Below are 115,343 nucleotides of genomic sequence, written 5' to 3' on the forward strand. Positions count from 1 at the left end.
AATGAAGCGGGATATCCAGGATGGGTCCCGGTAAAACAGCTAACCTATAATCAAGAATTTGCAGAGAAAAAGGAACAACCATTTGTTCTTATTACAAAACCGACAGCTATTTTATATATTAATCCATCTGATAAATATAAATCTTTAGAGGTTAGTTATAACACACGCTTACCACTAATAAGTGAAGATAATATGTCGTTTCGTGTATTATTACCAAACGGACAAAAAGCATGGTTACGGAAAAATGATGGAACGGTTTATAAATCGCAAAATGACATTCCTGTTCCAACAGGCGACGATTTAGTGAATACTGGGAAGTTATTTTTAGGATTGCCGTATATATGGGCTGGAACAAGTGGTTTTGGCTTTGATTGTTCTGGTTTTACACATACAATTTACAAATCTCATGGTATTACAATCCCGCGTGATTCCGGTCCACAATCAAAAGCAGGTATTGCTGTTGAAAGAGAAAACTTGCAAAAAGGTGATTTGCTGTTTTTTGCTTACAATCAAGGAAAAGGAAGTGTTCACCACGTAGGAATGTATATTGGAGATGGGAAAATGATACATTCTCCAAATGCAGCGAAAACAGTTGAAATTATACCAGTAGATACACCTGGTTACATTGAAGAATATGCAGGTGCACGTCGCTATTTACCTTAAGATGAAAGATTAATAGGGATTTAAAAAGGGGGTTTTAAAGTGAAAAAGGTTATTCGCTTTTCATTGGTTAGTACGTTACTTCTTTCTTCGTTTTTAGCTGGTTGTGGAAAAGAAAAGACCACTACAAAACCAAAAGAAGAGAAGAAAGTATTGCAGTTAACAGAAACAGGAGAAATTCCATCATTAAATTCCTTAAAAGTAACAGACGCTGTTTCATTTAATGTATTAAATAATGTAATGGAAGGATTAGTTAGACTTTCAAAAAACGATGAGGTCATTCCTGGAATTGCTCAAAAGCATGAGATTAGTAAAGATGGGAAAACATATACATTTCATTTGCGTGATGCGAAATGGTCTAACGGTGATCCTGTAACAGCACATGATTTTGTATATGCTTGGAAGCAACTTGTTAATCCAGAAACGGGCTCTGAATATGCATATATCATGTATGATGTGAAAAATGCAGAAAAGATAAATAAGAAACAAATTGGATTGGATGAATTAGGAGTAAAAGTTCAAGATGATAAAACGTTTACTGTAGAGTTAGAACATCCTGTCCCTTATTTTACAAAATTACTTTGTTTACCATCCTTTTATCCAATTAATGAGAAGTATGCGAAAGAACAAGGAGATAAATATGGTTTAGAAGCAAATAAAACTCTATATAATGGACCATTTACATTATCAGAATGGAAGCATGAAGCAAGTTTTACAATGAAGAAAAACAATCAATATTGGGATAAAAAAGAAGTGAAATTAGATGAAGTAAATTACCAAATTGTTAAAGAAATTTCGACCGTAGTAAATCTATATCAAACAGATAAAGTTGATCGTGCTGTTATTTCAACAGAATTTGTTGATAAATATAAAAATGATAAAGAATTGAAACAATATACAGATTCGGTTATGTATTTCTTCCGATTTAATGAAAATGTACCAATTCTAAAAAACAAAAATGCCCGCCTCGCACTTAGCATGGCTTTTGATAAAAAGGGACTTGCGACTTCATTTTTAAACGATGGATCAGTACCTGCAAACTACTATGTTCCAAATGGCTTTTTAAAAGGGCCAGATAAAAAAGATTTCAGGGAAACAACGACAGAGTTTAATAAAACGAATGTGAACAAGGCAAAGGAATATTGGGAAAAGGCCAAGCAAGAAACAGGAACGAATGAAGTTACGTTAGAAATGTTAAACTATGATTTAGAAAACTTTAAAAAAGTAGGGGAATATATTAAAGAACAACTAGAGAAAAATTTACCAGGATTGACGATAAAAGTGAAACTACAACCACATTCTCAAAAACTAGCGTTAGAGAAAAAGAAAGAATATGAAATGTCATTATCACGTTGGTTACCGGATTATCCAGATCCAATGACTTACTTAGAGGTCTTTATTTCAGAAAGTGGTGTCAATAATACTGGCTATGCAAATGCAGAATATGATGCATTAATTAAAAAGACAAAAATGGAATTAGGAAATGACGAAAAGGCACGTTGGAAAGCGATGCAAGATGCAGAGAAAATGCTATTGGATGATGCGGTAATTGCCCCGGTGTTCCAGCGCGGATTATCTTATTTACAAAAACCATATGTTAAAGATTTATATGTACATCAATTTGGACCCGCGACTAGTTTGAAATGGGCAGATGTGAAAAAATAAAATGAAGTATAAAAAAAACAGACTGTGCTTAGAGAACAGTCTGTTTTTGTATATAACAATGTTTCATTCTTGAAATTAATAAAAGAGAGAAAATTCATGCTATAATTTACCAGGATGAAAATTAAGATTTTATTGAAGGGGGAAAAGGATATGTCTATTAATGTGAATGTAAAATCAATGAATACGAAAAGACTCTATATGAGAAAACCTAGTTTAGAAGATGTGGATGCTTTCTATCAAATTGTAAAAAACAATGAGGTAGGTAAGTGGCTTGCTATATCTAGAGGGATGTCACGAGAAGAAACTGAACAATATATTGGAAAACTCATAGCGCATTGGAATGAACATAATTTTGGTGTATGGCTTATATTCAATCCTATCACGAGAGAAATGATGGGACACTGTGGTTTAAGGTATATTGATGGAACAGAAGATTTAGAAATCATGTATCTTCTCGATCCGAAGTTTTGGGGAAATGGATATGCTACAGAGGCAGCACATGCATCGATCCAATATGCTTTTCATGATTTGAAAGTCAAAAAATTAACTGCAAGAATTAGAATTGCCAATGAGAAGTCAAAAAATGTTTTAGAAAAGGCTGGATTTAAATACACACATGATGTGGATTTTGATGGACATCAATTATCATATTATGAGTATAAGAATTTGTTTCGATGAAAATTTGAATATTCATATAAACTATCCAGATAGTTTGTAAATATCGTATAGATTTGTATACAAGTTTAACTTGTCGAAAGATAAAATCATTACTGAATTTAGAGTGTGAAAGAAATAGAAAATCTTGTATAATTAAAATGTTTACTTGGAAACATTTCTTATAATGAATGCGTACATAAGTTGTGATAAGAGGAGGAAATACATGTAAATGATAGATGAATAGAATGGAGCATTTTTACGGAATAAAGGAGAAGAGAAAGAATGATGACGTGTTGTAAGCAAGGGTTAGAATTATTAGTAGACATGCAATATCGAGGTAATAAGAGAATGATTGTAAGTGGTTCTATAATAAGGTGGGTCAACAAATGAAGATGAAACATGCTTTTGGCCCAATCATTTTAGCATGTATAATCTTTATCGTTATATTGCTTATTCCATCTAAATATCTAGTTTCACTTATTAGTAATGAAAAGGTAGAAGATGCGGCGACTTCATTACAAAAAGAAAAATTACAAGGTGTTTTTTTACAACAAAAAATGTTAGAGAATTCGAAGTATTTACCGATGTACGGTTCATCTGAATTTTCCCGAATGGATGCATATCATCCGTCTAACTATTTTAAAGTAAAACCCGAAGGATTTACACCGTTTCTAATAGGAACTGGCGGAACGCAGAGTCTTGCTCATATTTTAAATGTGACTTCCACAATGGATCAATTAGAAGGAAAAAAAGTAGTATTTATTCTTTCACCACAATGGTTTACCAAGCAGGGGGTAAATGAAGGTAACTTTAGTAGTAACTTTTCTAAACAGCAAACATATCATTTTATTTTTAATGATCAAATAAAACCTGAAATGAAAAAGAAAATTGCGAAGCGGTTGCTAGATTTTAATGTTGTCCGTAACGATTATATATTAAAAACCTCATTAGAAGGTATTGTATATAATGATACAACTCATAAGATAAAAGCAGGAGCATTTAAGCCAGTTGCCTATATAAACCGAAACATTGCGGATCATAAAGATTTGGTGAAATCTATATTCAATATAAAGCCAAAAAAAGAACAAAGAAATATGGAATTACGTTCACTTTCTTGGGAAGAAGCAAGAAGGCATGCTGAACAAGTTGGGAAAGTGGAGTCTACATCAAATACATTCGGAATTGAAAATCCATATTACTACAAAAACAAATTTCAAAAGAAATTACATGGATTCAAGGGATATAAGGCAAACGAATCTTATGATGAATCGCCAGAATATGAAGATTTACAAATTGTTTTAGATATTTTTAAGCAAAAGAAAGTGAAGCCGCTTTTTATTTCTGTTCCTGTAAATGGACCTTGGTATGATTACGCAGGATTCCCAAAAGAACGCCGTGATGTTTATTATAAGAAAGTTCGGGAACAGGTTGAGAAAGAAGGATTTCCAGTTGTAGATTTTACTAGTCATGAATATGACAAATACTTTCTAAAAGATACCATTCATTTAGGATGGAAAGGCTGGGTATATGTGGATGAAGCATTACAACAATTTCATGCAGGGAAATAAATTTTAAGATTAAACCAAAAACAGGAACGGCTTTTTAAGCTGCTCCTGTTTTTTAATACTTATTATCAATTGGGAAAAGAAAATATGAAGTTAAATGATTACTTTTGGATTCTTATTCAACATGATGTAAAGCATAAAGAAGAAATTGTTGATTTTTTAAAAAGTAACCAGATTCAATTATAAAAGTATAAAGATTCAAAAACACCATCAATTCAATTGATGGTGTTTTTTTAAGTCACTATCTTAAGTGATTCATTTAAACAAGTTTTCTTCGTTTCTTTAGCCATATTTTTAAAGTGAAATACAAAACAATTAGTATTACTCCGCCAATTGCAAACGATGTTACATATGGCCCAGCAACTTCATTGATATTGCCCCAATTTTCTCCTAGCTTTTCACCTAAATAGATAAAGATGATTGACCACGGGATAATCGCAAGCGCTGTAAGGGTAATAAATCGGATAGGTGACATTTTTGTAATGCCGGCAGGGATTGAAATGGCATGACGAACGACTGGAATGAAGCGTGCTGTGAAAATAACACCGGTTCCATAACGATTAAACCATGCTTCTGCAGAATCGATTTGTTTTTTATGAATGAAAATGTACTTGCCATAACGCTCTAGTACAGGTCTTCCTCCGTAACGCCCAATCCAATAAATAAAGATTTGTGCGATAACACCACCAATCGTACCAAATACAATGGCGCCTATAAATGAGATGTTTCCTGAGAATACTAAATAACCTGCATAGGCGAGAACGATTTCGCTTGGGATAATCTCAATCATGAGTCCAAGCATAATGCCCCAATAACCAAGGCCTTCTAAAAATGATAATACGGAATGAATAAAACTACCTAACATGTTGCACCTTCTATATGAGATTTTTTTAGAGTAAGAGAAAAAATATTCCTTGCATTTTTAGTATACGGGAAATTATGAAAGAATAGGTGTGGAATTTTATTTTAAAAGATTAATTTCATAAATAATTATTCGCTCGTCCCAAAAAATGAAACGAGCGAATAGTCTTTACTTCCTTACTTTTAATTTTTCTAATTCTTTTTGTACTGCTTCTTTTAGTTCAATCTCTGTATCGTCTGTATAAGAAATAGGCTTTATTTGATTAAAGTAGTTACTTGCTGAGGCCTCAGCTTCTATTTTTTGAATATAACTTTCTACTCTTGCGAAGCCTTTCACTGCATTTTCTGTATGAAAAGATGCAAGAGCTTCATTGTTTTCTTTCATTGTACGTGCTACATGTAACCTGGAAGCAAGTATGAGTTCTTTATATTGTAATTCTTGGTATTCTTTTTGTAGTTTATCAATTTGCTCATATAGGATTGAAGTTTGTTGTTTTACTACATTGTACTGTTCATGATACATTTCTAGTTTTTTCTCATGTGCAATTTTTTCTTGAAGTGCTAATTGTGCCATATCATCTTCATTGCGAGACACCGCAAGCTCAGCCTGACGAAATCTTTTTGCAATAACAGCCTCTGTTTCTGTAATAAGAGATTCATATTTTTTTTCTAGAAATAGCTGCTGAGATAAAGCTTGTTGTGCTTTTACCACTTGTTGCTCCGTTTCTCGTATGTATTGTTTTAACATACTTACCGGGTTTTCTAGTTTATTTAAAGCTTCATGGACATCAGCGGTTACAATGTTTTTAATTCTTTTAAAAATACTCATTTTTATTTCTCCTCTTTACGAATTTGTTTTTCCCATTGATCAAGAATATCCGTTTTATTATTTGATATGACTATATAGCTGTCTACTGTATAGTCAGTTGTAGAATGGGGTGAGTTTTGTTTTCTTTTTTTATAAAGCCAAATTGGAAATACCACGACAACGAAAAGAGGGATCAGTGGTAATATACCAATGATAATAAGAAGGATACCAATCCATTTTCTTATTATTTGACCTTCTGTCTTTTTGAGGATAAACCATCCTAAAAGAATGAAGCTTAACTCAATTGTGAAAAGAATAAGGGAAATCCCATCAAATTTTTCTTTATGATGCTTTTCATAATGTTGAAAAGGCTTCTCGTTTTCCAAATTCTCTTGTTTGAGATGATGTCTTTCATCTTTAAGGTAAGAAGCTTGTCCCCTATATTCCTCAGCAAAGGCCTCACGTTTTGCATGATGCCATCTTTCCATCTGCAATCCGTGGGTTCCTAAAAATACTGCCAAAAGGGAGAAAGCAATAATACTTACCCATATAAGCCAACGAAATTTTGTACGCTTCTTTTTTTGTTTCTTCACATTCTCACCTCCTGCCATATATTTGTGTTTCTTTCATAACTGGAAAAATGAGATTCGCATAACGGTCATAACGTACAATTTTGAAATTTTATTTTAGCTTCACCATCTCCTTTGTGTTTGTATTACTTATAGTAAAGCGTAGAAATTAGAGCCGTGTGAAAGTTTGATGGAGATAGAATGAAAAGTATATTAGAAATTTCTCATCTTGTAAGTGAACCGTTTTTTTAGTAGATATTTAGTAGATAAAAGAAGAAAAAACTTCAGTTCATAGCCCTAGTATTACAAAGTTTTTTTAAAAAGAGAGAAGAAGAGCGAACAGTGGGAGATTTTCTTTGCTTAATTAATGAAGTAATATTAGATGAAATACAGTATTTTACTACTTTGAAAATTGTTGAAAGGGAAGAATTAGTACAATTATCTCTTCTTCCCTTTCAAAATTTAAAGTGGGAAGGAGAGATGAAAGAAGATTTTGTGACCTATAAAGAAAGATGCGTATTTGGAATTTTAACTGAGAATAAGAATCTTAATATTTTTATGAATAGAAACTAGTATTTTGATGATATTTTAAAGACTTCAAAGTATATTCAAGATGTAGTTTATTTATTGCGGAGAGAGTGTGTGTATTATTTGTAATACAAAAGTTCTAAAAAAGAGGAGCGCTTTGCGCTCCTCTTTTTTATGGCTTTACATCTAAATTTTGTAAAAATAATGTTGCAGAAACATAGCGTTTCGCTAACATTTGTACATATGCGGTATGTACAGAGAGCGTTGCGATAATAATCGCATTGCGAATGGCTTCTCGTTGCTCATTGTTGATTTGATCAAACTGACTTGCGATTTTATCTGCTTTTTCTTTTACAATATTTTCAATTGTACGAATGGTATCAGTCGCGTTTAATTGTAAACAACCACCTTGATTCAATTCCTCAAATAAAGAAGAATAAGCGACGTATAAATGAACAGGATTGATTAAATCATCACTTCGATCTGCTGGATCATTTACGATGAGTCTTAACAGCTTACGAATGGATTCAAAATCAAGTGCTGTTTTTAAATCTTCAACAATGAATAATAAAGCTGCTTGTTCGATAGAATATTTTTTTCCTTTTTGTGGTGAACCAATCATTTCTTTTATATCTCGTTTTACCCAGTTTTGCATAGCTGTTACAGAAAAACTGGTATTTTCAATTTGATTACCAAGCGCAACGATCTCATTTAAAGAAAAGCCAATATCTGTATCTTCAATTTTAATGAGCTTTTCAAAAATAGGCGAAAGAGCGGTTGTAATAAAAGCTGTAACACTTTGTCCACATTCAATATCTTTTTTATGTGACTTTGCCCAAGCTTCTTGTAAAATAACGAGAGGCTTTTTTGCATTCCATCCTCTAAGAGAAAGAAGGAGCATTGCCATTTCGTTTCGTGTGAGATGAAATGTTTCCATCTTTTCACCTCCAAAATTATAAAAGTTCTTATGAACTTATAATATGTTTTGTTGCTTGTAAAGTCAATTCTGTTTTTCATTATTTTTCCTGTCATTTTATAAATTGTTAATAAAGTTAAATAAATAATACTTGCTTATTATAGAAAAAGTTCATATAATAGGTTCATAAGAACTTTTTGTTTAACTTTAAAAAAAATCTATCATTCTTATTTCAAAGAAAGATAGATTTCACATATATCTATAGTAAAAGGAGAATGGATATAATATGTTGAAAAAAATCGTTACAGTAATGACTGCATTAATGGTTGTTTTTGGGGCTAGCAGCTTTGTTTTCGTAGATCATGCGGCAGCGAAAAGTTACAAGTCAGGTCAAAAATCATTTACACCAAGTTCAGGACAAAAATCAAAAGTTGATTTAAACAAAAAAGATTCTAATGTGAATGCACAGAAAACAAACCCTGATACAAAAACAAAAGCATCAAACACAGCACCAAAGAGTAATAAAGGGAGCTTTATGAAAGGTTTATTACTAGGTGGTCTTGGTGGTCTACTAATGGGAAGCTTATTTGCAAACATGGGAGCACTTGGTTCTGTATTAGCGTTCATGGTAAATATGCTAGTAATGGCTGGTATCGTAATGTTAGCGATTCGAGCATTTAAATATTTCAAAAATCAACGTAAGAAACAGGCAGAAGAAGCAGTATGGAAACGATGAAAATTTCTGAACAAGAGCTGATAAACGCACTATGTGTGTATATCGCAGAAAAGCGACAAGTTGGCCCAGAAGCAGTTTTAGTTGAACTAATGTATGATGATGACTATGGTTTTTCTGCTGAAGTAGAAGTAAATGGTCGTAGGCAAATTTTAATTCAAGCAAACTTAATTGAAGCACTTCGCTTATGGCTTGATAGGGAATATAATGTCAATCCGTTTGCGGCAAGATTGCAGCTTGAGTTAGATGATGAAGAAGGTATTTTCGCATTGGCGAATTTAAATAACTCGGATGAGTAGTCAAAAGGAGCTGTTGAGATTAATTTCAACAGCTCCTTTTAGTATGCACATTTTTAATGAAATAATGAACCTAGTAGTTAAGTGAGGGTGAATACCTTTGCTTCTTCATTTGTGTGCCCAGCTAAGCTGGGCACTATTCTCTAGGCAATGAATTATACAATTTCTTGAGGCGGATTTTGATCATCCTGATTTAAACAAAAATGACTCCAAAGTTCATTCATTTTACGTCTACCAGCGGTAACCATTGGGTTAAATTGAATTGCAGCTTGTTCGCGGACAGCCTGGACATTTTGGATAGCTTGCTGTAATTGTTGTCCGACTGAGTTTAATTCTGTACAAGCATGCTTAACAATTGAAAGACCGGCAACAGTTCCTTGCGCCATAGCAATTTTTCCACTTTCAATTCCAGTAATATTTCCAGCTACAAATAATCCGTGAAGAGGGGTTTCCATTGTCTCTGAATGGAATGGGACATGTCCACCCAGTTCAGGAATGTAATGGAATGGGCATCCTGCTACGGCAGCGAGCTCTGCAAGTGGATATAATCCTCCTGCGATACAAACAAAGTCTGCTTCATATATTTCTTCTGATCCTTTTATAATATTTCCTTTCGAATCAATGTTAGCAACACGAACGCCCTCCACTTTATCCGTTCCGATAATTTCAATTGCAGCTTTGCAAAGGTGGAGTGGTGTACCATTTATTTTTATACCGTTATTCGGATAAAAGGTTAAACCAGCTTTTCGAATCCAATCATGTTTCATAAAGCGACTTCCGATGCGTAGTAAAGCTGATGGGGCAAGGTGAGCAGCATTTAATAGTGACTTTAAAACTTCCTCTGGTTCACCAGCTTTTTGGCTAAGGTCACTCTTTTGAGGGAGTACGATATGATCAACAGTAATACCAGCTAGTTGTAATTCATTTAAAATTGCAAATGATAAAATATTGGCTCCGATAATAATTCCTTTTTCCCCAACTTGGACTCTATGAACATTTGTCATAACTTGAGCAGCGCCAATTGACATGACTCCTGGAAGAGTCCAGCCAGGAAGTGGGATAGAGTATTCAGCAGCCCCGGTAGCAAGTAGTACAAAGGGGGCTTCAATTGTACCTATGCTTGTATGTACATACCAAATGTTTTCGTCTTTTTCTAAATTGTATACTGACACACCACATCGAATATGAACTGAGAGTGCTTTCGCTTTTTGATGAAGGCGTTCTGATTCCTTTATTCCGTTCCACCATTCTCCAGTTGGTTCTTGATGTAATTGTCCTAACAATCGTCCGCCAGGCTTCATAAATTCATCAATAACAAGTACGTTAAGTCCAGAACTAGCGCAAGCAATTGCACCAGCTAATCCTGCTGGTCCCGCGCCAATTACAATTACATCCATCATCGCTTTTCCACCATCTTTCTAATAATATTTGGATGCTGTTTACCACTTTCAACAACCATTTCGTTTTCTACAACAGTTAAGCACGCCCGGACGTTCATTTGATTATTAACTGTTACGCGGCATTCAGAACAATGTCCAATGTTGCAGTAAATTCCTCTAGGTGTACCACTATCTTCGTGAACGCGTAACGTTCTAATTCCATTTGCAAGAAGGGCAGCAGCAATCGTTTCATTTTCATATGCTTCGTATTCTTTACCATTAAATTGAAATGAAATACGTTTCCTATCGTCTAAGTTTCCTAAAATAGGGTGATGTAAAATTCTATTCATTGCTTTTCACCTACCGCTCCAAAAGTTACTGCGCGTATTGGTGGTTGATATTTTAATGGAATCTCATGAGGTGATGTTCCAGGATTTGCACTTTCTATCATTCGATCTATTGTCGTTCTACATGTACGCCCCCCGCAAAAGCCCATCCCAGCACGTGTTCTTAGTTTTAGCTCCCGAGCCGAGCAATTATATGTAGCAATTGTCGATTGAAGTTGTCCGTATGTAACTTCTTCACAACGACAAATAATTAAATTCTCTTTATTAGACATGTATATTCCTCCTCTAGTTCGGTTTACAAAAATTATAATGCAAAAGGTATGCCAATATAGAGGAGGGGAGGTTTTATTGTAACCCGAGTCTTTTTAAGCGGTTGTATAAAGTAGCTCTTGTTACACCAAGTTGTTTCGCACATTCTAATTTATTACCATTTAAAATTCGTAAAGCTCTTTCGATCACTTTTTTCTCGTGTTGATCCATCTCTTCTTGTAAGGAAAAAATCGTGTTGTTGTTACTGACTAATGGATAATGAGATACTATTTCCTCTGGAGTATTGTTTGTATGAAAGGGTAAATATTCTTGCTTTATAATGCCGTCCGTTGCAAATACGACGAGTCTTTCTATAACGTTGCGCAGCTCGCGAATATTCCCCGGCCAATCGTAATGAAGGAGTTCGTGCATAATTTCTGGGGGGAAATCATGAATTGGCCTTTTGTAATTTATTGAAAAGTCGTTTAAAAAAGAATAGGTTAATTCTATAATGTCTTCTCGTCTTTCACGTAATGGTGGAATGTGTAAGCTAACTACATTTAAGCGATAATATAAATCTTCACGAAATGTTCCTTTTTCCATCTCTTCTTGTAAATCGCGATTTGTAGCTGCAATAACACGAAAATCAATATTAATTTCTTTTTCTCCACCGACACGATAATATTTTCGTTCCTGCAGTACACGCAAAAGCTTAACTTGCATATCGAGTGGCATTTCGCCTATTTCATCGAGAAATAAAGTGCCACCTTGTGCAAGTTCTATTTTGCCTTTCTTTCCTTTACTATTCGCTCCAGAAAAAGCTCCGCGCTCATAGCCGAATAATTCACTTTCAAATAATGCTTCTGGAATTGCACCACAGTTAATCGAAATGAAAGGGGCATTTTCTTTCTCACTTGCTTCATGAATCGCTTTCGCAAATACTTCTTTTCCGACACCGCTTTCTCCTAGTATTAAAACGGTCGATTTAACAGAGCAAACTTTCCTAGCCAATTGGATCGTTCTCTGTATGACAGCACTCTTTCCTTTCATGGAATGAAAGGGATCGGATGTGTCTTTATATTTTGCTACTTCTTGTTCTAAGCGGTGCACTTCATGTGACATATTAAATAACTTTTCATTTAGTACAACCTGATTTGTAACATCCGTTTCAGAAACGACTGCACCGATAATTTTGTTGTCGCAATAAACAGGATTTGAATTAATTAATACAAATAGATCGGAGCGAGGTTGATGATACTGAGCTACTATACGTTTTCCTTTATGTAATGATTGTAAAATTTCTAGATCTTTATAATCAAAAAAATGAGTAATAGATTGTCCGATAATGTCTCCATGTTTTACTGAAAATATTTTTTCGGCTCCATCTGTCCATGTACGAACACGTTCATTATCGTCGATAACAGTAACTGAAGAATCTGTCGTTTGAAGAACGGTATTGTAAAATGCCTGTAATTGATTGTAAGAATTATAGAGAAAAGGGACCATTTGGGTAACAGTTATACAGTGTGTTGGATCTTGTGTTTTATTGAGAATAACGACTGCAAAATGATTAGAAAATGCTTTGATTAAATTAGAAAAGGAGTCTTCTTCATATAAAGTTGCACAAAGTAATTCTTTCGTATGTGCAGTAAGGTAATAAAATTCGCCATTTTTTTGTTTGATGTGACTTATGTCGAATGTATGATTTGTTGAAAAATATTTTATAAGTTCTTTTATTGATGGGAATGAAAATGCCATATTATCCTCCTGTAGTGTGAAAAATTTTAGACACTGATAAAAAAATAATACACTTATTTCTGTTAAATTCAAAATATTTTTACATCTATTTTTCTTACATATGAAAATAAATATATTTTGAGTTGGCATACCAATTGCATAAATAGAGGATGAGAGATTTGAAAGAAAGGAGGGGCTGCATGAGACACTGTGACGTTTTAATACTAGGCGGTGGAATTATTGGCTGTTCTATTGCTTATTACACTTCAAAATATGGAAGAGACGTAACAATCATTGACAAGGGGGAATTTGTCAGTGGCACGTCTTCACGGTGTGACGGCAACATTTTAGCCATTGATAAAGACCCAGGATTTGATAGTCAGATGTCGCTAGTAAGTCAAAAATTAGTAACGGAATTAAGTGAAGAATTGGAACATTCGTTTGAATACCGAGCGCCAGGAAGTATTCTTGTCTGTGAGTCAGAGGAGGAAATGGAGGCAGCTCAAAAATGGGTGAATCGTCAAAAAGAAGCTGGCTTACCGTTTCGGATGCTTGATAGACAAGACATAAGAGAAGAATCACCGTTTTTCGCTGATGATTTATTAGGTGGTTTAGAATGTGCAACAGATTCGACTGTAAATCCGTATCTCCTTGCTTTTTCACTTCTTGCAGAAGCGGAAAAATTTGGGGCGAAATCTTTTAAGCATACAGAAGTAAAAGAAATGAGGAAAGCCATAGATGGTTCCTTTATTGTAGAAACGACAAATGGAACGTTTACTGCAAAGCAAATTGTGAACGCAGCGGGAGTATGGGCCCCTAAAATTGGAGAAATGTTGGACCTATCTATACCGATTGAGCCAAGAAAAGGGCATATTATCGTAGCTTCAAGGCAACAACATGTAGGCTCTCGCAAAGTAATGGAATTTGGTTATTTAATTTCTAAGTTTGGTGGGAAACGGAAAGTCGATGCTTTGACTGAAAAATATGGTGTAGCTCTCGTGTTTGAACCAACAGAAAGTCAAAATTTTTTAATTGGTAGTAGTAGAGAATTTGTAGGATTTCATACGAGGATAAACAACGAAGTAATTAAATGTATTGCGAATCGAGCGATTCGTTTTTATCCCAAAATGGCAGATATGATGGTTATTCGTTCTTACGCTGGCCTGCGTCCATGGACAGAAGATCATTTGCCGATCATTTCACGAGTAGAACATATTCCAAACTATTATATCGCTGCAGGACATGAAGGGGATGGAATTAGTCTCGCAGCAGTTACAGGGAAAGTTATTGAAGAGCTCTTAAACGAAAGAGAAACATCAATTCCGATTGAACCGCTTCGTTTGAATCGTTTTACAGAAAGGGTGTTAAACGGATGAGGTCACAAAGAGTCTTTACGACGATTGATACGCATACAGGTGGAAATCCTACGAGGACGTTAATTAGCGGACTTCCAAAGTTAGTAGGAGAGAAAATGGCAGAAAAAATGCTTCATATGAAGAAAGAGTATGACTGGATCCGTAAATTGTTAATGAATGAACCGCGCGGTCATGATGTGATGTCTGGGGCGTTATTAACAGATCCGTGTCATCCAGAAGCGGATATAGGTGTCATCTACATAGAGACAGGTGGATATTTACCGATGTGTGGTCACGATACGATCGGTGTATGTACGGCTTTAGTTGAATCAGGTTTAATACCTGTATATGAGCCGATAACTTCTTTGAAATTGGATACACCAGCTGGTCTTGTTGAAGTGGATATTTCTGTTCAAGACGGTAAAGCAAAAGAAGTATCTTTTTGTAATATACCAGCTTTTTTACTAAAGAGTATTTCTGTCCATGTTGAAGGGATTGGAAATGTAGATGTTGATATCGCATATGGCGGAAACTTTTATGCCATTATCGATGGGGAAGCGCTTGGTCTAGAGTTAGTGCCAGAAAATGCTTCTACAATAATTGATAAAGCGATTCAAATAAGAAATACGATTAATGAAAAATTTGAAGTTATTCATCCACAATATTCATTTATAAAAGGGGTAACACATATTGAATTTTACACAGATCCTACCCATGAAACGGCACATGTGAAAAATACCGTTGTTGTTCCGCCGGGAGGAATTGATCGTTCTCCGTGTGGTACGGGAACATCTGCGAAGTTAGCCGTATTATACGCTAATAAAAAAATTGCAATGCAAGAAGAATTTGTGCATGAAAGTATTGTTGGCTCGTTATTTAAAGGAAGTGTAATAGATACAACATATGTGGAGAACATTGAAGCTGTAGTAACAAAGATCACTGGTTCAGCTTGGCTAATGGGAATGCATAGATTTTTTTACAATGAAGAGGATCCACTGAAAGAAGGATTTTTGCTAATTCCGCCGATGGAACATGAAACGGAGGAAGTGAAATGAAGATTCGAAAAATGTATATGACAGTAGATGTACACGTAGCTGGTGAAGCGTTTCGTGTAATTAAAGACGTACCGTGTAAATACTATCATAGTTTGGAACAACTAAATGAACAAATTTCTGGTGAATTAGCAGAGGAAATGCAGCTTTTATTAAATGAACCACGAGGGTTCATAGGTTTAAATGGATGTGTTGTCGTTCCTTCTATTCATAGTGAAGTTGATGCAGCTGTATTATTTTTTAATCATAAAGGAGCAATTCCTCTTCATTACGGCGGAATTGTCGCGGTAGTAACTATGTTACTCGAAAGTGGACACTTAAAACAAAACGATTCAAATCAATACAAAATTGAAACGCTATGCGGTGTGTTTTTAGTCCGTGCACATGTAGAAAAGGATGAAGTCGTTTCTGTATCGCTAGAAAGTAAAGTGTGTTACTCCATCGAAGAGAATCTACCACTACATAGTCCTATTGGAAATATATGCTACTCTCTCATACAAGCTGATCAAGTATATGCAGTGTTTCAGAAAGAGGAATGTTCTCCGGAAATTTGTATTGAAAACATTTTTGAATTAAAGAACTGGGGGAAAGCTATACTTGAGTCCATGCCAAAGCAGGCACTTATAAAAAGAGTTGTTTTAGTAGATTCTTCCCACATAAAAGAGAATCGTATAAAAACAATTACGTTTCAGGATGACGACTATATTGTGCGTTCGCCTGGATTCGCATCAACAAGTGTTTCGTATATGAGTAGCCTTTCTATAGGTGATGTACGTACGGAAGAACCTTTTATTAATGAGAGTATTTTTAATAGTTTTGTGAAGGTGCAAAAAGTGAATAAGGAAGAGAAAGGATATACATTTACTTTCACAAGCAGAGGGTTTATTACAGGTATGCAAACATTTGTATTAGACCCTACTGATCCATTTCCAGTAGGCTTTTTATTAAAATAACGGTTATATACAGTATGTGGAAAAAATAAATCAAATGTAAGGGAGAGAATATGATGAGAAGTATAAAAGGAGCATTTCCAGTATTAATTACTCCGATGGATGAATTTCAAGAGATTGATTGGAACGGAGTGAAACAGAACGTAAACTATTTTATTGAGCAGAAGGTTGCCGGCATCATCATTAATGGAAGTACGGGAGAATTTGTTAGTTTATCAAAAGAAGAACGATTTAAGATGGTGGAAACGGTATTAAAAGAAGTTGATGGACGCATTCCTGTAATTGTTGGAACTGCTGCAGAGACGACGAAAGAAACGATTGAATATACGAAGCATGCAGAAACTCATGGCGCAGATTGTGCATTAATTATTAACTCCTATTATTGTAAACCGAAAGAAGAAGAAATCTACTTTCATTTTAAAGAAATCTCAAATGCTGTAAATATACCAATTATGTTATACAATAACCCGTTTACCTCTGGTGTTGATATGAGTATAGAGCTTATGCTTCGAATAGGAAAAGAATGTGAAAATGTTACACATATTAAAGAATCTAGCGGAGATATTCGTAAAGTGAGAGATTTAGTAAGACAAGGAGAGAGTGCTTTTCAAGTTTTTTGCGGATCCGAAGATTTAGTTATGGAATCATATTTAGTTGGTGCTACTGGATGGGTCTCTGTGGCGGGTAATATCGTTCCGGGACTTGTCACAAAAATGTATGAGCATTTTCAAAATGGAGAGTTCGAAAATGCATGGAAGATTAATGATACAATTTTGCCTCTTTGTGAATTCCTAGAAGGGTCAGGGAAATACGTACAAATTGTTAAACGTGCAATGGAGTTACATGGACAAACTGGAGGACCATCTCGTTATCCAAGATTAGGATTGACACAGGAAGAAGATCAAAAACTTCAACAGATTTTATCACAAATTACGGCTAATTCAGCTGTTTAAACTAGATTTAAATTGTAACTAAGGAGGAGAGAAATATATGTTAACGACAAATATTGAGCTAAAACCAAAAGTGAAAGCGTTTTTAAGTAAAGAAATTAAATTGTTTATTAACGGTGAGTTTGTTCCTTCTATTAGCGGGAAAACGTTTGAAACGTACAATCCAGCTACAGAGGATGTTCTTGCAGTTGTGAGTGAAGCGCAAGAGGAAGATATTGATGTAGCAGTGAAAGCTGCAAGAGAAGCTTTTGAAACGGGACCTTGGTCTGAAATGACTACCGCTGAAAGGGCATACCTTATATATAAATTAGCTGATTTAATTGAAGAACATAAAGAAGAATTAGCGCAGCTAGAAGCTTTAGATAATGGGAAGCCATATCACATTGCGCTTGAAGATGATATTCCAGCGACAGTAGAAAATTACCGGTATTATGCTGGTTGGGCTACAAAAATTGTAGGGCAAACAATTCCTATTTCGAAAGATTATTTAAATTATACACGCCATGAGCCGATTGGAGTTGTTGGTCAAATTATTCCGTGGAATTATCCGTTAGTTATGGCTGCTTGGAAAATGGGGGCAGCTCTTGCGACAGGATGTACCATCGTATTAAAACCAGCAGAGCAAACACCGTTATCTTTACTATATGCTGCAAAGCTTTTTAAAGAGGCGGGGTTTCCAAACGGTGTTGTAAACTTTGTTCCAGGTTTCGGACAAGAAGCAGGAGCAGCAATCGTAAACCATCATGATATTAATAAAGTAGCTTTCACAGGTTCGACAGTTACAGGGAAATATATTATGCGTCAATCTGCTGAAACAATTAAACATGTAACGCTAGAACTTGGAGGTAAGTCACCAAATATTATTTTAGAAGATGCCGATTTATCTGAAGCTATTAATGGTTCCTTCCAAGGCATTATGTATAATCATGGTCAAAACTGTAGCGCAGGATCTCGTGTGTTCGTTCATCGGAAACATCATGAAAGAGTAGTAGATGAACTTGTAGAAATGGCGAATAAAGTTAAGCTCGGTGCCGGTATGGAAAAGGATACAGAAATGGGCCCGCTCGTATCTAAAAAACAACAAGAGCGTGTGCTAAAGTATATTGAACAAGGAATGGCTGAAGGAGCAACAGTTGTAGCTGGGGGAGAACGGGCATTTGAAAAAGGTTATTTTGTGCAGCCCACAGTTTTTACAAATGTTACAGATGATATGACAATCGCAAAGGAAGAAATATTTGGACCAGTCGTTGTAGTTATGCCATTTGATTCGACTGAGGAAGTAATTGAAAGAGCAAATAGCTCTTCTTACGGATTAGCAGCAGGTGTATGGACACAAAATATTAAAACTGGACATCAAGTCGCAAATAAATTAAAGGCAGGAACCGTTTGGATTAATGATTATAATTTAGAAAATGCAGCGGCACCATTTGGCGGATATAAACAATCCGGAATTGGGCGCGAATTAGGGTCGTATGCACTTGATAACTACACGGAAGTAAAGAGTGTTTGGGTTAATATAAAATAATGATCAAATAGGAAGAGTGAACGGACAACTTGAATGAACGGTGAGGTTGTCCGTTTTATTTTTTAAGCACGCAATAAATAACTCTTTTTCACACAATTATGAGGGGGATTGGGATGGAAAAGTTAGTAGAGTGGTTAGTAGGACAAGTATGGAGTATAGGATTAGTTATTTTTGCGTTAGGAGCAGGTGTGTATTTCACAATTGCTACTCGTTTTTTACAAATTCGGTATTTTAAAGAGATGATCAAACTATTATTTGAAGGAAAGAGCTCAGAGACTGGGATATCTTCATTTCAAGCATTTTGTTTAGCGTTATCGGGACGGGTCGGAATTGGAAATATTGCTGGTGTAGCGACAGCTATTGCTTTTGGTGGTCCAGGAGCTGTGTTTTGGATGTGGGTGATGGCTCTATTAGGGGCAGCTAGTGCATTCGTTGAGTCAACGCTTGCTCAAGTATATAAAAGTAAGGTAGGCAATGAATATCGAGGTGGTACACCATATTTTATTGAAAAAGGCTTAAAAATAAAATGGTTTGCCGTCATTGTAGCGGTTGTCGTGACGATTTCATACGGTGTTTTATTGCCAGGGATTCAATCAAGTAGCATTGCGGTTGGATTTGAAAATTCTTCTGGTATTAGTAAATATATGACTGGTGTATTTTTAGTTGTGTTGCTGGCAGCGATTATTTTTGGAGGAGTAAAGAGAATTGCTGCTGTTTCTCAAACTCTAGTGCCGTTTATGGCAATTGGTTATGTAATTGTTACATGTATCGTTTTAATTGCTAATATAACGGAAATCCCTAATATGTTCGCACTTATTTTCTCAAGTGCATTTGGAATCGATGAAATGTTTGGCGGAATTGTTGGGGCAGCCATTGCATGGGGAGTGAAACGAGCTGTATTTTCAAATGTTGCTGGTGTTGGAGAAGCAACGTATAGCTCTGCAGCTGCTGAAGTATCACATCCTGCTAAACAAGGATTAGTACAAGCATTTTCGGTTTACATCGATACAATTGTTATATGTACAGCAACAGCTCTCATGATTTTAATAACAGGGATGTATAATGTCATACCTGAAGGAAAGAGCGCCATTGTGAAAAATATGGGGAATGTTGAAGCAGGGCCAATTTACACACAACAAGCAGTTGAAACTGTTATGACAGGTTTTGGTCCATTATTTATTTCAATCGCAATCTTTTTCTTTGCATTCACAACTCTACTAGCATATTACTATATTGCCGAAACTACACTTACTTACTTGGATCATAAATTGAAATTTAAATGGTTAAAAACGATTTTGAAATTCGGATTTTTAATTATGGTTTACGTCGGTAGTGTGGAATCAGCTTCACTTTTATGGAATCTTGGAGATTTAGGGATAGGTAGTATGGCATGGCTGAATCTTTTAGCGATTGTATTGTTAAGTAAGACGGCATTAAAAGTATTAAAAGATTATGAAACGCAGAAAAAAGAAGGGACAGATCCAATATTTGACCCTAAAAAAGTAGGGCTTGAAGATGTTGTATTTTGGGAAGAAAAGTGTAAAGAAGGTGAAAATGAAATTTCTAGAAGAAAAGTACCAGTAGATGATAGTGTGAAATTGTAGCGTTATATATTTTTAAGGTTAAAAAACTGAAAATTCTATCTTTTGTGATGATATATCAACAACATGGTTTTATAAATGATGTATTACTTCATTTATAAAGAAGGCATTGGAAATTTTTTAAAACAAATTCCAGAAATCGCAGAAACATATCATGCATTTACACAAGCTTGTTTCCAGGAAGGTGCATTCACAAAACGCGAAAAACAGCTCATTGCGTTAGGGATTAGTTACTAAAAAATTAATCACGACAGAAACGATTCCAAATAATAAAAAGGAAATCTTATTTAAAACAACCCCTTTAGGGAAAGAACTGTATTACTTACATCAGGCGTTGCATGATGTAAGTAATAGAGGAGTTATTCGATTTTTAAAGGCCATTCATTGTTTTAAATGGCCTTTTTGTTTTGATTAAAAAATGAGTTTTAAAGTTTCGACAAACTAGGTCCTTTGAAAAATACGTTACGACAGTGATTGAATAAAAGAATGTAGCACATTGTTAAAATAGTCAGCTTCTTCTAGAAATGGACAATGACAGCTGTTTTCGAAAATAACGAGTTGAGAGTTATTAATATGTGCGTGTAAATATTCGCCCGCAGCAACTGGAATTAATTTTTCTTCTCTACCGAAACAAAGTAAAGTTGGTTTTGTAATTGCATTTAATTCTTTCCGATAATCAACAACAGATTGATCGAATAAAATCGCGCTCGCAATAGATGCTGGAACTTTTGTTACTTCCTCAAGCATCCAAGTTGAATCTTCTGCAGAAAGGGGGTTTTTAAACATGAGAGGGATAAAACCCTTTAGAAACTGGGCTTGATTTGTTTGAATTTCTCTCATGAAATGAATAAGTGTTGGGAAATCAAAGGCACCAATAGGGAAATCGGGCCATTTAAAATCTGATGCTAATTCATCAACAATAACAGAACCTTTAATATTTTGTTCTCCAAATTGCTTTATATATTCCCATATAACAAATGCTCCCATTGACCAACCGACTAAGATAACATCTTTTAAAGATAAACTTTCTATAAAAGCATGCACATCATGGGCATAGTTTGTAATTGTATGTCCAGTTTCAATATGGGGAGAGCGCCCGTGACTTCGTAAGTCAATTGAAATCGCACGATATTTTTCACTGAAATAAGGGATTTGTTTATGAAAAAAACGGCTGCTCATCCAGACACCGTGAATAAAAAGAATGGGCGTACCTTCTCCGCGCTCTTCGTAGTATAAGTTCACACCATTTTCAAGCTTGATAATGGGCATAATGGACAACCTCCTTTTAATAAATGGCCTTTTTATGATTTTATTCTGTTTTTCATGTTTTTTTCCTCTTATATGGGAGAAGTAAGATGTTTTTTTGTGTAAAATAGGGCAGAACCTTTATTTTATTTATAAAAAATGTGTTTAAAATATTGTCATATTTGCTTCTTTAAGATATCCTTTTCATGAAGAGGTGGAAATCATGGAAAAAGTACTAGTTTTCGGGCATAAAAACCCAGACACAGATGCAATTTGTTCTGCAATTGCTTATGCAGAGCTGAAAAAAGAATTAGGAATGAATGCTGAGCCTGTACGTTTAGGTGAAATCAGCGGTGAAACTCAATTTGCGTTAGATCATTTTAAAGTAGAAGGACCGCGTTTTGTTGAAACAGTAGCAAACGAAGTGGACAACGTGATTTTAGTTGACCATAACGAACGTCAACAAAGTGCTAACGATATCGAATCTGTTCGTGTGTTAGAAGTTATCGATCATCACCGTATTGCTAACTTTGAGACAAGCGATCCTTTATACTACCGTTGCGAGCCAGTTGGTTGTACAGCTACAATCTTAAACAAAATGTACAAAGAAAACGGCGTTGCAATTCGTAAAGAAGTTGCAGGTTTAATGTTATCTGCAATTATCTCAGATTCTTTACTATTTAAATCTCCAACTTGCACAGAACAAGACGTAGCTGCAGCGCGTGAATTAGCGGAAATCGCTGGTGTTGATGCGGAAAGCTACGGCTTAGAAATGTTAAAAGCTGGTGCAGATTTAAGTGGTAAAACAATGGAGCAATTAATCTCTCTTGACGCAAAAGAATTCCAAATGGGCGATGCAAAAGTTGAAATCGCACAAGTAAACGCTGTTGATACAAACGACATTCTTGTACACCAAGCGGAATTAGAAAAAGTAATCTCTGCAGTAGTAGAAGAAAAAGGTTTAGACCTATTCTTATTCGTTGTAACTGATATCTTAACTAACGATTCTGTTGGTCTTGCTATCGGTAAAGCGACACAAGTTGTTGAAAAAGCATACAACGTAACATTAGAAAACAATACAGCAACTTTAAAAGGTGTTGTATCTCGTAAAAAACAAATCGTTCCTGTATTAACAGAAACGTTCCAAACTCTATAAGAGAAATTTTGGATGAAAAGGAAAGGACAAACAGATATATAGTCTGCTTGTCCTTTTTTTGTTTTTAGGAGCATAAAATTTCGGATATTAAGGTCTGTTATTTTAATGTTTCATTTAGGAAAAATGGAACTTGGGTAGGAAGAAAAGAAAAACCTGGTATTTTTATCTGTGAATTAAAAATGCTATGATTTCATTAGTAATTACTATGTCTTAAAAGTAATAATGAAAAAATAAAACAAATTATATATAGGATCGAAAGAGAAAAGAGGGAAAAAGGTAATAATGAAAAGGCTATGCATCATTCCATGTGGAAAAAAGAAAATCTGGGATCAGTATCCTGATAAGGGACCAGCAGAAGCAAAGGATGTATACATTAGTCCATTCGGAAAAGCATGCCAAGCATATGCTTCGCAATTTTTTTCACACTGGGTTATTTTATCAGCTAAACATGGATTTTTACTGCCAACTGATATAGTAGAAAAAAACTATGATCTCGCTTTTAATTCGAAAAGTAATGAGATTATTAGTATAGAACAATTAAAAAGACAGATGATTGATAAAGACTTGCTAGACTTTGATGAAATTGTCCTGCTTGCAGGCAAGAAGCATAAAAAAGTAGTGACAAAGTTATATCCGGAAGAAATGATTTCCTATCCGTTAGAAGGCTGTAAAGGGATTGGATATATGCTGCAGAGGTTGAAGTGGGCGGTTGAAAATCATAACGAGATTCAGTAAAAGTTAAAAGAACTCGATTTATCCCGCATTAACGGGTAGTAAGCTCTCACTGATTAAAGTTTACATAAGGGTGTTATGTATCGTTAGAAATATAGACCTATAAGGAAAAAAGCTAGATGAGGAGTTAATGGGCGATCTATTTTTTGTTGTTGTAAAAGATGTTAATTTTCGAGTGCATACAGCTGAACATGGAATGGGTTAGTAGGAGAGGTAATTATGTTATGTAGATATTGTCAGTCTTTAGTACAACAACCAAAACAAAAGAATATAAGTGGAAAGCACCCAAATTGGGTGCTTCTATTTTTAAGAGAATTTCCATTTAGAACATACTAAACGTTATAGTTTATTACTTGCTTCATAAGGTTTCTTATCTCTTTAACTGGTGGTTTTTTATCGTATACATCAACATATGAAAAATAATAATTTAAATTTCTGACAAGACCTTTTCCAATTTTTGCACTTAGGAAAGGAAATACTTGTCCAGTGTAGTCTTCGAGAGATTTACAATAGTATTTTTCATCCAAATAAATACTATATTTACATGTTAGCTCTACTAGTGGGTTACCTTCAGAATCATATACATCTTTAGATTCAATAATGTCTATTAGTGCAAATCTATCATTAAGATAAACTTTTTTCTTCTTTTCAGGTTTATTAGAAAGAATAAAAGCGAGACCTAGTGCATTAATCAATACGTTTCCTCCTACAAATAAAAAAGATATTAATAAAATATATCGATATATGTTAAATGTAAAGTGGTAAGGCAAATGGTAAAAGATTACTGTAAATATTATTAAGGGATTTCTAGAAGATAAAAAATATTCTTGAGTCAATTATAGGGAATTTAGTTGAAGTAGATGTTAATAAAAGTGAATATAAAAGAAATGAATCCCTGCAAGGGAAGTTGCAGGGATTCATAAGGGTATTGTCGAGAATGTCGAACTCGACAAAGTAATCTTAACATGAATTTCTTGGAAAGAAACCTGGTAAATGTGTCCAAATGAATGTCTAGTATGGGGGCTATAAGAAACCTTTCAGACAAAGTCAAAGAGACCTACTTCCCGCAGCAGGTCCCTTTAACTAGATAATGTTGATGAGCAATAACCCATCTGGAGTACTTTTATCGTAACAAATGGAAAGGGTTTTGTGTATTGAGAAAAAATTTTAAGCAGACATTTACGGTAGCCATATACATGTCGAATTTTTATGCTTGTGTTCAATTCATAGAGTAATGAAGGAATAAAAAAGACCTGCAAGTAAGAAGCAGGTCGTAAGAAGGGGCTTTAATCCAACAGATTAATTAAACGTTATCAATTGTAATGAATGAAGTCCATAGGTTATGTGTTGAGAAACTTTGTATGAAAGATATTAATGTTTTGTATTCTTGAAAAAGAGATTGAAAAGAGATGTTAAAATCTTCCTATACGAGAATAAAGGTCGATATTTATAAAGAGATTCATATTTCCAAGCATCACGATTAGAAACCTTGAGTTGTTTATTTGAAGAGCGAAAAACAATTAGATTATTGTTGCGTTTCATAAATAAACCTCCCTTAATTTGATGCAGGTATATTATGGAAATGAATCTGTAATTTGTGTGAGAAATAGTTTAAATGAGAATCTTTTCTTTTCATTATCGTATTGAAATTTCCTTTTCATAAGTATTTGGTCTGTTTTTGAAGTACTGTAACCCATAGAAACCAACTAGTATTCCAATACTTATTAAAATCCAGATGGAAGAGAAAGAGAGAATGATAAGAAAACAGACAATCAAACTTAAAGAAAGAATTTTGTTAAAGATACCTGGTAATAATTTATATGCTGCAAAGATTCCACAAATGGCATTACAGATAAAGAAAGCATTTGCAATGGCTACGATTTGTTCTACTGTAATGCAATCGTTATAAAGACAGATAAATACAATGGTATGTATGCCGATTAATAAAAGTAAAGAATAGATTGATACATTCGATTTCGTACGATAGGAAAGTTTATATAATTTCTTTATATATTTTGCTTCAGAAGCGATAAGACGCGAGACCCCGCCAACAACTAATAAATATGTACTCATGCAAAGAACAGTAGTAATAAAGGCGATAAGAGGAACAGCAAACTCTCCAAATAAAGTAGCTAATATGGCTGTTATTCGTAAGTCTTCTTGATGTGAACTAGGAATTACAATCCATTGTGTGGCGCCTGCCACGACAAGACAAACAACCGTTACAGTAAGTGTGCTTATCGTAATTGCTTGTGGGATGGTTTTTTTTCGATTTTTGACATCCATACTGTAATTCCCAATAATCTCCCAACCTACTAAAGCCCAAAAGAGCAATAAAATACTATATCCAAAATCTCCAAAAGAAAAAGATGTTTGAACTAGCTGTTCCGATCGAAAATGAGGGATAGAACGAATTCCACCGCTCAGTAAAAGAACGGTTGCAGCTGTTGAAAATACAAATGATATTTTTCCAATAGATGATATATCTAATAATAAAATCAATACACAAAGGCTCATTAAAAGAAAACCAATTCCCTCTAATGGAACTTTAAAGTTTGAAAATAAAGCCGCTATATATTGACTGGCTGTCATAAGAACAGCTGTAGGTCCTAGACAACCTGCTATGATAAAGAAAATAGAAGTTAATTGCTTCATAGAAGGTCCAAAAGCTTGATCTACCGCATGTGCAACCCCAGATTCATTAGGGAAGAGAATGCTTAACTTACCAAATAAGGAAGCAAATAGAAAACCAATCCCCATAATAAGTAGCCAAGCGATAATGGCATAATCTCCAGTTGTTTTGTAGATAAGTGGAGGAAGTAAAATAATCCCAGACCCTAAAATTGGACCAATAATTAAACCGCTGAGCAGTACTGGTCCTAATTTTTTCTTTCTCATATATGTATACATCTCCTTTTGAAAAATTGTGTTTCTTCTATTGTAATTCGAGTTTATCTATCAGTAAAATAGATATATATGAAGTTATTAATCGGAAATTGCGATGTTAGAATGGAGAGATTGAGATGGAGATTCGGCATTTAAAAACATTTAAAACAATTGTTGAGTTAGGAGGATATACACGGGCAGCCGACTATTTAGGATATGCACAATCTACTGTAACAGGGCATATTCAAGCAATTGAACAAGAAATGGGACAGCCTTTATTCAATCGATTAGGGAAAAAAATGGTGTTAACAGATGTAGGAAAGCATTTACTTCCTTATGCAAATGAAATGATTGCTTTGTCTGAGAAAGTAAAACAAATCCCAAGCGTGGATAATGAGATTACTGGAAAAATTGTAATTGGTGCCCCAGAATCATTAACAATTTACCGCTTGCCATCTATTCTTCATGAATATAAAAAGAAGTATCCAAAAGTAAAAATTACATTAAAAGCTTCAACGTGTCGGGAATTGAGAAATGATTTAAAGAGTGGAAATATAGATATTGCTTTCCTCTTAGACACTGAGCGTCATGAAGAGGATTTACATATTGAGCAACTTGTCATGGAGCAAATGGCGTTTGTTTTTCCAAAAGATTACACTGTGACACAAACAGATTCGCAAGATGTCCAATTTTCTCAAGAGGAAACGTTTTTGTATACGGAACGTGGTTGCAGTTACCGAGCATTTTTTGAACATTATTTACAAAGGCAAGGCATTCAACATGAAAGTACATTTGAATTTTGGAGTATTGAGGCGATAAAACAATGTGTCATGTGTGGATTAGGGATTTCTTTACTACCAATTATTACGGCCCAGCAAGAGCAGAAAGACAAGAAACTACAAGCTGTTATTTTAAATGAAGCAAAGTTTGCAACACAACTTGTATATCATAAAAATAAATGGTTTTCTCCAGCTTTACATGAGTTTTTAATAATTATTCGTAAGCATGCGAGGGGATGGAAAGAAGTAGAGAGTACAGTGACTTTTAACTAATGATATAATATTAATAGATGAAAGACTAAGAAAAGCAGGTGAATCTTTTTTGTTTACAAAAGCACAAGAACTTTTAGCTTCCTATTTTGGCTACTCGTCATTCCGTAGAGGGCAGGATGAAACAATTAAAAATGTATTGGCTGGAAAAGATACAGTTTGTATTATGCCAACAGGCGGTGGCAAATCAATTTGTTATCAAATTCCAGCACTAGTATTTGAGGGGACGACATTAGTTATCTCACCTTTGATCTCACTTATGAAAGATCAAGTAGATACATTAGTACAAAACGGGATTTCAGCTACATATATTAATAGTTCTATTTCAATTACAGAAGCAAATCAACGAATCCAATTAGCGAAACAAGGTCATTATAAGTTGTTATATGTGGCGCCGGAGCGTCTTGATTCAATGGAATTTGTAGATCAATTAATTGATATGAAGATACCGATGATCGCAATTGACGAAGCTCACTGTATTTCGCAGTGGGGACATGATTTCCGTCCAAGTTATTTACATATACATCGTATATTGGACTATCTTCCAGAAAAACCACTTGTACTTGCGTTAACTGCGACTGCAACACCGCAAGTGCGTGAAGATATTTGTCGTGTGCTAGAAATTGATCAAAAGAATACAATTATGACAACGTTTGAACGGGAAAATTTATCGTTCTCGGTAATCAAAGGACAGGACCGAAATGCATATTTAGCGGATTATATTCGTCAAAATAAAAAGGAATCTGGAATTATTTATGCAGCGACAAGAAAAGTTGTTGATCAGTTGTATGAAGATTTATATAAAGCAGGCGTTTCAGTTGCACGTTATCATGCTGGAATGAATGATCATGATCGAAATGAACAGCAAGAGCGATTTTTACGTGATGAAGTGAGTGTTATGGTAGCGACATCTGCATTTGGTATGGGGATAGATAAATCAAATATTCGTTATGTGATTCATTATCAACTCCCGAAAAATATGGAAAGTTATTATCAAGAAGCAGGACGTGCTGGTCGTGATGGATTAGATAGTGAATGTATTTTGTTATATTCTTCTCAGGATGTACAAGTGCAGCGTTTTTTAATTGATCAATCTACTGGGGAATCACGTTTCTCAAATGAACTTGAAAAACTGCAACATATGACCGATTACTGCCATACAGAACAATGTTTACAATCATTTATTCTAGAGTACTTTGGAGAAGAGCCGAAAGAAGATTGTGGACGCTGCGGGAATTGTACGGATGAACGTGAGAGCGTCGACGTTACGAGAGAATCGCAAATGGTCTTATCGTGTATGATTCGAACAAACCAGCGATTTGGAAAGCAAATGATTGCACAAGTATTAACGGGATCAAAAAATAAAAAAGTAATTGAATTTAATTTTCATACATTACCAACTTACGGTCTTTTATCGAATCGTAGCGTAAAAGAAGTAAGTGAGTTTATTGAGTTTTTAATTTCAGAAGAATTAATTGCGGTGGAACACGGGACGTATCCAACCTTAAAAGTGACAGCCAAAGGGAAAGAAGTATTACTCGGAAATGAAAATGTGTTACGGAAAGAAAGAGTAGAAACAAGACAGATTGTAGGGGACCATCCACTGTTTGAGATATTACGTGAAGTGCGGAAAGAAATTGCACAAGGAGAAGGCGTACCACCGTTTGTTATTTTCTCTGATCAAACGTTAAAAGATATGTGTGCGAAAATGCCACAAAGTGAAAATGAGTTACTACAAGTAAAAGGGATTGGGGAGCATAAACTTGCGAAGTATGGTTCTCACTTCTTACAAGCAGTTATTCATTTTATGGAGCAAAACCCAGATTACGCTGAAACGATGAAAACAGAAGTTGTTACGGAACGTAAGAAATCTGGAAAAGCATCAGCAAATTCTCACTTAGAAACGTATGAAATGTATAAACAGGGAACTGAGTTAAGTACAATTGCCAAAGAACGAGGCTTATCACGTCAAACGGTTGAAAATCATTTAATTCGTTGTTATGAAGAAGGAATGGAAGTAGATTGGCCAAGTTTCGTTCCACCAGAATACGAATCTCTTATTGAATCAGCAGTACAACATGCAGAAGGCGGATTAAAATCTATTAAAGAACAACTTCCAGATGAAGTGAGTTACTTTATGATTCGTGCTTATTTACAAATAAGAAAATAGAGAAGTATTAAGGGGACAGGGAAATGCACTATGTTTTTGTTTATGGCACTTTAAGAAAACAACAAGCAAATGCCCATTATTTACATGGGGCAACATGTATAGCTGAAGAAGCATGGACTCATGGGAAACTATTTGATACAAATGAAGGTTATCCTGCAATGATTTGTACAAAAGAGGATAAAGTACATGGAGAAGTGTATGAAGTAGATGATGAGATTTTAAAAAAGTTAGATGAACTTGAAGAATATACAGGTAATCCAGAAAAAGATTTATATGATCGGATTACACAGACCATCTATTTTGGGGATAGAAGTATAGGGGCATATGTCTATATTGCACAAAATGACGGGATGTTACAGAGACTAATAATTACTGGTGATTGGGCGAGTTATCGAAATTGAATCGATAAGGGAAGTATGGTTCCATTTTGAAAGTATTCAGGCTCTTTATTCTTCTGATATATACGTGTATAGTAAAAGTTTTGAAAGCGATGGCAGAGTATCATGATATTTCACTAGGCGTTTTTCTTGAAAGAATAGTTCTTCACGCTTTTGAAAACAAACCTGTATTTAGCCAAGAGAGTCTTGAAAAGGTTAAAGCTATAAAAGAAGTTTATGATATGGATTATGGTTTAGAAATCAGCCGTAGGTGGAATGATTCGGAAAATTAGAGGGATTTTATTTATGCCTTTATCTATTTTATCAATGAACATTTTTGTACGAATGTTTATCGTATAAGAGAAAAAAATTAAATAATGAATAGTGAAAAAAGGCGGGATTACTTCTTGTATTCTTATATTTTAGAAAATTCCCGCTCGAACTATTGACTTTATAAATGTATTTTTTATACAATTGTATCTCGACTGAAAAATTCGAACGGACAGGAGGGAATCAGCATTATGAGTACTATATTTGAAGAAGAATTCCAGCGGATGAAAAAAACTTTATCTACAATGGATGAACAACTAGATAAACTGGAAAAAATTCCAGTTTATTATGGAGAGGATTTTAAAGAGCAAATTCTTGAAAGTATGAGGGAGTCAAATCGGCAAAACCTACGTATTGGTGTGCAAGAACCATACTTTGGGCGATTGGATTTTCAGGAGGATGGACAGCCAGAACCAAACCCGATTTATATTGGTAAAGTAGGTGTGTCTGATGAAGAAACGATGAAACCAATTGTTATTGACTGGCGCGCACCCGTTGCTAGTATGTTTTATTCATTTACTGGTGGTGAAGAACCGGCTTTTTATCATTCACCAGATGGCTTAGTAGAGGGCGATGTGTATTTAAAAAGGAACATTGCTATTCGCAAAAGAGAACTGGAACGTGTTGTTGATACATATGTAAAAGGAAGTGAAGATGTATCTCTTGCAGATGATTTTCTTCTATATCGATTAGGTGAAAATAAGGATAATAAATTAAAAGATATCGTTTCGACGATACAATCTGAACAAAATGATATTATTCGTGCAGAGAAAAATATGCCATTATTAATTCAAGGGGTTGCAGGAAGCGGAAAAACAACAATCGCTTTACATCGCCTTGCTTTTTTAATTTATGAATATCGCGAGCAGCTAGAGGCAGAGAGAATGATTGTATTCGCTCCAAACAGTTTGTTTTTAGATTATATTTCTAGTGTACTTCCTGAACTTGGTGTAGGAAATATTAGGCAAACAACATTTCAAGATTGGGCGCTAAATACATTAGATGATGCGGTGAAATTGAAAGATACTGACGAAAAGTTGAAAGAAGCTTTTTCGATAAATCGCGATGATAAAAAGGTTATGCTCGGTAAATTAAAAGGAACGATGAAATTCAAGTCATTTATTGAAGAAAATATTGTTCAATTTGAAAAGAATTTATTGCCAACAAAAGATTTTGAGGCATGGGATAAAGCATCTATTACAGTAGAAGAAATTAGAAAATGGATGCAAGTGGAATATAAGCACTATCCATTAAAGAAGCGTAGAGAAAGATTAGTCGGCCGAATAAAGCGCTGGATTGAGATTGAACTTAAAAAGTTTGAAGGAACAAATGAGAAAAAAGCATTAAAAAAAGAAGCTACAAAGAGATTAAATGCCTATATGAAATTTTGGCCTAAAATGAGCCCGTTATCATTTTATAGTTCGATGATGAAGCAAAAAGAAGTATTGGAAGTTTTGCCTGAAGAACTTGTTCAGGAAACAGAAAAAAATTGTCGTAAAAAAGAAGTGTATGTAGAAGATTTAGCACCTCTTATTCATATTCACCATCGATTAGCAGGTATCGAAATCGGGCAAAAATTCCACCATGTTGTTATAGATGAAGCGCAAGATTTTTCACCATTCCAAATTTATATACTAAAAGAAATTACAATGGGTAACTCGTTTACGATTTTAGGTGATTTATCGCAAGCAATATATGATTATCAAGGGATTGAAGACTGGAATGACTTTAAAGAAGTATTTCAAGAAACCGGTTATTATGAACTGACGAGGAGTTATCGTTCTACAAAAGAAATTATTGAATTTGCAAATGAAGTCATTAAAAATGCTGAAATTCCAGTAGGACTCGCAACCCCTGTTTTCCGTAGTGGTGAGAAAGTAAAGGTTATTTCTACGGACAATCAATTTGCTGCAATTGTAAAGACTCTACAACATATGCAGAATGAAAATGTGAAGACGATTGCTGTTATAGGAAGAACAGATGATGAATGTCGTGATATATATGAAAAGTTAACAGCTACAGGAATCACTGCTAACGTCATCGAAGCAAACCAAAGTAAATATGAGGGTGGTATTTCAGTTGTACCTGTGTATTTAGCAAAAGGATTAGAATTTGATGCGGTACTTCTTGTCGATGTTGATGAAGTACATTATAAAGGTACAAAGCATGATGCAAAATTATTATATGTTGGATGTACAAGATCTCTCCATGATTTGCGAATTTTCTATTCTGGGGAAGCATCACCTTTAATTCAAGGAATACAAGAAGAGTTTTATGAAAGTAAATAATAGATGTTTCAAGAGGATTTTCAAGTAATGAGGTAGCACCCCATCGTCATCAACCTAACGAAATTAAATACCCTAAAAACGAAAATTTTCTTTCTCTACAGTTAGTTCTTTTGAGAATTCAGCGTATTTTTTTAGTTTTAGAGAATAATGAATTTCTTAACCTAACGGCTATGAGTGCTATCTCCTATAGTGAATATTTTTTTAAGCGGTTCAGGAATAAACATAGGCTGTGGAGAAGACTTTCTCCACAGCCTATGTTTATTAATAGGAGCAGTTTTTAGTATGTCTTGAGTAAAAACTTTGATCTCTTCATGTATAAACTCTGTTGAAATACGATTCCTGATTTGTTTCCTCCACAATCCATTCTGCCATCATATAAAGTAAAAAAGAGATAAGAACACTGTATGAAGTATAATCTCTCTTCTCGAATATATATTCTTAGCCCACGTAACCGGCTACTAAAAGAATTACCTTCTTCAACCGTTTTCCTTTAGAATATCTCATTCATTATAAACATTAATTTTTTCTAGAATAATGGAATTTAAATAACGGATTATCGACATTAAATTATGTAATTTTGCATAATGTTACATAAATTCGGCATTTTCTCTTTTTTTTGACAAGAATAGACAGTATACTTTTTACAAGTTTAATATTTCAGAAAATTATACGAGGTGAAAAACATGAAAAATAAAAAAACATTAGCTACAGTTGCATTAACAACAGGAATAGCTTTAACAACTGTAACACCATATGGACTAGGTCATGCAGAGGAAACAGATCAACTACAAGTTCAAATGCAAGAGGATTCGTTTCGTACAGGTGAACTTACACGACCATCACAAAAGGCACCAGAAAATGTAGTAAAAGATGCTCTTAAGGAGAAGACAGAGCAAGCTTTGTCTCCAAAACAAGTTAATGGAGAAACGGGAGTAGATTATAAGGTTCTTCAAAAGCGTGGTTCTTATGATGGAACTACACTTGTGCGTATGCAACAAACATATGAAGGAAAAGAAGTATATGGGCATCAATTGACTGCACACGTAGATAAAAAGGGTGTTATTAAAAGTGTTTCAGGAGATAGCGCGCAAAATTTAAAACAAGAAGATTTAAAGAAGTCTATTAATCTATCACAAGAAGAAGCGAAACAATATATTTATACGAAGTACGGCAATGATATCAGGTTTATTTCTGAGCCAGAAGTAAAGGAAGTTATTTTTGTTGATGAAAATAATGGACAAGCCAGCAATGCATACCAAGTTACATTTGCTGCTGCAACACCGAACTATGTATCTGGAACCTATTTAGTGAATGCTCATAATGGTGATATGTTAAAAAATATGGTACAAGAATCAGATTTAAAAGCAAGTGAAAAGCTTGTTGGAGCCTTAAAGGAAAGTAGAAAAAGCAATCTTACATCATTAACTGGAACAGGAAAAGATGATTTAGGTACATCTCGTACATTTGGTATTTCTAAACAAAGTAATGGGAAATATGCACTTGCTGATTACACTAGAGGGCAAGGAATTGAAACGTATGATGTGAATTACAGAGATATTACTAAAGAGGAAAGCTATTACCCTGGTACACTAGCAACTAGCACTTCAACAACATTTAATGATCCAAAAGCGGTAAGTGCTCATTTCTTAGCAACAAAGGTATATGATTTTTATAAAGATAAATACAAGCGTAATAGTTTTGATAATAAGGGACAAAAAGTAGTTTCAGTTGTACATGCCTGGGATTCTGGAGATACAAATGATCCGAAGAATTGGCAGAATGCATTCAGTGCTAATAATGGTAGCATGCTTGTATATGGAGATCCTATTGTAAAGGCATTTGACGTAGCAGGACATGAATTTACACATGCGGTTACATCTAGCGAATCCAACCTTGAATATTCCGGAGAATCTGGTGCGATTAACGAGGCGTTATCTGATATTATGGGAACAGCTATTGAGAAATATATAAACAATGGGAAATTCAACTGGACAATGGGAGAACAAACTGGATCAGTTTTCCGTGATATGGCAAATCCATCTTCAGTTCCTTCTTCAACTGGAGTACCGTATCCAGATGATTATAGTGAATTTAACGATTTTAATGGATGGGATAATGGAGGTGTTCATTTCAACTCAAGTATTATTAATAAAGTTGCGTATTTAATTGCAAAAGGTGGCACTCATAACAGTGTAACTGTAAAAGGTATTGGCGAGGATAAAATGTTTGATATTTTCCATTATGCAAACACTGATGAATTAAACATGACTTCTGGTTTCTCTGAATTGAGATCGGCATGCCTTCGAGTTGCAGCAAATAAATATGGGGCGAACTCAACTGAGGTTCAAGCAGTTCAAAAAGCTTTTGATGCAGCAAAAATTAAGTAAGTGAAAAATATAGTTCTTATCCGTATTGATGAACTCAACACATAATTTGTATAAGCAAGAGATAGGCCAGGTTCTGCCATTGTTTCGACAACATTATGGAAAGTTAGAATAAAATGCCGGAAAATTTGTTTTTGTTATAATATTAATATAATAGGATGAGGAATATTATGGATACACATATAATAGCAAAAGAAGAAATAATAACATTATTAAGCAGTTGGTATAATGCAATTATTTCTCAACATATAATAAAAGCTAAACACTTAAAAGAAGAGATTGATAGAAATATTCATAGTATTGAAGAAGACTCTAATATCTCTATCTATTATTCCCTACTTAACTTTAGATATAATTTACTGGTTTGTGATATAGATGGTTCTAAAGACTGTCTAGAAAAGATTGCTCCATTTCCAGAACAAACCGAAACGTTTTTGAAATATTATTATCATTTCTTCAAAGCTATTTATGCAATTTCAGTTGGAAATCATAATGAAGCTAAAGAACAATATGAGAAGGCTGAAAAACTCTTAGCAACTATTCCAGATGAATTAGAAAAGGCTGAATTTGATTGCATGTTTGCAGTATTCCATTATCAATCCTTAAACCCGTTGTTGGCTGCTAAATATGCTAATAAGGCAAAAGAGGTATTTTCAAAGCATACAGGATATGAAATGAAAGTTGCTTCCTGTCAAAACACCATAGGACTTGCTTGTACTAAACTTAGGCTGTATGAAATTGCTGAGGAAAATTTCATTTCAGCTCTTAGAATATTTGAAAAATATGGCGAAGAACAACTAATAGCTAAAGTGAAACATAATTTAGGATTATTATATGCTGATCAAAACCTTTCAGAGTTAGCGATTAAGTATTTAAAGGATTCTTTAAAAAATAACCCTAAAACTATGTTTTTATTAGCTAGGGAATACTATAAGTTAGGAAAAAATTTTCTTGCTGCAGATCTAATTGAACAAGGATATAACCTTACAAAACTTAAAGAATATAAGTGCCATTTTGCTATCTTAAGAGAACTGAATAAGGGAGCAGAGATTGAGGAACTAGAGAAAGTCATTATGACAGGAATATATTACTTCAAGAAAGAAAATCTATGGGGTCATGTAAAAGAATATGCTTCAATTCTTGGAAATAAATTCTATGACCTAAACAATTATGAAAAAGCCAGTAGATTCTTGCACACTGCCCTAGATGCTGACAAAAAAGATTTGGAGAAGGGAGCCTAAAAATAATGAAAAAAGTACTTTTAACTGTAATGATTTTTACAGGGATTTTATCTTTTGGTGTTGCTAATCAATCTATTAAAGAGCCATCAGCTAAAGCTAATCTACTTTGTTTAGATCATGGAGAAACTATCTAATTGAAAAAAGAGAGTGCCTTTTTGGGAAAAGGGACTCTCTTTTTTCAATTATTTTATTATTTATAATTGTCTTTTACAGTATCGACGAAGTTTTCATATTTTGAGTGTAAGGCAACTGGAAGCGAAACATTAGTAAATGGATAGGCTACACTGAACTAGACAAAAAAATTAAGGTCAAGTAGACTACAACTAATATATTTGAGGAGAATCTACTATGACGAACAATAAAAGAGAAAGAAGAACCTTTACAGCGGAATTTAAGCACCAAATGGTTCAACTGTATCAGAATGGTAAACCAAGGAAAGACATCATTAAGGAATATGGATTAACACCATCATCATTGGATCGATGGATCAATCAAAATCATACGTCTGGCTCGTTTAAAGAGAAAGATAATAAGACCGCTGAACAACTAGAGTTGGAAGCGTTGAGAAAACAAAACAAACAACTTCTTATGGAAAATGATATTTTAAAGCAAGCAGCGCTGATACTAGGACGAAAGTAAAAGTAGTGAAGAATAACCTACATAAATACTCAATATCAGCAATGTGCAATGTCCTACAATTATCAAGAGCAACGTATTATTATGAAGCCAAACAAGCACAAGATACAGTAGATGAATTGTCACCACTCGTGAAAGAAATCTTCCGAGAGAGCCGTCAGAACTATGGAACACGAAAGATAAAAGTAGAACTAAAAAAGGTAGGATATGTGATTTCACGTCGCCGTATTGGGCGAATCATGCAGAACCAAGGTTTAGTATCGAACTATACGATTGCACAATTTAAGCCGAAGAGAGTTAGCTGTAACGAAGAAAACATTTCAAACGAACTCAATCGTCAGTTCAACCAACAAGAAGAGCTGGCTGTAGTCGTAAGTGATTTAACATACGTCCGTGTGAACAAAAAGTGGAATTACGTATGTTTATTAGTCGATCTCTTTAATCGAGAAATCATAGGCCATAGCGCAGGCCAAAAGAAAGATGCCGAGCTTGTTTCACAAGCTTTCGCAACGGTGAAAACAAACTTAAATCGGATTACCTTATTTCATACAGATCGAGGAAATAATGATTGAATCTGGGGCAAAGCGAATAGCTACGAAGGCGTCTAAGGCACTAGCAGACGTAACAGCAAAGTCTATAACAATTGATGTCCCTCATTTAGTTGGAAGGCAAAATTGGGTAATTGAAGAAGCGTTACGAATTGAAGAAAGTATTAAAGGGATTGACAATCACATCCAAGAACTACTTCACGGAAATACAAGTAAAGGTATTAAACCTCACCCTTATACAGAGTTATTATACTCTTTCCCTTTCATGAGCGATAATTGGGCTTGTACCCTTATCGGAGCCATTGGTGATGTTGAACGATTTAATACATATAAAGAGTTCAAAAAATATCTTGGTGTTTCGGCTGAAAATAAACAATCAGGGACATCAGTAAAGGGTACGAGAATGACCTTTAGTGGCGTTCGAGATGCACGTCGCGTTCTCTTTCAAATGGCGATGATTATCATTGCGATGAAAAAGCAACCGTCCGTATTCAGCTCCTATTATCATCGTCTTGTAGAGCGTAAAATGAATGGAAAAACAGCAATTGGGCATATGTGTGGAAAGATTGCCAAAATCCTTTATATGATTCTTAAAACGGGGCAAAAATATGACCCTGTAAAACACGCACAAGCAACAGGTATTCCTTGGGATTCTGTTTATGACAAAAGAACTAAAAATGTCAACTCGGAGAAGTTTTTTCAAGAAGCATTAAAGCTTGCGGGGGATTCAACATCTAACGATGTTGAATTAATTGAAACAGATGTGGACATAAAATGAGCCGAATTTCCTAACTATAAGAGAGATTCGGCTCCGATTAGGGGGTATTTTGCTTTGTTAGCTTGATAGCGATGGGGCGGGCCCCCTTTTATAAATTTTGAGTTTGTTCATTCCTTCTCATTTCACGATAAACTATATTCTTTTGTCGTAATATTTTATAGCAAAATACTCTACTATATGCCGTGACATTATAACCAAAGCTATAATAAGTAAAGTATTGGATAATGCAACTTTAATGTTTATGTCAACTACTGTTCCAAGAAAAAAGCCTAATAAAACTAACAACGAAATTAATTTATAGAATTTGATAGTAACATTATTCGCTTTAATCAAAATCAGTTGCCATCTTTCATCATTTTTGTAAGATGTTTGCCGCTCTCTTCTTATGTGATCGTTTTTCCATACGAAAAATCCTAAAATAATCATTACAGCTAAACCAAAAAAATTAATAGTCATTGTTCTTCCTCCTCCTCAAATAAAAATACATCTACTATACTTACATCCAATGCTTTTGCTATTTTAAATGCAAGTTCAAGAGAAGGCGTGTATTTATATTTTTCTATTGATATTACAGCTTGTCTTGAAATACCAACTTTTTCTGCCAAAGTTTCCTGTGTCCAATTTCTTTCTGCTCTTAAAATCTTAATTCGATTTTTGATCAAAAATAAATACCTCCAATGTAATCACTTGCTTACATTTATTGTAATCAATAAATTACTTTTTGTAAACAAGTGATTACATTTATTTGTGTTCGATTTCTGTTCTAGTTTTCCTATTAACTTGTCGATATTCGGACTATTGTCTTTTTTTGATCTTCTTCATGGGGCGGGCCCCCGTTAAGACTTAAAAAACTAATTTTCTGTAAGTGTTTTAAAAGATAAAAAACAACTGTTTACGGTATAAAAATAGTGCTATTACTAAGAGGGATTTTTTACTTCCCCTTAGGATAGCACTACACTACATTAAATAACTTTATTGTCATTTTACATAATCCGCCTTTACGTTGAGTACATGTATTCAACGTAAGGGCCCCTTTAAATTCGTTTTTTAATTTTCTTAGTTAAGGTAATGTGTATATCTCGGCTGAACCCCTAGAAGAAAATTTCCCCTGTAATATTTATGGAAAATCAAATTACTATTCATAAGATAATAATAGTATGAGTTATTTATTGTTGATATGACTATATTTATATGTAATTTTGCATTTCCAAATAAAGTGAAATTGCATATGAAGTACCATTAAATTATATTAAAAACATTTTCTAGTAAGAGATTAATATAGATTAATGAAAATCACTATATTGTAGGTTTAATTATCATAGTATAATTATTTCACTTAGTGAAGTGATTAACAATATTTAACTTTTTTTAATATAATTTTTTTCTATTATGAATATAAAATATCTGAATTGTTAAATACAAATAATAAAATTTTGTTGTTTACTTATTAAAAACATAGTGTTTAAATGAGGGGGAAGTAAGGTCCTTACATTCTATGAGAAGTAAATAATAACCAGAGTTTAACACTCTATCCGAAAGAATTCTCCATCCTCAAGTGTATGCAAGGAGAGAGCCTAGCGCTTGGTCGTTCAAGATGTATGAATAAGATTGTAAAAAGACAATAGTAAAGAGGTGTACGGAATGAAAAATAAAATAATTAAAGGATTTCTAATAACATCAATTGTTACTGGGGCAGTTATTCCTATCAATACTCTCGCAACGCCTATCGTTCAGGCAGAAACGCAACAAGAGAATACGGATATTTCCTCATCATTACGAAAATTAGGTGCACAATCTAAATTAATCCAAACATATATAGATCAAGCTTTAATGAGTCCTAATGTACAGCTAGAGGAAGTCCCAGCTTTAAATACGAACCAATCCCTAATCAAGAAAGATATGAACGAATGGTCATCGGAACTTTATCCAAAATTAATTCTATTAAATGCAAAAAGTAAAGGATTTGTAACTCAATTTAATAGCTATTACTCAGCATTAAAAGGGTTTGTAGACAATAAAGAAGATAAAGAAGGGTTTGTGGATAGACTAGAAGTTCTTCAAGATAAAGCTACGACAAACCAAGAAAACGTGCAACGTCAGATTAATGAATTAACAGATCTTAAATTACAGCTTGATAAAAAACTTAAAGATCTCGATACTGATGTGACAAAAGCGCAGGTTGCCCTAAGTTCAGATGGAACAGGGAAAATCGACCAGCTAAAAAATGAATTACTAAATACCCAAAAATCAATTCAAAATGATTTACAACAAATCGCATTGTTACCAGGAGCTTTAAATGAACAAGGGTTTGTTATATTCAAAGAAGTCTATGATCTTTCAAAAAATATCATTGAACCTGCTGCTCAAACAGCGGTAGCAGCGTATAACAAAGGAAAAGAAATTAACAACTCTATTTTAGAAGCAGAGAAAAAAGCAGAGCAAGAAGCGACAGAAAAAGGTAAATCTGCTCTAGAGATTGAATCGGCTAAAAAAGCAGCTCGTGAAGCAATTGAGAAAAGTAAACAAGCTGAAATAGCTGCAGCTGCAGTTGCAAAAACGAAAGAGTATGACCTTACGAAAGTTATTGACCCTAAACAAATTAAAAAAACATATAGTGCCTTTGCTGAAGTAAATAAACTAACAGCAGAGCAACGAGCACATTTAGATGATTTAGAGACACAAAACCAAAAGTTTTATGAGTTAACAAAAAACCTAACAGTAGCAGATTTACAAAAATCAATGCTTCTTATTACGCAAAATGATTTACATACATTTGCAAATCAAGTAGATGTAGAACTTGACCTACTAAAACGCTATAAAGAAGATTTGAATCTAATCAAAAATAATATTACAAAATTATCTACTAATGTTGATACAACTGACCAGCAGTCTCAAAAAGATACATTAAGACAATTAAAAAATGTAACAAGTTACCTTGGAGAACAAGTTAATAAGTTTTAATATTAAGAATTTAATAAAAATAATATGAAGATTATAAGAATCTATCAAAAAACTGAGAAGGAGAATAGTTATGAAAAAACTTCCATTTAAAGTGTTAGCTGTAGCCACTCTAGCAACAGTTATAACTGCTACTAACGGTAACACTATGCATGTACTTGCACAAGAACAGACTGCCCAAGAACAAAAAGTAGGGAATTATGAATTAGGGTCTGAAGGGCTGAAGAAAGCATTAACTCAAACAGGATCTAATATTCTTGTAATGGATTTGTACGCAAAAACAATGATTAAACAACCGAATGTAAATTTATCCGGTATTGATTTAGGTTCAGAAGGAGCAGAATTACTCAAAAGCATTCACCTTAATCAGGAACTGTCACGAATTAATGCGAATTATTGGTTAGACACAGCAAAGCCGAAAATTCAAAAAACAGCACGTAATATTGTAAATTACGATGAAGAATTTAAAAATTATTACGATACATTGGCAGCTGCTGTACAAAAGAAAGATAAAGCAGAGTTAAAAGATGGAATAAATGATTTAATCACTACAATTAATACAAATTCACAAGAAGTTACAGAAGTAATTAAGATGTTACAAGACTTCAAAGCAAAACTGTATGACAATTCTACAGGGTTTAAAAATAATGTTGATGGACAAGGTGGATTAACGGCACTATTAGCCGGAAATAATGCCCTGATTCCACAACTTCAAGCTGAAATTGAGAAGCTACGTTCTACTCAGACAGAGCATTTTAACAATGTATTAGCATGGTCAATTGGTGGTGGATTGGGAGCATTCATTTTAGTTGCTGCAGCCATTGCAGGAACGGTAGTAATTGTTGTGACTGGCGGTACAGCAACACCAGCTGTTATTGGTGGTCTTACAGCTCTCGGTGCAGCTGGTATCGGTTTAGGAACAGCATCTGGTGTCATTGCGTCTAAGAATATGGACTCCTATAACGCAATTTCTAACAAAATCGGACAATTAAGTACGAAAGCCGACCTTGCTAGCCAAGCAGTTATTTCGCTTACGAACGCGAAAGCAACTTTGACAGATCTATATCAAACAGTGGATCAAGCGATACTGTCTCTAACAAATATCCAAAAACAATGGAATACAATGGGGGCCAATTATACAGATTTACATGATAATATCGACTCTATGCAAGAACATAAACTTTCTTTAATACTTGATGATTTAAAAGCTGCTAAACAAAGTTGGAGTGATATTCATAAAGATGCAGAATTCATTTCGAAAGACATCGCTTTTACACAAGAAACAAAGAACTAAAAATCAAAACCTATATAGGAGGAATATGAAATGCTAAATAAAATCCCTTACAAAATACTTGCTGCATCGGCGCTTTTAGCTTTGACAACAACTTCTGTAGTCTCACCAGTAGCAACTTATGCAAGTGAAATTAATCAAACTAACAATGGAGATACGTCTCTTTCTGCAAATACAGACGGGATGAAAAAAGCTTTGCAAGATGCTGGAGTATTTGCAAAATCTATGAATGAATATTCTTATTTATTAATTAATAATCCAGATATTAATTTTGAAGGGATTACTATTAATGGGTATCCAGATTTACCTGGTAAAATTATACAAGACCAAAAGAATGCTAGAGCACATGCTGTTACATGGGATACGCAAGTAAAAGGACAGCTTTTAGATACATTGACAGGCATTGTCGAATACAATACAACGTTTGACAATTATTATGACACAATGATAGATGCGATTAATACAGGGGATGGAGATACTTTAAAAGAAGGGATTACAGATTTACGAACTGAAATTCAACAAAACCAAAAGACTGCACAAAATTTAATAGCAGAATTAACGAAGTTAAAAGATAATGTTGGACAAGATGTTAGAGCATTTGGAAGCAATAAAGAACAATTGTACTCGATTTTAAAAACCCAAACAGCTGGGCTTGAGGACGATCAGAAACGTCTAGATGAAGTTTTGGGGCAAGTAAACTATTATAAAAAATTAGAATCTGATGGATTTACAACAATGAAGGTTGGCGTTTTTGGCCTATGGTGGATTGGTGGTATAATAGTAGGTACAGCAAGAGATAATTTAGGCAAGTTAGAGCCGTATGTAGCAGAAATACGTAAGACTGTAGATTCTAAAACAACATTAAATCGTGTAGTTGGAGTTGCGTATAATAATACTGATCAGATGCATAAGGCGATTGATAATGCGATTAATGCTCTTACTTATATGTCCTCGCAATGGACTGATTTAGATAATCAATATGCTGGGGTACTGCGACAGATTGATAAGGCAGCTGGAAAAGCTGATCAAAATAAATTTAGCTACTTAAAACCTGCCTTGAAGACAGCTAAAGATCTTTGGAAAACATTACACGAAGATGCAGTCACAATAAAAGATGGAATAAAAGAATTAAAAGTGGAACCTGCTACTCCGCAAAAATAAGGAAATATCGGTTCTGAATCAAGGATTATATCTTTAAATTTTAGTATAGAAATTATTAATTCCTCATAAACCAAAAAGGCGGAGTCTGATGAAAGACTTCGCCTTTCACTATAAATACTACGAAACAAAGTTGGGATGATATTCGTAAAGATACAGAACTAATTTCACTTTTAAAAAAGAATAGAACTTATACTCAAAACCTGCATAGGAGGAATATGAAATAATGAAAAAAATCCCTTACAAACTACTCGCTGTATCGACGTTTTTAACGATTACAACAACTTATGCAGTCACACCAGTAGCAACTTTTGCAAGTGAAATTGTGCAAACTAACAATGGAGATATGTTTCTTTCAGCAAATGAAGAACAGATGAAAAAAGCTTTGCAAGATGCTGGGGTATTTGCAAAATCTATGAATGAATATTCTTATTTGTTAATGAATAATCCAGATGTGAATTTTGAAGGAATTATTATTAATGGGTATGCAGATTTACCTGGTAAAATTGTACAAGATCAAAAGAATGCTAGAGCACATGCTGTTACATGGAATACGCAAGTAAAAAAACAGCTTTTAGATACATTGACAGACATTATTGAATATGATGCAAAATTTGACAATCATTACGGAACATTAGTAGAGGCGATTAATTCCGGGAATGGAGCTACTTTAAAGAAAGGGATTACAGATTTACGAGGTGAAATTCAACAAAACCAAGAGCATGCACAAAAATTAATACAAGAATTAACTAAGTTAAAAGAAGATATTGGACAAGATGTTAGATCATTTGGAAGCGATAAAGATCAGTTGCAGTCGATTTTAAAAAACCAAGGTGCTGATGTTGAGGCCGATCAAAAGCGTCTAAATGAAGTTTTAGGACAAGTAAACTATCAGAAAGACATAGAATCTAAAGGATTGACAATGGTAAAAGTGCCCTTTCTTCCCACATTGATTGCTGGTGGTATAATGATAGGTGATGCAAGAAGTAAATTAGGCTGGTTAGAGCCTGAATTAGCAAAATTACGTCAGACTGTAGATTATAAACTAACATTAAATCGTGTAGTTGGCGTTGCCTTTAATAATATTGATCAGATGCATAGCGCGATTGATAATGCTCTGAAATCTCTTACTTTTATGTACGACCAATGGAGTGATTTAGATCGTCAATATGGATCGGTTCTAGGGTTTATTGATAAGGCATCTGAAAAAGCTGATCAAAATAAATTTAAATTCTTACTACCTAACTTGAATGCAGCTAAAGACAGTTGGAAAACATTAAAAACAGATGCGGTTACATTAAAAGAAGGGATCAAAGAATTAAAAGTGCAACCCGTCACTCCGCAAAAATAAGGAATGTGCTTATTTTCTTACTACTAGTAATGGAATTTATGTAAATTACCAAAGAAACATCTTTATTCACTGAGAAGGTATAGCTACTCCATTTGTAATATTATTGCAATGATTGTAATGATAATTCTGAAAAGTTGAAATCAAATTCTAATGCTAAGGGTATTTCTAATTGTTTGGTTGGATTTTCAGAAAGAGTAAGGTAAATACTTTTAAAATAATATAAAAGGAAAATCAGGTGCCTTTATGCGTGTTAAATTAGCATAAATAGGCATATGTAGAGAGTTCAAACTTATTTGAATTTAAAGCATTGTTAACCCCGGTGAAACACGAATTATTCTAATTGTTAGTACAATTAGAATATAAGATTTAATTGGAAAGAAGGGGTTATTATGAAAGAAACAATTAATAGTTATGAAGATTTATTGGATATGTTAGATTCGTTATTGCGTGAACCAACTCAATTTTGGGATGATTTTTATTCTAATCGTGAAAAAGGAGTTCCCTTTTTTACTAATAAACCAGATGAGAACTTAGTTAATTATTTCGAGAAAAAATTACTTAATCCAGGAAAAGTTCTTGAACTCGGATGCGGTCCAGGCAGGAATGCAATTTACTTTGCTGAAAAAGGATGCTTAGTTGATGCAGTAGATCTATCACAGGAATCAATTCAATGGGCAACCGAACGGGCAAAAGAAAAAAATGTAAATATAAATTTTATTTATAACAATATCTTTGACTTACAAATTGAAGAGGGTACATACGATATTGTATATGATTCAGGATGCTTTCACCATATTGCTCCACACAGAAGAATGAGTTATATAGATTTGGTGAAAAAGGCTTTAAAACCAGGTGGTTATTTTGCAATCACTTGTTTTGTTCAAGGTGGAGAATTAGGTGGAGCAGACATAACGGATTGGGAAGTATACAAACTGCAAAGTCTTAAAGGTGGATTAGGTTTTACAGATAAAAAACTTAGAGCCATCTTTAAAGATTTTTCTGAAGTAGAAATACGTAGAATGAAAGAGATAAAACAATCGAATAAAGTATTTGGTGTCTCTGGACTTTGGACAGCCTTATTCACGAAAAATTCCACTGAATAATAAAAAATGCTATTCTTTTTGTAGAAATATACAGAAAGGATGGCGTTTTTGGTATGAATATATCGATTTTTGATGAGCTACAATTGTTTTCTAAAGAATTACAACGAAAAAGTAAATCTCGTTGGCACAACTATATAGTCGCTTTTTTAGGGATTCAAGGAAAAACTAAGCTTAAGAAGATGGGGTTTTAGTGGTTGCAACCTCCTTAATTGATAAGTCAAAAAGCAAAATAATTTCGTTTTGTGAGCATTTTAAAATCTGAGGTTGATGGGCATGTGGCGTTATCCCGTAACGAGCGGGAAAATCCTTTTATTGTTTCTATAAAGTAGGGAAGAAGGAGATTGACTATGATTACAAAGGTAATGGGAAAAAGTGCATGGGAAGTAGCAAAAGCAAAAGGAAACATAATGGAAGCTTCACTGATGCAAGAAGGGTTTATTCATTGTTCTTTTTTAGAACAATCTCTTCAAGTGGCAGAAAAGCATTTTAGTACTGAAGTGGAGTTAGTATTACTTGTAATTAATCCGTCGTTAGTTGAGGCGGAGATAAAATATGAATTGGCTTCTAATGGTCAAAACTATCCACATATATACGGAACCATAAATGCTAATGCTGTTGTGAAAGTAGTAGAACTTCAGAAAGAAAATGGCGGCTATGTTTTACCAGTAGAGTTGGAACAAAAATAGGAGAATGCATTTGTTAACCTCATAAAAGGATTTTTGATTCGTATTATCGAAATACTGAGAGGGATAAAAACGAAATCGAGAAGAGGCGTACAAATGGAGGAAGTAATCAAGAAAATAAAGGAGATAAAATCAGGTCAAGTAGGTATAGTTGCTTATTCGGCAGAAAGCCAAAATATAGTCGCTTTATATAATGATGATTTATTGGTTCCACTAGCGTCTGCCGCAAAGGTTGCAATTGGATTTGCTGTAGCTAAAATGGTTGAAGAGAATCAAGTTCGCTGGAGTGATGAAATCGCAAATATCGTATTTAATCCGAAAGAAGATAGTAAAGAAATATATCCACATCTACAAAGAAGAACCGTATTAACACTCAAAAGTGCTGTAGAAGTAATGATTGCATGTCATGACAATTGTATTGCACAATCTGTTGTCAACTTTTGCGGGGGATGGGAAGAAGTAAATAGGAGAATTCAATGTTCTTTTTCAAAGATTTATATTACGAAAGACCCAAGGGATATGAAAAATGTTGGGGAATTAAAACAAGTTCTTAAACTTTTAATTCGTATATTCCAAGGATATGAATTGAATCCGGTGCTATGGGAACCAATTATAAATGAAATGGTGAGACAACAAGGACAATATGAAGGAATACCAGGGTACGACTTAGCCCATATGACAGGTGGGTTACCTACAGCTGTTATAAATATCGGTATACTAGGAACATTTTATGAAAAACCATTGCTTTATGTGATTGGAGGAATGAAGTTACCAAATCGTTATGAAAATCAAGAAGCAGATATAAGAATGAAAGAAACACTACAATGTTTGTATAAAAAATATATAGAATGCTATATATAGTGATGAGAAAGGAGAATAGACTTGAAAATTATACAACAAAATAATTCAAAAGACAGCGAGTACATTAAAAATAAAGTAATCCAATACAATATGTCTATACTACCAGATGAGGTAAAAAGCCCATTAGAACATATAAGTTTTCTATTAAAAGACGATGTTAGCAAAATATTTGGGGGCATAACAGGCACAATATATTTCTATCACCTTCATATTGATTTTTTATGGGTGGATGAGTCAGTACGTCATGAAGGATATGGTAGTCAACTAGTAAATAAAATCGAAGAAATTGCCAAAGAGAAAAACTGTAGACTTATATTACTTGATTCATTTAGTTTTCAAGCACCTGAATTTTATAAGAAACATGGTTACAGGGAGTTTGGGGTAGTTGAAGATCACCCTAAAGGGTATAGTCAACATTTTTTAGAGAAACGTTTATAAGTACTACATAATTATATTATGGAAGTAACACGTACATGCTGTCTTTCAAAAAGAAAAGCAACTGAAGATTCTCCAGACGGATGGAATGCTACATGTATGAGAATTCATAATAAAATATTTGTGATTGATCCACTGATGAATAAAGAAACTGAAACTAACTATTCTTTACGGACAAGAGTGATGGGAATTACATAATATAGTCAATATGATGAAGACCAATAGGAGACAGACCATGAAAGAGAACGAATTGTATGTTTATCACATTGTTACTAGGAAAAAAATGATTCTTGGGCAGATAATTAACTTTGACAAGAATCAAAACAATACCTTATATCGCTTCTTTTTTGAGAGGGAACAATTGAATTCTAAAGGCGAAGACTTTATTCAGATTTTACAAGATCATTATACAAATGAAGGTTTGAACATGAATAAAGAAAATGCCGAAGTAGCTATTAAGTATGTAGACCAAACAATCAGAGCTATTAGAGAAGTAATAGTAGAAATGGTTAGACTACAAGAATATCCTGAATATCCTTCAAGATTGTCTTGCTTATACGCTGCGAAAAGCTATGAAGATGCTTTGAAATGGAAAGAATTATTTGATTCTTATAATCGGAAAGTTTTGCAGATTGTTAAACTTCGAGTTATTGGGAATTCTTTTTTGGGGGATGGAAATCTTTTACCAAAGGAAGATGGTGTTCCTTTCTCTCGAAAAATTGAACAAGCTAAAGAATATTGGAAGGGTAATGTAAAAAACGAGCTTCCAGAGCTGTTGATTAACGGAAAAATTGTAGTGGTAGAAATTATTGATGATTTCTCAGCTTAAATTCTAGGGAAGTTGTATATATCGGCTTTCCTAGAAAAATTATAAAAAATCAACTCTATTTGTTAACAGAGGTAATAAATCAAATGATAGATTGGTCTTATGATTTAGTTTTGCAATCTTTTTCGAAAAAGAAGCAGAAAGAGATTTTGGGAGAGGAATAGATGATGTCTTATCCATTCGATTGCATTACCAATTTTATTTTTGTTGAAACTGAAATTTCTCCAGCAGATGTAATTTTAATTCCTGGTGCTAATCATCCTCAACTCATGGAAAAAGCTACTTCGTTGTATAAACAGGGTTTAGCACCCTACATACTTCCATCTGGCGGATATAAACCACACGTAGGAACGACTGAATGGGATTTTTTAAGAAATATTGGCATTGCAAATGGAGTGCCTGAAGAAGCGATTTTAAAAGAAGATCAAGCACAACATACTTTGGAAAATGCACGTTTATCGTTGGAAGTTTTACAAAATACAGGTATAGAACCTAAAAAAGTTATCATTGTCTGTAAAGCGGGGCACTCGCGCCGGGCATTATTATGCTATCAAGCCGAGTTTCCAAAAGAAACTGAGTTCTTCGTCTCATCTGTAATCGACAGGTATGGAATAACTAAGGAAAATTGGTTTACGACTGAAATTGGAATCAGCCGTATAATGAATGAAGTTGAGAAAATCGGTAAGTACATTGGTCCTCATATTTCGAATTGGATGAAATAACACGTGAATTTTGTCTATTTTACTATAAACAAGAGACTGGATCGATGTATCCTCTATTTAGTAAAGTCTACTAATAAGAAAATGAAAGGAAGAGAAACATTATGTCAAAGCTGTTACATGAATTATCTAAATCGAATAGTGAGGTCCTACGTCCTGAAGTATTAGACCATTTAAAAGTTACTTCAGGTAAAATGGTTGCTTGTGATCCTCTTATTTTTAATAAAAATTCTTTCGAGCAAACAATTCAGCCCGGAACATATCCAATTGTTACTTGGTGGAACGAGGAAGATGGTGTAATTGCTGGTGCTGAATTAAAATTATCAGAGTCAAAAGTGACAGAGTGGAAGATGGCAACAAAACCAGGGCAGAATGTAAGTGAACTAGAGGAAGGATATATTTTTGGCTACCCAGTTGATACGGGTCTAGGATGTTTTGCAGATGTTGAAGCAATTGATAAATTAGAAGAAATAGAAGATAGACTACAACAAGAATTAGGAGAAGAATTTATTAGTTTGTATGATGATCTAATAGATGACGTACTAACAGAACATGATGATGAGTGGGGGAATTGTGTAGTATGTGAGGAAACAGAAAGTAATATTATTATATTCCGTTCAGGTTATGGTGATGGCTTTTATCCTTCCTATTGGGGATTTGATGAGAACGGGAAAATCGTTTCACTTGTCACTGATTTTCAAGTGTTATATGAAAAATAAGCTAATGATGATATAGGTGTCAATCATGTTTTGACTAGTGGGGGAGGGTGGAGTGTGGAAATCAGAAAGGCACATTTAGATGATTTAACTGTATTAATGAATCATCTTGGTTATCCAACAACTGTAGAAAAAATGAAAGTAAGACTTCAAAATATTTTTTCTCACCCAGATTACTATACGTTGGTAGCAGAAGAAAATGAGCGTGTTATTGGAATGATTGGCTTATGTACAGGCATACTTTACACTGAAGATGGAATATACGCTCGCATTATCGCATTAGTAGTAGATGAAGAGTTTCGAAATCAAGGAATAGGAAAAAGATTAATAGAAACAGCAGAGAAATGGGCGATGGGACAAGGGATAGATTCGATTTGCTTAAAATAGTGGGAATCGTGAGGAAAGAAAACATGCACACCAATTTTATAAAAATATAGGGTATGTTGAAAAAAGCACAGGTTTTGTAAAAAGTTTGTTGTGATAAGAGAGGATTTAAAAATGAGTTATAAACGAAATAGACTACTGTATGCGGTATTAACTATAATAGTAATTATCTTAGGTTTGGGATCAAGAAAGTTCGCGTATGTTTTACCAGATCTATTGAATGATTATTTAGGGGATGCACTGTGGGCTCTCATGATTTTTATTGGAGTTGGATTCCTGTTTCATAAAATGAAGACTAAAAAGCTCGCGTTTTTAAGTTTACTATTTTGTTATGGTATTGAAATCAGTCAATTATATCATGCGGATTGGATAGATAATATTCGTGCAACGACTTTAGGGGGACTTGTATTAGGGTATGGGTTTTTGTGGAGTGATTTATTAGCTTATACAATTGGAGTTGGAATGGGTATGCTTTGTGAATTAATGTTTCGAAAAGTATAAAAGGCTTCGGATTTCATAAAGGGGTATATGTACAATGGAATTCATATAGACGGTCAACGGTGTATTAGTGTCGTGGTCTTTATAAAACAAGCATAGAGGACATAATGTCTCATATGTTGCATATATTGCAATGAAAACAGTACAAGAAAATTTTGCTCCTTGGTTAGCTTTACCAACTGATATGTTAGCAGAAGATTGGGAGGTTGTTGAATAATGGATAATACGGTAACTCAACAGGATATTGATAATATTTTAGAAAAAACTCAATGGACAGTAGAAGAATTTCATGGCAAATGTACAGTCGTAGTTGCGAAATTGCCAAATGGATTTATTTTAACTGAATCCAGTGCATGTGTTGACCCTGCTGATTATGATATGGATATTGGTATGGAATGCTGTAAAGAACGAATTCTAAATAAGATTTGGGAATTAGAAGAATATAGATTGCAATGTGAATTAGCTAAATTAGTTAAGTAAGTCGCTATTAGTGAAGTGATCTCAAAAAAGTTAGACAGGTTACTTCATTAGTCAAAACTAAAGGGCATGGGCTCGGTATTGTACGAGGGCTCATGCCCTTTAGTTTTGTCATAATACTTTTATTCCTTTTTCAGTTGCAATAATCGCTTTATTTACCATATTAATAAATAAACCAGTTTCAATCACACCAGTTACTATTTTTAACTGCTGATGAGTTTCAATTGGGTTGGTTATTTGGTTTGGAAAAACACAATCTAAGATCATATTGCCGTTATCTGTTATAAATGGTTGATTGTTTTGGATACGTAAAATCGTCTGGCAACCAAAGGATTGAATTCGTTTTGCAGTTTGCTCCCAAGCGAACGGTACGATTTCAATAGGAAGAGGAAAGATACCTAAATTCGTTACAAGTTTCGATTCATCAGCGATTATGATAAGTTTTTGGGAAGACACAGCAACTATCTTTTCCCGAAGAAGGGCACCACCTCCACCTTTAATTAACTGTAAATCTGGGTTAATCTCATCTGCACCATCAATCGTAAGGTCAAGAGAATCTATTTCACTTAAAGAGATTAAAGGGATAGACAGTTGTTTTGCCAATTTCTCAGTTTCGATTGATGTTGGTACAGCTTGAATCGTTAAACCTTCGCTAACTAGGTGCCCTAATTTTTGTATCGTCCAATATACAGTGGAACCAGTGCCAAGTCCGATTTTCATCCCATCTTTTATAAAATCAGCGGCATATTCACCAGCTAAACGTTTTAAGTTCATTATAATTCTCCCAAAGTTATTCCGCAGGCCGTGGCCCAGCATCTAATCCTGAATTTTCAACTGTTAATATGGGACGAACGGTGAGGTCAGTATGTACACGCATTTGACATGATAATCGCAAATGATCTTCAATGCCTTTTTCAGTAATCGCATTCTTCTCAACATGTGTAGGTTCACAAAAATCTCCAGCCATGATTTCTACACGGCAAGTGGTACAACGCGCTTTTCCACCGCAGCGGTGAAGAATATGGATACCATTATCTTCAAGTGCTAGTGCTAACTTTGTTCCTTCTTTTACATCAAATGTTCCACTACCAATAACGGTTAATTTTGGCATATTGTTGCCTCCTCATGTAAAATTCTACATAACATATTTATGACCCCACTTTCGTAATCATAAACGTTATAAATTTTTTTATCAAACCCGTAACTTTTTTATCGGTAAAATCGTTTATTAAGTAAGCGCTGAAAAGGAGTGGTTATTTTGTGCACAAAAGTAACTCAAATGTTAAAGAATCATATCGATATGAATCATTCAAATATAAACTTTATCATTGAAAATTATGCGGAGTTAAAAAGGTACTGTACGTTTTTAACAAAAAGCAAATGGGATGGGGAAGACCTGGCCCAAGAAACGGTTTGTAAAGTACTTCAAAAATATATAGGTGTAGAACATAAAGATGTTTGTATTACGCTTCTATATATAATTGCTCGAAATCAATGGCTCGATCAAATGAAAGCAAAATCAGCTAAGAAGAAATTAGAGCAGGAGATTACATTTGAAGAACCACATGAAAAAATTGCTGATTTGCATGAGATGGTGGAGAAAGTTTTGTCTTTATTAAATGTACAGCAATCCATCATTTTCTTATTAAAGGATGTTTTTCAATATAGTCTATCAGATATTGCGAAAGTATGTTCAATATCAGAAGGTGCAGTGAAGGCTTCACTGTTTCGTAGTAGAAATAAATTGAAAACAGTAAGTGAAGAAGAGGAGATTGAATTAGCCGGACAGGAGGAAGATGTTGAAGTAGTTGTAACAGCTATTCGTGAACAAAAACCAGAATTGTTAACAAAACTTCTTCGAACAATCGACTTTACACATCTGTCATCTAAGCAGCCTGTGTTATTATTCAATACAAAAACACCTTCTTCTTACGGTTATATGCTATGCGCAGCTTAAAAAGTAGATGGAGGGATTATGATGAATGCAATTCCGTATGTTGTAGAACAAACAAAATTAGGAGAGCGCTCCTATGATATATATTCAAGACTGTTAAAAGATCGCATTGTTATGATTGGATCAGAAATTAATGATCAAGTTGCAAGTAGTGTAGTGGCACAGTTATTATTTTTAGAAGCAGAAGATGCGGAAAAAGATATTTTTCTTTATATTAATAGCCCAGGTGGTTCGACTACAGCAGGTTTTGCGATATTGGATACAATGAACCTTATTAAACCAGATGTTCAAACGCTTTGTATGGGATTTGCAGCGTCATTTGGAGCATTATTGTTACTCGCTGGAGCAAAAGGAAAAAGGTTTGCGCTTCCAAATAGTGAAATTATGATCCATCAGCCGCTTGGCGGAGCGAAAGGGCAAGCAACGGAGATTGAAATAACTGCGAAACGAATATTAAAGTTAAAACACGATATTAACAAAATCATATCAGATCGAACAGGTCAGCCAATTGAAAAGATAGCTCTTGATACAGAAAGAGACTACTTTATGACTGCGGAAGAAGCGAAAATATATGGTATTGTCGATGCTGTTATTGAAAAAAAATAACTTAAAATAGGCCAGAGAACATTGGGTTCCTTGGCCTATTTTTGCGTAATAAATTAATCGTTTATCCACTCATTTACTAATGCTTGGTTCTTTTTAATCCATTTTCGAGCAGCCTCTTCGGGATCCTTCGTTTTATTTAACATAACCATTAATGTACCAAGCTGTTCATCATTCATTTTCCATCTATCGAAATGTTTTACAATATCAGGGTAATCTTTTTCAAAACCTTTTCGTACAGAGTAATAAATGTCATCTTTTTCACCATATACTTTCTTAGGGTCTTTTAAATATTTTAAATCAAATTCTGAAAAGCCCCAGTGTGGATTCCAAAGCGTTACAACGATGGGTTTCTTTTGCGTATATGCCTTTTTTAGCTCACTCATCATTGCCGCTTCTGAAGATTGGACAAGTTTTAGCTTTATATCATATTCTTTCATTGCTTTATCTGTTAAATTCATAAGGCTACTACCAGGCTCAATTCCGACAATCTTATTACCCAATTCATCCTTATGGTTATTTAAATCCTCGATACTGTTAATGTCTTTCATATAAGAAGGAACGACTAACCCAAGTCCAGTTCCCTCATACCATTTCGATTTTAAAACAATGTCATTTTTATACCGATCATTTAATGGTTTATCAGTAACAGGGAGCCATACTTCTAAGTTTGCATCTACATCGCCGCGAGCAACACCAGTCCAAATGGCAGCTTTTTCTAAATACATGAGTTCAACTTTATAGCCTTTTTCTTCTAATAAAACTTTCCATATATTTGCAGCCGCAATATTTTCCTTCCAACTTGTTACACCAAGTTTAATTTTTCCTTTTGTATTTGCATTTGTGGCATTACAAGAGGTAATAATCATACTGATAAATAACAAAATGCTTATAAGCCAAATTTTCCGTTTCATTAAATCCTCCCGTTTCATAAATAGAAATTTTTTTATCGTTTTGTATAGCGTTGCTTTTATGAATAAATCTATAAGTGAACCTTCTTATTATGAACGGAAACAAGAATTTTAAAAAAGGCCTCTTTATGTAATATTTCTGTTTAAAATTGTTACACTATGTGAATAGATAGGCAGAAAAGGAGTCGTTGTATGGAAAATACAAAAGTACGTGTTGAAAACGTAATAAAAGTATTTGGAAAAAATCCTCAAAGAGCAGTTGCGTTATTAAAAGAAGGAAAAAGTAAATCAGAAATATTGAAAGAAACAGGAATGAACGTTGGGGTGAAAAAGGCAACGTTTGAAGTATATACAGGAGAAATATTTGTAATTATGGGGTTGTCAGGAAGTGGGAAGTCGACTCTAGTTCGGATGTTAAACCAATTAATAAAACCAACATCAGGTCATATATACATAGATGGAGAAGACATCGCAACGATGGGGAAAGAGGCGCTTAGGAAAGTCAGAAGAACGAAAATGAGTATGGTTTTTCAAAAGTTTGCGCTATTCCCACATCGTACTGTCTTGCAAAATGTTGCCTATGGATTAGAAATACAAGGGGTTCCGGTAGAAGAAAGAGAAGCGAAGGCTCTAGAATCACTTAAATTAGTTGGATTAGATCATCATAAAAATAATTATCCAGGGCAACTAAGCGGCGGAATGCAGCAACGTGTCGGTATTGCAAGAGCTCTTACAAACGACCCAGATGTCCTACTTATGGACGAGTCATTTAGCGCATTAGATCCACTCATTCGAAAAGAAATGCAGGATGAATTGTTAGAGCTGCAGGATAAGATGGAAAAAACGATTATTTTTATTACACATGATTTAGATGAAGCACTTCGAATTGGGGATCGTATCGCATTAATGAAAGACGGAGAAATTGTGCAAATTGGAACGCCAGAAGAAATTATGATAAGCCCAGCTAATGAATTCGTAGAGAAATTCGTTGCGGATGTGAATTTAGGAAAAGTGATTACGGCTGAATCTATTTTAAAAAGACCAGAAACATTATTGATTGACCGCGGCCCTCGAGTGGCCCTGCAAATTATGAGAAATGCAGGGGTATCTACCGTATATGTTGTAAATAAAAAACACGAATTTTTAGGTATTTTAACGGCTGATGATGCAAGTAAAGCTGTTCAAAAACAATGGCCAATCGCAGATTTACTGCTGAAGGATATTCCGCACGTATATTTAGATACATTATTGGAAGAAACGTATGCGAAAATGGCGGAAATGAAGCTTCCATTACCAGTCATTGATGAAAAGAAAAGGTTAAGAGGCATCATAAAACGAGAAAGTGTCATTCAAGCCCTTGCAGGAAATATTGAGGAAGAGGTGAATGACGGTGAATAGTATTCCGCGTATTCCTTTAGGTGAATGGGTCGATGCATTTGTTACGAGTTTATATGCGCATTTTGAAGGACTGTTTAGAGGGTTTTCATACGTCATTGGTGGTTTTGTTGATTTGCTTACTAATTTTTTAACATTGATTCCAGCGTTTTTAATGATCATAATCGTATGTTTTCTCGTTTGGTATACAACAAGGAAAATATCTTTAGTGGTATTTGCGTTAATCGGCTTATTATTTATTCTAAACATTAACTACTGGGGACAAACGATGCAAACATTAGCGCTTGTTCTTACATCAGTCATTATTTCCATCATTGTTGGAATCCCAATCGGCATTTTAGCATCTCAAAATGAGCGGTTTTCAAAAATATTGAGGCCAACATTAGATTTTATGCAAACAATGCCAGCATTTGTATACTTAATTCCAGCGATTACATTCTTCGGAGTAGGTGTTGTTCCTGGTATTATCGCTTCTGTTATTTTTGCGATGCCACCAACGATTCGTTTTACTGATTTAGGGATTAGGCAAGTACCAGAAGATTTAATTGAAGCTGCAAATGCATTTGGTTCAACTACATCGCAAAAGCTATTTAAAGTTCAGTTACCTCTCGCAACGGGAACAATTATGGCCGGCGTAAATCAAAGCATCATGTTATCTTTATCGATGGTTGTTACAGCTTCACTTGTAGGTGCACCAGGACTTGGGGTAGATGTATATCGTTCTGTAACACAGGTTAACATTGGAATGGGGTTTGAGGCTGGACTAGCTATTGTAGTCATTGCGATTGTATTAGATCGGATTACGCAAGGATTTCATAGGAAAAAAAGGGGTTGAACAAAAAACACGCTTCGTATGTGAGTATGTTGATTACGATGCGTGTTTTTTGTTCTGATTAAAGTTTCACTTTATTACATACGAACAATTACCGAACCTCCAGTGGGTGCGCAAAATTGATTTTGTTGTTGTTCCATCGATTTGATTAATTGATTGTTTTCTTCAATTAATGCAATTAATTTTGCCAGTTGGTTTTCAAGATTCGTCATTCGTTGCATCATGTAATGAGAATCATGAGGGCTTGGTGATGTAGTTCGTACATTGTGGTTTGGATAGGGGCTTGGTGGATAGTTTATATGAGAATTCCAATGTGGGTGCATATGTTTTGTTCCTCCTTTAATAAAACAGTGCTTCTTCTATAATAAATGCCCATCTATATTTAAAGGGGACTCATTAAAAAATAAGGAGATAAATAACATTTACATTCCTATTCGAAATAATTAAGGTATATAATTGTGATATTTCTAAAAAATCTCACTAATCATTCGTTTTGTGATATTATAAATGGTAAATTTAAGGAATAGAGGGATGCAAATGTCTACACAAAGCCACTTTGAAGAACGCTGTTTTATATGCCAGAAACATAAAGGAGAAATTAAGGTGCCAGGCGGGGCAATCTATGAAGATGACCTCGTATATGTAGGGCATGTTCATTGGGAAGAGGATAAGACGTATCTTGGATATATAATGATTGATATAAAGAGGCATACGCCTGGACTGGCAGAGCTAACGGAAGAAGAGGCGAAAACTTTTGGGTTAATTATAAGTAGAGTAAGCCGGGCGTTAAAAGAATGTGAGGGCGCGGAACATATATATGCTTTCGTTTCTGGTAATGGAGTAAATCATATGCACATGCATATAATTCCACGTTATCCAAATACACCGAAGGAATTTTGGTCACCAACTAAGGTAGCAAATTGGGAAGGTGCACCATATGGACAAGCAGAACAAATACAAAAACTATGTGAAAGAATACGAACATATATGGTGAATGAGTATGCATACAACAAGTAATACACAATATTCATGGGTTGGTAGTGACGAAATGTATTTAGGGGAAATTTCAGTTCAGCAACATGGTGAGATAGTGCTTGGTAGATATGGTGGAAATACGAGTGCAGGCGCAAAGAAGAATGAAGACGGTGCATTCGTTTGGTCAAATGGAAACTGGGAATTTGCGATGATATTAGATGGACACAATAGTGCAGAAAGTGTCGCTTTAGTAGTACATACAATAAAAAATGAATATGAAAATATAAAAGTTTTATTAGAAGAGCCTGTTGAAACGGTATTTCGATCTGTTGAAAATCATTTACTTGCACTTTTTCAATCAAATTCATTCAAACAGGCGTGTCAGCAAGTGAAAGGTGAAACAGCTTGCTTAATTTGTGTACGAAAAGAAAATTATATTTGGTGGTTTTCTATAGGGGATTGCCTTGTTTATTTATTTCATGAGGAGTTACATAAATTAGGGCAGTATATGCTGAATCAACGTCATTTTTACGAATGGATTGGGCATGTGAATACATTTTCTTTACCAGTTCCTTGCTATTCATCGGGTATTCGGGAGTTACGCACAGGAAAAAATAGAATCCTAATGGTAACAGATGGTGTACTAGAATGTGGAGAACGTCGTTATGAAAACCCGCTTTATTTATATCAAGATATGTATGAAAATGAGCAAGAATTAACAAAATGTGTTCAAAATGTACTTAAGCATGTTCATCATCAGCTTGGACGAGATAGTGCGACAATGATTAGTTGGGATTATGAAAATCGTGTTTATTCCACATATCCAAGTGATCAGCCAGAGAAAATGCGATCTTCCAATCAGTAAAATAAGGGGTGAGGAAATGAAAACGAATTGAATCACCATGTTTATGTTTCTTCGCATGAAACGCCAAATAGGTTTGAATATGTTACACATCATGGATTAATTGCATGTTGTTGGGATATAAAAGTATTAAGTTTTGAAAGAGATTGTTGGGTAAAAACAGTGTTGGATAATCCGAAAGATATCCCTAATATACAAGAATATGTACAAATGAGATTGAATGAAGATGCGTAGTCCATTACATGTAAAATCGATGTCTTCAGAAGTTACGTTTTCTTATAAAAAGAAAAATGAGCTATGTATTACACATAGTTTTTATTGAATGTATTTTTAAGAATGGAGGAAATACTTTTGGAGAAGTTGTTGTTTTTAATAATAATTGTTGTCTTATTTTTTCTGTTGGAGAACTTGCTAAGAAAAAAGTTAAAGATTACACGGAAAAATGGTTTCATCTATCGACCTGTTAATAGTTTTCATAAATGGGGAGAGCGAATTATAATAATAGTCTATTTAGTGGCTGGCTTTGTTTGTATTTACACCTCAGAGTATATAAAGGTTGTATATATATTATTTGTATTTTCAGGTATGCAACAGCTTTTTCGGGCATATATGGAATGGAAATTTGATAAAGAGTCAAAAGAATATGTAATTTCCCTATTGGGAGTATTTTGTTTAATGATTACATTTAATTTAATGATTTATTTATTCCAACCTGTTGGTTAAAAGAGCTAGATAATAAGAGTTGTTATCACAATTTCAATGTGTATAACGACTCTTATTTATCAGTAGTCTTTTTATATTACATCTTCTTAAAACTTCTCAAAACAAGAAACTCCCATACTCTCCATGGAAGAATTTTTTTAGCAACCATCATCAATTTCACACCTTTTCCAATCGGGTATCGCAGCGTTGTATTTTTTGATTCAGCAATCGCTACAATCTTTTGAGCGACATCTATTGGATTACCAAATGTATCATTACCATTATTAATATGATCTTGTATTTTATCCATATACTCTTTATAGGGAGAGGTAGCTTCTGAATAATTTTCTGCAAGCTCTTTTCCGACTTCCCAAATATTTGTATTATAAGAACCTGGCTCGACTAATGAAACATCTATACCGAATGGCTTTACTTCTAGACGAAGAGATTCGCTCCAACCTTCTAATGCGTATTTTGAAGAAACATATGGAGATAACCCTGGGAATCCAACTTGACCACTAATACTGCTCACGTTAATGATTTTTCCGCTTTTTTGTTTTCGCATATAAGGTAATACAATTTGAGTTATTGATATTGCTCCAAATACATTTGTCTCAAATTGTCTACGATATTCTCCTACCGAAATTTCCTCTATAAATCCACCGCTTGCATATCCTGCGTTATTGACGAGAAGGTCAATTCGATTTAATTCTTTTAAAAATAATTGAAATTTATGTATAGATTTTTGATCTGTTACATCTAGTTGATGAATTTTGATATTTTTCTGTAAGTGTAATGCAGTAGCTTGAGATAATAATTCCATTTGTTTATTAAGATTACGCATTGTAGCGATGACGAAATATTCTTTTTTTGCAAGCTCAATGGTAGTTAAAAGTCCAAATCCACTGGATGCACCTGTAATAATCGCGATTTTACTCATTTTCCGCTCACTTTCTTTTTTCTTACATCATAACGATTTACGTGTAGAAAATCTATTATTCTCTTACATCACATCGTCAAGCGTAGATATTGTTTCTTTATATACATTTGTTATTGATTACTATATAGCTTGCCAGTCCTTTATTTGTCCGCAAATTGGAACTCAAACGTCCCCAAAAGGAGTGCTTCAAACGTATATTGAATCCAATCTGAAATTTATAGATGAAAATCGAAAGCATGTATTCGCTGTTATAGAAATTGTTTCGAATGAAAGAACAGATGAAGGGAAACTTCGGTTTGCAGCAGACCATGATGAAACTATTTTTCTTCCCATTGAAAATTTTCTACGTTTAGGCATGCAAGAAGAAGTGTTTCGAGAGTTTTCCGCACTGTCCTTAAGGGTGATGGCGTTAACAATCAGGCATGCCATCGACGGGTTTAACCTGGAGCTAATGAGAAATTCCGATCTTAACGTTAAAGATTGCACTAAAGAACTTATCACGATCTTTGAGCGGGCAATTCAAAAGTAACGTATCACCCTAAGGAGGGGAAAGTACATGATATTTTATGAGGTTATTTGTTTTTGTTGTAAAAATGTATTTCGGGTATATGAAGGAACTGAAAAATATAAGCAATTTAAGAAAAATCAGAAAGGGAAATATTGCTGTGACGAATGTAATCATAAAATTCAGCTTGAAGCAATAAAACATTTTTTTAGATAGAGGTAATAGCTACTACTGTTATCGTTAAGAGAAAGATGGTTACAGATAGCTACTTATTCTTAACTGATGGAACCTATGATAAACTAAGATTGTCGAGATTTACCATTTAGGACAATATCTTACGGAACAAATCGGTGGAGGTTATTTGGTAGAATTGCAGTAAATTACTAAGGTCGTTACCTGTTTTATTTTTCTAAATCAATTTAATATAAAAGGAGTATATTATGATTATTAACAAACAAGCGTTTGATGTAAATGGGATAATTTATACTATTAGATCTGCAATGGATAAAGATGCAAAAGAATTATCTGAGTTAAGATTACAGATTGATGGAGAGACTGAAAATTTAGACAGAGAAAAAGGTGAAGCATTTATAGGCACATCAGGATTTGAACATATTATAAAAGATGATACTGACAAGCCAAGAAACTTATTTTTGGTTGCGGAAGTCAATAATCGAATTGTTGGATTTTCAAGATGTGAGGGAGTGTATTTAAAGAGATTCACTCATAAAGTAGAATTTGGAGTATGCGTATTAAAAGAGTTTTGGGGATATGGGATTGGGAAAAATCTTTTAAAAGAGTCTATGTCTTGGGCTGACGCTAATGGTATTAAAAAAATGACTTTGAATGTTTTAGAAACGAACGGTAAAGCCATTAAATTGTATGAAAGACTTGGTTTTGAAATAGAAGGAATATTAAAAAATGATAAAAGACTTGCGGATGATAAATACTATAACACTATTATTATGGGAAGATTTAATGGATAATGCTTTATAAAATTATATATAAAGATTTCTATGCGTTCAAAAACTTAATAATAAAGTAGGAGGGAGAGAAGCTTGCAATTAAGAACGAAATTATTTATTAGTATGCTATCATCTGTATTTTTGATTATTGGAAGTATCATATTCTTTTTGAATCATCATCCGATGAAATGGTTATGGGTTTTTATTGCAGTGAGTTCTATTGCGCAAAATTTAGTGATATATAGAAAATATAAAAGTGTTCATTAAAATATTCGAATTGTTAACATGTTTGTATCATCTTCCTGATTTTATTGGAAACGCTTTTATGGAGTTTTATAATAAAATTATATTTCCTCGCACGAGCTCTTAAAAATGAATCTCCAACAATGAAGAAACGGGAGATGATTTATTGCAGTACGGATTTAGAGGTCAGATGGAGGTACCTGCATATAATAATGATAGGATGATAGGGAAATGTATCACTTGTGGCAAAGTTATTTAATGTCCCAAGCAGTACGTTTTATAAACGAATGCAACGGTTCCAGTTGTAAAGAAGTAGATTTCGGAAAATCTACTTCTTTTGTATGTAGATACATGTTCTGTCGGAATATGCGCTTACCGGGGAAATAGTAGAATGAAATAATTTCTATAGAGAAGGGAAATTAGTTTAAAATGATTAACATGATAAAGTGAAACTTTAATCAGTGTGGTTTTTTTCATCCCCCCACTGATTATTAGCCCGACCATTCGGGCTTTTACGGGCAGTAATACTCCTCCTATACAATTTAAAGGTAATTTTGTTTAAGGAATTGGGAAATCATATGATATTCATTCAACACCCTTTTTTTACCGGTATCCGTTAAGTACCATGTATCTTTCGTAAGATTTCTATGATCTTGTAATGGAAGAACATCGATAGTCATGTCATTCGTAGCAAACGCAGTCGCTATAAGCAAGAATCTTTTCATAAAAAAGGTCTTACCTGCTAATAAAATATTTTTGTTTTCTGTTGTTTTTGATAGAAGAAGCATTGCGTTTTTTATAACATCATTAGCGGTATTAGCTTCTCCTGTTATTGGAATAACGAGTTCTTCAGGAATTCCTGATTGAACTAGGAGTTCTTTATGAAAGGTAAACTCATTTGCATTTAAAAATGTATTATGTACACTGGGAATCATAATGGTTTTAAAGCTTTCCTCGTGAAATAATGTGATAATTTGTTCATTTAATTCAGTGTAATGTCCAGGATGATAGAGAACAGCATCTGGATTCCGAAATTTAAATTGTCTTTCTAAAAAAGTCATTTCACTCAATAAAGTAGTAAATTGATTATTCATAACATATATACCTCTCTAAAGAAAATATTTACTTATTTTTGAGTTATTCGGCATTATAAAACTTTTTCCCTTCTCTAACTTTAGTAAGGGAGAAATAAAGGGGAATCTGTCAAATCATGCGCTTACCAGGGAAATAGTAGAATGCTTAGAACAACATTTCCTAAGGGAGATGCAAGTATTTCATATAAGGGGAGTTGTAAGTGAAGTACATAGAAGCCGGAATCGGAAATAAATGGTTGGTTCGAACAGAAATAGAACGAGAAGATGGAACAGAGTTTGAGCAAAAAGGAGTTGTGAAACCTATTTATTTTGAATCATGCTATTTACGAGTTTGGTTTAGAAAAACTTGTTTGATTTTTGATTCTAAAGAAGGATTTAAGAGAGTAAAAAAGAGGCGAAATGAGTATAAGTTTATTTTGGGGATTGTGAGTAGATTGCAATAATATAACCACACAGGAAATATAATATATAAGGAGAATGAACATGTCTATTTCTACATACTACAAAAAAATCCGTGAAAAAGTAGGTTCTGGTCTCATTTTCATGCCAAGTGTCGCCGCAATCATTAAAAATGAGTTAGGAGAGATCTTGTTCCAATATCCTGGTGGGGAGTATTGGAGTCTTCCTGCCGGGGCAATTGAACCTGGTGAAACGCCAGAAGATGCTATTGTTCGCGAAGTGTGGGAAGAAACAGGTTTACGAGTACAAGTGAAAGAAATAAAAGGGATTTTTGGAGGGAAAGACTTCCGTCATACATATTCAAATGGAGATCAAGTGGAATATATCGTTGTTGTGTTTGAATGTGAGGGAGTTGGAGGAGAGTTGAGAGCGATAGATGGAGAATCGTTAAAACTTCAATACTTTTCATCACAGGAAAGACCAAAGCTAGCATTACCATATCCAGAAGAAATATTTCTATAAACGATTAAATAGCACACTTTCTTCATAGAGACGAGAGTGTGCTATTCATTTTTATATAAGCCTGCCGTATACAGCTCTGTTAATGTACAAACAACCTCCTCTAGATTTACATCGATCTCATTTCGGACAATCTCCCACAGAAACATCTCATTCATATAAAACCAACCACGTGCCACAATTGCTTTGTTTAACTCATTTCGTGCTAATCCATTTTCTTGAGAATAGGTGATATCTTGCATAATTCGATTCATAAAACGTTCTCGAATGTCATTCCACTTTTGTCGAACTTCTTTTGACGCACCGATAGCCTCTTCAACGACTTGTAATATATTTCTTTCTTCTTCAGTTAGTTGTAAAAAAGCTCGCACTTGATTCTCAATCATACTGTGGGCTTCTTTTTTTGTTTTAGGAAAAAAGGAACGTTCAGCGATTTTGTAAAAACGATTCATAACATCTTCCATAAGGACAATGAGGAGATCGTCTTTATTTTTAAAATAAACATATGCCGTACCATAACCAGTTTCAGCGTGTTTAATAATTTGAGAGATTGTTGTTTTGTGAAATCCGTTTTCTAAAAAAACATTGTGGGCGGATTTTAATAATTTATTTCTCGTTTCTACTGATCGTTGTTGTCTTGATGAAAGAAAATCTTTTTCCAAAAATAACACCTCTTTATACTGAAATATCTGAAAATATAACTTTATTCTAGTAGAAGCGAATGCAAAAAGTCAACTGACATAATATCATTGACGTCATGTCAGTTATAGTGTTATATTTCAACTAGTTAGAATAAAAAGAAAATTAAGAGAAGGTGAAAGAATGTATCAAGATCCATTTGAACCATCTTATGAGTATGCGATTAAGTGTGATAAGCGTGATGAACTTGCCGAATTTCAAAAAGAATTTTATAAGAAAGCAGATACAATATATTTAGATGGTAATTCACTGGGATTACTTTCGAAAAGAGCAGAAAAGTCTTTACTTACTATGCTAAATTCATGGAAAGAGTATGGTATTGATGGATGGACAGAAGGGGAACATCCTTGGTTTTTTCTTTCAGAACGATTAGGTGAGTTAACAGCTCCACTTGTTGGTGCTTTATCTGAAGAAGTAATTGTAACCGGTTCTACGACAACCAACATTCATCAAGTTATTGCAACATTTTATGAACCGAAAGGAATTCGTACAAAGATTCTTGCGGATGAATTAACGTTTCCATCGGATATTTATGCCCTGCAAAGTCAAATTCGTTTAAAAGGACTAGATCCAGATGAACATCTTGTACGAGTGAAGAGTCGGGATGGTAGAACGCTGCAAGAGGAAGATATTATTGATGCGATGACTGATGATATTGCGTTAATTTTATTGCCGGCAGTGCTATATCGAAGTGGACAAATTCTTGATATGAAGCGATTAACAGCTGAAGCGCACAAGCGTGGTATCTATATTGGTTTTGATTTATGCCATTCTATCGGTTCAATTCCGCATGATTTTAAAGGGTGGGGTGTTGATTTCGCAGTATGGTGTAATTATAAATATTTAAATGCAGGACCTGGTGGTGTTGCTGGATTATATGTAAACAAAAAACATTTCAATCGTCTTCCAGGGCTTTCTGGTTGGTTTAGTTCAAGAAAAGATAAGCAATTTGATATGGAACATACATTAACAGCAGCTGAGCATGCCGGGGCATATCAAATTGGGACACCTCACGTGTTAAGTACAGCGCCATTAATTGGCTCCCTTGAGATTTTCAAAGAGGCTGGCATTGAAAGATTGCGAGAAAAATCATTACATATTACTCGCTATATGCTAAATTTAATCAACCATGAATTGAAGGGGATGGGATTTACAATTGGGAATCCATTAGAAGATGAAAAACGCGGAGGGCATATATATTTAGAGCATCCAGAAGCTGCACGTATCTGTAAAGCTTTAAAAGCAAATGAAGTTATTCCTGATTTCCGTGCACCAAATGGAGTTCGTCTTGCGCCAGTTGCTTTATATAACACGTACGCAGAAGTGTGGAAATCTGTGCAAATCTTGAAGAAAATCATGAAAGATGAAGAATATAAAAAGTTTGAAAATAAGCGAGAGGTTGTGGCATAAGCGATGAAGGAATCTGATTGGATTGATATTTCACAACCATTAAATAATGATATTGCGACATGGCCAGGAGATACGCCATTTTCATACGAAGTATCATGGGCAAAAGAACAAAGCGGATCTGTTAATGTTGGAAAATTAACGATGAGTATTCATACGGGTACGCATATTGATGCGCCATTTCATTTTGATAATAACGGAAAAAAGGTACTAGATTTAGATGTTAACGTCTATGTTGGTAAAGCTCGAATTATAGATGTATCAGGTATCGAAAGTATTGGCGCAAAAGAATTAGAAAAATTCCCTTTAGATGGGGTAGGGAGGTTATTACTTCGGACTTCTTCGCATGGGAATGCACAGGAATTCCCGCAAGTAATTCCGTATTTACGTGCTGATATTGCACCATTTCTTTCGGAAAAAGGCATTCGATTAATTGGGGTAGATGTACCTTCTGTAGATCCGCTAGATGATAAAGAATTAGCGGCGCATCACCAATTATTTAAATATGGTATTCATATTTTAGAAAATGTTGTATTAGACCATGTACAAGACGGAGATTATGAACTGATTGCCCTGCCACTTGCATTGACAGATGCGGATGGGAGTCCAGTTCGAGCTGTAATAAGACCACTATAAGAGCAAGCAGATGATGCATAGAAGGGGTGTTCATTTTTATGAAAGAAAATGAAAAAGTAATTATGGAAAAGGGAATTCATACGGATTTTAAAGAAAATATGACATACGGAGAGTACTTACAATTAGATAGTTTGCTAGGAAGTCAAAAAAGGTTATCTGATCATCATGATGAAATGTTGTTTATTATTATTCACCAAGCAAGTGAACTGTGGATGAAACTCATTTTACATGAACTTAACGCAGCGATTGAATCTATTCAAAATGATAGGCTGGCTCCAGCTTTTAAAATGCTTGCGCGCGTTTCAAAAATTCAATCGCAAATTATTCAATCTTGGGATATTCTTGCAACGCTTACACCATCTGAATATATTGAATTTCGTGATTCTCTCGGTCAAGCATCGGGATTTCAGTCCTATCAATACCGTATGATTGAGTATGCGCTTGGTTATAAAACACCCCATGCATTAAAAATTTATGAAAAAGATCCAGAGTTACATGCTCGCTTGCATAAAGCGCTTCATTCGCCAAGTCTTTATGATGTTGCAATTCAGGCACTTGTAAAAGAAGGGTTCCCAATCAATCCAAATGTTTTAAATCGTGATATTACACAGCCTTATGAAGAAGATGCGACAGTTGAAGCAGCATGGTTAGAGGTATATGGTGATGTGAAGAAATATTGGGATTTATATCAACTTGCAGAAAAGTTAATCGATATTGAAGATTGGCTTCAGCAGTGGCGATTCCGCCATATGAAAACAGTAGAACGTATTATTGGACATAAAATGGGAACAGGTGGATCATCTGGTGTTTCTTATTTAAAACGTGTTCTTGATCAACGCTTTTTCCCAGAACTTTGGAATGTGCGGACGAAGTTATAAAGTAAAGATTATATAATTGCTAGTACATCACTTATTGAAGTGTGGTGTACTTTTTTTCTTTGTAATTATGTGTAAAAAAGATATCTAATAACACGGTAATTCACATTATAAATCAACGCCCAGACATATATCATTCTGAGCGTTGATTTATTATTTCGCTTATTCAGTTAAAGCACCCGTTAGTTTAGTAAACTATTTTCATTTCAGGCAATATTGTTTTTAACTCCATTAAGTCATTTATTACCAAATCAGCCTGAGCAAGTTCATCTTCTTGTGCAAAATCAAAATTACATCCAATTGCAAGTAAACCATTATTTTTAGCTGCATTTATATCAGATAGACGGTCTCCAACTACCGCTGCCTTTTTTATGTCATATTTTTTTATAATTGTTTTAACTAAATCTCCTTTATCGAGCGTTTGTATTTGTTGAATACTAAATGTTTCAGTAACCCAATTATCCAAATTATAATAACTCACAATTGCTTGTAAATATTCCGTTAAACCATTACTCGCTATGTAAATTGAACAATTATTTTCTTTTAAATAACGGAAAACTTCCTTTACATTAGGATATAAAGCACCTTTCCCACTTTTTATGTTTTCAACTAATCTTTCCAGAAAATAAGCATCCGTTTGTTCTCTTACTTCATGGGAATGATTAGGTAACAAAGCTTCCCAAACTTTTGGTAAAGGTACCCCCATAATTTCACGGTATTTATCAATGGGGGTTACTGTATCCCATAAATTTAGTGACCGTAAATGGTTAAAAGTATCATCAAGTGATAATTCTAGAATTTTTTCTGTTTGAAATAGAGTTCCATCCATATCAAAAATCAGTGATTGTAACATTACTTTCTCTCCCTTTTTACCGTTGCTGAATAACTTCTAAAGTTTAACATAAAGACAGAATAACTTAACCAATCCCTATTCAACTAATCTGACTCATCAGTTTAAGTACAAATTCTCACAATCTTTATATATATTTTAACATAAATTTACAATAACCTTTCTCTTTTTTTTCAAAAGAGTTTAGAAATAACATAGCATGTAACAATAAAATTAACACCATAATTCAAACAATGACAATGACTATTGTCACGCTGTTATTTGGTATGCTATTTTTTATGTTATTTTTTACTTGTTTTCCTTGAAAATATTGTTACATCAACGAAAAAAGCATACCAATTCGTATGTTAATTGATATGCTAATTCGTATGTTATTAAGTGTTTTTCCACGAAAACGGAACTACTTAGTATGAGTGACCATGTCTTATATCTATAGTATATGTTTGCCACACGTGAAATTGGATATTTTCTTAGAAAGTACATAGAAATAGAAATATTTATTTGATTTGAGTAGAATAGTAAAAACAGACAAGAACAGTATACATTTGGAGGAATACATATTGGATTTTTACAAGTTGGAAAATCAATTTATGAAAAAGAAAGTGAATGCATTTCTCGTATATCAACAAGGTGAGTTAACAACAAAATATTATAAAACAAAAGAATGCGCACACAATTTATATAAAATTAATTCTATCACTAAAAGTATCGTATCGATTTTACTCGGTATAGCAATAGATAAAGGCTATATAAATGATATACATACACCTATAGCAAAATGGATTCCCAATGTACCGAAAGAAAAGAAGGAATTAACCATTTATCACTTGTTAACAATGACAACTGGTGAAGAGTGGAAGGAATTTGGAAATGGAGTTGTATTTCCAAATGATTTCGTGGAATCAGATAATTGGATAAATTATATTTTGCAGAAGCCGTTAATGGAAGAGATAGGGGCAAAAATGAATTATAATTCAGGCTCTTCACATCTGTTAAGTTATATACTACAAGTTGCTACCGGAAAGACAACGGAGCAGTTTGCAAAGGAATATTTATTTAATCCTTTACAAATTACCGAATATGAGTGGCAACAAGATCCACAAGGAATTCATGTCGGTGGGTTTGGTATGAAAATGAAGGCCGATGATTTATTAAAACTAGGACTATTATATTTGCAAAATGGATTCTGGAGTGGAGAAAAGATTGTATCCTCAAGTTGGATTGAACAATCGAGTAAGGCTGTTTTTTTAACATATGAGCATGTTGGAGCATATGGTTATCACTGGTGGGTATTAGACAATGAAAGATTTCACATACCGTATTGTATGTACTTTGCAATGGGATATGGTGGGCAATATATTATCATTGTTCCACAGTTAGAACTTGTGGCAGTAGTGAGTAGTCAAATGCCAAAGCGTGGGTTAGTACCATTAAAATTATTTATAAATCATTTACAAGAGAACGTTAATCATACATAAATAGAAGGAGCGTATAGTTAAGCAAGAAGTGAAAGTTAAATAGTAATAAAAAAGAGGGAATCGAGATGATTTCCTCTTTTTTAATCCCGCTATTCGCTGACAATAAGATTCTAATGTCAAGAATCAAAGAAACAACAGAAGATAGGTGGGGAAATAAAATCCTGTAAAAGCTTGTAAAATCTTGGTTAATTGAACATTATCTACTGCTTTTTTGAAATGTAATTTTCAAAAACTTCTCCGTTCTTGTATCAAACTCTACATCAACAAAAACACCATACTCCTTTCCATCTTCACGCAGCCATAATTTAAATTTTTCAGTTGTTATATTTACTGTCTTCGGTTTTCTTCCAATATGAAGGTAATCAATAATTTGCGCTTTTGGATAGTTTTCTTTCGTTTTTTCTACCGCAAGGTTACCCCATTTTGCATATGGTGGTTGTGCGTGAACAACTGATGAATGAGTATATGTATTGCAATATGTTGTAACAAATACAATTCCTAATACGAAACATGCAAAAATACGCTTCATAATAAACTCCTTTTATTCGTTTTCCTTATTGTGTACATGCAGTCTAAATCATATAAGTTTGGATTTTTTTGTCTTCCTTACATAAAAGCGTTTTATTTACAAAACATAACCATGAAATCATCACTGCAAATAAGGAGGGAACATATGCGTCATACAGTTATTTTTAAAATACTGATTTTGTTTGTCTTAATCGGTATATCTGTATTTGTTAGTAGTGGGCAAACGAGAAATGTCCAAGCCTTTTCTAATCAAGTAATTCAAAGAGGTGCCTCTGGAGAGGATGTTATTGAATTACAGTCCCGATTGAAATATAACGGATTTTATACGGGAAAAGTAGATGGTGTATTTGGCTGGGGTACATATTGGGCACTAAGGAATTTTCAACAAAAGTTCGGTTTACCTGTAGATGGCTTAGCGGGGGCTAAGGCGAAGCAGATGCTTGTAAAAGCGACAAAGTATGAGAAATCAACTGCTAATAAAGGGAACACGGGTGGACAAAGTAATAAGCCAGCCCAAAATAAAGGTACAAATGTGCCAAATGGTTATTCACAAAATGATATTCAATTAATGGCGAACGCAGTTTATGGTGAATCCCGTGGTGAACCATATTTAGGGCAAGTTGCAGTTGCGGCAGTTATTTTGAATCGTGTGACAAGTGCATCATTCCCGAATACAGTATCTGGAGTGATTTTTGAACCACGTGCATTTACAGCAGTTGCTGATGGACAAATTTATTTAACGCCAAATGAAACGGCGAAAAAAGCTGTATTAGATGCTATTAATGGTTGGGATCCTACTGGAAATGCACTGTATTATTTCAATCCAGATACTGCCACGAGTAAATGGATTTGGAGTCGACCACAAATTAAAAAAATCGGCAAACATATTTTCTGTAAATAGAGCGGAGGTGAAGAAATGTTAAGAGGTATCGTAATTGTATTGTTAACAATCGGCGTAGTTGGAACAGGGTATTGGGGTTATAAAGAACACCAAGAAAAAAATGCGGTGTTAATTCGAGCAGAAAACAGCTATCAGCGTGCGTTTCATGATTTAGCGTATGAGGTTGATTTATTACACGATAAAATCGGAACAACACTGGCAATGAATTCACGTACATCTTTATCACCGGCATTAGCGGATGTGTGGCGTTTAACATCGGAAGCTCGTTCTGATGTAGGACAATTACCTTTAACATTAATGCCGTTTAATAAAACCGAGGAATTTTTAGCGAATATTGGTGATTTTAGTTATCGCACTGCAATTCGTGATTTAGAGAAAGAACCTTTAAATAATCAAGAATATAAAGCATTGCAAAATTTATATTCTAATGCAGCTGATATTCAAGATGAACTTCGGAAAGTGCAACATCTTGTTTTAAAAAATAATTTACGTTGGATGGATGTAGAACTTGCACTTGCGTCAAATGAAGATCCAGCGGATAACACAATCATTGATGGACTTAAAACAGTTGAAAAAAATGTAACATCATATGCTTCAACGAATTTTGGACCGACTTTTACAAGCATGCAAAAGGCGAAAAAAGGCGGCTTTGAGGCAAAAGGTAAAGCGATTTCAAAAGATGAAGCGGCAAAAATCGCAAAATCGTTTTTAAATTTAAAAGGTAATGAAAAAGTAGAAGTTGAGAAAAGTGGAAAAGGTGCTAAAGAATCTTTTTATAGTGTGAAAATTCAAGATTCTGAAACAAAGAATGAATTTTATATGGATATTACCGAAAAGGGTGGATATCCAATCTGGGTAATGAATAACCGTGAAATTAAGGAACAAAAAATTAGTTTGAATGACGCAGGAAGTAAAGGGTTAACTTTCTTAAAGGACCATAAGTTTACTAATATGGAGCTCTATGATAGTTCACAATATGATAACATTGGTGTATTTACGTATGTTGTAAATGAAAATAATGTTCGTATTTATCCAGAAGCAATTCAAATGAAAATTGCTTTAGATGATGGATCAATTGTTGGTTTTTCAGCAAAAGAATATTTAGCATCTCATCAAAAGCGGACCATTCCAACTGCAAAATTAACGGCTGCTGATGCAAGAAAGAAAATCAATCCAGATGTAAAAGTGATGGAAGAACGTCAAGCGATTGTTGTAAATGATGTGCATAAGGAAGTGCTATGTTATGAATTTATTGGTACATTAGGAAAAGATACATATCAAGTTTTTATTAATGCCAATGATGGAACAGAAGAAAAAGTGAAAAAAATGCAGGCTGTCGAAAAGATTTATGATTAAACATCAATGATAAAGTGGTGAAAATGATGAAAATCCTTATATATATGTTTATGATTTGTTTTGCTATCACAGGGTGTAGTGTAGGAAAAAAAGAGAATGCTCATGAAAAACCAGAACAAAAAAATGTATCTATGCGAAATGTTAGCTATACAAAAGATAAAACAAAACCGAATGAAAAAGTGGCAGATCATTTAGCTTCTTTAGCTTCTAGTATACCAGGTGTAAAAGATGCGACCGCAGTTGTTATTGGAAAATATGCTGTTGTTGGCATTGATGTAAAGGCAAAACTGGATCGAACTCGTGTAGAATCAATCAAGTATTCTGTCGCTGAAAGCTTAAAACATGATCCAAATGGTGCAAATGCAGTTGTTGTAGCGGATGTTGATACGTATGAACGATTAAAGCGAATGGGGAATCAAATTAAGCACGGAAAAGCTGGCGAAGGAATTCTTGATGAACTTGCTGCAATTGTTGGACGTGTTATGCCACAAGTACCAAATGATATGATTGAAAATAAAGAAACGAATCCGATTAAAGAAAACGACAAACAGTTACCAAAAGATGAAGAGAATGAATTAAGAAAAGAACAAGAAGATCAATCAAATAATCATCTTAAAAGATAACAAAAACATCTCGTGCTATATGGCGCGAGATGTTTTTGTTAATTATTCATATTCAGTTTATCAAAAAGGGATATATGGTTTAATAAAAATTAGGAAGTTACGACAGATCCACCGTGTATAAAACTATATAAAACCATCTGAAAATGATGAATAAAAAACATAACAAAGAAGGAGGTTTATCCTGGTTTCTCTGCGATATATTACATTTAGATGTGCTTGGGTATCGTTTTTAAACCAGAGATAGTTGTAATGATGAAAAATAAAAGCGCACTCATAGTTTATAGTCTTAGTCTGTGTGTGGTTTTTGGTATGACAGCGTGTGATAAAAAGAAAGAAATAAAGAAACAAACAACAACTTCTTCAACTGTCATAGAAAAAAAGAAGAGAGAAACAATTGATATGAATATTTTCTCACAAATAAATGAAGGAATGACATATAACGAAGTAAAAGAATTAATAGGATTTGAAGGGGATTTACTTATAAATCAAGGTAATGAAAATTCATCAAACTATAAACAAACTTTTGCCTGGAAAGGAAATCCACCACAATCCTTTGCTGAGATTACCTTTTTAGATGGAAAAGTACGTTCTAAGTCACAACAAGGTTTAAGTTAGTAATTAGAAGAGAAGGGGAAATAAAAATGAATTTGCAAACAGAAGATATTCAGCTTATTCCATATGATGAAAAATATAAAGAAATTATAGACGCATTTATTTTACCTAGTGAACAAATTCAATTTACAGCAAAACCAAGTGACTTGCTTGAAAAAGCTAAAAAAGACACAACTCGAAATGTTGTTGTTATTTTAGCGAATCATACACCAGTAGGAATTTTCGCATTGCAATCAGGAACGAGGGTAGCGGAATACACAGATAATCCCAATGCTTTACTTTTAGTTGCCTTTTCTATCAATTACGAGAAACAAGGAAAAGGGTATGCCAAAAAAGGATTAGCATTATTACATGACTTTGTAGCATCCTATTTTCCGAATAAAAATGAAATTGTACTAGCTGTAAATGAAAAAAATATTACTGCTCAAAAGCTGTATTTAAAAGTAGGATTTGAAGATAGAGGTCAAAGAAGAATGGGCCCAATTGGAAGGCAGCTTGTTTTATATTTATCATTAGAAAAGTAAATAATTATAGCAAAAAAGCTTACTGTAAAAAATATGAAGAAGAAAGAGAAGGCATTCCTATGTAAGGGAATGCCTTCTCCTATTATGTATACTTTTATTGATATCGCTTCGAAACAACGAATTCTACAAGTGGAATAACAATGAATGAAGAACAAAGTGCTATAAATAAAGGGAGATTATGAATATTATCAAGCGAATATAAGGTAGAAAATCCTTCTGACCAAATCAATAAAATAAACATAATAACGACTAATACAAAATATCCAATTTTAAAACTTTTATATGTAATTTGTTGTCCCATTTCATCTTGACTTTCTTCTGACACGCCGTTTGGATCTCCCCATGTCATATGATTTATTAAATAACTAATTATTAAGGAGCACACAAAAATAGTCCCTCCGAGAATAGTTCCTTCGGTCATATATTTATATGCACTATAGGCCAGTATTCCAAGTAATGATAGTACAATAACTACGAAAATAAACTTATTCTGATTCATCGTATTCACCTCTTTATAAGTGTAAAAAACTCTTTACACGTAATAGTATAAAAATGACAGGGAGTAATGTCAAATACATTTTACACAAATAGATAAATTTATGAAAGTTAATTATTTATTTCTCAGTTTAGAAATAAATATTAAAAAACAGAAAGGAAAAAGATTTCTATTTGGTTTGAATGTTAAAGTTATTATTTGCATATATTTGGAAGGGATGTCAGATTAAATTGGGGGGTAAATATGTCCATACTTTTAAAAGCGGGTGCAGACGCTGGAAATAACGGTTTAAAATTAATGGTGAAAGGCCAAAATCCGATTTATATTCCAAGTATATATTCACTATATATTGGGGAACCGACAGGTTTATTGGATGAAGAAGATGTACCGATATCTGAAGTGGAAAATCATATTGATGTAACTATAAATTCACCATCTCTCATGTTAAATAATGTACGTTACATTGTTGGGCAAAAGGTTATCAATGATCAGCTAAAAGGGACAGAAGTAGAGAAGAAGTCTAATAAATCTACAGATGAATTAATGGTTCTAACGATTTTATCAGGTTTAGCAATTAGTGCTATGCGTCATAGTCCGAAATTAGATCATATGAATATTCGCTACGATTTATCAGTTGCTCTTCCAATGCAAACCATTACGCAAGAAATAGCGGCGGAAAATGCTAAACGTTATATGGGAAATCATAAAGTTATTTTTCATTACCCAAATGGAAGAGATGTAACGATAAATGTATCCATTGAGTTCTGTAAATGTTTACCTGAAGGAGCATCTGGTACTTGGGGGATCGTATACGATGAAGAAGGTAATATCTTAAAACATAAAGTTGAAAGTGAAAAAGACGCCATTACTGAGATTGATTTTGTGGATAAAACATTATTATCTTTTGATATTGGTGCGGGTACAACTGAGGAAGTTGTTTCGTTTGGAGTGAATTTTAGACCGCAATTAAGTAAAGGATTGTCCTATGGAGTTAAAGAAACTTTATTGCAGATTATTACAAGATGGAATCGGAAGCATCCGACAAAAACAATAGATAGTATTACAGAGTTTAATCAAATATATTTAAATGAGAAACACCCAAGGCATGCAATGCTAGTAGAAGAGTCACAACAAGCATTTCTAGGATTAGCTGCACGAGTTGCAACGGATATTATTAATAAAATTGATGATATGAAAGATGATCCGTATGTATTTATATATGGCGGGGGCGCTGTCATCATTAAAAACAGTTTGCAACTTATTTTAAAACAAAAAGGTCGTTTAAAAAATGTAATATTTGTAGATAACCCTCTATTTACAAATGCACGTGGATTATTAGTTTACACATGTTCCCCACGGTATAGAGAACATAAACAAAAAGAATTGGGATTTACAAATTTAACAATTAGTTAGTTGGTGTGAGTATGGGGCGTAAGCGGTATAAGCGTGGTGATCGGGTAAAAATCTATTTAAATAAATCTGTATCTTCTGAAATGATCGCATGGATTAATAAGCAATCTGATGAAACAAAATTTTTTTTATACGGTGCCCAGCAATTGTTTAAACAAGTAGGCGATATTGATGTATCTAAAACTTTACCTAGCAGCCATGTTTTTTCCATGTATATTGAACCTACTTCTATGTTTAAAATTGAAGTAAATCCTCTTAGAAAAGTGTCGATGGAACAGAAAGGACCCGCCGAATGTGTAGAAAATAAACCTTGGGAATTTATTGATCAAATAGATTGTCCCTTCTTTTAAAACATATAAAAGTATATCTAAAGCCTACCACTGTAAATATGATTAAGTGGTAGGCTTTTTTTTGCCCATTAATAATGCGAAATCCAAACCGAAAGTACGGAATATTTTGAAGGTAAATGGATGTTTATTAAAATAAAAAAATAAGGAGGGAGAATTTTGAAAGCGATTCTTCATAACAAAAGTCATGATACTTTTTTTCCTTATCTAATGTACTCTATTCGATTCATTTTTTTGCCTGCGATTTCTTATGAGTGAATGCCCCCTCCTTATCACCTGGGCTATGCCCTACACGTGCTTGAGGAAGGGGACTTCTGTTGAAGTACTGTTAAACTGATAAGTTGGACACCCTTTAACCTGTGTTTTTATTCGGAATACGCCACCAGCATATGGATAAACTTCCAATTGATCTTGGTTCGTTCGTGTTCTGGCAGTAGTAATATATAATTCTGTTAAGTCAGGTCCTCCAAATGTACAGGAAGTTACATTGAGTGCCGGAACAGGAACTGTTAGAATTTTTTCGCCAGTCATTGGATTCCATCTTGTGATTTTAGCACCGCCCCAATGTGCAATCCACAAACAGCCTTCCTCATCAATTGTCATTCCATCAGGTAATCCTTCACTATTAGGAATAATAATGATATCTATTGGGTTACTAATTGTTCCAGTGTGTATATCATAATCAAAACGAGTGACTTTTTTAGTAGGTGTGTCAATGAAATAAAGATACTTCTGGTCGGGTGACCAGGCTAAACCATTGGACGTATTTACATGTTCTAATTGTTTTTTTACACTAAAATCAGTATCCAAGAAATATAAAGAACCAGCTGCACTGACTCCATATAAATCGGTAGTGCCAGCCCAAAAGCGATCAGCGGGATCGCACTTTCCGTCGTTAAAGCGATTTTCTGGCAGGTGAGACTCCGGATTATGAATAAGTTTTAATTCCTCTGTTTCAAGATTAAGAGAATAGAAATCACACTCCATTGCTAATATAACTCTGCCGGATGCATCTGGAACGACAGATCCAATTTGTTGGTCTAATGAAATTTCACGATTTATATTTGTAATAGGATTATATATAAATAGCTTTTTTTCTAGAATATCAACCCAGTATAGTAGGTATTTCTGTTCATCCCAGCAAGGGCCTTCTCCTAAGTTTGCTTTAGCATCGATAACTAATTCTAATTTTCCTAACAATGTATTTTTCTCCTTTCTATAAAGCTAACCTATATATTCGATGGAAGTAGTAGCAAACCTTTTAGTTCGGAAAAATTTGACAACAATAACATTATAAATTATTATATGGAAAATAACTTATAACAAAAATGGCAATGAAGAGAAGAGTAGTTAAGAATGATTGCATACAGAGAACTCCGGTAGCTGAGAAGGAGGGGTAAAAACCTTAATGAAAAAAGACTTGGAGCTGTGCATGGAACTAACTTGTTTAGGGATAATGCGACGGGTTCTCCCGTTATAGAGATAGGGTATAAGCAAATGATTGCCGTACCTGAAGAGATTAATATGGTGACATATTAATAAACTGAGGTGGTACCACGAAGTGAACAACTCTCGTCCTCAAGATGAATAATCTTGAGGACGAGAGTTTTTTTGTTTTGAAAAGGAAGTGGATGAGTAAATAAAAAATTAATAAGAGGTGAATTATATGCACTGGGCATATCAAATCGCGCATGAACTTATTCAAAAACATCCAAATAAAGAGACGTTTGTATGTGCATCCGGAATTAGTCCTTCGGGGTCTGTTCATATAGGTAATTTTCGAGAAATAATAACGACCTATTTTGTTGTAAGAGCACTTCAAGATTTAGGGGAAAAGACACGATTTATATTTTCATGGGATGACTACGACCGATTTAGAAAGGTTCCAAAAAACGTTGATTCATCATTTGAGAAATATATTGGTATGCCATATTGTGATATTCCAGATCCATATGGTTGCCATAAATCGTATGCAGAGCATTTTGAAAAAGAATTTGAAAAATCATTAGAAACTCTTGGTATTGATGTGGAGTTTATTTATCAACATGAAGAATATAAAACTGGGAGATATAATCAACATATACTTCAAGCATTAAAAAGAAGAAAAGAAATCTACGACGTATTAATGAAATTCAAAACGAGTGAACCGTTTGAAGAAGAGCGGGAGGCTTTTTATCCAATTACGCTATATTGTGAGCAATGCGGGAAAGATTCAACAAAAATAACAAATTTTGATGAAACATCGGAAACAATCCGATATGAGTGTGAATGTGGGAGTCACAATGTATTATCAGTAATACAAACGAGTCACATGAAATTAAATTGGAAAATTGATTGGCCGATGAGATGGATGATAGAAGATGTGATTTTTGAACCGGGTGGGAGAGATCATTCAGCCGAAACAGGTAGTTATAATGTTTCAAAGGAGATAGCTAGTAAAATTTTTCATTATGAGGCACCGAATTATGTTGCCTATGATTTCATTGGCATAAAAGGTAATAATCAAAAAATGTCAAGTTCTGCTGGGAATATCATTACTCCAAGTGAATTATTAAATGTGTATTTGCCAGAAGTCATTCTATTTATGTTTTCAAAATATAAACCAAATGCAGCATTTCATATTGGTATGGATGAGGATGTGATTCGGAATTATACTGAGTATGAAAGATATAAAGAAGGTTATCAAAATAATAAGTTAAATAATGAAGAGTTGCGTGATGTAATTAGGCTTTCCGGCGTTAGTGTTAGTGATGAAAATGTCAGCTTACCAAAATTTAATCAAGTAGCAGGCGTCTTGCCATTAGTGAACTTTGATACTCATATTTTACAAGAGATATTAGCGAAAGTGGATGCAGATTATAGCTTGATTGACATTATGAAAATAAGTAATCGTGTGGAATACTGGATTCGAAATTTACAACCGCAAAAAATGATTGAAGTAAATAAAGAAAAGAATTGGGAGTTTTACGAAACATTGGAAGAGGTACAGAAAAAGTGGATTTTAGAAGTTTGTGAAATAGTTCCTACAAATGCGGATAGTCCAAAGATAATGGAACGGATATATGAAATTTGTCATAATGAAAGTAAAAAGATAATGAAAGAGAATCAAAAATTACTTTTTAGAATCATTTATAGACTTGTTATCAATCAGCCAAGTGGTCCGCGGATACCGTTACTTATATCTGTAATAGGTGCCGAGAAAATAGTGTCCTTATTGGATTTTTGTAACTAAGTAGAATAGAATACTACCTCAAACACAAATTATATTATCAAGCTGTGTTTGAGGTGATTAATAGTATAACTAAGAATTCAAGGACTTGTATATGCGCGTCCTTGAATTCTTAAGGATGTAACTAATAGAATGTGGTGAATTTTATAAAGTTATTATCGCGTATACATTTTCGGGCATTCATCCCCGATTGGTTCATAAAAACAATGGCTTTTAAATTGCCCTGCAAATGGTTGATTATACCATTCCGGTGGACAAGCACCAGTCGGCCGGAAATACCAAAGGGACCATCTTGCTGGCCAGCGCCATTCACCTTGTAACACACGTCTTGCAATTTCTTTTTCTGAGTCACGAGCACGTTGATAAAAATATCCGTATTGTACAGCTTCAAATCCACCTGGAGTTTGATATACCGCATCACTTACGGTACGTATTTGTTTAAAGTCTAAGCAGTCACAAAAAACACGGTTTACTACAACGCAGCCGACAAGCTGTTCGCCTTGTCTACCTTCACCTTCAGCCTCAGCACGAATTAAACGTGCTAATAAATCAACATCGCTTTCATTATAAGGAATGAGACCCATATTAGTTCCTCCTTTGTAGAGGTGTTATAGTAAAGGTTATGTCAGAAAATGAGTGTGGTGCTTTTACAAGTATGCTTTGAGGAAGGCGGAGATAAAGTGAAACTTTACGAAAGGGAGTTGTAAATTGTTTTTCATGTGCAACCTCGTTCCAATATTGCTTTTGCTGTTTCATTAGTTAACTCATTTCTTTCATATAATTTTCATTTGATTATAGTACTTGCTCTATGGGAAAAACAGACTTCAAAAATACTGAATTTTTTGATATGGGAAATTCAAGTTTTATATCCATCCTTTTTCATCAGCGATACGAATGGCTTGAAATCTTGATTCAGCTTCAAGTTTTTGAATGGCAGATGATAAATAATTTCTAACAGTTCCGTTTGTTAAATACAATGTTTTACCGATTTCTCTCGTTGTCATCCCGTTTTTAACCATACAGAGTATTTCTGCTTCACGGTCAGTTAGTGGGTTATTTTCTTTTAAAAACAGCGTAGCAGCTAAGTCTGTACTAACCACACGTCCTCCGTTCATTACTTTACGAATGGCCTCAATAAGAAAGTCAATCGGTTCGTCTTTTAGTAAATATGCTTCTACTTTTGCATCCATTGCTTTTTGTAAGTATCCAGGACGAGCAAAAGTTGTAACAATCATTATTTTGCCGGGATGTCCCATAGCTCTTAATTTTTTTGTAATTTCCAGTCCAGTGATGTCGGGGATCTCAATATCGAGAAGACACACATCGGGTTGTTGTTTTGTAATAATGTTCCAGGCATCTAGCCCATTTGAAACTTCTGCAATTACTTCAATGTCATCTTCTAATTTTAATAGAGAAACGGGGGCTCCGCGAAGCATTTTTTGATCCTCAGCAATTACAATACGAATCATTTTACTGCCGCCTTTCTTGTATCGTTTTACAAGGCTAATATTTTCATAGATCGATTAATCCATTTGTCACCACGTTTAATAATAAAAGCGACAATAATTGCGGTTATCCCATAGCTCATTAAAATATCATATTCCATAACAAGGGTGAAATGAATGAAACCTTCCAATAAAAGTATAAAAGAAGTCCATAGGTAGACGCCAGGCCACGTATTTCCTTTTCGTAAAGATTGTTTATATTTCAATTCAAGTCCCACACCAAACATGATTGTTAATAAACCGAGAAGCTTTCCGTTTACTAAAAATAAAACGACCAGCCGGATAAAATCATTAAGTGACGTCCACCAAATTGCATGATCGAATGTAAAAATATAAGAAATATCCCCTAGATATGCAAAAATCCAAATATTTGTTCCAAGTGTTCCTAATACAGCAAAGCCCCTTAATATATCAAGCAAACGAATTCTTTTGTTGTTGTTTCTCATTATTTTCCTCTTTTCTTATAATTTTGTCATTATTGTATCTTTAAAAAGGAATTTTTTGTATGCATAAGTGTCAGTTAAAGGAGATGACAGCTGTCATATAGGCGAAGAAATGAAGTATTTAAATAGTCATGCAATGAATTCTTAAAAATAAGTAAGAAAAAATATGGTAGTATATGCTTACGTAGAGATTATAAGAAAGGAATGAAAACATGGTTAAAATTATGATTGTGGAAGATGATCCTAAAATTGCAGAATTATTATATTCCTATATCGGGAAATACGGATATCAAGCGATTGTTATTGTTGATTTTCAACGTGTATTAGATATTTTTTCACAAGAAAAACCAGACTTAGTGCTACTAGATATTAATTTACCAAGTTTCGATGGATATTATTGGTGCAGGCAAATCCGCGCTATTTCAACGTGTCCAATTTTATTTATTTCAGCGCGTGAAGGAACAATGGATCAAGTGATGGCATTAGAAAATGGTGGGGATGATTATATTCCAAAACCGTTTCATTATGAAGTTGTAATGGCGAAAATTCGTAGTCAACTAAGGCGTGCATATGGAGACTATGCACCCAAAATAGAAGAACGAATGATTGAACAACAAGGGCTTACTTTGTTTCCAGAGCGCTTAGTATTACAATTACGTAATCAAGAAATTGATGTAACAAGAAATGAAGCGATTTTGTTAGAAATGTTAATGAAAAATTATCCGCGCGTTGTAAGTAGAGAAGTGTTGTTGAACAAACTTTGGGATAGTGAATCATATGTTGATGATAATACACTAAGTGTTAATACAACACGTGTTAGGAAAAAGTTGCAAGCATTAGGTATTCAAGGTGCAATTGAAACCATTCGTAGTGTCGGTTATCGATTACATATAACATGGGAAATCGGTGGAGAATAATGATAAAACTATTTATACGTGAGCATATTCCACTTCTATGCTTTACAATTTTTCAATTCATCGCTATTTTTCTTGTTTATTGGTTTGATGGCTATCACCATATGACAACTGCGCTTTACGCAATGTTTTTAGGGTTATGTTTTTTGCTTGCGTATTTACTATATCGCTATTTTACCCATAAGTCTTTTTATGAAAGATTGGCAAATCCGATGCAATCCTTAGATGAATCTGTACAAAAATCAGATTTTGCAGTCCTATCTACCGCGCTACATGAGTTATTAGAAGTCCAATATCGTCACTATCAGAATCAGTTACAAGTGCAGGAACGTAAAAATGAAGAGCATTTAACCTTTATGAATCAATGGATTCATCAAATGAAAACACCTCTATCTGTTATTGAATTGATTACACAAGATGAAGTTGATCCTAGATTAGAGAGTATCGGTGAAGAAGCAGATAAATTAAAAAAGGGATTAGAAATGGCTCTATATGTGGCACGTCTAGAAACTTTCACACAAGATTTCTACGTAGAAAGAGTGCAATTATACAAGTTAGTAAATGAAGTAATACATGAACATAAGCGCTTTTTTATCCGGAATTTTGTATATCCAGAAGTTAAGATTGAAAAAGACATTATGGTAGAAAGTGATGTGAAATGGCTCCAATTTTTAGTTGGTCAAATTCTATCTAACGCAATTAAGTATTCAGCCGGTAGTAGAGAAAAAATTATAATGAAAGCATATAATGTAGACAAGACCGCCATCTTAGAAGTGAGGGATTTTGGAGTAGGTATACCAAAACAAGATATGCCACGTGTGTTTCAACCTTTCTTTACAGGAGAAAATGGTAGAGATTTTAAAGAGTCTACTGGGATGGGATTATATCTCGTATATGAAATTGTGAAACATTTAGGACATAAAGTAGAAATACATTCTGAAGTTGGAAAAGGTACAACTGTACGAATTATTTTCTATATCTCATAAAAAGCTGATGAAATAGACTTTTTCATCAGCTTTTTTTAGAAATCTTACAAAGTTGTAAGGTAAATGAAAGACGAATCAATATGAGATGTAAGATAACTCCTTTACACTTTAAACTAAGCAGAATAAATGAAAGGAGAATGTGGTATGGAAATATTGCAGGCGAAAGGGATTAGTAAAGTATATAAGGGGAAAGTTCCTTATAAAGCTCTTACTGATATTGATTTATCTATTCAAGAGGGTGAGTTCGTTGGTATTATGGGTCCGTCTGGTAGTGGAAAAACAACATTGTTAAATATGGTATCGACGATTGATTCACCAACATCAGGTGAAATTTTAATAAATGGAACGAATCCTTTTCAGTTATCATCTGAAAAATTAGCATTATTTCGTCGTCAACAATTAGGATTTGTTTTTCAGTCATTTAATCTTCTCAGTACGCTTACCGTAAAAGAAAATATTGTGTTGCCAATGACGTTAGATGGAGTGGCTGTAAAGGAAATGAATAAGCGGGTGGAAGAAGTTACAGAAAAGTTAGGCATTCTGGATATTTTGCATAAAAGAACATATGAAATTTCAGGTGGTCAAGCACAACGAACCGCGATTGCTCGTGCAATCATTCATAAGCCACAATTGTTATTAGCGGATGAACCTACGGGAAACTTAGATTCTAAGTCTTCGAATGATGTGATGGGTATGTTAGAAGAACTGAATAAGAAAGAACGTGCAACTATGATGCTTGTTACTCATGATCCATATGCCGCAAGTTATTGTAGTCGCGTTATTTTCATTAAAGACGGTGAATTGTATAATGAAATTTACTGTGGTGAAAGTAGACAAGCTTTTTACCAAAAGATTATGGATGTTCTCTCGTTGTTAGGAGGGAAAAGGCATGACTTTTCGTCAATTCGCGTTTAATAATGTTTTTCGTAATAAACGGACATATGCCGCTCATTTTTTAAGCAGTACATTTTCTATCATGATTTTCTTTACGTATGCACTTTTGTTATTTCATCCTAATTTAACGGGGGAGTTAAAATCTACAAGTGAAACAATAAGTGAACTTGGTACAATCGGGTTTAGAATTTCACAAGGTTTGATTTTTATTTTTTCATTTTTCTTTATCTTATATTCAGTAAGCTCGTTTTTAAAAACACGTAAAAAAGAATTTGGTATTTTAATGATGCAAGGAATGTCGATGAGGCAGTTAAAGAAGTTAGTGCTCATTGAAAATATGTTAATTGGATTTTGTTCAATCTTTATAGGCATTATGATCGGCCTTATATTTTCAAAATTAGTACTACTCATTAGTGCAAGTCTTTTAATGATTAACAATGGATTACCTTTCTATATTCCAACTCAAGCAGTACTATTAACTGTTATTACATTTCTTTTCTTATTTTTAATTGTATCACTGTTTACTTTTAAAATGATAAAAGTAACAGAGCTTGTGGAACTCATTCAAGCAGAGGAAAAACCAAAACCTGAACCGAAATCTTCTATTATTTTATCGCCTCTATCATTTGTTAGTATCAGTTCTGGATATGGAATCGTACTTTATATTAACTTTAGAAGAATTATCTCTTTTCCGTTATTAGGATTAGGTGTGTTATTGGTTATAATCGGTACTTATTTTCTGTATACGCAATGCAGTGTTTTTCTGTTGCAAGCTGCCAAAAAACGAGAATCTTTATTTTTAAAGAAAACAAATATATTGACGCTTTCAGAGCTAATATATCGAATGAAAGATAATGCAACGATGTTTTTTATAGTGTCTATTATTTCGGCAGTCGCGTTCACCGCAATTGGAACTACCGCTGCACTTGGAAATAAAGAACTGTCAAGAATGACCAATCCGTATACGTTTACGTATATGAGTTTTGAAGAAAATAAGATGGAAAATGAGCATCTTTCTGTAATTAAGAAATCTCTTAATGAGGCAAATATTCCTTATCGAATGGGCTCTGCCTCTACTAAATATACGGAAAGCAATGTTACTGTTATGAAATTAAGTGAATACAATGATCTTGCGAAAGCTCTTGGCTACCAAACGGAAAAGCTTGGTAGAGAAGATGAGATTTTGTTAGTCCCAGGATGGATAGCACAAAAACAAGAGTTTAAAGATGGAGAATTTAAAAAAGAAATTGAAGTGATTCATGGGGATTGGATGAAAACATTTCATGTGAAAAAAGCTGTACAGAATTTGGTTTTACCACATGAAGTAGGAAATACTTTAATTGCAGTGCAAGACCAAGTATATGATAAAGTTCCATTCATTGCTCGTGAGGATATCACGATGTCTAAAGAGCGTATTTACGGATTTGTTGTAGATGATTGGATGAGAACAAAGGAAATTTCACATCAATTAAATAACATACTGGGTAGAGAGAGTGGAGAGCGTAGTTTTTATTTCGAAGCTTTAACATTGCAGTGGTTACAAGCGAAACAAACAAACGGATTGTTACTTATGGCAAGTGTTTTAGTGGGAATTGTCTTTTTTACATTTGCAGCGAGCTTTATTTATTTCCGTTTATATACAGATTTAGACCGGGATCAACAACAATATAAAATGATTTCAAAGATGGGATTAAGTAAACGAGAACTAAAAGGTGTTGTAACAAGACAGTTGTTAATCATGTTCTTTTTACCAATTGTTGTTGCGGTAATTCATACTGCAGTCGCATATATCGCACTGCAACAATTAGTGGATTTTTCTATTTTAAATAGTTCAATTATCATCTTAATTTCATTTGTATGTATACAAATCTTGTATTTCTTTATGACTCGTTGGCGTTACCTACAAAAACTTTATAGGACTATGGATCAGTAAAATAAGATTATTAAGGTTTGATTGTATCAAAGGTAAATAGAAGATAACCATAATGAGTATACCTGAAAATTAATTTAGACAATGAAAGGAGTCATAATGAGAAAAATAATATCTTTTTTTATATTAATTGTCCTGATTGTCACAAGCCTAAGTGCCTGTTCTTCCTCTGAAGAAAATAAACGGCCTGCGAACGGGATGATAATGATTGGGGACGAACAATTTACTTTACCTATTTTTGAACGTTACAAAGAAAATATAGAAGAAAAAGAAGTATTTGAAGTGAAAACGGGGATTTTTGGTGAAAATAAAGTGCTTATTATAGATGAATCTACAGCGCGAGCTATGATAAAAGATCGAATTTTGCGGAAGAATGATATGAATAATCGCTACGGTTATACTTCTATAAAAAAATTACCGGAAATCCCAAAAGGGGCTTCGCTATTATTTGCGCATGAAGAGGAAAAACATATTACAAGTATCGATTTAAACAGTAAAGAAATTCCTGTTTCATATGACAGCGATGCTTGGATTGGAAATTCCCGTGATTATAAGTCTCAAAGGTATCTTATTGTTGCGAAAAAGGATGTATATAGAAAGATAAAAGCGGATGAAACAAAGTTACAGATTATTCACTTCAAAAAATTATTGGGTTACGAAAGGCCTAAAATGTCGACAGACAATACATTAATAACTGAATATTTAAAGATAAAAAGGCAAGTCAAAGATTTTCATAAATTAATATCGGTCAAATTTGTTACTTTTGAGGATGAAGGTTAAAAGGAAAAGGGAGTTGTCAACAAAACTTTATCAACTATGTAATACTTCATAATTGATAGACAATTCAGATAAGATAGTTTACAGTATCTTTAAGTTAATAATTGTGATAGAGAATTGGAGATCCACACTATATAGCCATTGCTAATTGCGTTGGTATATCTTTGTGGATCTTTTTTCTATTACATAAAAAGGAGGTGAAATTGAAAACGTTTTTATCAGGGAGAGAAAAAGAAAAGGGGACGGAAAATGAAAAGGTTATTCTGTGGATTATTGATTTTATGTTTTATCGCTTCGAGTGTAATACTTCCGGTGCCAACGCACGCAGAGGAAGGAAAGAAAAATAACAATCCTATTATTTTGGTACATGGCTTTACAGGGTGGGGAAGAGATGAATTATTGGGCGTAAAGTATTGGGGGGGTGTACATGATATTCAAGAGAATTTAAAGAGAGATGGATACAGTGTACATACCGCTGCTGTTGGACCGTTATCAAGTAACTGGGATCGTGCTTGTGAGTTATATGCTGAAATTAATGGGGGAACAGTAGATTATGGAGCGGCTCATGCTGAGAAACATGGGCATGATCGATATGGGAGAACATATACAGGGTTTGTCCAAAATTGGAGTGAGACAAATAAGGTTCATTTAGTAGGACATAGTATGGGTGGTCAAACGATACGTACACTTGTTCAAATATTAAAAGAAGGAAATCAAGAAGAGAGGGAGTATGCAAAACAGCATGTAGATGTAAAAATGTCTCCATTGTTCCAAGGCGGAAAGTCATATGTTCATAGTGTAACGACATTGGCAACACCTCACAACGGGACAACCCTTGCAGATGGAAGTTTACTCTTGCCTGCTGTAAAGCAATTACTCGTTGCAACTGCTGGAATTGGAGAAAATAGCAATCTATCACTATACGACTTTAAATTGGATCAATGGGGAATTAAAAAGAAAGCTGGGGAGTCATTTTATCAATATTCAAACCGTGTCTTAAATAGTTCCATTTTGAAGGATACGAAAGATATAAGTCAATGGGATTTAAGTACAGATGGAGCGAAGGAATTAAATGACTGGGTAAAAGCGCAACCAGATGTATATTATTTCTCTTACAGCGGACATGCAACACAGGCAACCTCTATAACAGGGCTTCATTTCCCGCACATTACAATGAATAAAACATTAATGGGGAATGCGATTTTCTTAGGATCATACGCAAGGTATGAACAAAGTCGACCATTTATTGATTCATCTTGGTGGCAAAATGACGGTGTAGTAAATACGAATTCTATGGTAGGACCGTCTACTGATGTGGTTATAAATAATAGCGGTACACCAGAGCGTGGAAAATGGAATCATATTGAGACAAAACAAAATTGGGATCACCTTGATATGGTAGGACTAAGCGTTTCGGACTCATTAGGTTTTTCTGATATTAATGCTTTTTACCGAAATATCGCTAAAAATTTATCTAATTTACCAGAATAACTGGATCATATTTATATTGAAATGGAAAAACTCCCTCAAATTCTTCTGAGGGAGTTTTTACTTCGTGAATCGAATCGTGCCTTCGGAGTATAATGGAGTTAATATTAAAATAGCATGATAGCCCGAGGTGATGGTATGAGAGTTAACGTGGTGATATCTGGATATGGAACTGTTGGAAAAGAGTTTGTAAGATTGGTATTTGAGAAAGCTTCATATATAAAAGAGATGTACGGCATCGAACTTGCTTTTACTGGAATTATTGGGAGTACAGTCAATCTTTATAATGACAAAGGTTTACATATTAAAGAATTATTAACTTATGGTACTGGTTCCTATGTATTAGAGAAGTATACCAAACACTATCCACTTGATAAAAGTGAAAAGTTTCCTTTTGGTACTGTATTAATTGAATCGACACCAACTAATCTTCAAACTGGTGAACCAGGAAGAACATACATTGAAACAGCGATTGAAAACAATATGGATGTAGTAGCTATTTCGAAAGGAGCACTTGTTAACGCATGGAAAGAAATAAAAGAAAAAGCAAAACTCGCAAACGTACGTATTTGTTATAGCGGCGCAACTGCTGCGGCACTCCCTACATTAGATATTGGACAATTCAGTTTAGCAGGATGTCAAATTGAAAGTATAGAAGGTATTTTAAATGGAACAACAAATTATATTCTTACAAAAATGTATGAAGAAGATGTAACATTCCAGGAAGCATTGCATCAAGCGCAGCACAAAGGGATAGCTGAAACAAATCCCTCATTAGATGTAAGTGGAATGGACAGTGCCTGTAAACTATTATTGTTAGCGAATAGTTTATTTCAGTCAGAATACTCCCTTGATTACATAAACGTAAATGGGATAGAGAGTGTTACAAAACAAGATATAGAGAAAGCGAAAGAACAAGGTAAATCTCTAAAACTAATTGGAGCGGCATATAAAGATCATTCAGGAAATCTTAAACTTGAAGTATGCCCGCGTGAAATAGAGAAAGGGCATCCATTGGCTCATGTAAATGGAACAGAAAAAGGAATCACTTTTCATACTGATACGATGGGGAAAGTTACTTCAGCCGGAGGAGCTTCAAGCCCAAGAGGAGCAGCAGCAGCGGCTTTGAAAGATTTAATTAATTTGTATCGAAAAGATGTATGATGAAAAAATATAGTCTTCAATTAAAATGAAAAAGATAATAATTAACTTGACAAATAAATATTTTTGTGTTATAATTTAAATTTTAACATTTGACGAGAATCCCTTAGGGTGATACATTTTAGTAAGAGAAATAACTTCACTAATTTATGTATCGAGGGGGACGTGTAATATGAAAATAGAAAACGGTCTAGCGGTTTTGAAATTGAAAATTCAAGGATTTGAATTAAATCCAACATTACTTTGGGATAAAAAAGAAGCTCTATTAGTCGATACTGGTATGCCAGGTCAATTAGAAGGGATTTGCGATGCAATGATTGGTATTGGTGTGCCTTTTGAACAATTACAAGCAGTTATTTTAACTCATCAAGATATAGACCATATTGGAAGTCTTCCTAAAATACAGCAGAAGGCAAATCATTCTATTGAAGTGTACGCCCATGAATTAGACAAACCTTATATTGAAGGACAGTTACCCCTTATTAAAGGAGATCCAAATAAAATGAGTGAAGAAAAATGGGCGGCACTTCCAGATGTTGTGCAAGCCCTATATAAAAATCCTCCAACAGTAAAAGTAAATCAAACATTAGAAGATGGACAAAGACTTCCATTTCTCGGAGGCATTGAAGTGATTCATACACCAGGACATACTCCGGGGCATATTAGTTTATATAGTGAAAAATATAAGACATTAATTGCAGGTGACGCGATGGTATGTGTTGAAGGAAAACTAAAAGGGCCAGTTCCACATACGACACCGGATATGGAAACAGCTACAGAATCACTTAGAAGATTTTTAGAGTTTGATATTGAGAGGATAATTTGTTATCACGGTGGTGTTTGTGATTCAAATGTTAAAGAGCAAATTGAACAGTTAGTAGGAATGGATAAATAGTATTTTGTAAAAATTATATTTTATGAAGTTTGAACTATCAAATAATATTTTACAGCTATATGAATTATGTTATGATAAATATCAAACTAAATAGTTAATATCTATCCGCTAGGGGGGCCTTTTATAGGCTGAGATCAAAGGATTTTTTTTGAGACCCTTAGGACCTGATCTGGGTAATACCAGCGTAGGGAAGTGGAAGTGACAGAAGATAATATTTTTAAAATATTGATGATGTCCAGCCTGCTTTCTCTACGTGTGTGTAAAGAAAGCTTTTTTATTTTGCGCACCTATTTGAAGTAGATCCCAGTAGTCTAGTCGTTAATGAGCGATTCGTTAAGAAACTTGTTTCATTTTTTACTATCAAAACGTTTATTGGAGGGCCTATAATGTCATTTTCACAGTTGTTACGCAAAGAAGTTAATTCAATTTGGGAAGCAAGTTTTAACCATCCATTTGTGAGAAAATTAGGAAATGGAACATTAGATTTAGCTAGTTTCCGCTATTACGTTATGCAAGATTCATATTATTTAAGTCATTTTGCAAGAGTCCAATCGTTAGGAGCAGCAAAAGCTATTGAGTTAGAAACGACAGCTCGTATGGCGCACCATGCACAGAATACATATCAAGCTGAATTATCGTTACATGAGAATTTTGCAAAAAAATTAGGAATTACTAAGGAAGAAAAAGAATCATTTGTTCCTGCTCCAACCGCTTATGCGTATACATCACATATGTATCGTGCTGCATATGAAGGACATATCGGGGATATTATTGCAGCAATTTTACCTTGTTACTGGCTTTATTATGAAATTGGTGAACGTTTGAAAGAATGTAAACCTGAAGAACCAATTTACCAAGAATGGATTTCCGCATACGGCTCTGACTGGTTCCGTACTTTAGTAGAGGAGCAAATTGCTAGATTAGATGCCATTGCGGAAACAGTAACAGAAGCTGATCGTAAGCGAATGAAACAGCATTTTATCATTAGCAGTCAATATGAATATTCATTTTGGGAGATGGCTTACACATTAGAAAAATGGCCAGCAGAAAAACAAGTAGAAGATGTAAGTTTATCCCGCATTAACAGGCAGTAAGTAAGCCACCCACCTCCTCAAGATTCAGAGAGAAACGAGGAAGCTAGGTGGGGGATCAACTGCCCGTAAAAGCCCGATTGGTGAGGGTTGATTAAAGTTCCACTTTATAAGGGAAAGATATGGCTCTCATCATACATGAAAATGAAGAGTATAGAAAATGACTAACTTAGTTTAGTCATTTTTTTGTACAAAAATAATATCTCTACATTTTAGAAAAATTAACTTCAGTCATTAGTTACTTAACTATTATAAAAAATTTACACAATAAAAAAAGGGAGAAGGTAATTTTTATTGAAGTTTGTTTATAATTCCCTTTTTAACTTGTTAAGGGGAAATGTAATTGTAAAGAAGGTTATTAATCTCTTTTGCACTTTTTATTTATCTTACCATACTTGGAATGTTGTACTGAAATTATAAAAATTTAAATTTGAAAGGGGCCAAAAAGATATGAGAACGAGAAAACGAATAGGGAATAAGTTACTACTCGTTAGCACAATTTGTGCGATAAGTATTCCTTCTGTTTCATACGCGGAGGAAGTAATTTCACCTAAAATTTTTGCGAGTTCTTCAAGTTTGTACGAGGGGAGGAATACGGATGTATTGAAAACAAGTTTTTATCCCAATACATATAATAATCCGTTCAACTACCAATTTATTTCGACATTAAAGGAAACAAACACAAATATAAAAGAAATAGACAATGTTGATGATGAAAATCCTGTTATATCTACTACTCTTACATTTATCCGTGATATGCATGCTGAAAATTATAAATCTGCATTTGATTTAACTTCTCGATCTTTACAGAAGATAGTATCTGAAAAATGGCTGGAGAGTTATTGGAAGGGACTCCCAGTACAATTACAAGCAGGTTCCTTTATTGGAATTGGAGAGGTAAAACAAAAAGAGACAAATTCCGTTCATACAAATGTAGAGATTGGATTAGTTTTTGAACAATTTACTGTGCCTTTACTAATTAAATTAGATCCATCTGGAAAAATAGATGATTTTCAATTTAGTATGTCGTTTAGTCCTGTTGCAGAACGTCCATCATATAGTAAGCCTGAATCATTTATTGAAAAAGAAGTAGTAGTCGGAAGTGGCGCGTTTCCATTACCAGGAACATTGTCTGTTCCAAAGGGAAAGGGTCCTTTCCCAGCGATCATTCTTGTTCAAGGATCTGGAGCAAGCGATCGGGATGAAACTGCGTTTGCTTTAAAACCATTTCGTGATCTAGCTGAAGGTCTTGCTTCGAAAGGAATTGCTGTTCTTCGTTATAATAAACGAACGTATGAACATGGCTTGAAAACACAATTAAGCCCTTTTTATACAGTCGATAAAGAGACAACGGACGATGCACTTCTTGCGACTCGTTTTCTTCAAAATGAATCTATGATAGACAAGAGTCAAATTTATATCCTTGGTCATAGCCAAGGTGGAATGATGGTTCCGGAAATGATTGAAAAAGACCAAAATCAAAATATCGCTGGAGCAATTGTGATGGGAGGACCAGCTCGTACAATCCAAGATGTTGTTTTAGATCAATTTGATTACTTGTATTCTATCGGTAGAATGAAACCTGAAGAATATAAATTTTACAAAGCACAATTTGAATTATTAAATGACCCTAACTTCTCTAGTCAGAATCCTCCAAAAGATTTTTATTTAGGATCACCTGTATTTTGGGATTCTATTCGTAAAATTAAGGCAGCAGAAATATCTAAAGAACAAAAGACACCGCTTCTTATTATTCAAGGAGAAAGAGACTATCAAGTTCAATCAAAAATCGAAATTCCTCTTTGGAAAGAACAATTAAAAGGGCGAGATAACGTAGATTATCGACTTTATCCAAAGTTAAATCACTTCTTTACAGAAGGAGATGGGGAATTAAGTAAACCGGATGAATATTATAGTCCTGCCAATATCCCTGAGTATGTTATAAATGATATTGCTACTTGGGTACAAGGAAGATCGAAATAAAAATAGGAACAGTATCATTTAATAACGATTTTCTACATGTAAGATAAAATCATTTTTTTATTGAGAGACTCATATAATCATAGTATGATGTAAGCAACTATAAAGAACGGAGGGATTTCCCTAATGGCATTTTTCAGATCCCGATTTCATACTGTGAGCCGCTAATTGAATAGTGCTACAAAGGCTCTGCCTGTGTGCAGAGTAATCGGGATTGGTCTGCCTATTTTTAAGGTGAATCCTATTAGAGTGACATAAAAAGAGAGCGGAACGAAACTGTTCTCTTTTTTGTCTCTTTAAAAATAACAACAATCGACGTAATATGATTCATAATCAATGCTATTTTTGAATGTATGAGTGAATCATAAATTTTTAATTTTGTACGAAGACCATTCAAAAGGTCTTTTCGTTTTATTTGTTATAGTATATTCCGTTTACTCTAACCATAGGCAATCAGCCTGTGGTTTTTGTGCTTATATGAAGAAATTCAAAGGAGTGTTTATCAATGACAAATGTAAATAAACAGAAAAGTATAGAAGGAATTTTAAAAAGCGCTGAAAAGAATGGTTTACAATTGAATAAAGAAAGCGCTGAATTAAATGAATCAGGAATGGACTTTCAAGTCGTATTTGCTACTGATGAGAAGGGAAATCCATGGGTTCTTCGGAAACCGAGAAGACCAGATGTAATTGAAAGAGGAGCGCTAGAAGGAAACATACTGGAGGTTGTTCAAAAGTATTTACCAGTATCGGTACCAAATTGGAAAATCAATACACCAGAATTGATTGCTTATCCATTAGTAAAGGGGAATCCTGCAGCAGTGATTGATTTAGAAATACAAAATTATGTGTGGCACATTCAAAATGATCCACCATCTATGACATTTATCCGATCTTTAGCAGAGTCACTTGTCGCCTTGCATTCGATTGATCATAATGAGGCTACTAAACATGGACTTGAAGTTCTTCAACCTACTGAAGCAAAGCAATTGTTAATGGATAGAATGCATCAAATAAAATCACAACTTGGTGTTTCAGATGAACTATGGAAGCGTTGGCAAACATGGCTTGCGGATGAATCGTATTGGCCGAAGCACTCTGCATTTGTTCATGGCGACTTACATCCGCCGCATATTTTAGTTGATGAAAATACCAAAGTAACGGGTCTTCTAGATTGGACAGAAGCGAAAGTGACGGATCCAGCTACTGACTTCACTCTGTATCTTACAATCTTTGGAGAGGATAATTTAAAAGTATTGTTAAACGAATATGAAAAAGCAGGAGGGAAAGTGTGGCCGAGAATGCTTGAACACATTATCGAACTTGGCGCTGCTTATCCGGTCATGATTGGATTGTTTGCACTACAGACAAGGGAAGAGGCACATATGGAGATGGCGCGTGGGGCTTTGGGAGTGAATGAGAAATAATACATTCTATATGTGTAAAATAACTGCGTGATGAGTGAAAGGACAATCATATTAAAATGGTATTTTCAAGCCGCGGATCTCTTGTCCATCACATTCTTGAAGATATGACAAGAACCCCTGTTAGGTTAGGGCAAGGATTCAAGGGGAATGAAGGCTATTTATGAGAAATGCAGCATGATGGATGTGAATGAATTATAAAAAAATATAAATATTTTTAACAAACGCATTATTTGGTGGAAGGAGAGTGAAAAATAGATAAAACAAATGAAAAAGAGTGGTGATACTGATGTTAGTTATTAATTAATCTTATAAATCCAATTAATAATTAAGAAGAATACTTTATTTTATAATATAATGTTTTATAGAGTGTTTTTTAATATAAAGAAAAGGAAAGAAATTAATGTCTAGACAAAAAATCTTGCTACAAATAATACCGTTTCTCATTGCAACATACATAGTAGTTGTTGGAAGTGGGATATATCTTAAAGAATGGTGGAAGGCAATAAACAGTTTTGGCGATATATTTTTTATGGTGGGCCTGGCTGTAATTGTTGTAAAAGGGAAACTAAATAAATGGACAATGACTTTATTTATAGTTCCTGTGATTATAAATGGGATAGGGGTTATAAGATATTTTTGGTTGCATAATTATACTGAGTCCTTGTGGAATATAATAACAATCATGTTGTGCTTTTATTTAATAAATGGATACTACGTAAAAAACGAACAGAAGTAAGAATAAGACAATTTAAAAATCCCGCTAATTTACAAATAGCGGGATTTGTCATTTCTTTATATAAATTTAGATCCCTATTGTCAATTATACCTTTTCTTTTTTGTTTACTTTTTGGCACTAGTAGGATTAAGATATTTTTTAGGAATGTTATTATTTGCATGTATGTACGCTATAATTTGTTGGAAGTGAAGAATATACTGAAAAATAAAAATATTCACTTTGTTATATAGAAGAAAGATAGAAAACTGAAAGGGATGAGAGTTTTGAAGAAACTTGATGTGCTTTTAATGGTACTCAGCTTCCTGTTCCCAATTGCAGGTATTATGAAACAAATTCCTCTTGAATTGTCATTTTATGTAGGAGGGCTGTTGTTTTTTACGAGTTTTGGAAGCTATTATGCAAAACGAATGTATTCACGAATATGTAGTTGGCTCGCTTACACTATATTTATTACGTTTTTGCTGGCGATTTGGAATCAATACGTAACAACTGGTTCTTTACTAGCAAATGCAAAAATCGCTGCGTGTATTGCGGTCATTCCATTATTATTCCGGTTCCGCACCTATGCAATTACTTTAGGGTTACTCGCATTATGGGGTGGTTTATTATGGGATATGAAACAAGCTCAATCATTAGCAATTCTTGGGCGCATCATGAATTTATTGACTGCAGAGCGGCTGTATCTACTTCTGCTAGTAGTCGGATTTTTACTTGGTGGGCTACTTGCCAATATGCTAAAACGTGGTAGCAACAATGAAAAACAAGAAAAAACCAATCTATTCAAACAAAAAAAGAAACGAATCAAACCGAATTTTAAAATTCGTATTCCGAGTTTACCAAGATTGAAAGTGAAGATGCCAAAGTTCAGTAAAAGATCTTCTAACTCAAAAGAAACACGTACGTATGAACCAAACCGTGAAGAAAGAGTACCAATGTATCATACAACGCAAACAGAGCATCAACATCATGAAATAGAAACAACGCAAGGTCAAACAAGAATGGAACGAAGAAAAAATCGTTATAATGCATAGAGGATATTCCTAGATAAATATTTAAAAAAGCAATACCCTTTTGTACGACGAAAGGGTATTGCTTTTTTTGCTGTTGTTGAATAAATATATTAATTATTTAAAACCGCTATGATAGGGTTAAATAAATTGATTAACTTATTCAGAAAGAATGAATTTTCCGTCAATTATTATTGACAAAACAAAGATAGTTCTATAATATCATAGTTAAATTTAAATAATAAAAATCGTTGACTAAGAAGAGTACGTTTAATTGATGCGTTACAGAGAGCTGGGGTTGGTGCGATCCAGTACGATAGGTTATGCCGAATGGGCTTAGGAGAGGTCTGCTGAAACGCTAGGAGTATGCGACCCGGGTTCCGCCGTTACAAGGATGAGGATATCGAATTTACTATTCCGTATCCAAAAACGAGAGGGTTCTGAGTCTATGTGACAAAGAATCAAAAGAGGTGGCACCACGGTATAATCGTATATATCGCCCTCTACATGCTTCATGCATGTAGGGGGCTTTTTGCGCTCACACGCTTTTTCTTATTCAACAATAAAAAACAAAGGGAGGAATTAATATGAATTTATTACAAGCGGAAAATGGATATTTTGGAGAATTTGGGGGTAGTTTTGTGCCAGAACAACTCCAAGAGGCTTTACTTCACTTGGAGAATGCATTTAATCAATACAAAGATGACCTAGAGTTTATAAAAGAATATGAATACTATCTCAAAGAATATGTAGGGCGGCCAAATCCACTGTATTATGCGGAGCGTTTGAGTGAAGAAATTGGTGGTGCAAAAATCTATTTAAAAAGAGAAGATCTTAATCATACAGGAGCCCATAAAATTAACAATGTATTAGGACAAATTTTACTCGCAAAGAGAATGGGAGTAAAACGCATCGTTGCAGAAACTGGAGCGGGACAACATGGAGTTGCTACAGCTACTGCATGTGCTATGTTCGGAATAGATTGTACGATTTATATGGGAGGGATGGATACAGAACGTCAACAATTAAATGTATTTCGTATGGAACTATTAGGAGCGAAGGTAATTGCTGTTCAAGAAGGGGGACGTACTCTTAAAGAAGCAGTAGATGCGGCACTTGAAGATTACGCTCAAAACTATGAAAGTACATTTTATTTATTAGGTTCTGCACTGGGACCACATCCGTACCCGACGATTGTTCGTCATTTTCAAGCTGTAATTGGAAGAGAAGCAAGAGCACAACATATTGAAAAGGAACAACGTCTACCTGACTATTTGGTTGCTTGTGTAGGCGGAGGGAGTAATGCAATTGGATTATTTGCGCCATTTTATAATGATAAAGAAGTAAAAATGGTAGGTGTTGAACCAGGTGGCAAAGGGATTGAAACTGGTATGCATGCAGCACCTCTTACAGCAGGAGAGCCTGGTATCATCCACGGATTTAAGTGTTATATGATGAAAGGCGAAAATGGAGAAATTGCAGAGGCACACTCCATTGCAGCAGGACTGGACTACCAAGGTGTTGGACCAGAGCATAGTTATTATAAAGAAACTGGACGCGCAGAATATGTAGCAATTAATGATAATGAAGCATTAGAAGCTTTTCATAAGTTATCTCGTGTTGAAGGGATTATTCCTGCATTGGAAAGTTCTCATGCAGTGGCGTATGCTATAAAATTAGCAGCAACCTTACGAAACGACCAAAGTATTATTGTTAATTTATCTGGGCGTGGTGACAAAGATGTACAACAAGTATTCGAAATGAATAATTGAAAATAAATGTATGTCAAAGAATTTAAAAAGCGATTTTCCGTTCAGTTTTGGGCAGAAAATCGCTTTTCTATATGTTTTTTTTCACGTGAATGTAGCATAATTACATTAATCCCGCATTAACGGGCAGTTGGTTCAACTAATAATTAAAGGCCCCCTCTGATTAAAGTTTCACTTTATTGTACGGCTTCAAAATAGGTCGCTAAGTATTATTTTATTTAATATTCTTAATTTGATAAGGGAAAACATTGATGGAGGTGTTAATATTGCTTATTATCATCGCTATATCAGCATGCCTTTTAATGGGTATTAGTTTATTGCATGTTTATTGGGCTTTGGGAGGGGGATGGGGAATAGCTGCAGCGATTCCAACTGAGTCTGGAAATAAAGTCTTTACACCCAGTACAGGAATGACGTTATTAGTTGCACTCTTATTAAGCATTGCGCCTTTATTTTTATTATGGGAGATAGAAATAATTCCTTCATTTATCCCTCAAATGATCATTCGAAGTGGTTCTTGGATTTGTATGTTGGTGTTTGGATTAAGAGTGGTTGGAGAATTTAATTATTTTGGCATCTTTAAAAAGAAAAAAGATACGTATTTTGCTAAAATGGACAGTATGTTGTTTATTCCACTATGTGCTTTTTTATCTTTTTCATTCTTTTTAGCTATTATTTTATATATGTTACACTAAACATTACAGCATTTTATGAATAGAGGGAAATAAATGATAGAAACAATAGAAAAAATAAAAAAAGTCGTCAATGAAATGCAAGAAGATGAAGCGAAAGAGTTACTTCAAGGTATTTTAGTGCAATTAGATTTGTTAAAAAATAATTACAACGAAGATTCATTTACATATTTAACGAGCATTCCGAACGAATTGATAGATTATAAATTGCATAAGAAAAATATATCCGAGAGCACGCACATTCATATTACTTTTGGGGAATCTAGTGCAGGCTGTTTAAAGTACATGTTAAAGAAAAAGAAATTGCAGCAAGAGTATGTTATTTCATTTTCAGAGTTTTTTTCGATTGGTCCAATCAATCAGCTGGAGACAATCGCTGGACAACATTTGAGACAGCAATGGTCATCTAAAAACTTAAATTCAGAAGATTTATATTTTGAAGAAGAGTATTTACCACAGTTTATTCAATCATTAGAAGAACTACAATCTATTCCAAATGATATGCCAATTACGATTTGGAGCGCGAATAACGCCCATGAACATGTTGGACTCTGTTTTGCATTTGTTTACTTAAAAGATAAGAAAAATATTCGAATCATTAATACATCAGAAGCTCATAGAGGGTTGTTTCAAAAAGAGAATGAAATTTATGAGATTCACGGGACGGGTGCATTAACACCCGAGCAGCTAGCAACAATTTACGAGACGTATGAGAAGGGTACAGTACTTACTGAAAAATCACGAAAACAATTAGAACAAGAATGGAAGCTGCTTTCTGAAACGAAAAATTCATTACGAATTTGGGAAGATCATAAAGTTTCATCTGTGCAAGAAACTTACTTCGATTCTTTTATCATTGAATGTGCAAAGAACCTGGAGAAAGAAAGAGCAGAAGAACAATTTTATAAATCAGCGAGGCTTATTGGGGAGGTTCTTAGTCAGATAGAACAGTCAGTAGGGGATGCTTTTCTCGAATATCGCTTACGTACATTAATTGAGCAAGGTGTATTCGAAATGAAAGGGACTTTGAAAGCGATGCGCTATTATAGTGTCCGTTTAAAAAAGTGACAAATTTCGAATATAGAGTAGGTAACTTACACTAGTTAGTTAATAGCAAAAAGTGCTTATGTGACATAACATAAGCACTTTTTTGTATATAGAAGTTTTTTATATTATATACCGTATTCATGTTTAAATTTGAAAATCTCATCAACAGCTTGCTGATACCCGCCTGATTTTTGAAAGGACTCTTTAATATCAGCAACAGCTTTATGGAAAGATGGATCTCTTAACACACGATCTACAGTTTCACTTAGTTGACTTGCAGTCAATCCTTGCATTTGTAATGTAATGCCGCTTTCGAGATTCGCAACTTGTTGAGCAATCACCGGCTGATCCGCGCTTTGCGGAATTACAATTAGTGGAATTCCGTAATAGAGACCTTCATTGGTACTGTTCATTCCGCCATGTGTGATAAATAATTTAGTGTATTTAAGTACCTCAGTTTGTGGAACATAATTTTTCACAATGAAGTTTTTAGGAATCTCTCCTAAATCAGATATTTGAGTTTTTTCTCCAATAGACATAACAACAGTGTGATCAGTATTCTCAAATGCCTTAAAACAAAGCTTATAGAAATCAATTGCCTGATTAAAAACCGTACCTAGTGAAATGTAAATGGGGCTTTTTCCTTTGATTGTAGTAAAGTCAAAGTTTTCTTTTGTTGATTGTGTAGAGATGGATGGCCCTACAAATTTGTATGTTTGGTCAAATACTTCTCCAAAAGGTTGAAACTCCCTAGTTGTATAAACAATTGTAAGTAGTGCAGGATTACAAAAAACTTCATAAGGAGAAGTGATTTCAACACCATATTTTTCTTTAATTGTTGTTGTTAGGATTTGAAAATCATTATTTATCCTTTTTGCAATTTCTGTTGGAATATTTTGCGAAATTTGTTCAAACATTCTTTCAAATGATCTTTCAGTCTGCGCAAAAGATGTGCACGAATTAATTGCAGGGAGCTTTAGAATTTGGGAAAGTAAACGTCCACAACCAAACATAGAATCGTGAATGATGTAATCAAAATGTTCTCCCTGAATCTGTTCAAGAACGCTAGGTATAATGATATCCGCCGTATGTAAAAGACCATTGATTCTTTCGGATAAATAATTTCTTCCACCTGAGATAAAGGCTCTTAAAAATTTTTGATCGTCAAATGTTCGTACATTGGCTCCCGTCTTTTCAATACGCTCTCGAAAAGCTTCTATCGAAAAGTATACTACCTCTTCTCCACGCGAAATAAGCTCTTGTACAACTCCAATTGTTGGATTGATATGTCCTTCTGATCCACCATTAATAAATAAAACACGTGCCATTATAACAACTCCTTAAGTCAGATGTTCTCTAGATTGTATATAAGAGTAAGGGGCACTGCCCCATACTCTTGCTTAACTTAAATAATGAAATTAAATATATCATAGTACAATACTTGAAAAACTTAAACTTTTAATCACCTTTGTAATCTAGAATTTATATTTTAAAATAGGATTTTCTTTTTAATGTATATTGGCTTTCCTCCAGTTTTTTGTATCATAGACATAAGTTTTGCTTTATGTAGGTAAATACCCACTCTATATGACACCAATATGTTAATATGTATAATTCTTGCTTTGAAATAAAGCCTGATCAAAATTATCTTGTAAATACGTATTTTACAGTAAATTAAAAGGATTTTAGATATAGTTTAGTCAAAATAAATCCTTTTTTTAAATAACCTTTGCGTTTTATAAAAAGTTTAATTAAAACTTATTTCGACTTCTTGATTTAAGAGAAAAAACTTTTCAACTTTTTTACTTCAAGATGAGAAGATTGTTTGATTGAACACTTAAAAATCTCCGCGTTATTTTGGGCTATATAAATAAGCTACATATAAAAGCGATACAACATATGATTGGATAAAGTAATAAATTATAAGAGGTGAGTTTTTTATGTATAATCAACCAACGTATTTTCCATATGTAGATTATAATCAAACAGCATACTATAACCCACAAATTTCTGGTTATGAAACATCTGATGAAATGAGGGATGTGGAACTTGAGGAATATCGACCCGATGATGCAGAAGATGCACCCACATCACCACCACCATCACAAGCTCCTTCTGTACCATCAACATTCGCTGCTCCTGCGCAAAGCGGTAATATAAAATCATGGATGTGTAATTGTTTAGGAAGATGGGGCTACTTACGTTTACATCGCCCAGGTCCATTTGGGAGGGATTTATGGTTTTTTCCAACGGAAGTCAGACGAAATGGCGTGTCAGGCTACACATGGCAAGCTGGGCGGCGCCGAAAAGTGAGTTATCGATACCAACAAATTAGTAATTTCATGTGTTTTGCTTAGTGATAAAACAAGCGATAAGAGGAAGATCTCTTCTTATTGCTTGTTTTTTTATTAAATTGTTTTCCAATATACAAAGTAAGATTATAACGAAATATTTACAATCTTCCCTCTCTTTATAAGTTATAATTCATATGTTGAAGTGCTTTTCACAAATAGATGAGAGTGAGGGAATGCAATGTCTTTTAAAAATAAAGTTGGCTTCAAAATAGAAGATGGTATTCAGTTAGCCTCTGCAGGTTTTAAAGAAGATGCTTATGAAATTTATAAGGAATCACGTAAATTACAACCTATTTTGTTCGTAAATAAAAGTGAACTGGGTACAGAATGGCTTATTACAAGATATGAAGATGCTTTGCCACTTTTAAAAGATTCTCGTTTGAAGAAAAATCTAGAGAATGTATTTTCTCAAGAAGACTTGAAACCATTCTTTTCTCTTGAAAACGGTGATCATTTAACAAAACATATGTTGAATTCAGATCCTCCTGATCATAGTCGTTTAAGGGCACTAGTTCAAAAGGCTTTTACTCCTAAAATGATTTTACAATTAGATAAACGTATTCAGAATATCGCTGATACATTGTTAGATCGTGTAGAACATACAAATTCCCTCAACCTTGTAAATGATTATGCGTTCCCATTACCGATTAATGTAATTAGTGAAATGCTTGGCGTTCCAAAAGATGATCAAGAAAAATTTAGAATATGGTCTCATGCGGTAATTGCTTCCCCTGAAACACCAGAGGAAATAAAGGAAAATAAAGAAAAATTATCCGAGTTTATTACATATCTTCAATATTTAGTGGATGTAAAAAGGAAAGAGCCGAAAGAAGACTTAGTTAGTGGATTAATTCAGGCGGAAAGCGAAGGAAGTAAATTAAGTGCACCAGAGCTTTATTCAATGATTATGTTGCTTATTGTAGCTGGACATGAAACAACTGTGAATCTCATTACGAATACAGTTCTAGCATTGTTAGAGCATCCAGATCAACTGCAATTATTAAAAGAAAAGCCAGAGCTTATTGATTCAGCGATTGAAGAAGGATTACGCTTTTATTCACCTGTTGAAGTTACGACAGCGCGCTGGGCAGCTGAACCTTTTATGATTCATGATCAAGAAATTAAAAAAGGAGATATGGTTATCATTTCATTAGCCTCAGCAAATCGTGATGGGAATGTCTTTGTGAATCCAGATGTTTTTGATATTACGAGAAAAAATAACCATCACATTGCATTTGGACAGGGAAGTCATTTTTGTTTAGGAGCACCGCTTGCTCGTTTAGAGGCCAAAATTGCAATTTCTACATTGCTAAACCGTATGCCAAACATCCAAATAAAAAGGGAGCGAGAAAAAGTGAAATGGCAAGGTAATTATTTAATGCGTTCTTTAGAGGAATTACCATTGTCTTTCTAGAATAGGTATTTGAGACATGCATACATTTTAAATTGTTCACATAGAGTATGTATGTGCAATTTTAAATCGAAACGAAAGGGTGAAGACATCCCAATGATCTACTAATTCTATTTTTCAAGAAATCTTCGTTATAAAACGAAATATTCTTCTGAATAGGATTAGTGTGTACATTTTTATATGTAAAAGGGATGTATTTTCGCGCTGCGAATAGACTGTCTTTTATAATATGATTGTGCTGCCTCCTGTTCAGAATGTAGAATAGGGGGATTTTTTATGTCAATGAACGCAGAAATAAAGCAAACGAGTAGTGTATCTACAGTATTAAAAAATCGATTTGTGCAAGCAATTCTTGCTTCAGCATTATTTCTCCAGATAGGAATTTGGGTCCGAAATTTTGCGGTACTGCTGTATGTAATGGAAATGACGAATGGTGATGCGTTTGCCATTTCAATGATTTCAGTTGCGGAATTCGCGCCAATTTTTATCTTTTCCTTCATAGGAGGAACATTTGCGGATAGGTGGAAACCAAAAAGGACGATGATTTGGTGTGAAGCCTTAAGTTCGTTATCAGTATTTGCAGTATTGTTTACACTTATGTTTGGTACTTGGAAGGTAGTATTTTTCGTTACACTTATCTCTGCAATTCTTTCACAATTTTCACAGCCATCAGGTATGAAATTGTTTAAGCAACATCTTTCCACGGAAGAAGTACAATTGGCCATGTCTTTGTATCAAACAATTTTTGCGATTTTTATGGTATTAGGCCCTATACTTGGAACGTTTATATTTCAAGCCTTCGGAATTTACACTTCCATTATTGTAACAGGTATTGCTTTCTTGCTTGCGGCTTTAGTCTTGCTATTTCTACCAAAAGATATTGAAGAACAAGAAGAAAAGAAAAAAGTTAGCTTATTACAAGAAATGGTAGATGGAATTAAATATGTAAGGGCAAAGAAAACACTAACATTACTCGGAATTTGTTTTATGGCAGCAGGATTAGGAATTGGTCTGATTCAACCACTAGGAATTTTTATCGTAACGGAACAATTAGGTTTATCAAAAGAAAGCTTACAATGGCTACTCACTGTAAATGGGGCTGGAATGATTATTGGAGGCGCTTTAGCAATGGTATTTGCCAAAAATGTTGCTCCGCAAAAGATGTTAATTTTAGGCATGTTTGCACAGGCTGTTGGTATTGGTATCATCGGATTTTCTACAAATTTATGGATTACACTCATTGCTCAGTTTTTCAGTGGGCTAGCTCTTCCTTGTATCCAAATTGGAATTAACACGCTTATTATTCAAAATTCGGATACAGATTTTATTGGGCGTGTAAATGGGATTTTGAGCCCATTATTTACAGGTTCCATGGTATTAACGATGAGTATTGCCGGCTCATTAAAAGAAGTATTTTCCCTTAGTACGATGTATGAAGGAACAGCACTACTATTTATTATTGGTTTACTATTTATTTTACCAATATATAATTTAAAACCAGTAGTAGGAACTTCAAATGAAGGTGGTGCTGTCCAACATGAATCCTAATCCAAATGTGCAATATCCGATTGAAGGAAATAAGAGTGTTCATTTCATTAAAAATACAATAACAAAGCCAAATATTATTGTTGGGGATTATTCTTATTATGATTCGAAAAATGGGGAGACATTTGAAGAGCAAGTTCTATACCAATATGAAATTTTGGGAGATCGATTGATTATAGGGGAATTTTGTTGCGTAGCACCTGGTGTTACATTTATTATGAATGGAGCAAACCACAGAATGGATGGATTCTCAGTCTACCCATTTAATATTTTCGGTCATGGCTGGGAAAGATTCACACCAGAACTTTCTGATTTACCATTTAAAGGAGATACGGTTATTGGAAATGACGTATGGATTGGTATGGATGCGACGATTATGCCTGGAGTGAAGATAGGAGACGGAGCAATTATTGCTGCTAAATCTGTTGTCACCAAAGACATTCTGCCGTATACAATTGTCGGTGGCAATCCTGCCGTTGAAATTAAAAAGAGATTTTCAGACGAAATCATATATGGACTATTAGAAATAAAGTGGTGGAACTTGGATATAAAAATTATTTCTGAAAATATTAATACGATTGTAAGTGGGGATATGGAAGCGTTGAAAAAATTATCAGGCGCTTAAGTGTGAAAAATATACAAAAAAGAGGGCTCCATGATTAAAGATGAGTCCTTCTTTTTTCATTCATTTTATCAATTTTATAAACAAAACCACCATCACACCATAAGTCATAACAAAATGTATCATACCTCTCAAATTTGTTAATGATAAAAGAATAAGGAGGTGTGATACTTATGGCACAAGATGTTTTATGTGAAGTAAACAACTGTAAATATTGGGATAACGGAAACAAATGTAACGCAGATGCAATTTATGTAGTGAGCCATAAAGGTAACAAAGCATCTACAACGGAAGAAACGGATTGCAAAACCTTCATTCCTGAAGCCTAAATGATAAAGGGTAACCGCAGCTGGTTGCCCTTTTATTAATTATAGTATTGATAATAAATTTCATTTTCATTCACTGTGTTTTATTTTTTGTCATTTTTTATATTTTTTTCATGAGAGAGGTAATCCAAGCTAGCTCATGTTCAATACGTGATTTACCATACTGTATGACCTCAGAAATAAAAAGTGATGTCTCAGCTAAAGATTGAATGGAGGCTAATTGTTTGTATAGCACATTTTGACGAGTCGTTAAAACTTCTTTTCGAGCTTCGTAATCCAGTTTCTCAAACAGTGCAACACGCACAAGAAATTCAGTATCATTAGCAGCTAGTTTCTCTGGAAACTCTCGCATCATTTCATAAAAGATTTCTTCACCTGTAGGAGTTAATGCATAAATGTTACGGTTTGGTTTACCTATTTGTTGATGGATCTTTTTTGTAATTGCTCCCATATCTTCAAAACGACGAAGAGCTGGATAGAGCATGTTATGATTCAATTCAAAATTTTCTCCAAGACGATTTTGAATATTTTTCTTTATTTCATAACCATACTTCGGTCCAGAAGTTAATTCTGCGAGTAGTAAAATATCAACATACATATGTATCCCCCTAATTTTTTTCTCAAGTTTTTATCCGTAAATATCTCCTTTATATATGTTAAAATAACATATGTTAGTCTATACATCTTTGAACTGCCTACCTATTACTTTTTATTTTAAAAGAAAAGGGAGGAAAGAACTATGAATTCGCCTGAAAATGTAATTTTGGTTCATGAAATTTCAAAGCTCAAAACAAAAGAAGAGCTGTGGAACCCTTATGAGTGGTACAAGCATATGAGGGAAAATCATCCGGTCTATTATGATGCGGAGCAGGATGTATGGAATGTTTTTTTATATGATGATGTGAACCGTGTTTTATCTGATTATCGCCTATTTTCAAGCAAAAGAGATCGTCGTCAATTTTCCGTCCCGCCTTTAGAAACAAGAGTAAATTTAAACTCTTCTGATCCTCCAGAGCATCGCAATGTTCGCTCAATTGTTTCAAAGGCATTTACTCCAAGAAGTCTTCAGCAGTGGAAGCCACAGATACAAGCAATTGCAAATGAACTTGTGAAAGATATGAATAATTATGATGAAATTGATATTGTAGAGCAGTTTGCTGCAATTCTACCTGTAACCGTTATTTCTGATTTATTAGGTGTTCCAACAACAGATAGAAAAAAAATTAAGATGTGGTCAGATATTTTATTTATGCCATATAGTAAAGAGAAATTTAGCGATTTAGATAAGCAGAAAGAAGTTGCGTTACATGAATTTAAATCTTATCTTCTCCCGATTGTTCAAGAGAAACGATACCATTTGAAAGAAGATATTATTTCAGACCTGATCAGAGCAGAGTATGAGGGAGAAAGATTGACTGATGAGGAAATTGTTACATTTTCATTAGGACTTTTAGCCGCAGGGAATGAAACCACTACAAACCTTATTATTAATAGCTTTTATTGCTTTTTAGTAGATACACCTAAGGTATACAAAGAATTAAGTGAAAGTCCAGAGCTGATTTCTAAAGCGATAGAAGAGGTACTACGTTATCGTTTCCCTGTTACATTAGCCCGTACTATAACGGAAGATACAACAATATTTGGACCGAAAATGAAAAAAGGACAAATGATTGTTACGTGGATAAGTGCTGCCAACTTAGATGAAAATAAATTTCCACAAGCAGATTGCTTTGATTTACATCGACCTGGAAATGAAAAACATTTAACATTTGGCAAAGGGCCTCACTTTTGTTTAGGTGCACCACTTGCTCGTTTAGAAGCTGAAGTTGCATTAACTACGTTTATTAGGAATTTTAAAAAGCTAGAGCTTTCACCATCCTTTCATTTAAAGAACTGTATATTAGAGAATGAACAAACGTTAAAGCGGTTTCCTATCCTTTTAAAGAAATGAAGCATATTAAAAAAATGAAAGCTCCTATTCTAAGTAGGAGTTTTCATTTTTTTAATAAGTTTTTTTTAACGAACTAAAAAATATTTCTTGACCTGAAACGCTTTTCATAAATTATAACTAAGTTATGTTTGACAAAGTGAATATGGAAACGATACCTCATTTGTGTATTTATCTCGCTATTTGTGAACAGGAAGACATCCGCCTTAAATCTCAGTGGAAGGAAATGGAGGAATCAAATACCTGTAAAATCTCGATTAGTGAAGACAAATAATTAGTGGGCTCCACTGATTATTTGTCTTCACTTTATACGAGCATGTTTATTTATAGAAAGTGGTGACGGACCAATGAAACTAATTGCAATTGATTTAGATGGAACTCTTCTTTCAGGAAATAAAATGATTAGTAAAGAAAATGCAGAAGCTATTCGGAAATGTCAGGAGCAGGGGCATGTGGTGGCGATTTGTACAGGACGTTCTATCGTAGATATTGAACGTCTACTACTGGAATCTGATTTACAATGTCCTATTATCGCGGAAAACGGCGCTCTTATTTATACGGATCAAAAAATGATGAAGCGATACCCAATTCAAAATACACAAGCATTTGAAATTGTTGAGTATCTTGAACAAAATCGCATGTATTATCAACTGTATACAGATCGAGGTGTATACGTTCCGGCGTATGGTGAAGAAAGTGTAAATCATGAAATAGAATGGATAAAAAGATCAAATAAAGAGATTGATCAGCAAGAGCTTGAAGTCATCGCAGCATTGTATCTTGAACATACAGCGTTTCATATAATAGAAAGTTGTAAATCGATATTAGAAGAAGAGATTCATGTGCATAAACTTTTACCATTTTCCTATAATATAGAGAAATTACAAAAGTTAAAAAAACATTTTCAACATAATACAGAGCTAGCAATTACTGCTTCGTATTGGCATAATTTAGAGATTAATCATTGTGATGCCCAAAAGGGGAATGGTTTGTATACTTTAGCGAAACATCTTAACATTTCGGTGGAAAATACTGTTGCAATAGGTGATGGGCTAAATGACATTTCTATGATGGAAAAGGCACATATATCTATCGCAATGGGAAATGCAGTGGACGAAATTAAACGGATTTGTCACTATGAAACATTATCGAATGAAGAACATGGAGTTGCACATGCTCTTTATCAATATGTCATGGTAAAAAAATAAAAAAGAATCCATCAAGGATTCTTTTTTATTTTTTTATTAGGGGTAAGGTATTCTATGAGATTTATAGAAGCCTTATTGCACTTTATTATATAGAATATATTGGAAGAATTGTATATGATTTTCAAATATTTTGTGAATATTTTGTGAATATTTAGATCATTACATATTTATATAAGATTATATATCATTTTAAATAATTTTTAATTGAAAAATAAAATTTTTTTGAATAATTATGCTCTTGCTATATACCTATGAGAACATTATTCGTATAATGGAGAGGCGTGAGTAAAAATTGGTATTAAATTTACATATAGAGGTGGAAAGAGAATGAATGCGCGGCTATTGGAACTCATTGATGTGAACACAATAGAAACCATGGCAGAACAATTTTATAAATTAACAAACATTTCACATCAACTTCTTGATCAAAATATGGAATGTGTTTTTTCATTTGGTATGAATCAAGAAGAAAATATACAACTTACAAAAATTGAAATCCCTATCTTTTTACATGAGCAACACCTTGGATCATTTATTGTTTGTGCAATTAAAAATGACATCCGTACTTGTTATAAATACTTCGAAATGCTTTCAAATCTCATTGTAGATGGTGCAATGAGTAAACTTCAAAACCAAACAAAAAATATACATTTACTTTCTCAAAAAGAAGAACAGCTACATACAATCTTACAAAATATGCCCATTTTGGTCGATGCTCTTGATAAAGATGGGAATTTTATATTATGGAATCGTGAATGTGAGCTCGTAACAGGCTATGCTGCAGAAGAAATCGTTGGAAATCCCAAAGCACTTGAACTGCTATATCCTGATGGAAGTTATCGCAGACAACTTCAAAAGAAATTTTCGATTTGCGGAAAAAGTTTTCGAGATTGGGAAATGAATTTAACATGCAAAAATGGAGAAATAAAAACAATAATGTGGTCAAATATTTCGGAACAGTTCCCAGTACCTGGTTATAGTTATTGGGCAGTTGGAGTTGATATTACTCATCGAAAAGGAATTGAAGAACAATTAAAGCAGCAAACCTCTGAGCTAGAGCTTATTTTCAAAGCATTACCTGATTTGTGTTTTTTAACTGAAGCTGATGGAACAATTATAGATTATAAAGCCGGTTCACCAGCTAAGTTTTACGTACCTGCAGAATCTTTTATGGGGAAAAAGTTTTATGAGGTCTTGCCTTCACCCGTATCACAGCAATTTCAAGAAGCAATTCATCAAGTACAACAAAAGGAATCGACAGTTATTGTTGAATATCCGTTAACACTTAAAGGAAGTGTTAGTTTCTTTGAAGCTAGATGTTTACCACTCTTACAAGATAAGATTATGATAATCGTTCGAGATATTACCGAGCGGAAAAAGACTGAGGAGTTATTGAATAAATCAGATACACTTGCAGCAATTGGACAGTTAGCTGCCGGGGTAGCACATGAAGTTAGAAATCCATTAACCGTAATCAAAGGGTTTATTCAATTATTTCAAATTAACCAAGAAGATCAAGATAAATATTTTGGTCTTATGTTATCAGAAATTGAAAGAATTGAATCTATACTTCATGAGTTTTTATCGATCGCAAAGACTGATGTTATTCCAACTGAAAAGAAAAATATTTGTTCGATATTAAGAAATGTTGTTTCGTTAATCAACACAAGGGCGATCATGACAAATATTCAAATTGATCTGCATATAGAATCAAAAGAATTAATGATTGATTGCTGCGAAAATCAATTAAAACAAGTTTTTATTAATATTTTACAAAACTCCATTGAAGCAATGCCAGATGGTGGGACAATCTTTATTTCTGTGAAAAAATCAGAGCGTGAGGAAGTTATTATTAATATGGTAGATGAGGGCATAGGAATTCCTGAAGAAAGAATAAAAAGGCTTGGCGAACCTTTTTATAGTACGAAAGAAAAAGGAACGGGTATTGGGTTAATGCTCAGTTATAAAATCATTGAAAGTCATCAAGGAAGAATTAGTATTATGAGTGAGGTAGGAGTAGGAACATCGGTTACAATTTATTTACCAATGTTTCAAAGTGAGCAAGTTGCTTCTCATGCAGCAACGCCACCTATGACAGGGACTTTACAATAGAGATTAGCGAGGATATTACTTTCATGTCCAATTCCTCCCGTTAACATGTTTTGTTACATCAATTATTCCGTAATTCCGATAAGAATACGATGATTTATTCGGTTATTTCATATGAAAATAAAAATAGTAAGAAAAATGTTGAAATTCATTTGTGTTAATGCAATAATACAAATTACAAACGAATACTTATCCAGAGAGGTGGAGGGAACGGCCCTATGAAATCTCAGCAACCCCTATTTATACAAAATAGGAAGGTGCTAATTCCGAAAAAGGCATATTGTCTTTTGAAAGATAAGAGGATCATATCTCCATACGCCAATGACCTCTTATAGAAGAGGTCATTTTTTATTGGGAAGAAAGGAAGTGAAGACGCATAATTTAATTTTCTTTTACATATAGGACTAATAGAAGCTAACTAGAATGAGAGGGGAATTCATATGAATAAATTATCTACAAAATTAGTCGTAGCAATTGGAATCGGTTCTGCAATATATGGTGTATTAGGTCTATGGGGATTTTCAATTGCCCCAAACACATTTATAAAACCTGCTCTGGCTATATTAACAATTTTTGGTGCGATTTTCGGGCCGTTTGCAGGACTTTTGATTGGCCTTATCGGTCATACAGTGACAGATACTATCGCTGGATGGGGGATATGGTGGGGGTGGGTACTTAGTTCAGGTATTATTGGATTTACGATGGGACTTGTACAAAAACGAGCAAGTTTTAGTGTGAAAAATGGAACATTCCGTAATCGAGATATTTCATATTTTGCTGTAACAGGTTTAATTGGGATTGTCATTGCAATTATATTTGCCGGTGCTTTTGATATTATCATTATGGGGGAGCCTTTAGATAAAATTGTTATTCAAGTACTTGGTGCAACGATTGCAGATGTCCTTGTATTCTTAGTTCTTGGTTTACCAATTACACTTGGATTAGCGAAAGTAAATAAAAAACATACACATTTGAAGATTGAAAAGTAGGGAGATTACAATGAAGCCGATTATTTCCTTTGAACAATTTACATTTCAATATCAACAAGTGACAGAACCTACTTTAAAGGATGTTACATTTCATATTTATCCAGGGGAAAAAGTATTGATTGCCGGTCGAAGCGGATCAGGAAAATCAACATTAGCCCATTGTATAAATGGGCTTATCCCATTTTCATATGAGGGATCAAGTACTGGGGAAATTTCAATATGTGGTAAGGATCCGCGAAAAGGTAGTATTTTTGAGCAAAGTAAGCATGTAGGAACTATTTTACAAGATCAAGATTCTCAGTTTATTGGTTTAACCGTAGGAGAAGATGTTGCTTTTTCATTAGAAAACGATTGTGTAGAGCAGAAGAAAATGAAGGCTGTTGTTATGGACTCTCTACAAAAAGTACAGATGCACACATTTCATTCACGAAGTCCACATGAATTATCCGGAGGTCAAAAACAAACTGTCTCTCTTGCCGGACTGTTAACGACAGATGCTGACATATTATTATTTGATGAGCCATTAGCAAATTTAGATCCCATAAGCAGCTTAAAAACAGTAGAACTTATTCAAAAGGTACATCATCAACTAAATAAAACAATCGTTATTATTGAACATAGAATAGAAGAAATACTAAAATTAGACATCGATAAAATCATATTAATAGAAGAAGGAGAAATAGTAGCAATTGATTCACCAAAAAGAATTTTACAAACAAACATTCTACCCAAAATAGGTTTAAGAGAACCTGTATATATTGAAGCGTTAAAAAATATAAAAATTAATATTTCAGATGAAGAAATATATCCAATTGAAACTTTAAATTATGAAAAATTAAATAAAGCGGTCAAGCAATGGATGTTGAACTCTACTACCTCTAAAAAACAACACCAAAAAGAAACCTTATGTCAAATAGAGAATATTTCATTTTCATACTCTCGCAAAAATTTTGCTTTAAAGAACATAACACTCTCTATACAAAGAGGAGAAATTTTAGCATTATTAGGTCATAATGGTGCAGGTAAATCTACATTTGCACATATATTAACTGGAATGAACAAAGCGAAGGAAGGAAAAATTCTACTTGATAATGAAAATATAACTTCATGGTCTATTCGTAAGCGTGGAGAAGTAATCTCCTATGTCATGCAAAACCCTAATCACATGATAACACAATCTACTGTTTGGGATGAAGTTGCTTTTTCATTAAAATTACAGAAGGCTTCTAGGGCGGAAATAAATAAACGAGTGGAAGATGCATTGCAAATGTGTGGATTATATCCATTTCGAAATTGGCCAATTCAAGCGTTAAGCTACGGACAAAAAAAGAGGCTTACTATTGCATCGGTTTTAACAACGAATCTGAAGCTTGTTATATTAGACGAGCCAACAGCAGGACAAGATTATTTTCATTATAAACAATTTATGTCTTGTATAAGTCTATTAGCCACACAAGGCATATCATTTATCTTTATTACACATGATATGAACCTAGCTTTAGAATATGCAGATCGTGCGGTTGTCCTTCATCAAGGG

115 protein-coding genes, 9 pseudogenes, 2 riboswitches and 2 other annotated features (2 of these 128 cut by a window edge) are annotated in these 115,343 nt (G+C 34.1%); of the genes and pseudogenes, 95 read left to right on the top strand and 29 right to left on the bottom strand.

The window, feature by feature from the left end; translation table 11 throughout:
- The 4 genes from MHH45_RS02775 to dltD form a co-directional block, all read left to right on the top strand.
- Nucleotides 1–663, top strand: partial view of a C40 family peptidase gene (locus MHH45_RS02775; protein WP_016115135.1) — the 3' portion only. The gene continues 339 nt to the left of window position 1, outside the view; the window shows 663 of its 1,002 coding nt (coding positions 340–1,002); its start codon lies beyond the left edge, outside the window; it ends in the stop codon at nucleotides 661–663.
- A gap of 39 nt (nucleotides 664–702) precedes the next feature.
- The gene (locus MHH45_RS02780; RefSeq protein WP_077294136.1) at nucleotides 703–2,325 is read left to right on the top strand and encodes a peptide ABC transporter substrate-binding protein; all 1,623 of its coding nucleotides are present in this window, start codon (nucleotides 703–705) and stop codon (nucleotides 2,323–2,325) included.
- 150 nt (nucleotides 2,326–2,475) lie between these two features.
- A complete protein-coding gene (locus MHH45_RS02785) occupies nucleotides 2,476–3,003 on the top strand; it encodes a GNAT family N-acetyltransferase (protein WP_016115133.1) in 528 nt (175 codons plus the stop codon).
- Between the two features lie 365 nt (nucleotides 3,004–3,368).
- Nucleotides 3,369–4,550: a D-alanyl-lipoteichoic acid biosynthesis protein DltD gene (dltD, locus tag MHH45_RS02790; protein WP_016115131.1), complete on the top strand. Its 1,182-nt coding sequence runs from the start codon at nucleotides 3,369–3,371 to the stop codon at nucleotides 4,548–4,550.
- Between the two features lie 256 nt (nucleotides 4,551–4,806).
- Here dltD and MHH45_RS02795 read toward each other — a convergent pair whose 3' ends face one another.
- The 3 genes from MHH45_RS02795 to MHH45_RS02805 form a co-directional block, all read right to left on the bottom strand.
- Nucleotides 4,807–5,412 carry a DedA family protein gene (locus MHH45_RS02795; protein WP_016115129.1) on the bottom strand — a complete coding sequence of 202 codons (606 nt, stop codon included), beginning with the start codon at nucleotides 5,410–5,412 and terminating at the stop codon, nucleotides 4,807–4,809.
- Nucleotides 5,413–5,577: 165 nt separating this feature from the next.
- The gene (locus MHH45_RS02800) at nucleotides 5,578–6,237 is read right to left on the bottom strand and encodes a PspA/IM30 family protein (RefSeq protein WP_016115128.1); all 660 of its coding nucleotides are present in this window, start codon (nucleotides 6,235–6,237) and stop codon (nucleotides 5,578–5,580) included.
- A gap of 2 nt (nucleotides 6,238–6,239) precedes the next feature.
- Entirely contained in the window at nucleotides 6,240–6,809 is a 570-nt protein-coding gene (locus MHH45_RS02805) for a hypothetical protein (protein WP_016115127.1), read from the bottom strand.
- 318 nt (nucleotides 6,810–7,127) lie between these two features.
- Here MHH45_RS02805 and MHH45_RS02810 point away from each other — a divergent pair, with 318 nt between their 5' ends.
- The gene (locus tag MHH45_RS02810; RefSeq protein ID WP_016115126.1) at nucleotides 7,128–7,358 is read left to right on the top strand and encodes a hypothetical protein; all 231 of its coding nucleotides are present in this window, start codon (nucleotides 7,128–7,130) and stop codon (nucleotides 7,356–7,358) included.
- A gap of 127 nt (nucleotides 7,359–7,485) precedes the next feature.
- Here the strand turns inward: MHH45_RS02810 and MHH45_RS02815 are convergent, their stop codons facing one another.
- Nucleotides 7,486–8,250, bottom strand: coding sequence for a DUF1836 domain-containing protein (locus MHH45_RS02815; RefSeq protein ID WP_006095061.1), 765 nt, complete (start codon nucleotides 8,248–8,250; stop codon nucleotides 7,486–7,488).
- Between the two features lie 265 nt (nucleotides 8,251–8,515).
- Here MHH45_RS02815 and MHH45_RS02820 point away from each other — a divergent pair, with 265 nt between their 5' ends.
- Both MHH45_RS02820 and MHH45_RS02825 read left to right on the top strand, forming a co-directional pair.
- Nucleotides 8,516–8,965, top strand: a complete 450-nt coding sequence (locus tag MHH45_RS02820) for a hypothetical protein (RefSeq protein ID WP_003198066.1) — start codon at nucleotides 8,516–8,518, stop codon at nucleotides 8,963–8,965.
- The gene (locus MHH45_RS02825; protein ID WP_033671234.1) at nucleotides 8,953–9,261 is read left to right on the top strand and encodes a YxcD family protein; all 309 of its coding nucleotides are present in this window, start codon (nucleotides 8,953–8,955) and stop codon (nucleotides 9,259–9,261) included. The genes MHH45_RS02820 and MHH45_RS02825 overlap by 13 nt, the downstream gene beginning before the upstream one ends.
- Before the next feature lie 152 nt (nucleotides 9,262–9,413).
- Here MHH45_RS02825 and MHH45_RS02830 read toward each other — a convergent pair whose 3' ends face one another.
- The 4 genes from MHH45_RS02830 to MHH45_RS02845 form a co-directional block, all read right to left on the bottom strand.
- Nucleotides 9,414–10,658 (bottom strand): NAD(P)/FAD-dependent oxidoreductase, encoded by a 1,245-nt coding sequence (locus MHH45_RS02830; RefSeq protein ID WP_016115124.1) that lies wholly within the window; start codon nucleotides 10,656–10,658, stop codon nucleotides 9,414–9,416.
- Nucleotides 10,655–10,987, bottom strand: coding sequence for a (2Fe-2S)-binding protein (locus tag MHH45_RS02835; RefSeq protein ID WP_016115123.1), 333 nt, complete (start codon nucleotides 10,985–10,987; stop codon nucleotides 10,655–10,657). Before MHH45_RS02835 ends, MHH45_RS02830 begins: the two co-directional genes overlap by 4 nt.
- Nucleotides 10,984–11,256: a (2Fe-2S)-binding protein gene (locus tag MHH45_RS02840; RefSeq protein ID WP_016115122.1), complete on the bottom strand. Its 273-nt coding sequence runs from the start codon at nucleotides 11,254–11,256 to the stop codon at nucleotides 10,984–10,986. Before MHH45_RS02840 ends, MHH45_RS02835 begins: the two co-directional genes overlap by 4 nt.
- 73 nt (nucleotides 11,257–11,329) lie before the next feature.
- A complete protein-coding gene (locus MHH45_RS02845) occupies nucleotides 11,330–12,991 on the bottom strand; it encodes a sigma-54 interaction domain-containing protein (RefSeq protein WP_016115121.1) in 1,662 nt (553 codons plus the stop codon).
- A gap of 179 nt (nucleotides 12,992–13,170) precedes the next feature.
- Between MHH45_RS02845 and MHH45_RS02850 the strand changes: the two genes are divergently transcribed.
- The 7 genes and pseudogenes from MHH45_RS02850 to MHH45_RS02880 all read left to right on the top strand — a co-directional run.
- Complete coding sequence (locus tag MHH45_RS02850) at nucleotides 13,171–14,346, top strand: NAD(P)/FAD-dependent oxidoreductase (protein WP_016115120.1); 1,176 nt, start codon at nucleotides 13,171–13,173, stop codon at nucleotides 14,344–14,346.
- On the top strand, nucleotides 14,343–15,380 hold the full coding sequence (locus MHH45_RS02855; protein ID WP_016115119.1) for a proline racemase family protein: 1,038 nt from the start codon (nucleotides 14,343–14,345) through the stop codon (nucleotides 15,378–15,380). Before MHH45_RS02850 ends, MHH45_RS02855 begins: the two co-directional genes overlap by 4 nt.
- Nucleotides 15,377–16,330, top strand: coding sequence for a proline racemase family protein (locus MHH45_RS02860; RefSeq protein ID WP_016131482.1), 954 nt, complete (start codon nucleotides 15,377–15,379; stop codon nucleotides 16,328–16,330). Before MHH45_RS02855 ends, MHH45_RS02860 begins: the two co-directional genes overlap by 4 nt.
- Nucleotides 16,331–16,383: 53 nt before the next feature.
- Nucleotides 16,384–17,280: a 4-hydroxy-tetrahydrodipicolinate synthase gene (gene dapA / locus MHH45_RS02865; RefSeq protein ID WP_088094459.1), complete on the top strand. Its 897-nt coding sequence runs from the start codon at nucleotides 16,384–16,386 to the stop codon at nucleotides 17,278–17,280.
- A 37-nt stretch (nucleotides 17,281–17,317) separates the two neighbouring features.
- Entirely contained in the window at nucleotides 17,318–18,802 is a 1,485-nt protein-coding gene (locus tag MHH45_RS02870; protein WP_016115116.1) for an aldehyde dehydrogenase family protein, read from the top strand.
- Nucleotides 18,803–18,915: 113 nt separating this feature from the next.
- On the top strand, nucleotides 18,916–20,406 hold the full coding sequence (locus MHH45_RS02875) for an alanine/glycine:cation symporter family protein (RefSeq protein ID WP_088094458.1): 1,491 nt from the start codon (nucleotides 18,916–18,918) through the stop codon (nucleotides 20,404–20,406).
- A 47-nt stretch (nucleotides 20,407–20,453) separates the two neighbouring features.
- Nucleotides 20,454–20,634 (top strand): annotated as a pseudogene (locus MHH45_RS02880) (carboxymuconolactone decarboxylase family protein); the annotation flags it as partial.
- A 231-nt stretch (nucleotides 20,635–20,865) separates the two neighbouring features.
- Here MHH45_RS02880 and MHH45_RS02885 read toward each other — a convergent pair.
- Nucleotides 20,866–21,672: an alpha/beta fold hydrolase gene (locus MHH45_RS02885; protein WP_016115114.1), complete on the bottom strand. Its 807-nt coding sequence runs from the start codon at nucleotides 21,670–21,672 to the stop codon at nucleotides 20,866–20,868.
- A 199-nt stretch (nucleotides 21,673–21,871) separates the two neighbouring features.
- Between MHH45_RS02885 and ppaC the strand changes: the two genes are divergently transcribed.
- Both ppaC and MHH45_RS02895 read left to right on the top strand, forming a co-directional pair.
- The gene (gene ppaC, locus MHH45_RS02890) at nucleotides 21,872–22,804 is read left to right on the top strand and encodes a manganese-dependent inorganic pyrophosphatase (RefSeq protein WP_016115113.1); all 933 of its coding nucleotides are present in this window, start codon (nucleotides 21,872–21,874) and stop codon (nucleotides 22,802–22,804) included.
- A 282-nt stretch (nucleotides 22,805–23,086) separates the two neighbouring features.
- Entirely contained in the window at nucleotides 23,087–23,539 is a 453-nt protein-coding gene (locus MHH45_RS02895) for a DUF6884 domain-containing protein (protein WP_016115112.1), read from the top strand.
- Nucleotides 23,540–23,868: 329 nt separating this feature from the next.
- On the opposite strand, the gene MHH45_RS02900 is transcribed toward MHH45_RS02895, so the two are convergent.
- Both MHH45_RS02900 and MHH45_RS02905 read right to left on the bottom strand, forming a co-directional pair.
- Entirely contained in the window at nucleotides 23,869–24,231 is a 363-nt protein-coding gene (locus MHH45_RS02900; RefSeq protein WP_016115111.1) for a hypothetical protein, read from the bottom strand.
- 940 nt (nucleotides 24,232–25,171) lie between these two features.
- A complete protein-coding gene (locus MHH45_RS02905; protein WP_016132916.1) occupies nucleotides 25,172–26,434 on the bottom strand; it encodes an APC family permease in 1,263 nt (420 codons plus the stop codon).
- Between the two features lie 125 nt (nucleotides 26,435–26,559).
- Here MHH45_RS02905 and MHH45_RS02910 point away from each other — a divergent pair, with 125 nt between their 5' ends.
- From MHH45_RS02910 to MHH45_RS02955, 10 genes and pseudogenes are all read left to right on the top strand, one after another.
- Nucleotides 26,560–27,474: a LysR family transcriptional regulator gene (locus tag MHH45_RS02910; RefSeq protein ID WP_016115109.1), complete on the top strand. Its 915-nt coding sequence runs from the start codon at nucleotides 26,560–26,562 to the stop codon at nucleotides 27,472–27,474.
- A gap of 49 nt (nucleotides 27,475–27,523) precedes the next feature.
- Entirely contained in the window at nucleotides 27,524–29,641 is a 2,118-nt protein-coding gene (gene recQ, locus MHH45_RS02915; protein WP_016132915.1) for a DNA helicase RecQ, read from the top strand.
- A gap of 23 nt (nucleotides 29,642–29,664) precedes the next feature.
- Nucleotides 29,665–30,042, top strand: coding sequence for a gamma-glutamylcyclotransferase family protein (locus tag MHH45_RS02920; RefSeq protein ID WP_016115107.1), 378 nt, complete (start codon nucleotides 29,665–29,667; stop codon nucleotides 30,040–30,042).
- Between the two features lie 68 nt (nucleotides 30,043–30,110).
- Nucleotides 30,111–30,311 (top strand): annotated as a pseudogene (locus tag MHH45_RS02925) (hypothetical protein); the annotation flags it as partial.
- Nucleotides 30,312–30,539: 228 nt separating this feature from the next.
- A complete protein-coding gene (locus tag MHH45_RS02930; protein WP_016115106.1) occupies nucleotides 30,540–32,636 on the top strand; it encodes a HelD family protein in 2,097 nt (698 codons plus the stop codon).
- Nucleotides 32,637–33,319: 683 nt separating this feature from the next.
- A complete protein-coding gene (locus tag MHH45_RS02935) occupies nucleotides 33,320–35,023 on the top strand; it encodes a M4 family metallopeptidase (protein ID WP_016131481.1) in 1,704 nt (567 codons plus the stop codon).
- A 167-nt stretch (nucleotides 35,024–35,190) separates the two neighbouring features.
- Nucleotides 35,191–36,261: a Rap family tetratricopeptide repeat protein gene (locus MHH45_RS02940; RefSeq protein WP_016115103.1), complete on the top strand. Its 1,071-nt coding sequence runs from the start codon at nucleotides 35,191–35,193 to the stop codon at nucleotides 36,259–36,261.
- Between the two features lie 5 nt (nucleotides 36,262–36,266).
- A complete protein-coding gene (locus MHH45_RS02945) occupies nucleotides 36,267–36,395 on the top strand; it encodes a hypothetical protein (protein WP_003197979.1) in 129 nt (42 codons plus the stop codon).
- 214 nt (nucleotides 36,396–36,609) lie between these two features.
- Nucleotides 36,610–37,460, top strand: a pseudogene (locus tag MHH45_RS02950) (IS3 family transposase); the annotation flags it as partial.
- A pseudogene (locus MHH45_RS02955) lies at nucleotides 37,459–38,223 on the top strand (transposase); the annotation flags it as partial. The pseudogenes MHH45_RS02950 and MHH45_RS02955, both read left to right, overlap by 2 nt.
- Nucleotides 38,224–38,355: 132 nt before the next feature.
- Here MHH45_RS02955 and MHH45_RS02960 read toward each other — a convergent pair.
- Both MHH45_RS02960 and MHH45_RS02965 read right to left on the bottom strand, forming a co-directional pair.
- Nucleotides 38,356–38,679, bottom strand: a complete 324-nt coding sequence (locus MHH45_RS02960; protein WP_016115099.1) for a hypothetical protein — start codon at nucleotides 38,677–38,679, stop codon at nucleotides 38,356–38,358.
- Nucleotides 38,676–38,885, bottom strand: a complete 210-nt coding sequence (locus MHH45_RS02965; RefSeq protein ID WP_016115098.1) for a helix-turn-helix transcriptional regulator — start codon at nucleotides 38,883–38,885, stop codon at nucleotides 38,676–38,678. Before MHH45_RS02965 ends, MHH45_RS02960 begins: the two co-directional genes overlap by 4 nt.
- Before the next feature lie 979 nt (nucleotides 38,886–39,864).
- Between MHH45_RS02965 and hblC the strand changes: the two genes are divergently transcribed.
- From hblC to MHH45_RS03050, 17 genes and pseudogenes are all read left to right on the top strand, one after another.
- On the top strand, nucleotides 39,865–41,184 hold the full coding sequence (gene hblC, locus MHH45_RS02970; RefSeq protein WP_077294711.1) for a hemolysin BL lytic component L2: 1,320 nt from the start codon (nucleotides 39,865–39,867) through the stop codon (nucleotides 41,182–41,184).
- 70 nt (nucleotides 41,185–41,254) lie between these two features.
- A complete protein-coding gene (gene hblD / locus MHH45_RS02975; RefSeq protein WP_016115096.1) occupies nucleotides 41,255–42,475 on the top strand; it encodes a hemolysin BL lytic component L1 in 1,221 nt (406 codons plus the stop codon).
- A 30-nt stretch (nucleotides 42,476–42,505) separates the two neighbouring features.
- Nucleotides 42,506–43,633 (top strand): hemolysin BL binding component B, encoded by a 1,128-nt coding sequence (hblA, locus tag MHH45_RS02980; protein WP_016115095.1) that lies wholly within the window; start codon nucleotides 42,506–42,508, stop codon nucleotides 43,631–43,633.
- A 220-nt stretch (nucleotides 43,634–43,853) separates the two neighbouring features.
- Nucleotides 43,854–44,945: pseudogene (locus tag MHH45_RS02985) on the top strand (HBL/NHE enterotoxin family protein); the annotation flags it as partial.
- 425 nt (nucleotides 44,946–45,370) lie between these two features.
- Nucleotides 45,371–46,084 (top strand): class I SAM-dependent methyltransferase, encoded by a 714-nt coding sequence (locus tag MHH45_RS02990; protein ID WP_016115093.1) that lies wholly within the window; start codon nucleotides 45,371–45,373, stop codon nucleotides 46,082–46,084.
- A gap of 347 nt (nucleotides 46,085–46,431) precedes the next feature.
- Nucleotides 46,432–46,770, top strand: a complete 339-nt coding sequence (locus MHH45_RS02995) for a DUF952 domain-containing protein (protein ID WP_016115092.1) — start codon at nucleotides 46,432–46,434, stop codon at nucleotides 46,768–46,770.
- Nucleotides 46,771–46,863: 93 nt separating this feature from the next.
- Complete coding sequence (locus tag MHH45_RS03000) at nucleotides 46,864–47,628, top strand: serine hydrolase (protein WP_088093679.1); 765 nt, start codon at nucleotides 46,864–46,866, stop codon at nucleotides 47,626–47,628.
- A gap of 90 nt (nucleotides 47,629–47,718) precedes the next feature.
- Entirely contained in the window at nucleotides 47,719–48,066 is a 348-nt protein-coding gene (locus tag MHH45_RS03005) for a GNAT family N-acetyltransferase (RefSeq protein WP_229161695.1), read from the top strand.
- Nucleotides 48,067–48,084: 18 nt separating this feature from the next.
- Nucleotides 48,085–48,192: pseudogene (locus tag MHH45_RS03010) on the top strand (MmcQ/YjbR family DNA-binding protein); the annotation flags it as partial.
- Between the two features lie 106 nt (nucleotides 48,193–48,298).
- Nucleotides 48,299–48,892, top strand: coding sequence for a DUF2441 domain-containing protein (locus MHH45_RS03015; protein ID WP_016115089.1), 594 nt, complete (start codon nucleotides 48,299–48,301; stop codon nucleotides 48,890–48,892).
- Nucleotides 48,893–48,960: 68 nt separating this feature from the next.
- A pseudogene (locus tag MHH45_RS03020) lies at nucleotides 48,961–49,053 on the top strand (MmcQ/YjbR family DNA-binding protein); the annotation flags it as partial.
- Between the two features lie 3 nt (nucleotides 49,054–49,056).
- Complete coding sequence (locus MHH45_RS03025) at nucleotides 49,057–49,611, top strand: YdcF family protein (protein WP_016115088.1); 555 nt, start codon at nucleotides 49,057–49,059, stop codon at nucleotides 49,609–49,611.
- Between the two features lie 101 nt (nucleotides 49,612–49,712).
- Nucleotides 49,713–50,327, top strand: a complete 615-nt coding sequence (locus MHH45_RS03030) for a DUF4241 domain-containing protein (RefSeq protein WP_016115087.1) — start codon at nucleotides 49,713–49,715, stop codon at nucleotides 50,325–50,327.
- A 54-nt stretch (nucleotides 50,328–50,381) separates the two neighbouring features.
- Entirely contained in the window at nucleotides 50,382–50,711 is a 330-nt protein-coding gene (locus tag MHH45_RS03035) for a GNAT family N-acetyltransferase (protein ID WP_016115086.1), read from the top strand.
- 111 nt (nucleotides 50,712–50,822) lie between these two features.
- Nucleotides 50,823–51,209 (top strand): ribosomal maturation YjgA family protein, encoded by a 387-nt coding sequence (locus MHH45_RS03040; protein ID WP_016115085.1) that lies wholly within the window; start codon nucleotides 50,823–50,825, stop codon nucleotides 51,207–51,209.
- A gap of 103 nt (nucleotides 51,210–51,312) precedes the next feature.
- Nucleotides 51,313–51,423: pseudogene (locus MHH45_RS03045) on the top strand (Thoeris anti-defense Tad2 family protein); the annotation flags it as partial.
- Nucleotides 51,423–51,686: a Gp49 family protein gene (locus MHH45_RS03050; RefSeq protein WP_016115084.1), complete on the top strand. Its 264-nt coding sequence runs from the start codon at nucleotides 51,423–51,425 to the stop codon at nucleotides 51,684–51,686. The pseudogene MHH45_RS03045 and the gene MHH45_RS03050, both read left to right, overlap by 1 nt.
- Before the next feature lie 108 nt (nucleotides 51,687–51,794).
- On the opposite strand, the gene rpiA is transcribed toward MHH45_RS03050, so the two are convergent.
- The gene (gene rpiA, locus MHH45_RS03055) at nucleotides 51,795–52,457 is read right to left on the bottom strand and encodes a ribose 5-phosphate isomerase A (RefSeq protein WP_016115083.1); all 663 of its coding nucleotides are present in this window, start codon (nucleotides 52,455–52,457) and stop codon (nucleotides 51,795–51,797) included.
- Nucleotides 52,458–52,473: 16 nt separating this feature from the next.
- On the bottom strand, nucleotides 52,474–52,794 hold the full coding sequence (locus tag MHH45_RS03060; RefSeq protein WP_016115082.1) for a 2Fe-2S iron-sulfur cluster-binding protein: 321 nt from the start codon (nucleotides 52,792–52,794) through the stop codon (nucleotides 52,474–52,476).
- A gap of 147 nt (nucleotides 52,795–52,941) precedes the next feature.
- On the opposite strand from MHH45_RS03060, the gene MHH45_RS03065 reads away from it, so the two are divergent.
- A complete protein-coding gene (locus MHH45_RS03065) occupies nucleotides 52,942–53,640 on the top strand; it encodes an RNA polymerase subunit sigma-70 (RefSeq protein ID WP_016115081.1) in 699 nt (232 codons plus the stop codon).
- A gap of 21 nt (nucleotides 53,641–53,661) precedes the next feature.
- Nucleotides 53,662–54,243: an ATP-dependent Clp endopeptidase proteolytic subunit ClpP gene (gene clpP / locus MHH45_RS03070; RefSeq protein WP_016115080.1), complete on the top strand. Its 582-nt coding sequence runs from the start codon at nucleotides 53,662–53,664 to the stop codon at nucleotides 54,241–54,243.
- Nucleotides 54,244–54,296: 53 nt separating this feature from the next.
- Here the strand turns inward: clpP and MHH45_RS03075 are convergent, their stop codons facing one another.
- The gene (locus MHH45_RS03075; protein WP_016115079.1) at nucleotides 54,297–55,154 is read right to left on the bottom strand and encodes a glycine betaine ABC transporter substrate-binding protein; all 858 of its coding nucleotides are present in this window, start codon (nucleotides 55,152–55,154) and stop codon (nucleotides 54,297–54,299) included.
- A gap of 189 nt (nucleotides 55,155–55,343) precedes the next feature.
- Between MHH45_RS03075 and MHH45_RS03080 the strand changes: the two genes are divergently transcribed.
- Both MHH45_RS03080 and MHH45_RS03085 read left to right on the top strand, forming a co-directional pair.
- Nucleotides 55,344–56,549, top strand: coding sequence for a quaternary amine ABC transporter ATP-binding protein (locus MHH45_RS03080; protein ID WP_016115078.1), 1,206 nt, complete (start codon nucleotides 55,344–55,346; stop codon nucleotides 56,547–56,549).
- Nucleotides 56,542–57,381: an ABC transporter permease gene (locus MHH45_RS03085; RefSeq protein WP_033671216.1), complete on the top strand. Its 840-nt coding sequence runs from the start codon at nucleotides 56,542–56,544 to the stop codon at nucleotides 57,379–57,381. The genes MHH45_RS03080 and MHH45_RS03085 overlap by 8 nt, the downstream gene beginning before the upstream one ends.
- Before the next feature lie 74 nt (nucleotides 57,382–57,455).
- On the opposite strand, the gene MHH45_RS03090 is transcribed toward MHH45_RS03085, so the two are convergent.
- Complete coding sequence (locus MHH45_RS03090) at nucleotides 57,456–57,701, bottom strand: hypothetical protein (RefSeq protein ID WP_016131476.1); 246 nt, start codon at nucleotides 57,699–57,701, stop codon at nucleotides 57,456–57,458.
- 214 nt (nucleotides 57,702–57,915) lie between these two features.
- Between MHH45_RS03090 and MHH45_RS03095 the strand changes: the two genes are divergently transcribed.
- The 4 genes from MHH45_RS03095 (at nucleotide 57,916) to MHH45_RS03110 (ending at nucleotide 59,938) form a co-directional block, all read left to right on the top strand.
- Complete coding sequence (locus MHH45_RS03095; RefSeq protein ID WP_170927918.1) at nucleotides 57,916–58,395, top strand: HIT family protein; 480 nt, start codon at nucleotides 57,916–57,918, stop codon at nucleotides 58,393–58,395.
- The gene (locus tag MHH45_RS03100; protein ID WP_016115074.1) at nucleotides 58,373–59,218 is read left to right on the top strand and encodes a PP2C family serine/threonine-protein phosphatase; all 846 of its coding nucleotides are present in this window, start codon (nucleotides 58,373–58,375) and stop codon (nucleotides 59,216–59,218) included. The genes MHH45_RS03095 and MHH45_RS03100 overlap by 23 nt, the downstream gene beginning before the upstream one ends.
- Before the next feature lie 27 nt (nucleotides 59,219–59,245).
- Complete coding sequence (locus tag MHH45_RS03105; RefSeq protein WP_016115073.1) at nucleotides 59,246–59,449, top strand: hypothetical protein; 204 nt, start codon at nucleotides 59,246–59,248, stop codon at nucleotides 59,447–59,449.
- A 117-nt stretch (nucleotides 59,450–59,566) separates the two neighbouring features.
- Nucleotides 59,567–59,938, top strand: coding sequence for a DUF4181 domain-containing protein (locus MHH45_RS03110; protein ID WP_016115072.1), 372 nt, complete (start codon nucleotides 59,567–59,569; stop codon nucleotides 59,936–59,938).
- Nucleotides 59,939–60,014: 76 nt separating this feature from the next.
- Here MHH45_RS03110 and MHH45_RS03115 read toward each other — a convergent pair whose 3' ends face one another.
- Entirely contained in the window at nucleotides 60,015–60,857 is an 843-nt protein-coding gene (locus MHH45_RS03115; protein WP_016115071.1) for an oxidoreductase, read from the bottom strand.
- On the opposite strand from MHH45_RS03115, the gene MHH45_RS03120 reads away from it, so the two are divergent.
- The 4 genes from MHH45_RS03120 (at nucleotide 60,799) to MHH45_RS03135 (ending at nucleotide 62,594) form a co-directional block, all read left to right on the top strand.
- Nucleotides 60,799–61,386: a TetR/AcrR family transcriptional regulator gene (locus MHH45_RS03120; RefSeq protein WP_229161686.1), complete on the top strand. Its 588-nt coding sequence runs from the start codon at nucleotides 60,799–60,801 to the stop codon at nucleotides 61,384–61,386. The two genes, MHH45_RS03115 and MHH45_RS03120, sit on opposite strands and share 59 nt — an antisense overlap.
- A 27-nt stretch (nucleotides 61,387–61,413) precedes the next feature.
- Nucleotides 61,414–61,578, top strand: a complete 165-nt coding sequence (locus MHH45_RS03125) for a hypothetical protein (protein WP_016115070.1) — start codon at nucleotides 61,414–61,416, stop codon at nucleotides 61,576–61,578.
- A 224-nt stretch (nucleotides 61,579–61,802) separates the two neighbouring features.
- Nucleotides 61,803–62,348: a GNAT family N-acetyltransferase gene (locus MHH45_RS03130; RefSeq protein WP_088093682.1), complete on the top strand. Its 546-nt coding sequence runs from the start codon at nucleotides 61,803–61,805 to the stop codon at nucleotides 62,346–62,348.
- Between the two features lie 72 nt (nucleotides 62,349–62,420).
- A complete protein-coding gene (locus MHH45_RS03135; protein ID WP_016115068.1) occupies nucleotides 62,421–62,594 on the top strand; it encodes a hypothetical protein in 174 nt (57 codons plus the stop codon).
- Between the two features lie 518 nt (nucleotides 62,595–63,112).
- On the opposite strand, the gene MHH45_RS03140 is transcribed toward MHH45_RS03135, so the two are convergent.
- Nucleotides 63,113–63,664 (bottom strand): hypothetical protein, encoded by a 552-nt coding sequence (locus MHH45_RS03140; RefSeq protein WP_016115067.1) that lies wholly within the window; start codon nucleotides 63,662–63,664, stop codon nucleotides 63,113–63,115.
- 200 nt (nucleotides 63,665–63,864) lie between these two features.
- Between MHH45_RS03140 and MHH45_RS03145 the strand changes: the two genes are divergently transcribed.
- A complete protein-coding gene (locus MHH45_RS03145) occupies nucleotides 63,865–64,107 on the top strand; it encodes a DUF3977 family protein (RefSeq protein WP_016115066.1) in 243 nt (80 codons plus the stop codon).
- Between the two features lie 40 nt (nucleotides 64,108–64,147).
- The gene (locus MHH45_RS03150; RefSeq protein ID WP_016115065.1) at nucleotides 64,148–64,585 is read left to right on the top strand and encodes an NUDIX domain-containing protein; all 438 of its coding nucleotides are present in this window, start codon (nucleotides 64,148–64,150) and stop codon (nucleotides 64,583–64,585) included.
- Between the two features lie 41 nt (nucleotides 64,586–64,626).
- On the opposite strand, the gene MHH45_RS03155 is transcribed toward MHH45_RS03150, so the two are convergent.
- Nucleotides 64,627–65,244 carry a TetR/AcrR family transcriptional regulator gene (locus MHH45_RS03155; protein ID WP_016115064.1) on the bottom strand — a complete coding sequence of 206 codons (618 nt, stop codon included), beginning with the start codon at nucleotides 65,242–65,244 and terminating at the stop codon, nucleotides 64,627–64,629.
- Nucleotides 65,245–65,404: 160 nt separating this feature from the next.
- Between MHH45_RS03155 and kynU the strand changes: the two genes are divergently transcribed.
- Genes kynU through kynA form a run of 3 tightly spaced genes read left to right on the top strand, consistent with a single transcriptional unit; the run spans nucleotide 65,405 to nucleotide 68,202 of the window.
- Nucleotides 65,405–66,691 carry a kynureninase gene (gene kynU, locus MHH45_RS03160; RefSeq protein WP_016115063.1) on the top strand — a complete coding sequence of 429 codons (1,287 nt, stop codon included), beginning with the start codon at nucleotides 65,405–65,407 and terminating at the stop codon, nucleotides 66,689–66,691.
- Nucleotides 66,692–66,694: 3 nt separating this feature from the next.
- Nucleotides 66,695–67,324, top strand: a complete 630-nt coding sequence (gene kynB, locus MHH45_RS03165; protein WP_016132861.1) for an arylformamidase — start codon at nucleotides 66,695–66,697, stop codon at nucleotides 67,322–67,324.
- Between the two features lie 38 nt (nucleotides 67,325–67,362).
- Nucleotides 67,363–68,202 (top strand): tryptophan 2,3-dioxygenase, encoded by an 840-nt coding sequence (gene kynA, locus MHH45_RS03170; protein ID WP_016132860.1) that lies wholly within the window; start codon nucleotides 67,363–67,365, stop codon nucleotides 68,200–68,202.
- Between the two features lie 184 nt (nucleotides 68,203–68,386).
- Here kynA and MHH45_RS03175 read toward each other — a convergent pair whose 3' ends face one another.
- Nucleotides 68,387–69,052 carry an HAD family hydrolase gene (locus tag MHH45_RS03175; protein WP_088093683.1) on the bottom strand — a complete coding sequence of 222 codons (666 nt, stop codon included), beginning with the start codon at nucleotides 69,050–69,052 and terminating at the stop codon, nucleotides 68,387–68,389.
- A 557-nt stretch (nucleotides 69,053–69,609) separates the two neighbouring features.
- On the opposite strand from MHH45_RS03175, the gene MHH45_RS03180 reads away from it, so the two are divergent.
- A complete protein-coding gene (locus MHH45_RS03180) occupies nucleotides 69,610–70,527 on the top strand; it encodes a serine hydrolase domain-containing protein (RefSeq protein WP_016115059.1) in 918 nt (305 codons plus the stop codon).
- 196 nt (nucleotides 70,528–70,723) lie between these two features.
- On the opposite strand, the gene MHH45_RS03185 is transcribed toward MHH45_RS03180, so the two are convergent.
- Nucleotides 70,724–71,056, bottom strand: a complete 333-nt coding sequence (locus tag MHH45_RS03185; protein ID WP_016115057.1) for a DUF3889 domain-containing protein — start codon at nucleotides 71,054–71,056, stop codon at nucleotides 70,724–70,726.
- Between the two features lie 144 nt (nucleotides 71,057–71,200).
- Here MHH45_RS03185 and sleB point away from each other — a divergent pair, with 144 nt between their 5' ends.
- The 5 genes from sleB (at nucleotide 71,201) to MHH45_RS03210 (ending at nucleotide 75,071) form a co-directional block, all read left to right on the top strand.
- Nucleotides 71,201–71,956, top strand: coding sequence for a spore cortex-lytic enzyme (gene sleB / locus MHH45_RS03190; RefSeq protein WP_016132858.1), 756 nt, complete (start codon nucleotides 71,201–71,203; stop codon nucleotides 71,954–71,956).
- A 15-nt stretch (nucleotides 71,957–71,971) separates the two neighbouring features.
- Nucleotides 71,972–73,312, top strand: coding sequence for a germination protein YpeB (gene ypeB / locus MHH45_RS03195; RefSeq protein ID WP_016132857.1), 1,341 nt, complete (start codon nucleotides 71,972–71,974; stop codon nucleotides 73,310–73,312).
- A 26-nt stretch (nucleotides 73,313–73,338) separates the two neighbouring features.
- Complete coding sequence (locus MHH45_RS03200) at nucleotides 73,339–73,935, top strand: YhcN/YlaJ family sporulation lipoprotein (protein WP_033671184.1); 597 nt, start codon at nucleotides 73,339–73,341, stop codon at nucleotides 73,933–73,935.
- Nucleotides 73,936–74,187: 252 nt separating this feature from the next.
- Nucleotides 74,188–74,550, top strand: a complete 363-nt coding sequence (locus MHH45_RS03205; RefSeq protein ID WP_033671213.1) for a hypothetical protein — start codon at nucleotides 74,188–74,190, stop codon at nucleotides 74,548–74,550.
- Nucleotides 74,551–74,576: 26 nt separating this feature from the next.
- Nucleotides 74,577–75,071, top strand: a complete 495-nt coding sequence (locus MHH45_RS03210; protein WP_016132854.1) for a GNAT family N-acetyltransferase — start codon at nucleotides 74,577–74,579, stop codon at nucleotides 75,069–75,071.
- Between the two features lie 94 nt (nucleotides 75,072–75,165).
- Here MHH45_RS03210 and MHH45_RS03215 read toward each other — a convergent pair whose 3' ends face one another.
- On the bottom strand, nucleotides 75,166–75,570 hold the full coding sequence (locus MHH45_RS03215) for a hypothetical protein (protein ID WP_016132853.1): 405 nt from the start codon (nucleotides 75,568–75,570) through the stop codon (nucleotides 75,166–75,168).
- A 240-nt stretch (nucleotides 75,571–75,810) separates the two neighbouring features.
- On the opposite strand from MHH45_RS03215, the gene MHH45_RS03220 reads away from it, so the two are divergent.
- Together MHH45_RS03220 and MHH45_RS03225 are read left to right on the top strand one after the other, a co-directional pair.
- Nucleotides 75,811–76,980: a ParM/StbA family protein gene (locus MHH45_RS03220; RefSeq protein WP_016115050.1), complete on the top strand. Its 1,170-nt coding sequence runs from the start codon at nucleotides 75,811–75,813 to the stop codon at nucleotides 76,978–76,980.
- Nucleotides 76,981–76,991: 11 nt separating this feature from the next.
- Nucleotides 76,992–77,327 carry a hypothetical protein gene (locus MHH45_RS03225; RefSeq protein WP_016132852.1) on the top strand — a complete coding sequence of 112 codons (336 nt, stop codon included), beginning with the start codon at nucleotides 76,992–76,994 and terminating at the stop codon, nucleotides 77,325–77,327.
- A gap of 285 nt (nucleotides 77,328–77,612) precedes the next feature.
- Here MHH45_RS03225 and MHH45_RS03230 read toward each other — a convergent pair whose 3' ends face one another.
- On the bottom strand, nucleotides 77,613–78,524 hold the full coding sequence (locus MHH45_RS03230; protein WP_088093684.1) for an SMP-30/gluconolactonase/LRE family protein: 912 nt from the start codon (nucleotides 78,522–78,524) through the stop codon (nucleotides 77,613–77,615).
- Nucleotides 78,525–78,649: 125 nt separating this feature from the next.
- Nucleotides 78,650–78,907, top strand: a binding site (T-box leader).
- Nucleotides 78,908–78,990: 83 nt separating this feature from the next.
- Here MHH45_RS03230 and lysS point away from each other — a divergent pair.
- Entirely contained in the window at nucleotides 78,991–80,556 is a 1,566-nt protein-coding gene (gene lysS / locus MHH45_RS03235) for a lysine--tRNA ligase (RefSeq protein WP_088093685.1), read from the top strand.
- Nucleotides 80,557–80,708: 152 nt separating this feature from the next.
- Here the strand turns inward: lysS and MHH45_RS03240 are convergent, their stop codons facing one another.
- From MHH45_RS03240 to MHH45_RS03250, 3 genes and pseudogenes are all read right to left on the bottom strand, one after another.
- Nucleotides 80,709–81,137 carry a cell wall hydrolase gene (locus MHH45_RS03240; protein ID WP_016115046.1) on the bottom strand — a complete coding sequence of 143 codons (429 nt, stop codon included), beginning with the start codon at nucleotides 81,135–81,137 and terminating at the stop codon, nucleotides 80,709–80,711.
- Nucleotides 81,138–81,416: 279 nt separating this feature from the next.
- Nucleotides 81,417–82,022, bottom strand: a complete 606-nt coding sequence (locus MHH45_RS03245) for a response regulator transcription factor (RefSeq protein WP_016115045.1) — start codon at nucleotides 82,020–82,022, stop codon at nucleotides 81,417–81,419.
- Between the two features lie 32 nt (nucleotides 82,023–82,054).
- A pseudogene (locus MHH45_RS03250) lies at nucleotides 82,055–82,504 on the bottom strand (DUF418 domain-containing protein); the annotation flags it as partial.
- Nucleotides 82,505–82,713: 209 nt separating this feature from the next.
- Between MHH45_RS03250 and MHH45_RS03255 the strand changes: the two are divergent.
- The 16 genes from MHH45_RS03255 to MHH45_RS03330 all read left to right on the top strand — a co-directional run bounded on the left by MHH45_RS03255 (nucleotide 82,714) and on the right by MHH45_RS03330 (nucleotide 101,315).
- Nucleotides 82,714–83,418, top strand: a complete 705-nt coding sequence (locus tag MHH45_RS03255; protein WP_016115043.1) for a response regulator transcription factor — start codon at nucleotides 82,714–82,716, stop codon at nucleotides 83,416–83,418.
- Nucleotides 83,418–84,401 carry a sensor histidine kinase gene (locus MHH45_RS03260; protein ID WP_016115042.1) on the top strand — a complete coding sequence of 328 codons (984 nt, stop codon included), beginning with the start codon at nucleotides 83,418–83,420 and terminating at the stop codon, nucleotides 84,399–84,401. Before MHH45_RS03255 ends, MHH45_RS03260 begins: the two co-directional genes overlap by 1 nt.
- 144 nt (nucleotides 84,402–84,545) lie before the next feature.
- Nucleotides 84,546–85,316 carry an ABC transporter ATP-binding protein gene (locus MHH45_RS03265; protein WP_016115041.1) on the top strand — a complete coding sequence of 257 codons (771 nt, stop codon included), beginning with the start codon at nucleotides 84,546–84,548 and terminating at the stop codon, nucleotides 85,314–85,316.
- Complete coding sequence (locus tag MHH45_RS03270) at nucleotides 85,291–87,228, top strand: ABC transporter permease (RefSeq protein WP_088093686.1); 1,938 nt, start codon at nucleotides 85,291–85,293, stop codon at nucleotides 87,226–87,228. The genes MHH45_RS03265 and MHH45_RS03270 overlap by 26 nt, the downstream gene beginning before the upstream one ends.
- A 96-nt stretch (nucleotides 87,229–87,324) precedes the next feature.
- On the top strand, nucleotides 87,325–88,005 hold the full coding sequence (locus tag MHH45_RS03275) for a lipoprotein BA_5634 family protein (protein ID WP_016115039.1): 681 nt from the start codon (nucleotides 87,325–87,327) through the stop codon (nucleotides 88,003–88,005).
- Between the two features lie 246 nt (nucleotides 88,006–88,251).
- Nucleotides 88,252–89,493 (top strand): esterase/lipase family protein, encoded by a 1,242-nt coding sequence (locus MHH45_RS03280; RefSeq protein ID WP_016132848.1) that lies wholly within the window; start codon nucleotides 88,252–88,254, stop codon nucleotides 89,491–89,493.
- 135 nt (nucleotides 89,494–89,628) lie between these two features.
- Entirely contained in the window at nucleotides 89,629–90,654 is a 1,026-nt protein-coding gene (locus MHH45_RS03285; RefSeq protein WP_016115037.1) for a homoserine dehydrogenase, read from the top strand.
- Between the two features lie 169 nt (nucleotides 90,655–90,823).
- Nucleotides 90,824–91,546 carry an MBL fold metallo-hydrolase gene (locus tag MHH45_RS03290; protein WP_016115036.1) on the top strand — a complete coding sequence of 241 codons (723 nt, stop codon included), beginning with the start codon at nucleotides 90,824–90,826 and terminating at the stop codon, nucleotides 91,544–91,546.
- Between the two features lie 100 nt (nucleotides 91,547–91,646).
- Nucleotides 91,647–91,754: riboswitch (TPP riboswitch) on the top strand.
- Nucleotides 91,755–91,932: 178 nt separating this feature from the next.
- Complete coding sequence (tenA, locus tag MHH45_RS03295; RefSeq protein ID WP_016115035.1) at nucleotides 91,933–92,640, top strand: thiaminase II; 708 nt, start codon at nucleotides 91,933–91,935, stop codon at nucleotides 92,638–92,640.
- Nucleotides 92,641–93,087: 447 nt separating this feature from the next.
- Nucleotides 93,088–94,620 carry an alpha/beta hydrolase gene (locus tag MHH45_RS03300; protein ID WP_140385948.1) on the top strand — a complete coding sequence of 511 codons (1,533 nt, stop codon included), beginning with the start codon at nucleotides 93,088–93,090 and terminating at the stop codon, nucleotides 94,618–94,620.
- Nucleotides 94,621–95,122: 502 nt separating this feature from the next.
- Nucleotides 95,123–96,043 carry a macrolide 2'-phosphotransferase gene (locus MHH45_RS03305; protein WP_088093687.1) on the top strand — a complete coding sequence of 307 codons (921 nt, stop codon included), beginning with the start codon at nucleotides 95,123–95,125 and terminating at the stop codon, nucleotides 96,041–96,043.
- Nucleotides 96,044–96,443: 400 nt separating this feature from the next.
- Nucleotides 96,444–96,779 (top strand): hypothetical protein, encoded by a 336-nt coding sequence (locus MHH45_RS03310; RefSeq protein ID WP_088093688.1) that lies wholly within the window; start codon nucleotides 96,444–96,446, stop codon nucleotides 96,777–96,779.
- A gap of 263 nt (nucleotides 96,780–97,042) precedes the next feature.
- A complete protein-coding gene (locus tag MHH45_RS03315) occupies nucleotides 97,043–97,810 on the top strand; it encodes a DUF3959 family protein (RefSeq protein WP_088093689.1) in 768 nt (255 codons plus the stop codon).
- Nucleotides 97,811–98,028: 218 nt separating this feature from the next.
- Nucleotides 98,029–98,293, top strand: a binding site (T-box leader).
- An 80-nt stretch (nucleotides 98,294–98,373) separates the two neighbouring features.
- Complete coding sequence (gene trpB, locus MHH45_RS03320; RefSeq protein WP_088093690.1) at nucleotides 98,374–99,558, top strand: tryptophan synthase subunit beta; 1,185 nt, start codon at nucleotides 98,374–98,376, stop codon at nucleotides 99,556–99,558.
- 263 nt (nucleotides 99,559–99,821) lie between these two features.
- A complete protein-coding gene (locus MHH45_RS03325) occupies nucleotides 99,822–100,250 on the top strand; it encodes a DUF3995 domain-containing protein (RefSeq protein ID WP_088093691.1) in 429 nt (142 codons plus the stop codon).
- 33 nt (nucleotides 100,251–100,283) lie between these two features.
- Complete coding sequence (locus MHH45_RS03330; RefSeq protein WP_088093692.1) at nucleotides 100,284–101,315, top strand: DUF1835 domain-containing protein; 1,032 nt, start codon at nucleotides 100,284–100,286, stop codon at nucleotides 101,313–101,315.
- A 104-nt stretch (nucleotides 101,316–101,419) separates the two neighbouring features.
- Here MHH45_RS03330 and MHH45_RS03335 read toward each other — a convergent pair whose 3' ends face one another.
- Nucleotides 101,420–102,622 (bottom strand): macrolide family glycosyltransferase, encoded by a 1,203-nt coding sequence (locus MHH45_RS03335; protein ID WP_088093693.1) that lies wholly within the window; start codon nucleotides 102,620–102,622, stop codon nucleotides 101,420–101,422.
- Nucleotides 102,623–103,234: 612 nt separating this feature from the next.
- On the opposite strand from MHH45_RS03335, the gene MHH45_RS03340 reads away from it, so the two are divergent.
- The 5 genes from MHH45_RS03340 (at nucleotide 103,235) to MHH45_RS03360 (ending at nucleotide 107,555) form a co-directional block, all read left to right on the top strand.
- Nucleotides 103,235–103,651 carry a hypothetical protein gene (locus MHH45_RS03340; RefSeq protein WP_016131440.1) on the top strand — a complete coding sequence of 139 codons (417 nt, stop codon included), beginning with the start codon at nucleotides 103,235–103,237 and terminating at the stop codon, nucleotides 103,649–103,651.
- A 175-nt stretch (nucleotides 103,652–103,826) separates the two neighbouring features.
- The gene (locus MHH45_RS03345; protein WP_088093694.1) at nucleotides 103,827–105,062 is read left to right on the top strand and encodes a cytochrome P450 family protein; all 1,236 of its coding nucleotides are present in this window, start codon (nucleotides 103,827–103,829) and stop codon (nucleotides 105,060–105,062) included.
- A 273-nt stretch (nucleotides 105,063–105,335) separates the two neighbouring features.
- Nucleotides 105,336–106,607 (top strand): MFS transporter, encoded by a 1,272-nt coding sequence (locus MHH45_RS03350; protein WP_016115022.1) that lies wholly within the window; start codon nucleotides 105,336–105,338, stop codon nucleotides 106,605–106,607.
- Entirely contained in the window at nucleotides 106,597–107,229 is a 633-nt protein-coding gene (locus MHH45_RS03355) for a Vat family streptogramin A O-acetyltransferase (RefSeq protein ID WP_016115021.1), read from the top strand. Before MHH45_RS03350 ends, MHH45_RS03355 begins: the two co-directional genes overlap by 11 nt.
- Nucleotides 107,230–107,399: 170 nt before the next feature.
- On the top strand, nucleotides 107,400–107,555 hold the full coding sequence (locus MHH45_RS03360) for a DUF1540 domain-containing protein (RefSeq protein WP_016115020.1): 156 nt from the start codon (nucleotides 107,400–107,402) through the stop codon (nucleotides 107,553–107,555).
- Nucleotides 107,556–107,652: 97 nt separating this feature from the next.
- Here the strand turns inward: MHH45_RS03360 and MHH45_RS03365 are convergent, their stop codons facing one another.
- Complete coding sequence (locus tag MHH45_RS03365) at nucleotides 107,653–108,150, bottom strand: PadR family transcriptional regulator (protein ID WP_016115019.1); 498 nt, start codon at nucleotides 108,148–108,150, stop codon at nucleotides 107,653–107,655.
- 141 nt (nucleotides 108,151–108,291) lie between these two features.
- Here MHH45_RS03365 and MHH45_RS03370 point away from each other — a divergent pair, with 141 nt between their 5' ends.
- From MHH45_RS03370 to MHH45_RS03390, 5 genes are all read left to right on the top strand, one after another.
- A complete protein-coding gene (locus MHH45_RS03370; RefSeq protein ID WP_016115018.1) occupies nucleotides 108,292–109,503 on the top strand; it encodes a cytochrome P450 in 1,212 nt (403 codons plus the stop codon).
- 344 nt (nucleotides 109,504–109,847) lie between these two features.
- Entirely contained in the window at nucleotides 109,848–110,708 is an 861-nt protein-coding gene (locus MHH45_RS03375; protein WP_016115017.1) for an HAD family hydrolase, read from the top strand.
- Nucleotides 110,709–111,035: 327 nt separating this feature from the next.
- A complete protein-coding gene (locus MHH45_RS03380) occupies nucleotides 111,036–112,820 on the top strand; it encodes a PAS domain-containing sensor histidine kinase (RefSeq protein ID WP_016131433.1) in 1,785 nt (594 codons plus the stop codon).
- A 183-nt stretch (nucleotides 112,821–113,003) separates the two neighbouring features.
- Nucleotides 113,004–113,118: riboswitch (SAM riboswitch) on the top strand.
- A 139-nt stretch (nucleotides 113,119–113,257) separates the two neighbouring features.
- Nucleotides 113,258–113,806 (top strand): ECF-type riboflavin transporter substrate-binding protein, encoded by a 549-nt coding sequence (locus MHH45_RS03385; protein ID WP_016132834.1) that lies wholly within the window; start codon nucleotides 113,258–113,260, stop codon nucleotides 113,804–113,806.
- A gap of 10 nt (nucleotides 113,807–113,816) precedes the next feature.
- Nucleotides 113,817–115,343, top strand: the 5' portion of a protein-coding gene (locus tag MHH45_RS03390) for an ABC transporter ATP-binding protein (RefSeq protein ID WP_016115014.1). The gene runs 174 nt beyond the window's last position; only the first 1,527 of its 1,701 coding nucleotides appear in the window; the start codon lies at nucleotides 113,817–113,819; its stop codon lies beyond the right edge, outside the window.

The sequence above is a fragment of the Bacillus sp. FSL K6-0042 genome (assembly GCF_038006685.1).
GTDB classification, from domain to species: domain Bacteria; phylum Bacillota; class Bacilli; order Bacillales; family Bacillaceae_G; genus Bacillus_A; species Bacillus_A pseudomycoides.

Coding starts and splice junctions, on each gene's coding strand:
- kynU (WP_016115063.1), top strand. CDS start 65,405: ATGTATCAAGATCCATTTGAACCATCTTATGAGTATGCGATTAAGTGT.
- MHH45_RS03175 (WP_088093683.1), bottom strand. CDS start 69,052: ATGTTACAATCACTGATTTTTGATATGGATGGAACTCTATTTCAAACA.
- MHH45_RS03340 (WP_016131440.1), top strand. CDS start 103,235: ATGTATAATCAACCAACGTATTTTCCATATGTAGATTATAATCAAACA.
- MHH45_RS03015 (WP_016115089.1), top strand. CDS start 48,299: ATGAAAGAGAACGAATTGTATGTTTATCACATTGTTACTAGGAAAAAA.
- MHH45_RS03245 (WP_016115045.1), bottom strand. CDS start 82,022: ATGATTCGTATTGTAATTGCTGAGGATCAAAAAATGCTTCGCGGAGCC.
- MHH45_RS02825 (WP_033671234.1), top strand. CDS start 8,953: ATGGAAACGATGAAAATTTCTGAACAAGAGCTGATAAACGCACTATGT.
- MHH45_RS03060 (WP_016115082.1), bottom strand. CDS start 52,794: ATGCCAAAATTAACCGTTATTGGTAGTGGAACATTTGATGTAAAAGAA.
- ypeB (WP_016132857.1), top strand. CDS start 71,972: ATGTTAAGAGGTATCGTAATTGTATTGTTAACAATCGGCGTAGTTGGA.
- MHH45_RS02870 (WP_016115116.1), top strand. CDS start 17,318: ATGTTAACGACAAATATTGAGCTAAAACCAAAAGTGAAAGCGTTTTTA.
- MHH45_RS02885 (WP_016115114.1), bottom strand. CDS start 21,672: ATGCCCATTATCAAGCTTGAAAATGGTGTGAACTTATACTACGAAGAG.
- MHH45_RS03040 (WP_016115085.1), top strand. CDS start 50,823: ATGAGTTATAAACGAAATAGACTACTGTATGCGGTATTAACTATAATA.
- MHH45_RS03005 (WP_229161695.1), top strand. CDS start 47,719: ATGTCTATACTACCAGATGAGGTAAAAAGCCCATTAGAACATATAAGT.
- MHH45_RS02820 (WP_003198066.1), top strand. CDS start 8,516: ATGTTGAAAAAAATCGTTACAGTAATGACTGCATTAATGGTTGTTTTT.
- MHH45_RS03335 (WP_088093693.1), bottom strand. CDS start 102,622: ATGGCACGTGTTTTATTTATTAATGGTGGATCAGAAGGACATATCAAT.
- MHH45_RS02930 (WP_016115106.1), top strand. CDS start 30,540: ATGAGTACTATATTTGAAGAAGAATTCCAGCGGATGAAAAAAACTTTA.
- MHH45_RS02895 (WP_016115112.1), top strand. CDS start 23,087: ATGAAAAGGCTATGCATCATTCCATGTGGAAAAAAGAAAATCTGGGAT.
- MHH45_RS03130 (WP_088093682.1), top strand. CDS start 61,803: ATGATTATTAACAAACAAGCGTTTGATGTAAATGGGATAATTTATACT.
- MHH45_RS03185 (WP_016115057.1), bottom strand. CDS start 71,056: ATGAAGCGTATTTTTGCATGTTTCGTATTAGGAATTGTATTTGTTACA.
- MHH45_RS03260 (WP_016115042.1), top strand. CDS start 83,418: ATGATAAAACTATTTATACGTGAGCATATTCCACTTCTATGCTTTACA.
- sleB (WP_016132858.1), top strand. CDS start 71,201: ATGCGTCATACAGTTATTTTTAAAATACTGATTTTGTTTGTCTTAATC.
- clpP (WP_016115080.1), top strand. CDS start 53,662: ATGAATGCAATTCCGTATGTTGTAGAACAAACAAAATTAGGAGAGCGC.
- MHH45_RS03365 (WP_016115019.1), bottom strand. CDS start 108,150: ATGTATGTTGATATTTTACTACTCGCAGAATTAACTTCTGGACCGAAG.
- dapA (WP_088094459.1), top strand. CDS start 16,384: ATGAGAAGTATAAAAGGAGCATTTCCAGTATTAATTACTCCGATGGAT.
- MHH45_RS02855 (WP_016115119.1), top strand. CDS start 14,343: ATGAGGTCACAAAGAGTCTTTACGACGATTGATACGCATACAGGTGGA.
- MHH45_RS02850 (WP_016115120.1), top strand. CDS start 13,171: ATGAGACACTGTGACGTTTTAATACTAGGCGGTGGAATTATTGGCTGT.
- MHH45_RS02995 (WP_016115092.1), top strand. CDS start 46,432: ATGATTACAAAGGTAATGGGAAAAAGTGCATGGGAAGTAGCAAAAGCA.
- MHH45_RS03375 (WP_016115017.1), top strand. CDS start 109,848: ATGAAACTAATTGCAATTGATTTAGATGGAACTCTTCTTTCAGGAAAT.
- MHH45_RS03330 (WP_088093692.1), top strand. CDS start 100,284: ATGATAGAAACAATAGAAAAAATAAAAAAAGTCGTCAATGAAATGCAA.
- ppaC (WP_016115113.1), top strand. CDS start 21,872: ATGGAAAAAGTACTAGTTTTCGGGCATAAAAACCCAGACACAGATGCA.
- MHH45_RS03270 (WP_088093686.1), top strand. CDS start 85,291: ATGACTTTTCGTCAATTCGCGTTTAATAATGTTTTTCGTAATAAACGG.
- MHH45_RS03380 (WP_016131433.1), top strand. CDS start 111,036: ATGAATGCGCGGCTATTGGAACTCATTGATGTGAACACAATAGAAACC.
- MHH45_RS02800 (WP_016115128.1), bottom strand. CDS start 6,237: ATGAGTATTTTTAAAAGAATTAAAAACATTGTAACCGCTGATGTCCAT.
- MHH45_RS02875 (WP_088094458.1), top strand. CDS start 18,916: ATGGAAAAGTTAGTAGAGTGGTTAGTAGGACAAGTATGGAGTATAGGA.
- MHH45_RS02960 (WP_016115099.1), bottom strand. CDS start 38,679: ATGACTATTAATTTTTTTGGTTTAGCTGTAATGATTATTTTAGGATTT.
- MHH45_RS02840 (WP_016115122.1), bottom strand. CDS start 11,256: ATGTCTAATAAAGAGAATTTAATTATTTGTCGTTGTGAAGAAGTTACA.
- lysS (WP_088093685.1), top strand. CDS start 78,991: ATGCACTGGGCATATCAAATCGCGCATGAACTTATTCAAAAACATCCA.
- MHH45_RS03090 (WP_016131476.1), bottom strand. CDS start 57,701: ATGCACCCACATTGGAATTCTCATATAAACTATCCACCAAGCCCCTAT.
- MHH45_RS03215 (WP_016132853.1), bottom strand. CDS start 75,570: ATGAATCAGAATAAGTTTATTTTCGTAGTTATTGTACTATCATTACTT.
- MHH45_RS03280 (WP_016132848.1), top strand. CDS start 88,252: ATGAAAAGGTTATTCTGTGGATTATTGATTTTATGTTTTATCGCTTCG.
- MHH45_RS02905 (WP_016132916.1), bottom strand. CDS start 26,434: ATGAGAAAGAAAAAATTAGGACCAGTACTGCTCAGCGGTTTAATTATT.
- MHH45_RS02935 (WP_016131481.1), top strand. CDS start 33,320: ATGAAAAATAAAAAAACATTAGCTACAGTTGCATTAACAACAGGAATA.
- MHH45_RS03310 (WP_088093688.1), top strand. CDS start 96,444: ATGTCTAGACAAAAAATCTTGCTACAAATAATACCGTTTCTCATTGCA.
- MHH45_RS02860 (WP_016131482.1), top strand. CDS start 15,377: ATGAAGATTCGAAAAATGTATATGACAGTAGATGTACACGTAGCTGGT.
- MHH45_RS03360 (WP_016115020.1), top strand. CDS start 107,400: ATGGCACAAGATGTTTTATGTGAAGTAAACAACTGTAAATATTGGGAT.
- MHH45_RS03000 (WP_088093679.1), top strand. CDS start 46,864: ATGGAGGAAGTAATCAAGAAAATAAAGGAGATAAAATCAGGTCAAGTA.
- MHH45_RS03285 (WP_016115037.1), top strand. CDS start 89,629: ATGAGAGTTAACGTGGTGATATCTGGATATGGAACTGTTGGAAAAGAG.
- MHH45_RS03300 (WP_140385948.1), top strand. CDS start 93,088: ATGAGAACGAGAAAACGAATAGGGAATAAGTTACTACTCGTTAGCACA.
- MHH45_RS03385 (WP_016132834.1), top strand. CDS start 113,258: ATGAATAAATTATCTACAAAATTAGTCGTAGCAATTGGAATCGGTTCT.
- kynB (WP_016132861.1), top strand. CDS start 66,695: ATGAAGGAATCTGATTGGATTGATATTTCACAACCATTAAATAATGAT.
- trpB (WP_088093690.1), top strand. CDS start 98,374: ATGAATTTATTACAAGCGGAAAATGGATATTTTGGAGAATTTGGGGGT.
- hblA (WP_016115095.1), top strand. CDS start 42,506: ATGCTAAATAAAATCCCTTACAAAATACTTGCTGCATCGGCGCTTTTA.
- MHH45_RS03120 (WP_229161686.1), top strand. CDS start 60,799: ATGGTAGTTAAAAGTCCAAATCCACTGGATGCACCTGTAATAATCGCG.
- MHH45_RS03275 (WP_016115039.1), top strand. CDS start 87,325: ATGAGAAAAATAATATCTTTTTTTATATTAATTGTCCTGATTGTCACA.
- MHH45_RS03345 (WP_088093694.1), top strand. CDS start 103,827: ATGTCTTTTAAAAATAAAGTTGGCTTCAAAATAGAAGATGGTATTCAG.
- kynA (WP_016132860.1), top strand. CDS start 67,363: ATGAAAGAAAATGAAAAAGTAATTATGGAAAAGGGAATTCATACGGAT.
- MHH45_RS03370 (WP_016115018.1), top strand. CDS start 108,292: ATGAATTCGCCTGAAAATGTAATTTTGGTTCATGAAATTTCAAAGCTC.
- MHH45_RS02785 (WP_016115133.1), top strand. CDS start 2,476: ATGTCTATTAATGTGAATGTAAAATCAATGAATACGAAAAGACTCTAT.
- hblC (WP_077294711.1), top strand. CDS start 39,865: ATGAAAAATAAAATAATTAAAGGATTTCTAATAACATCAATTGTTACT.
- MHH45_RS02990 (WP_016115093.1), top strand. CDS start 45,371: ATGAAAGAAACAATTAATAGTTATGAAGATTTATTGGATATGTTAGAT.
- tenA (WP_016115035.1), top strand. CDS start 91,933: ATGTCATTTTCACAGTTGTTACGCAAAGAAGTTAATTCAATTTGGGAA.
- MHH45_RS02815 (WP_006095061.1), bottom strand. CDS start 8,250: ATGGAAACATTTCATCTCACACGAAACGAAATGGCAATGCTCCTTCTT.
- MHH45_RS02920 (WP_016115107.1), top strand. CDS start 29,665: ATGCACTATGTTTTTGTTTATGGCACTTTAAGAAAACAACAAGCAAAT.
- MHH45_RS03220 (WP_016115050.1), top strand. CDS start 75,811: ATGTCCATACTTTTAAAAGCGGGTGCAGACGCTGGAAATAACGGTTTA.
- MHH45_RS03350 (WP_016115022.1), top strand. CDS start 105,336: ATGTCAATGAACGCAGAAATAAAGCAAACGAGTAGTGTATCTACAGTA.
- dltD (WP_016115131.1), top strand. CDS start 3,369: ATGAAGATGAAACATGCTTTTGGCCCAATCATTTTAGCATGTATAATC.
- MHH45_RS03100 (WP_016115074.1), top strand. CDS start 58,373: ATGAGTATGCATACAACAAGTAATACACAATATTCATGGGTTGGTAGT.
- MHH45_RS03095 (WP_170927918.1), top strand. CDS start 57,916: ATGTCTACACAAAGCCACTTTGAAGAACGCTGTTTTATATGCCAGAAA.
- MHH45_RS03225 (WP_016132852.1), top strand. CDS start 76,992: ATGGGGCGTAAGCGGTATAAGCGTGGTGATCGGGTAAAAATCTATTTA.
- MHH45_RS03305 (WP_088093687.1), top strand. CDS start 95,123: ATGACAAATGTAAATAAACAGAAAAGTATAGAAGGAATTTTAAAAAGC.
- MHH45_RS02795 (WP_016115129.1), bottom strand. CDS start 5,412: ATGTTAGGTAGTTTTATTCATTCCGTATTATCATTTTTAGAAGGCCTT.
- MHH45_RS03125 (WP_016115070.1), top strand. CDS start 61,414: ATGATATTTTATGAGGTTATTTGTTTTTGTTGTAAAAATGTATTTCGG.
- MHH45_RS03205 (WP_033671213.1), top strand. CDS start 74,188: ATGAAAAATAAAAGCGCACTCATAGTTTATAGTCTTAGTCTGTGTGTG.
- MHH45_RS03080 (WP_016115078.1), top strand. CDS start 55,344: ATGGAAAATACAAAAGTACGTGTTGAAAACGTAATAAAAGTATTTGGA.
- MHH45_RS03025 (WP_016115088.1), top strand. CDS start 49,057: ATGTCTTATCCATTCGATTGCATTACCAATTTTATTTTTGTTGAAACT.
- MHH45_RS03115 (WP_016115071.1), bottom strand. CDS start 60,857: ATGAGTAAAATCGCGATTATTACAGGTGCATCCAGTGGATTTGGACTT.
- MHH45_RS03355 (WP_016115021.1), top strand. CDS start 106,597: ATGAATCCTAATCCAAATGTGCAATATCCGATTGAAGGAAATAAGAGT.
- MHH45_RS03050 (WP_016115084.1), top strand. CDS start 51,423: ATGGATAATACGGTAACTCAACAGGATATTGATAATATTTTAGAAAAA.
- MHH45_RS03030 (WP_016115087.1), top strand. CDS start 49,713: ATGTCAAAGCTGTTACATGAATTATCTAAATCGAATAGTGAGGTCCTA.
- MHH45_RS02830 (WP_016115124.1), bottom strand. CDS start 10,658: ATGATGGATGTAATTGTAATTGGCGCGGGACCAGCAGGATTAGCTGGT.
- MHH45_RS02835 (WP_016115123.1), bottom strand. CDS start 10,987: ATGAATAGAATTTTACATCACCCTATTTTAGGAAACTTAGACGATAGG.
- hblD (WP_016115096.1), top strand. CDS start 41,255: ATGAAAAAACTTCCATTTAAAGTGTTAGCTGTAGCCACTCTAGCAACA.
- MHH45_RS03150 (WP_016115065.1), top strand. CDS start 64,148: ATGTCTATTTCTACATACTACAAAAAAATCCGTGAAAAAGTAGGTTCT.
- MHH45_RS03290 (WP_016115036.1), top strand. CDS start 90,824: ATGAAAATAGAAAACGGTCTAGCGGTTTTGAAATTGAAAATTCAAGGA.
- MHH45_RS03140 (WP_016115067.1), bottom strand. CDS start 63,664: ATGAATAATCAATTTACTACTTTATTGAGTGAAATGACTTTTTTAGAA.
- MHH45_RS02945 (WP_003197979.1), top strand. CDS start 36,267: ATGAAAAAAGTACTTTTAACTGTAATGATTTTTACAGGGATTTTATCT.
- MHH45_RS02910 (WP_016115109.1), top strand. CDS start 26,560: ATGGAGATTCGGCATTTAAAAACATTTAAAACAATTGTTGAGTTAGGA.
- MHH45_RS02845 (WP_016115121.1), bottom strand. CDS start 12,991: ATGGCATTTTCATTCCCATCAATAAAAGAACTTATAAAATATTTTTCA.
- rpiA (WP_016115083.1), bottom strand. CDS start 52,457: ATGAACTTAAAACGTTTAGCTGGTGAATATGCCGCTGATTTTATAAAA.
- MHH45_RS03265 (WP_016115041.1), top strand. CDS start 84,546: ATGGAAATATTGCAGGCGAAAGGGATTAGTAAAGTATATAAGGGGAAA.
- MHH45_RS03075 (WP_016115079.1), bottom strand. CDS start 55,154: ATGAAACGGAAAATTTGGCTTATAAGCATTTTGTTATTTATCAGTATG.
- MHH45_RS03200 (WP_033671184.1), top strand. CDS start 73,339: ATGAAAATCCTTATATATATGTTTATGATTTGTTTTGCTATCACAGGG.
- MHH45_RS03240 (WP_016115046.1), bottom strand. CDS start 81,137: ATGGGTCTCATTCCTTATAATGAAAGCGATGTTGATTTATTAGCACGT.
- MHH45_RS02940 (WP_016115103.1), top strand. CDS start 35,191: ATGGATACACATATAATAGCAAAAGAAGAAATAATAACATTATTAAGC.
- MHH45_RS03255 (WP_016115043.1), top strand. CDS start 82,714: ATGGTTAAAATTATGATTGTGGAAGATGATCCTAAAATTGCAGAATTA.
- MHH45_RS03210 (WP_016132854.1), top strand. CDS start 74,577: ATGAATTTGCAAACAGAAGATATTCAGCTTATTCCATATGATGAAAAA.